This window comes from Streptomyces sp. NPDC021225, assembly GCF_044332865.1.
Taxonomy (GTDB): Bacteria; Actinomycetota; Actinomycetes; order Streptomycetales; family Streptomycetaceae; genus Streptomyces.
On the sequence record NZ_JBIRPV010000005.1, the window covers coordinates 569565 to 682735 of the forward strand.

Below are 113171 nucleotides of genomic sequence, written 5' to 3' on the forward strand. Positions count from 1 at the left end.
GCACGACCGACACCACGGTCAGCGCGCCGAAGGGACTCGGCATGCCCTGGAAGACGCCGTTGGGCATGGTCACGCAGGAGAATCGCGCAAGCCGTAGCACCACCGCCAGCAACACCACGATCGCGGCGACCGCCGACACCCGCTGATACGCGTCGTCGGCGACCATGCCCCACACCACCACGAAGTACGCGGGGGCCAGCCCGAAGCTGATCAGGTCGGAGAGGTTGTCCAGCTCCGCGCCCATCGCCGAGCTGCGCAGCTTGCGCGCGACGAGCCCGTCGAAGAGGTCGAAGACGGAGGCGAGCAGCATCAGCATCACCGCGGAGGCGGCGCTGTGCCGGGTCATGCCGCCGTCCTCGCTGCCGGTCAGGTGCGGGATGAGGACGCCGGTGGTGGTGAAGTACACCGCCAGGAAGCCGCAGGTCGCGTTTCCGAGGGTGAGGGTGTCCGCTATCGACAGGCGCGTCGACAACGGCATGTCGTCCGTCTCGTCGACGTCCTCTTCCACCTCGGCCCCGGGGGACCAGGTGGCGGCCTGTGTTTCGGGATCAGTGACGGTCAAGGCGAGTCACCCCCGCTGTGGTGGTCTGGCCGACCTCGACCGCGACATCGATGCCCTCGGGCAGATAGATGTCGACACGCGAACCGAAACGGATCAGACCGATCCGCTCGCCCTGCTCCACCTTGGTGCCCTGGGGCACATACGGCACGATGCGCCGGGCCACGGCCCCGGCGATCTGCACCATCTCGATGTCGCCGAGCTCGGTGTCGAAGTGCCAGACGACCCGCTCGTTGTTCTCGCTCTCCTTGTTGAACGCGGGCACGAAGCCGCCGGGGATGTGCTCGACGGACGTCACGGTGCCGGCCAGAGGGGCGCGGTTGACGTGGACGTTCAGCGGGCTCATGAAGATGGCGACGCGGGTGCGCCCGTCCTTCCACGGCATGATGCTCTGCACCACGCCGTCGGCCGGGGAGATGACCCGACCCTGAGCGATCTCTCGCTCGGGGTCGCGGAAGAACCACAGCATGCCCGCCGCGAGAGCGGTGGCGGGCACGGCGACCGCCGCCCAGCGTCCGGAGCGGCGGGCGCGAGCGAGGCTGACCGCCGCGGTGGCGACGGTCGGGAGGAGCCACGGCGACGCTCCGCGCGCGAGGCGTACGCCGGCCAGGCTGTCGCGTTGTGCAGAGGAATGGCTGTGGGGCATGGATGACCTTCGTAGCGGAGGGTGCCGCGACATAACACTTGGGGACGGCGGCTTTCCGGGATGGTATCGGTTGCGAGCGGTAACTGGGCAAGCGCCAGGGCCTGTCGATGGCCGAAGTCTCCCTGGCGTGGTGTGATCTTCTTCTCGCGGCTACCACCGCGATACCGCACCAAAAGGGATATTCAGCCCTGGATGCGGTACTCCTCCAGGAGCCTTCGTCCGATAATCATTTTCTGAATCTCGGCGGTCCCTTCGCCGATGAGCAGCATGGGGGCCTCGCGATACAGGCGCTCGATCTCATACTCCTTGGAGAAGCCGTAGCCGCCATGGATGCGGAAGGCGTCCTCCACGACCTCCTTGCAGTACTCCGAGGCCAGATATTTGGCCATCCCGGCCTCCAGGTCATTGCGCCGGCCCGAGTCCTTCTTGCGGGCCGCGTTGACCATCATCGCATGAGCCGCTTCGACCTTTGTGGCCATTTCTGCCAGTTTGAACTGGATGGCCTGGTGCTGCGCGATGGGTTTGCCGAAGGTGTGCCGTTGCTGTGCGTAGGCGACGCCGAGCTCGAAGGCGCGACGTGCCACGCCACAGCCGCGGGCGGCCACGTTGACCCGGCCGACCTCCACTCCGTCCATCATTTGGTAAAAACCCCGGCCGGTCGCGCCGCCGAGGACGCGATCCGCCGGAATGCGCAGTCCGTCCAGAATGAGCTCGGTGGTGTCGACGCCCTTGTAGCCCATCTTCTCGATCTTGCCGGGGATGGTGAGCCCGGGCCGGACCTCGCCGAAGCCCGGCTCCTTCTCCACCAGGAAGGTGGTCATGGACCGGTGCGGGGGGACCTCGCCGTCCGCCTCACCCGACTCGTCCGTCCGGCACAGCACCGCCACCACCGTGGAGGTGCCGCCGTTGGTCAGCCACATCTTCTGGCCGGTGAGCAGATAGTCGTCGCCGTCCCGGACACCCTTGGTGGTGATCGCGGACACATCCGAGCCGAGCCCGGGCTCCGACATCGAGAAGGCGCCTCGGATCTCGCCCAGCGCCATCTTGGGCAGGAAGTACTCCCTCTGCTCCTCGGTGCCGTGCTGCTTGAGCATGTACGCGACGATGAAGTGGGTGTTGATGATCCCCGACACGCTCATCCAGCCGCGGGCGATCTCCTCCACACACAGCGCGTAGGTCAGCAGCGACTCGCCGAGCCCCCCGTACTCCTCGGGGATCATCAGCCCGAAGACACCGAGCTCCTTGAGGCCCTCGACGATCCGGGCCGGGTACTCGTCGCGGTGTTCCAGCTCGGTCGCGACCGGGAGGATCTCTTTGTCGACGAAGTCCCTGACGGTGGCCAGGATCTCCTGCTGGACGTCCGTCAGGCCGTCGGTCTGCGCGAGGCGGCTCATCTCAGTCCTCTCCCAGCTCGGAGACGGGCGGGCGGCCGGGCTGCTCGCCGCCCCGCTCCTTGATGTACGTCGCCGTCGGCACCATCACCTTGCGCCGGAAGACGCAGACGAGCGTGCCATCCTGTTTGTAGCCCTTGGTCTCCACATGGACCACGCCCCGGTCGGGCTTGGACTTCGACGGGGTCTTGCCGAGCACCGTGGTCTCGCCGTAGATCGTGTCGCCGTGGAAGGTGGGCGCCACGTGGCGCAGCGACTCGACCTCCAGATTGGCGATGGCCTTGCCGGAGACATCCGGCACGGACATGCCGAGCAGCAGCGAGTAGATGTAGTTCCCGACCACCACGTTCTTCCCGAAGTCGGTGGTCTTCTCGGCGTAGTTGGCGTCCAGGTGGAGCGGGTGGTGGTTCATGGTCAGCAGACAGAAGAGGTGGTCGTCGTACTCGGTGACGGTCTTCCCCGGCCAGTGCCGGTAGACATCGCCCACCGAGAACTCCTCATACGTGCGGCCGAACTGCATCTGCTCACCCCTCCGGGGCTTCGAAGCGGGACGTCCGGGTCATGCCGGCGGCCCGGCCCTTGCCGGCGATCACCAGCGCCATCTTGCGGCTGGCCTCGTCGATCATCTCGTCGCCGAGCATCGCCGAGCCCTTCTTGCCGCCCGCCTCCGACGTGTAGTACTCGTACGCGTCCAGGATCAGCTCGGCGTGGTCGTAGTCCTCCTGCGCGGGCGAGAAGACCTCATTGGCGGCCTCGACCTGGCCCGGGTGCAGCACCCACTTGCCGTCGAAGCCCAGCGCGGCGGCGCGGCCGGCGACCTCGCGGAAGCCGTCCACGTTCTTGATCTGGAGATACGGCCCGTCGATCGCCTGGAGGTCGTTGGCGCGCGCGGCCATCAGGATCTTCATGAGGATGTAGTGGTAGGCGTCGGCCGGGTAGCCGGGCGGCTGCTCGCCCACGACCAGCGACTTCATATTGATCGACGCCATGAAGTCGGCCGGGCCGAAGATGATCGTCTCGATGCGCGGGGAGGCCTGCGCGATCTCGTTGACGTTGTTCAGGCCCTGGGCGTTCTCGATCTGCGCCTCGATGCCGATCCGGCCGACCTCGAACCCCATCGTCTTCTCGATCTGCGTCAGCAGCAGGTCGAGCGCGACGACCTGCTGGGCGTTCTGCACCTTCGGCAGCATGATGCAGTCGAGGTTCGGGCCCGCCCCCTCCACCACCGTCACCACGTCGCGGTACGTCCACTCGGTCGTCCAGTCGTTGACGCGCACGACCCGCGTCTTGCCCGTCCAGTCGCCCTCGTTGAGGTACTTGACGATGGTATGCCGCGCTCCGGGCTTGGCCAGCGGCGCGCACGCGTCCTCCAGGTCCAGGAAGACCTGGTCGGCGGCCAGGCCCTGGGCCTTCTCCAGGAAGCGCGGGTTGCTGCCGGGCACGGCGAGGCAGGAGCGGCGCGGACGCAGACGGTTCACAGGCGACGGGTGCGCGGTCATACGGGGACCTCCAGGGGGTCGAGCTGGTTCGCGGTGCGGATCTCATCGACGATACGGCCGATGATCTCTGTGATACCGAAGTCCTTGGGGGTGAAGACGGCAGCCACTCCGGCCTCGCGCAGCGCGAGGGCGTCCGCGGCCGGGATGATCCCGCCGACGATCACCGGGATGTCCGGCGCCCCGGCCGTGCGCAGCCGGGCCAGCACCTCCGGCACCAGCTCGGCGTGCGAGCCGGAGAGTATGGAAAGACCGACGCAGTGCACGTCCTCGGCGACAGCCGCCGAGACGATCTGCTCGGGGGTGAGCCTGATCCCCTGGTAGATCACCTCGAAGCCGGCGTCCCGGGCCCGTACGGCGATCTGCTCGGCGCCGTTGCTGTGCCCGTCCAGGCCGGGCTTGCCGACCAGCAGCCGCAGCTTGCCGACGCCGAGGTCGGCGGCGGTCGCCGCGGCCCTCGTACGCACGGCGGCGAGCGGGGTGCCCGCCTCGGCGGCGACCGCCACGGGCGCCCCGCCGACCCCGGTCGGGGCGCGGTACTCACCGAACACCTCCCGCAGCGCCCAGGCCCACTCGCCCGTGGTGACGCCCGCGCGGGCGCACTCCAGGGTCGCGGCCATGAGGTTGTCGCTGCCCGCCGCGGCCTTCCTGAGCGCGGCCAGGGCGTCCTGGGCCCGGCCCTCCTCGCGCCGGTCGCGCCAGTCGACCAGTGCACGGACCACCCGCGCCTCGTTCGCCGGGTCCACCGTCATGATCGCGGTGTCCAGGTCGGCGGTGAGCGGATTGGGCTCGGTGGACTCGTAGCAGTTGACGCCGACGATCTTGTCCTCACCCGCCTCGATACGCGCCCTGCGCTCGGCGTGCGAGGCGACCAGCTGCGCCTTGAGATAGCCGGACTCGACGGCGGCCATGGCCCCGCCCATCTCCTGGATCCGCTCGATCTCGGCCAGCGCGGCCTCGACGAGGGCGTCCACCTCGGCCTCGATCACATGCGACCCGGCGAAGATGTCGCCGTACTCCAGCAGGTCGCTCTCGTGGGCGAGGACCTGCTGGATGCGCAGCGACCACTGCTGGTCCCAGGGGCGCGGCAGCCCGAGCGCCTCGTTCCAGGCCGGGAGCTGTACGGCGCGGGCGCGGGCGTCCTTGGAGAGGGTGACCGCCAGCATCTCCAGCACGATGCGCTGGACGTTGTTCTCCGGCTGGGCCTCGGTCAGCCCCAGCGAGTTGACCTGGACGCCGTAGCGGAAGCGGCGGTGCTTGGAGTCCTGGACGCCGTAGCGCTCCAGGGTGATCCGGTCCCAGATGCGGCCGAAGGCGCGCATCTTGCACATCTCCTCGATGAACCGGACGCCCGCGTTCACGAAGAAGGAGATCCGGGCCACCACATCGCCGAAGCGCTCCTGGGGCACCTGCCCGGAGGCCCGGACGGCGTCCAGCACGGCGATCGCGGTGGACATCGCGTAGGCGATCTCCTGCACCGGGGTCGCCCCGGCCTCCTGGAGGTGGTAGCTACAGATGTTGATCGGGTTCCACTTGGGGATGGCGCCGACCGTGTACGCGATCATGTCGGTGGTCAGCCGCAGGCTCGGCCCCGGCGGGAAGACATGCGTCCCGCGCGACAGGTACTCCTTGACGATGTCGTTCTGCGTGGTGCCCTGGAGCGCGGCCACGTCCGCGCCCTGCTCCTCCGCGACCACCTGGTAGAGCGCCAGCAGCCACATGGCGGTGGCGTTGATGGTCATGGAGGTGTTCATCCGGTCCAGCGGGATGTCCTGGAACAGCCGCCGCATGTCACCGAGGTGGCAGACGGGGACGCCGACCCGGCCCACCTCGCCGCGCGCCAGGACGTGGTCCGGGTCGTAGCCGGTCTGGGTGGGCAGGTCGAAGGCGACGGACAGGCCGGTCTGGCCCTTGGCGAGGTTGCTCCGGTAGAGCGCGTTGGAGGCCTCGGCGGAGGAGTGCCCGGCGTAGGTCCGCATCAGCCAGGGCCGGTCCTTTTTCCTCCGCTCTTCGCTGCCCCGCTCCTCGCGGGCCGTCACGCCGCGTCCCGGAAGATGTTGATGGCGTCGAGGTGGCGCTCGCGCAGTTCGAGGTCGCGCACGCCCAGGCCCTCCTGCGGGGCCAGCGCCAGCACGCCGACCTTGCCCTGGTGGAGGTTGCGGTGCACGTCGTAGGCGGCCTGGCCCGTGTCCTCCAGGGAGTAGACCTTGGAGAGGGTCGGGTGGATCCTGCCCTTGGCGATCAGGCGGTTGGCCTCCCATGCCTCGCGGTAGTTGGCGAAGTGGGAGCCGACGATGCGCTTGAGCGACATCCACAGATAGCGGTTGTCGTACTCGTGCGTGTAGCCGGACGTGGACGCGCAGGTGACGATGGTGCCGCCCTTGCGGGTGACGTACACCGAGGCGCCGAAGGTCTCCCGGCCCGGGTGCTCGAAGACGATGTCCACGTCCTCGCCGCCGGTCAGCTCGCGGATGCGCTTGCCGAACCGCTTCCACTCCTTCGGGTCCTGGGTGTGCTCGTCCTTCCAGAAGCGGTAGTCCTCCGCGCTGCGGTCGATGATCGCCTCGGCGCCCATGGCCCGGCAGATCTCGGCCTTGCGGGGCGAGGAGACCACACAGATCGGGGTGGCGCCGCCGGCCAGGGCGAACTGGGTGGCGTAGCTGCCGAGCCCGCCGCTGGCGCCCCAGATCAGGACGTTGTCGCCCTGCTTCATCCCGGCGCCGTTGCGGGAGACCAGCTGCCGGTACGCGGTTGAGTTGACCAGGCCGGGGGCGGCCGCCTCCTCCCAGCTCAGATGGTTGGGCTTGGGCATCAGCTGGTTGGACTTGACCAGGGCGAGCTCGGCGAGGCCGCCGAAGTTGGTCTCGAAGCCCCAGATGCGCTGCTCGGGGTCGAGCATGGTGTCGTTGTGGCCGTCGGCCGACTCCAGCTCGACGGACAGGCAGTGCGCGACGACCTCGTCGCCCGGCCGCCAGATGTTGACGCCCGGACCGGTGCGCAGCACGACGCCCGCGAGGTCGGAGCCGATGATGTGGTACGGCAGGTCGTGCCGCTTGGCGAGCGGGGAGAGCCTGCCGTACCGCTCCAGGAAGCCGAAGGTCGGCAGCGGCTCGAAGATCGAGGTCCAGACGGAGTTGTAGTTCACCGAGCTGGCCATGACGGCCACGAGCGCCTCGCCGGGGCCGAGCTCGGGCACCGGCACCTCGTCCACGTGCAGGGACTTGCGGGGGTCCTTCTCCTTGGTGGTCTGGCCGGCGAACATCTCGGCCTCGTCCTTGTGCACGGTCACCGCGCGATACGACTCGGGGACGGGCAGGGCCGCGAAGTCCTCGGGCCCCAGTGCGGGGGAGCCGTGCTCGGACGCTGTCGACGCCAGGATCGCGTCCAGGATTTCGTTCATCGGTGCCTCCGGCGAAGCGTCGGGGGACGCTTGAGGGAACGCTGGGCTCATGACGGTTGCTGCTGGTGCCGTCGGTCCGGCGGAGGTGCTGCTGAGCGGTGCTGCTGTTGAGCGGTGCTGCTGTTGAGCGGTGCTTCTGAGCGGTGCGCGGTTGGCGCGGAGGGTGCCTGGTGACGCAGGCGGTCCGGGCGCGCACGGCGGGCGTGCGGGGACAGCCCGGACAACATCACCGTATGGCACTCCGTGTCAGGTCGCAAGACACTGCGTGCCAACAAATTCACTCAATTGTCACCCCGGTGGCACACATGAGCGGCGGCGGCCGCCCCGGATGGGACGGCCGCCGCGTCGTGGAAGGAAGGTCGGCTGTCAGCCGCTCTTCTCCAGCGAGAGCGCGAAAATGTGCGCCCTCGCGGTGCCCGAGGGGGCGCCGAGGGTGATGGAGGACAGCTCCTTGGCCGGGTCGAGCGCCACCTTCTGGTGGAAGATCGCCGCCTTGGTGCCGAGCGGGCCGGTGCGGGTGTGGATCTGGCTGGTGCGCACCGCCTCCGTCTCGCCGTACTTCGGGCCCGACAGCCAGGCCGTGAGCTGCACGTTCACCTTTGTGGTCGAGCCGTCCGCGTAGCCGAGCTCGGCGGGGACGGTGACGTCCGCCGTGTCGCCGGAGCCCAGTACGTGCAGCTTCGCGTACGAGCCGACCGGGACGGAGACCTTCTGGCCGGCCGCGATGACGTTGTTGTCGGAGCCCTCGCTGCCGTTGGTGAACGAGAAGGAGACCCCGTCGTCCTCCGTCTGCGCGGTCTGCGGCAGCTGGGCCATCGGATATGTCCGCCCGGTGCCGTCGAAGTCGCCGTCCCCGTAGTACATCTCGGTGGTGATGGCGTCGTTGTCGAAGTGCCCGACCAGATCCACCTGGGTCACCGCGCCCGTCTCCGGCACCGTCGGCAGCCCCCAGCGCTCGGCGGGGCTGGTGACCTTCACGGGCGCGATCTCGAAGTCCGGCCGCGACCCCGCCGGGTACACCACCGCCTCCTCGTCCCGGTGCAGCTCCAGCTCGATCACGCCGTCGGCCACCTCGCGCCACTTCGGCGCGGGCCCGCCGACCCCGGCCACGGTGACCCGCCCGGCGATCGAGTGGCGGACCCGGCACGGCTCCCCGGCCAGGCTGCGCACCCGCACCCAGCGCGTCCTGCCGCCCTTGCGCACCCCGCTGACCAGGAACGCGCCCTGGGTGCGGAAGTCGTGCAGGGTGACATCCCGCCACTCGCCCGGCACACCGGGGAAGAAGCGGATGGTGTCGCCCCAGCTCTGGCAGAGCATGTCGTGGATCGACTGGGCGCCCGACAGCGGGGTCTCGATCACCGGGCCCGCCTCGTAGTAGTGCGTGTTCGGCTGGATGAACCGCGCCACCAGCTCACGCAGATACTTCAGCGCGTCGTCGCCCCGCCCCATCTGGGTGGAGATCGAGGCCGCGCCCGAGAAGCTGTAGCCGCGCAGCGCGCCCTCGAAGCTGATCCAGTGCTCCAGGGAGCGCGCGATCAGGTCGCGGTTCTCCTTCTGGTCCCAGTTGACCAGGTAGAGGGGGTAGACGGAGAGCATGTGGGAGTAGTGGCGGTGCGACTTCGCGAACGGCACCCCGGTGCCGATCATGAAGCCGTTCTCGTCCACCGGGTAGTCCACCAGCTTGTCCAGCACCTCGCGCCACTTCGGGGCCAGCTCGTCGTCCCTGCCCAGCAGCTCGACGGTCTCCAGCAGCGTCGTACAGCTCCAGCGCAGCAGCGCCAGGTCGTAGTTGCAGTCCGGGGCCGACCCGTACTCGGGCGAGAAGGTCTTCGGCAGATGCAGCTTCCCGTCCGACTGCTCCTGGAGAAAGTGCAGGTAGTAGTTGGTGGAGCGGCGCAGCAGCGGGTAGAGCACATCCTCCAGCAGGCCCCGGTCCATCGAGTGCCGGTAGGTCAGCCAGACGTTGTGCAGCGCCCAGGGCAGATTGCCCACCTCCGGGTCGCCGACGCCCGGGACCGGGACCGAGCCGTTGTCCTCGCACTGCGCGTCCGTGGAGCGGCGCAGCCCGGCCGAGTCGGCGCGGTACTCGGGCTTGAGCGCGCTGATCAGCACATCGGTGTTCTCGGTGAGGGTGCGCGGGATCGCGTCGAGCTCCAGGTGGTTGGAGCCGTGGACCGGCCAGTACTCCAGCTGGACGTTGAGGTTCCACCACACCCCGGGCCAGGGGGTGGGCTCCACCCAGGGGCCGGTGGTGGCCATGACCGGGGCGTGCTCACGGGCCGCGCAGGCCAGCTTGTAGAGCTGGATCCAGTAGAAGCTCTGGAGCATGCCGTCGGGGACGGAGATGAAGCTCTTGCGGTAGAAGCGGTGCCACCAGTCGCGGTGCGAGCGCAGCAGGCTGGAGACGGGCAGCGCCGACGCCTTGCGGACGGTGGTCCGCACCCGGCCCTCCGCGTCCGTGCCGGGGAAGGAGTGGGCGACCGCCAGGTAGTACGTGCGCTCCCGGCCCGTGGCGCGCTCCTTGTACGCGCTGGCCGTCTGCCCGCCCGGGACCAGCGACTGCACGGTGATGCCCAGACCGTCCTCGGTGCGGCTGACCGGGGCCGGGTTCGGCTCGAAGCCCGCCGGCGGGTTCTCGCGGACGATGCGAGGGCTGATCGCGGGGGAGGGGCGGTACTCCCAGTGGAAGCCCTCCTCGCCCTCGCTCGCCTCCACGGTGGCCAGCAGCATCGTCCGGTCGTTGTGCACCAGGGCGCGCAGCTCCAGCGTGCCCTTGTCGGTCGTGATCGTGCCGCGCACCTCGGCGTTCCACAGGTCCAGGCGCAGATCGACGCCGGTGATGGCGCCGACCGGGCGCAGCAGCAGATTGCCGACCGGCAGCCGCGCCACGCCCCAGTCGCTGCCGCCCTGGTCGGGGCGGTGATCCTGGGACTCGCTGTGGTGGACCGTGAAGCGCAGGGCGTTCTCGCCCGGCTCCTGGTAGACGATCGAGCCGAACAGCCCGTTGCCGAGGAAGGGCCCCTCGTACCAGGTGCGCGGCATCCGCTTCCAGACCAGGTCCTGTGCCGCCAGGAACCGCTCCCACTCCTTGTCCGTCCCCATGCCCCGCAGGGTCACGGCCTGCTGCGCCGCCGCCTCGGCGGGCTCCGTGAGGGTGACCCCCGCCGTCGTCCCGGCGGCCGCGCCCGCTGCCACCCGGCCCAGGAATCCGCGTCTGCTGACTGCCATCTTTCGATCAGCTCCATCCAACACAGCAAACAGATTGATCCGATGATTTGGCTAGACGGGAGCGTAGGAACGGGCTAATGATGCGTCAAGACACCGGATAGGTCAGATGTATCGGGCCGCGCTCCAAGAGCCGACTCCCCGGGAGGGAACGATGCGCGTCATACGATCCAGGGTCATCAGAGCCGCGGCGGCGGTCGCCTGCGCCGCGGCCGTCCTCGTCCCCCTACGGGCGCAGGCCGATGCGAAGGCGGACGGCCACAGCTGGCGGCTGACCGGGCAGGGCCAGGTCAGCGGGCAGCTCACGCTCACCCGCGAGGGCCGGCTGACCCTGTCCGCCCAGGACGGCCGCACCACCGTGCTGCGCCCCTCCGCGCTCGGCATCCGCACCGCCGACGCCGACCTCAGCACCGGGCTGCGCTACGAAGGGCGCAGCGACAAGCGGATCCATGAGACGTACACGACCACCACCGGGCGCCGCACCCGCCACACCTCCGATGCCTCCGAGTCCACCTTCACCTTCCGCAAGCAGGGGCGGATGCTGAAGGTCGTCTTCCGGGTCTCCGCCGACGGGCTGGCCTACCGCTACGTACTGCCCGGCGAGGGCGGCGCGGACACCGTCACCGTGCTCGGCGAGACCACCGAGTTCGCGGTCCCGCCCACCGCCGAATCCTTCCTGCTGCCCTACGACAACGGCCGCCAGGACTACGAGTCCGCCCACGACCGGACCACCGTCGCCGACGCCGAGGCGGGCGACTACGGCTACCCGTCGCTCTTCCGTGTCGGCGACAGCTGGCTGCTCGTCGAGGAGGCCGACCTCAACAGCTCCTACGGCGGCTCCCGCCTCACCCTCGACGCCGACACCGACCGCTTCAAGCTGACCCTCCCCGACCCCGCCGAGGTCAGCTCCCCCGGCCTCACCACCCCCTGGCGCACCCTGGTCATCGGCGATCTGGCCACCGTCACCGAGAGCGACCTGCCCACCGACCTCGCCGCGCCCTCCAAGGTCGCCGACACCTCCTGGATCAAGCCGGGCAAGGCCGCGTGGTCCTGGTGGTCCGACGGACAGAGCCCCACCAGCCTCGCCGCCCAGAAGAAGTTCGTCGACTTCGCGGCCCGCGAGGGCTGGGAGTACGTGCTCGTCGACTCCGGCTGGAGCAACGACTGGATGCCCGAACTGACCGCCTACGCCAAGGAGAAGGGCGTCGGCGTCTGGCTCTGGGCGCGCTGGCAGACCATCGACGCGCAGAGCGAGCGGGACCGGCTGATGCCGCTGTGGAAGTCCTGGGGCGTGGTCGGACTGAAGATCGACTTCCTGGAGTCGGACGGACAGGACCGGATGCGGTGGTACGACGCGGTCTTCAAGGACAGCGCGAAGTACCACTTCATGCTGAACTTCCACGGCGCGACCATCCCACGCGGCCAGGAGCGCACCTGGCCCCAGCTGATGAGCACCGAGGCGGTCAAGGGCGCCGAGGGCACCCGCCCCAAACCCGGCCGCGAGCCCTTCCCCGCCGCGCACTACACCACGCTGCCCTTCACCCGGAACCTCATCGGGTCCATGGACTTCACGCCCGTCACCTTCACCGGGGTGCGGCCCACGAGCGACGCGGCGGAGCTGGCGCTGTCCGTGGTGTACGAGTCGGGGGTGCAGCACTTCGCCGACAGCGTCGAGTCGTACGACAGCCGGCCGCTCGCCCGGAAGTTCCTGCGGACCGTACCCACGGTCTGGGACGAGACCAAGCTGGTCGACGGCGCCCCCGGGGACCGCGCGGTCCTCGCCCGCCAGTCCGGCGACGACTGGTACCTGGGCGCGATCACCTCGGGCGAGGCACGCACGCTGGACGAGCCCCTGAGCTTCCTGGGCGCGGGCAAGTGGCGCGCGGAGCTGTACACGGACGGCGCGGACGGCCAGATCGCGACCGAGACCCGCGAGGTCACGGCCGCGTCCCGGCTGTCGGTCGCCGTCCCGAAAAACGGCGGCTTCGCGGCGCGCTTCACGCGGGCGGACTAGCGCGTCTCTTTCCCCCACCCCGCCCCTTCCCGAAACCGTGGCTCCGCCCCGGCCCCCGGTGGGGCTGCGCCCCCGGGCGGAGCCCCGGGTCCCGGTGGGGCTTCGCCCCCGGGTGAGGCGCCCCGGTCCCGGCGGGGGTGTGCCCCGGGCCCTGGCGGGGTTTTGCCCCCGGGTCCCGGCGGGGGTGTGCCCCGGGCCCTGGCGGGGTTTTGCCCCCGGGTCCCGGCGGGGGTGTGCCCCGGGCCCTGGCGGGGTTCTGCCCTCGGGTCCCGGCGGGGGTGTGCCCCGGGCCCTGGCGGGGTTCTGCCCTCGGGTCCCGGCGGGGCTCTGCCCCGGATCCGGGGGGTGCACCCGGGCCCGGCGGAGCTACGCCCCGGCTCCCGTGGGGCTTCGTCCCCGGGCCCGGCGGGGACGCTCGCTAGTCCCGGGGGCCTGGGACGTTGCGCAGGTCCTGGCGGGGCTTCGCCCCCAGGGACCTGCGCGTTGCGTTTCGGCCCTGGTGGGGCTGGGCTCGCCCGCTGCCTCGCGGGCCAGCGGGTTGGGGGCGTCCCCCCGTCGGCGCGCCCCCGGTGGGGTCCGGGGCGTAGCCACGGATTCGGGAAGGGGCGGGGAGGGGAGAGCCACCCGCCGTGGGGGCGCTAGCGCTTCAGCGCTCGCTCGATCGTCCGCATCACCTCGTCCAGCGGGGCATCCGTACGGGCCACCATCACCACCACGTCCTCCTCCCCGCTCTTGGCGGACACCGTGGCCGCCGGGCGGCCGGGGAGGGGGCGCCCGGCGCCGATGCCCGTGCCGAAGGCCTGGCGGACGATGTCGAAGGCGTGGTCCAGCTGGGCCTCCACATCGCCCACGCCGCCCGCGCGCAGCCAGCGCCGCAGGACGTGGTTGTGCGCCGTGACCACGGCGGACGCGGCGACCTCCGCGAGCAGCGGGTCGTCGTCGCCGTCGTGGTGCGCGCCCTCGTCGAAGTGGCCCAGCAGATAGCGGGTGAACAGCCGCTCGTAGCGGGCCACCGAGGCGATCTCGCGCTCGCGCAGGGCGGGCACCTCGCGGGTCAGGTGGTAGCGCTCCACGGAGACCGCGGGGGAGGCGGCGTACATCCGCATGACCTCCTTGATCCCCCGGCACACCGTGTCCAGCGGGTGCTCGTGCGGCGGCGCCGCGTCCAGCACGTCCGCGGCCCGCACCAATGTGTCGTCGTGGTCGGGGAAGATCGCCTCTTCCTTGGAGCGGAAATGGCGGAAGAAGGTGCGGCGGGCGACCCCCGCTCTCGCCGCGATCTCATCGACCGTCGTCGCCTCGTAGCCCTGCGTGGCGAACAACTCCATGGCCGCGGCCGCCAGTTTGCGGCGCATGGCCAAGCGCTGGGCGGTGGCCCGGCGGGTGCCGTTGCCTCCCGCGCCGGACGAGTTCGTTCGGTTCGTACGTGGCGTACGAGCGGCCTTCAGAGGCTGGGACATGTGGGGAACGTACTGCATTTTCCGGGGCGATGCCCCCCGGACCCCTGGTGCAGCGGGCTCGGAGGGCGCGGACGGAAGCGGGGCACTGTCCGCCCCGCCCGGCTCCTCAGGCCTTCGCATATTCCCGGAAGCCGCGCCCCGTCTTCCGCCCCAGGCACCCCGCCGCGACCAGGTGTTCCAGCAGCGGCGCGGGTGCCAGACCGGGCTCGCGGAACTCGCGGTGCAGCATCCTCTCGATGGCCAGGGACACATCAAGGCCCACGACGTCCAGCAGCTCGAAGGGGCCCATGGGATAGCCGCCGCCGAGCTTCATCGCGGCGTCGATGGCGTCCGGCGAGGCGTAGTGCTCCTGCACCATTTTCACCGCGTTGTTGAGGTACGGGAACAGCAGCGCGTTGACGATGAAGCCGGCCCGGTCGCCGCAGTCCACCGGGTGCTTGCGCACGGCCTGGCAGACCGCGTGCGCCGTGGCCCGCACCTCGTCCGCCGTCAGGACCGTGCGCACCACCTCGACCAGCTTCATCGCGGGCGCCGGGTTGAAGAAGTGCAGGCCGATCACGTCCTGCGGGCGCGAGGTCGCGCGGGCGCAGGCGATGACCGGCAGCGAGGAGGTGGTCGTGGCCAGCACCGTGCCCGGCTTGCAGACCTTGTCGAGCGCCGCGAAGAGCTGCTGCTTGACGGCCAGGTCCTCGACGACCGCCTCGACGGCGAAGTCCACGTCCGCGAAGGCGTCCAGCGACCCGGCCGGGGAGATCCGGGCCAGCGTCTCGCCGCGGGCCTGCTCGGTCAGTCGGCCCTTGGTCACCGACCGCCCCAGCGACCGGGCGATCCTGGCCTTGGCCGCCTCCGCCTTCTCCGGGGTGCGGGCGGCCAGCACGACCTCGTGGCCCGCTTTGGCGAAGACCTCGGCGATCCCGCTCGCCATGGTGCCCGACCCCGCGACCCCCACCACGCGCACCGGGCGCGCGGCGACCGGGGCCCGGTCGGCGGGGTCCGGGGTCAGCGCGTCCGGGACCACGGTGCCGCTGCCCGGCGCCTCGTACGTATAGAAGCCGCGGCCCGCCTTGCGGCCGGTCAGCCCGGCCTCGGCGAGCTGGCCCAGGATGGGCGCAGGCGCGTGCAGCCGGTCGCCGGAGGCCGCGTACATCGCCTCCAGGACGGTACGGGCCGTGTCGACGCCGACCAGGTCGAGCAGCGCCAGCGGGCCCATCGGCAGCCCGCAGCCCAGCCGCATCGCGGCGTCGATGTCCTCGCGCGCCGCGTACTTCGCCTCGTACATCGCGGCGGCCTGGTTGAGATAGCCGAACAGCAGCCCGTCGGCGACGAACCCCGGCCGGTCGCCGAGCGCGACCGGCTCCTTGCCCAGGTCGCGGGCCAGCGCCGTGACCGCGGCGACGGCCGCGGGCGAGGTCAGCACGCTGGAGACGATCTCGACCAGCCTCATGGCGGGCGCGGGATGGAAGAAGTGCAGGCCCAGGACGCGCTCGGGGCGGGCGGAGTCGGCGGCCAGCCGGGTCACGGACAGCGCGTTGGTGCCGGTGGCGAGGATGGTCTCGGGCCGGACGACGGCGTCCAGGGCGGTGAAGACCTCCAGCTTGATGTCGTAGCTCTCGGGCACGACCTCGATCACCAGATCCGCGTCGGCCGCGGCCCGCAGATCGGTGGAGACGCGGAAGCGGGCCAGCGACTCCTCCCGCTCCCGCTCGGTCATCCGCTCGCGGCGCACGGCGCGGGCGGTGGCGGTCTCCAGCGCGGCGACGGCCCGGCGCGCGGCGCTCTCGCTGACGTCGACGCCGATGACCTCGCGAACCCCGCGGCCCGCCCTGGCCAGCAGTTCGGCGATGCCGGTGCCCATGGTGCCGAGCCCGATGACGGCGACAGTAGTGAGCGGGGCCCGGGAGGGGGAGATATCAGGGGTGGGCGTTTCAGGGCTCGGCGCGGGGTCGGACGTGGGACTGGCGTCGGTGGTCGGAAGACGGTCCATCGCGGACTCCAGAGGGTGTTCCCCGGATATGGGGATGAAGTGACGACTGAGACGACTGAGAGGAGCTTTCGGTCATGCGCGGAGGGCTGACACGAAACTCCTGTGGAAGGGCTTGCACGCTCCCTGACGGACGGCGCCGCACGGAGGAGACTGCCCGTGGGGGAGACACACGGCCGGCCCTGTCCCGGGGCCACGCCGTACCAAACTGCCGAACCGACTTCACGACTTCACACGGCGGCTGCGTCACCAGGCCGCCAGAGCAGGGGTGCTGCTCGTGTCGCCAGTTTAACTGGCGGGTAACCAAGACGCCAGAGCACATTTTGTGACCCGCGCGCCGGGGCGCCGGTCACCGGGGAGGGGAGACCATCACATGGACGAAGAATTCCGCGTACTGACCGACCGGGTGCGGGCCTCGCTCTCGTCCCCGGAGGAGGCCAGGGCCCACGCCTCGCTGCTCGCGCTCGTACGGCAGGGCACCCCCGCCGCGCGCGAGCAGCTCGCCCGCATCCTTGTCGCGCCCGAGCAGCCGCTGTGGGCGCGGGAGACCGCCGCGTTCGTGCTCGGCAGCGCGGGGGACCGGCGGGCCTTCGAGACCCTCGTCCTCCTTCTCAACTACCGCGAACAGGCCCGCTGCGCGACCGCCGCCCGCGTCCTGGCCCGCCTGGCCGACCCGCGCACCGCCCGCGCGGCGGCCGCCCTGGCCACGAACCCGCTGCGCACCGCCTACTCGCTCCACCCCATCCGGCTGCTCGTCGAGCTGCGCGCCCCCGAGTCCGTCCCGGCCCTCGTCGCCGCCCTGGAACGCCAACTGGCGGCCCGGGACCGGCATTGGCCGATCGCGCGCGCCTGCGTCGAGGGCCTCGGGGCGATCGGGGACGAACGCGCTGTCCCGGCCCTGACGTCCGCGGCCCGCCACCCCCGCCTCAGCGCGGCCGCCGCGGCGGCGCTGGCCCGCATCAGCGGCGGAGGCGCCCCTCTCGGGCCCCGCCGCCCGGCCCCGGACAAGCCGGGCCGCGCACGGGTGCGTTGACCGCCCCCCGCCCCGCCTCGCGCGCGCCCGTGCGCGCGCGGGGCGAGATGGGGTCAGGCCGCTATGGGGGCGAGGGGGCGGGCGTAGCGGACTTCGGGGACGGGGACGCCGTCCACCTCGTAGTCCTCCTGACCGCCGTCGGGCGCGAAGCCGGCGCGCTCGTAGAAGCGCCGGGCGCGGGCGTTGCCCTCCAGCACCCACAGCCGCAGCCGTGGAAAGCCCCGCTCGGCGGCGCGGCTGACGGACTCCGTCAGCAGGGCGCGCCCGATGCCGCCGCCGAACAGGTCGTGGCGCACATAGATCGCGTACAACTCCGCGTCCCCCGAGGGCAGATCGCGGTCCCGGTACGGGCCGAAGCACGCCCAGCCGACCACCTCGCCGACCGGGCCGTCGGCCACGAGGTTGACCACGTCCCCCACCCCTCTGGAGAAGAACTCCCGCCGCCGCCGCGCGTCCTTCTCCACGCTCAAGCCGTCCAGGTGCGCCTGCGGTATCAGCCCCCGGTACGCGGCCTGCCAGCCGCGCACCCGCACCGCCGCCACGGCGTCGATGTCCGCTTCCGTCATCTCCCTCACATGTACGCCGTCCATGCGCCCACCGTAGGCCGCTTGACCCTGCCATTGGCGGCAGGCTCGCAGGATCCCGCCCATGGACCACAGCAACGACATGAACACCGAAGAGCCCACCGCCCCCTTCGACGGCAGGGTCGCCCTCGTCACCGGCGCGGGCACCGGGATCGGCCGGGCGACCGCCCGGGCGCTGGCCGGGCTGGGGGCGCGGGTGGTGGCGGTCGGGCGGCGGCCCGGGCCGCTGGACGAGACGGCGGCGGGGCACCCCATGATCGAGCCCTTCCCGGCGGACATCACCGCGGAGGGCGCCGCCGAGGACATCGTGCGGCACGCCGTCGAGGCGCACGGCCGGCTGGACGTGCTGGTCAACAACGCCGCGATCGTGCGCGCCGCGCCGCTGGGCGACAGCACCCGCGAGCTGTCCGCCCCGCTCCTGGCCACCAACCTCCTCGCGCCCGTGCTGCTGACGCGGGCGGCCCTGGGCCCGCTGGAGGAGAACGGCGGTGGTGTGGTGGTGAACGTCAGCACCTCCATCGGCCAGCGCGGCTGGGCGGGCAACTCCGTCTACGCGGCGACAAAGTCGGCCCTGGACACGCTGACCCGCAGCTGGGCGGTGGAGCTGGCGCCGCGCGGGGTGCGGGTGGTGGCCGTCGCGCCCGGCGCGATCGAGACCCCCATCGGGGAGCACCAGGGGCTGACGCCCGAGCAGCGCGCGAAGGTACGGGCCTGGCAGCTGGCCCACACCCCGCTGGGGCGGATCGGGCGTCCGGAGGAGGTGGCGTGGGCGATCACCCAACTGGCGTCGCCCGAGGCGGCGTTCGTGACGGGCGTGGTCCTGCCGGTGGACGGCGGGGCCGTGGTCGGCTGAGCGCGGGCGGTGGACGGCTGGTAGAACGGGCACCGGAGGTGGGACCGGTGCGGATCGGGGAGCTGGCGGAGGCCACGGGCGCGACGCCGCGCGCGCTGCGCCACTACGAGCAGGCGGGGCTGATCACGTCCGCGCGCGAGCCCAACGGCTACCGCGACTACGACGAGCGGGCCGTCGTCCGCGTGCGCAACATCCGCGAACTGCTCGCGGTGGGCCTCACGCTGGACGACATCCGCTGCTTCCTGCCGTGCCTGGACGGCGATGTGACGAGCGTGCGGCCCGCCGCCGAGGGGCTGAGGATCGCCCGCGAGCGGCTCGCCGTCCTTGACGCCCGCATCGCCGCCCAGACCGAGGCCCGCGACCGGCTGGCGGCCGCGGTGAGCCGGGCGGCCGCGAGCGCATGACGGCGGCGGGGACGGCGGCGGGCCGTCCGCCGGAACCGGTCCCATCCCGGAGGACGGCTGGTTCGCCCGCTATCGCGCCAAGCCCCACGCGCCGGGCCTGCGGCGGCGCGCGGCCGCGCCGGCCGGGCCGCGAGCCCCGTCCGCCGGAGGACCCCGCGCGCATCGCCGGGCTCCTTCCCCTCCCCGCCCCCTGCCGTTGTGCGGCTCCGCCGCGTGGGGGGGGCTTCGCCCCTGGACTCGGGGTCTGGGGCAGCGCCCCAGTTTCGGGAAGGGGCGGGGAGGGGAAGGAGCCCGCCGCAGGCGTCACGGTGCGCCGGGCACCCTTAGAGCAGCGTCAGCTGGTCGGGCGCCTCGGTGGCGGGGGCGGCATCCGTGGCCCGCGGGGCGGTGACGCCGCGGTGCGCGCCCGCGCGGTACGGGCCGATGCCGTACTCGTCGGCGAACTCGTGGACCATCCCGGTGATCCGCCGCTGATACCACCGCGGCGCATACGCCCCGCCGCCGTACAGCGCGTCGTAGCGGGGCAGCAGCCGCGGGTGGTGGCGGGCCAGCCAGGCCGTGAACCACTCGCGGGCGCCGGGCCGCAGATGCAGCACGAGCGGCGTCACGGACGTGGCCCCGGCCGCCGCGATGGCCCGTACGGTCGCGCGCAGCTGCTCGGGGGAGTCACCGAGGTAGGGGATCACCGGGGCCATCAGCACCCCGCACGGGATGCCGTGGTCGGTCAGGGTGCGCACCGCCTCCAGGCGCCGCTCGGGTGAGGGCGTGCCCGGCTCGACGGTGCGCCACAGCCCGGGGTCGGTGAAGCCGACCGAGACGGAGACGCCGACATCGGTGACGCGGGACGCCCGCCGCAGCAGCTCCAGGTCGCGCAGGATCAGGGTGCCCTTGGTGAGGATGGAGAAGGGGTTGGCGCGCTCGGTCAGGGCGGTGAGGATGCCGGGCATCAGCCGGTAGCGGCCCTCGGCCCGCTGGTAGCAGTCGACGTTGGTGCCCATGGCGATGTGCTCGCCGCGCCAGCGGCGGGAGGCCAGCTCGCGGCGGAGCAGCTCGGCGGCGTTGATCTTCACCACGATCTGGGTGTCGAAGTCGAGGCCGGTGTCGAGGTCGAGATAGCTGTGCGTCTTGCGCGCGAAGCAGTAGACGCAGGCGTGGGAGCAGCCGCGGTACGGGTTGACCGTCCATTCGAACGGCATCCGGGAGGCGCCGGGCACCCGGTTGACGATCGAGCGGGCGCGGATCTCGTGGAAGGTGATCCCGCGGAATTCGGGGGTGTCGAAGGTGCGGGTCGTCACCGCGTCTGCCGCGAAGAGGGCGGGCGCGGCCGCCCCGTCGCCGTCGGTCAGGTTGTCCCAGCGCATGGCTCGCACCTCCGGGGGTCTCGCTCGTCCCAGAATTAGAACACATGTTTCATTCATGGGTCAGCCCCCCGGAGGTGCTCCGGTCAGTCCCGGTCAGTCCCGGTCAGTCCCGGTCAGCCCCGGGCGCTCGGCGCCGAGGCCCGGGGCTCGGCGACCGCCGGGCCGCCGGCGGCGCGGAGCGAGCCGGCCGTGCGGCGGGCGCGGCCCGCCGGGACGAGCAGGGCCGCGAGGGCGGCGGCGAGGCAGAGCAGGGTCAGCAGGGCGAAGCCGTGGGTGTAGCCGGATTCGTACGGCAGGCCGGAGGGCTGGAGGCGGCTGGTGACCAGCACGCTGGTGACGGAGGCGCCGATGGAGCCGCCGATGGTGCGGATGTTGGCGTTCATGCCGGTCGCGGCGCCGGTCTGCTCGGCGGGGACGCTGCCCACGATGAGGTTGGCCATCGAGGCGAAGGCCAGGCCGATGCCGAGGCCGAAGATCCCGGCGACGAACGCCACCTGCCACTGCCGGTCGTGCCACAGCGTGAGGAAGCCGCAGGCGACGGCGCCGAGCGCGGCGCCCGCCACCAGCAGCCGCTTCGCGCCGAGGCGCGGCTCGAGGCGGCCGCTGAGCACGCCCGCGCCGAACATGGCGATCAGCATGGGGAGCATCAGCAGCCCGGCCCCGGTGACGGAGGCGCCGAAGCCGTAGCCCGCGGCGGACGGGGTCTGCGCGAAGCCGGGGAGGAAGGACCAGATCGCGTACATGCCCGCGCCGAACAGCAGCGCCGCGGCGTTGGTGGTCCATACGGCGGGCAGTCGCATGACGCGCAGGTCGATCAGCGGGTTGGCGGAGCGGGCCTCGGCGATCAGCCACAGGGCGAACAGCAGCGCGGCGGCCACGAAGAGCGTGATCACCCGGGCCGAGCCCCAGCCCCAGACGGCCGCCTGGCTGAGCGGCAGCAGCAGCGCGACCAGCCAGCCCGAGAGCAGCACGGCGCCGAGCCAGTTGACGCGTCCGGAGGCGCGGGTGGGGGATTCGGGGATGAAGCGCAGGGCGATCAGCGCGGTGGCGGCGACGATCCCGACGGGCAGCCAGAACAGCCAGCGGTAGTCCAGCGCGGAGACGATGGGTCCGGCGGCGACCATCCCGACGCCGCCGCCCGCGGCGATGACCGCCGAGAGGTTGCTGATGCTGGGGCTCACCTCCTCGGCGGCGAACTCGTCGCGGATGATGCCGAAGGAGAGCGGGAAGAGCGCGCCGCCGATGCCCTGGATCACCCGGGCGACGATGAGGACGCCGATCGTGGGCGCGAGTGCCGCGAGCAGACAGCCGAGGGTCAGCGTGACGAGCACCGCGACCAGGGTGCGCTTCTTGCCGATCAGATCGCCGACGCGGCCGAGGATCGGGGTGAAGATCGAGGCGGAGAGCAGATACGCGGTCATCACCCAGGTCGCGGTCGACTGCGAGGTGTGCAGGGCGTGCTGCACGGTCGGCAGGGCCGGGGCGATCAGCGACTGGAGCATGGAGAACACGCCGGCGCCTGTCGCGAGGACCGCGAAGGTGAGGCGAGCGGAGTTGCGGGGCATGGGTGGCCTCTCCAAAACAAGCGGGCGATCCGCGAGGCCATGGACGGCGAGTCGGACATCTTCGCCGCCTGCCGCGAGTCGATGTACCGGGCGGGCGGCCCGCTCTTCGAACGGGCGCTCCAGGCCGGCCAGGTCCGCACCGATATCGGCTTCGACGACCTGCTGCGCATGGTGGCCGGTATCACCGCGACGAACTTCCTCGACGACGCCCAGCGCGACCGCGTCCTCGGCGTGGCCCTCGACGGTGTCCGCGCGGTGCGCTGATCCGGCCGCCGAGGCCTTACCGGTGGCGGCCTCCAATTAGGCAAAGTCCCAGCAAAAATGGTTGGCTTGCCGCAGTCGAGAGCGCCGCATGACGGGGCGCCGTTCCACGAGTGGAGGAGAGCAATGGGCCAAGTCGAGGCCACCACCGAACGGATCGTCACGGGCAGCCCCGAGGACGTGTTCGACGCGCTCGCCGACTACAGCGGTGTGCGCGGCCGGCTGCTGCCGGAGCAGTTCAGCGAGTACGAGGTACGCGAGGGCGGCGACGGTGAGGGCACGCTGGTCCACTGGAAGCTCCAGGCCACCAGCAAGCGCGTGCGCGACTGTCTGCTGGAGGTGACCGAGCCGACCGACGGGGAGCTGATCGAGAAGGACCGCAACTCCTCGATGGTCACCACCTGGGTCGTGACCCCGGCGGGTGAGGGCAAGGCGCGGGTGGTCGTCACCTCGACCTGGCAGGGTGCGGGCGGCATCGGCGGCTTCTTCGAGCGGATGTTCGCGCCCAAGGGGCTGGCCCGGATCTACGACGCGGTGCTCGCCAAGCTCGCGGCCGAGGTCGAGAAGTAGCCGGTCGCGAGGCAACCGGAGGATTCACCGGATCGGGTGGTTTTCCTTGCGGCGTGCCTCGCCGCCGTACACCCTCCCACCGGGGCGAAAGCCTCTGAACGTCCCTCTCCCCACCCGTCATCGGCGATTCGTCGCGCTTGCTCACAGTTGTCGCGTAATGCGAGAAAAGGGCGGCGGTGCAGGCGCGACGAAGGGGAGATGGACGTGGGCGGGATCACCTGGACCCCCCTGGCCAAGGGGGACGAGCCGGGACGCGCCACCGCTCCCGTGCCCGCATGGGCCCGGACGGCGCACGAGGCCGCGCAACAAGCGCAGCAGCAACAAGCACAGCAGACGGCATCACAGGCAGCACCACCGACAGCGCCTCCGGCGGAGCCGGAGACGGCGCCGGAGGCCGCCTGGGAGGCGCAGGCGCCGGACCCCGGGGCGCCGGGCGGCGCTCCCATCCCGCTCAGCCCGGCCCGAGTCCGGATGATCTTCTTCGGGCTGGTGCTCACCCTCCTGCTGGCCGCCCTCGACCAGACCATCGTGGCCACCGCCCTGCCGAAGGTGGTCGGTGAACTGCACGGCCTGGACAAGATGTCCTGGACCGTCACCGCCTACCTCCTCACCTCGACCATCGTGCTCCCGGTCTACGGCAAGCTGGGCGATCTCATGGGGCGCAAGAGCGTCTTCCTCTTCGCCATCGCCGTCTTCGTGGCCGGCTCCGCCCTGGCGGGCTGGTCGCGCACCATGGACGAGCTGATCGCCTTCCGGGCGGTCCAGGGCGTGGGCGCCGGGGGCCTGATGATCGGCATTCAGGCGATCATGGCGGACATCGTTCCGCCCCGCGAACGCGGCCGCTACATGGGGCTCATCGGCGCCTCGTTCGGCCTCGCGTCGGTCGCCGGGCCGCTGCTCGGCGGCTATCTCACCGACCATCTGTCCTGGCGCTGGTGCTTCTACATCAACGTGCCCTTCGGCCTGGCCACCATGGCCGTCGTGACCGTCGCCCTCAAGCTCCCCAGGGTCGCCCGGCGGGGCCGCTTCGACTATCTGGGCGCGCTGCTCCTGGGCGTGGCCTCGACCTGCCTGGTCTTGCTGACGAGTTGGGGCGGCACCGAGTACCCGTGGAAGTCCCGCGTCATCCTCGGGCTCGCGCTCGGGGCGCTGGGCAGCGCGATCCTCTTCGCCGTCGTCGAGGCCGTGGCGCCCGAACCGATCATGCCGCTGCGGCTGTTCCGCGACTCGGTCTTCTGCGTCACCGGGCTCATCGGCGCGGTCATCGGCCTGGGCCTCTTCGGGGCCGCCAGCTATCTGCCCACCTTTCTCCAGATGGTCGACGGCGTCAGCGCCACCGAGTCGGGGCTGCTGATGCTCCCCATGATGGCCGGGACGGTCGTGGCCTCCATCGCCTCCGGCCAGCTCATCAGCATGACCGGCCGGTACCGGATCTACCCCCTCTTCGGCAGCGCGCTGGCTGCCATCGGCATGTGGCTGCTCTCCCGGATGGAGGTGGGCACCTCCCGCCTGGACTACAGCCTGTGGATGGGGGTCTTCGGGCTCGGCCTCGGGCTGGTCCTGCCGGTGCTGGTGCTCGCCGTCCAGAACTCCGTACGCCCTGCCGACATCGGCTCCGCCACCAGCGCCAACAACTACTTCCGGCAGATGGGCGGCAGCGTCGGCGCGGCCGTCTTCGGCACCCTGTTCGCCCATCGCCTCGCCGACCGGCTCGCGGTCGAACTCCCCGCCGCCGGCCCCGATCCGGGGGCCTCCGGCACCGGGATCTCCGACCCCCAGTCGGTCACCCCGGAACTGGTGCACTCGCTGCCCGGCGCGCTGCGCGACGGCTATATCGCGGCGTACGCCGACGCCATGCCGCGGATCTTCCTCTATCTCGTGCCGGTGCTCGTCCTGGGCTTCCTGCTCGCCTTCCTCCTGAAGGAGAAACCTCTGGTGTCCACCACCGACTTCGCCGTCCAGCAAGACCCCGTCGTCCCCGCCGCGCGGACCGTGCCCCGGACCGCCCCGGCCCCCACCATCGCGGGCATTCCGGTTTGCGGCACCGTCCAGCACCACGACGGCACCACGGTCCCGCGCGCCGCGCTCACCCTCATCGACATCGCGGGGCGCCAGATCGGGCGCGGGGCCACCGGCGAGGACGGCCGGTACGCGCTGAGCACGCCGGGCGCGGGCTCGTACGTCCTGATCGCCTCGGCGGGCGGCCATCAGCCGCGGGCGGTCAGCGTCACGGTCGGCGAGCGCCCGGTCGACCTGGACGTGGTGCTCGGCGGGGCCGGGCGGCTGGCCGGGATGGTGTGCACCGCGGACGGCGCTCCCGTGCGGGACGCCACCGTCACCCTTACCGATGTGCGCGGCGAGGTCGTCGCCACCACTCGCAGCGGGCTCGACGGGGGCTATGTGATCACGGAGTTGGTGGCGGGCGAGTACACCCTCGCCTCCAGCGCCCCCGCCTTCCGCCCGGCCGCGCTGCCGGTCACCGTCCAGGCCGCCCGGGAGACCCGGCAGGACATCGAGCTGGCGGGCGGCGCGGTGCTGCGCGGCGTGGTGCGGGCGGGCGGCGGACGGCTCGTCGAGGACGCGCGCGTCACGCTGCTCGACGCGGCCGGAAACGTCGTTGACACGGCGACCACCACGGTGGACGGCGCCTTCCGCTTCGTCGACCTCTCGGCGGGCGAGTACACGGTGATCGCGGCCGGCTATCCGCCGGTCGCGACGGTCCTCCAGGTCGCGGGCGGCGGCCGCACCGAGCGTGACCTGCAACTCGGCCACGAGGACTGAGCCCTCCGGGGCACCTGGCAAGTTCGCCTCCGTGCCCTAGACTTCCCGGCCATCGGCGAGAACGCGTCGTCGAAGACATGGGCGAGGAGGAGTTGGCATGGCAACGGGGGGATGGGGTCCGCCGAACGGCCCCGGGCAGGGAAACAACCGCTGGGGACCACAGCCCCCGGCACCCGATCCGTACGCGCCGCCGCCGACGCCCGATCCGTACGGACCGCCGCCGCCGAACCCCTATGGTCCGCCGCCCCCGCCGCCCGGGCCCTACCGGCCGGCGCCCACGGGCCGGCGCTGGTACCGGCGGGTGCCCTTCCTCTCCTTCCTCATCCCCCTGTTCCGCCTCTCGCAACGGCCCGCGCGGCGACTGTTCGACCAGGACGGCGGCGGGCGCGTGCACGACCCCGTGGTCGACCGCGTCCAGATCGCCCGCACGGCGCTCGGCGTCCTCGCGACGGTCGCGCTCTACTACCTGTACGGGGAGGACGGCGACCTGGAGGACCAGGCAAGCGAAAGCGCCGGCCAGCTCATCCTGACCCCCGTCCTGCTCATCATCGTCGTACCGGTGGTGATCGCCCTCTTCATCCGCTACGCGCCCGCGGAGCGGCGGCGGTTGCTGCGCTCGCGGCTCGGCGTCCCGCTCAAGACCGTCGGCTTGTACGTCCTGACCGTGGCCGTCATCGCCGGCCTGTCGTACGTGATCTTGAAAACCCCGGTGCTGCACGACCTGCACGGGGTATGGCTGTTCGTGGCCGCCGTCCCGGCGCTCTGGTTCCTGCTGTGGCTGCTGCCGTTCGCCGTCCTCGCCTCGGCCTACATCGCCCGCTCCGCCTTCAACACCGCCTATGTGCACGCCGCGCTGCCCGCCGTGATCACCGTGGTGATGGTGTGGATCATCGCCGTCCTGAACGCGACCGGGGGCGGCATGCCGGGCGGGCCGCTGTGGGCCCAGTTCTGTGCCCTGTTCGGCGGCCCCCTGTCGGTGACCGCGATCTCCCTGTGGGAGCTGCGCCGACTGCGCACGCGCCACGGCGTGACCATACGCGGCTGAGACAACCCCCTATTCGGGTATTGGGGCGCGCGGCGGCCCGCGGCGGTCGTACCGTGGGTAGCGGTGGCGCAGATCTTGCCTGGTTAAGGAGTCTTCCGGCGATGGACCGTGGCACGTCGCACGGCGACGATGAGCTGGGCGGGGTGCCCCGGGTGCCGGCGCAGCGGGGCGGCAGCGGCGGGCCCGGGCGGATGCCGCTCGCGGTGGTGGTCATCGACGTCGACGGGCTGGTGACGCACTGGAGTTCGGGTGCGCGTCGGCTTTTCGGGCGCAGCCGTGAGGAGGCCATGGGCTGCCGGGCCGTCGATCTGATGCCGGTCTCGGGCGCGCTGGGCGGCGAGGAATGGCGATACGAGGAGGGCGGGCACGAGCACGGGCGCGGGCCCGATCTGGACGCCGCGCCGGCCGGGGCGCCGCCGTATCCCACGGCCGGGCGGGCCCGGATGGCCGATCAGGCGCATGGCCAGGTCGATGTGTTGTGGTGGGCGTATCCGCTGGTCGGGTCGGGGCCGGAGCGGCTGCTGGTGCTCGCGGCGGACGCCTCGGGGCTGGCCGAGGCGGAGCGCGCGACCGGCGGGGAGCGGGAGCGGTTCTCGCCCGGCTTCGCGCTGCACACCGAGTTCCCCGGCGCGGACCGGCTCGCCGGGCGGCTGCCGGACATCCTGCCCAACATGGGCCCGGCCAGGGCCGGCCGGATCGTCGCGCAGATCCTCGAACTCGGCTATCCGGTGCTGGAGATCAGCAGGAACGAGCGGGTGCCGGTGACCCCGGACTGGGGCATGCCCCGCTACCGGGAGCGGCAGGCCCGGCAGGAGGCCGCACGGCGAGCCGCGTCCGCCGGGGCCGGGACCGGCGGCGGGGCAGGGGGCGCGCAGGGAGCGCCGAGCGCCCCCGGAGTGCCGTACGCACCTGAGGACATCGACCTCGAATACGCCGCCGTCCGCGAGCGCCTGGAATTCCTCAACGAGGTCAGCGGGCGCATCGGCAGCTCGCTCGACCTCGCGCGCACCATCCGCGAGGTCACCAGCGCCGCCGTGCCCCGCTTCGCCGACTTCGCCGGCACCCATCTCCGCGCCCAGGTGCTGGCCGGCGAGGGATTCCCCGACGGCCCGCCCGACGTCACCACCATCTGGCACCGGGTGTGGGTCGAGCACAACGACGAACCGGGCCGCTGGGACGACACCGTGCCGGTCGGGGAGGCCATCGCGTTTCCCGAACACACGCCGTTCTTCCAGTGCATGGTCACCGGCGAGCCCGTGCTGATCCCGTACATCGACGACGCGCTGGGCGACCGGATCTCCGGGGAGTTCGAGAAGCGCGACCTGCGGCCGCTGATCAACGGGCGGTCGCTGCTGATCGTGCCGCTCAAGGCGCGCGATGTGGTGCTGGGCTTCATGGTGCTGATGCGCCGCGCGGGGCGGGAGCGGTTCCACGACATGGACCGCACGACCGGCGCCGAACTCGCCGCCCGCGCGGGCCTGGTGCTCGACAACTCCCGCATGTACACGTACCAGGAGAACGTCGCCGAGACGCTCCAGGACAGCATGCTGCCCCAGGTCACCCCGCGCATGGCCGGATGCGACACGGCCACCCGCTATCTGCCCGGCACCCGGCTCGGCCGGGTCGGCGGCGACTGGTTCGACTGCGTCAAGCTGTCCGGCTCGCGCACCGCCCTCGTCGTCGGCGACGTCATGGGACACGGCCTGAACTCGGCCGCGATGATGGGCCAGTTACGGATCGCCGTACAGACCATGGCGGCCCTCGACCTGCCGCCCGCGCAGCTCATGCGCGGCCTCGACGACCTGGCGCAGCGGCTCGGCGAGCACTACCTGGCCACCTGCCTCTACGCGGTCTACGACCCCATCCGCTCCGAGCTGCTGATCTCCAACGCGGGCCATATCCCGCCCGTGCTGGTGCGCGCCGAGGACGGCCGCAGCGAGCTGCTCGACCTGCCGACCGGAGCGCCCATCGGGGTCGGCGGGGTGCCCTTCGAGACCGCCCGGATACGCGTGTCGCCCGGCGACCGCCTGGTGCTGTGCACGGACGGCCTGGTGGAGGTGCGCGGCCAGGACATAGGCGACGGGCTCGCCGCGCTGTGCGAGTCCGCCGCACACCCGGCGGCGTCCATGGACGACGCCTGCGACACCATCATCCGCGCCCTCAACACCCGCGGCGGCCGCAAGGACGACGTGGCGCTGCTGATGGCCCGGCTCAACGGCATCCCGGCCGCCGACGTGGCCCAGTGGCGGCTCGCGCTGGAGCCGCGCGAAGTGGGCCGGGCGCGGCGGCTGGTGGGGGAGCGGCTGCTCCAATGGGGGCTCCCGGAGGCCGTGGAGACCGCGCAACTGCTGGTCAGCGAGGTCGTCACCAACGCGATCCGGCACGCCCACACCCACCATGTCGTGCTGCGCCTGGTCCGTACGGACGCGCTGCTGTGGGAGGTCTTCGACGACGACCACGAGCTGCCGGTGCTGCTGAGCGCGGGCCGCAACGACGAGACGGGGCGCGGGCTGCGGGTGGTCGACGCGCTGGCGCGGGAGTGGGGCGGCAGCCGGTCGGCCGACGGCAAGACGGTCTGGTTCGAACAGACACTTCCCCGCCCGGAGCGCGCGGCGCGCGGGTCGCGCGGGGGCGCGAATATCGCGTGAAGGAACGCGCCCGGCTCTTGTCCACGGCTGGTGAGCGGCGATAGTCACCTTGATCGTATGGGTGGCCTCTACTCCGGGGAGCGGCGGATGAGCGTGTCGGAGCGCTACAGGCAGGCGTGGGAGAGCTACTGGCAGAACACCTCGGACGCGCCGGGGGAGGCCATCTGGGACGCCGACCCGTCACTGTCCGCGGCCCCGCACCTCGAACTGCTCGCCCCGCACGCGGACACCGGGCTGCCGATCGCCGACCTCGGCTGCGGCAACGGCACCCAGACCCGCTATCTGGCCTCCCACTTCCCCCGCGCCATCGGCGTCGACCTCTCCCAGGCGGCCATCGAACACGCGCGGCGCGCCGACACGGAGAAGGTGGCCGAGTACGAGCAGCTCAACCTGACCGACGCGGCGCGCGTACGGGAACTCCACGAGCGGCTCGGCGACACCAACGTCTATATGCGCGCCGTCATCCACCAGAGCGACCCTCCGGACCGGCGGCCCGTCGCGGAGGCGGTGGCCACCCTGCTGGGACGGCACGGGCGGGCCTTCGTCGCCGAGCTGACCGAGGAGTCCAAGACCGTACTGCGCGAGGCCGCACAGGACCCCGGCGGCCCGCCGCCCAAACTCCGCCGGGTGTTCGACCACGGCCTGCGGCCCGCCGACGCGCGGACCGTGGAGGTGCCGGAGCTGTTGCGCGAGGCGGGGCTGACGGTGCTGGACCACGGGCTCACCACCCTGCCGCAGACCGAGTACCGCGCCGACGGGACGCGGATCGACCTCCCGGCCCAGTGGTTCGTGGTCGCCGCGCTCAACTCCTCGCGCCCAGCGTGATGACCGTGGCCGTGCCGAGGGAGCCTTCGGTGGGGATCGTCCGGGTCGTGGTGGCACGCCCGTCGATGAGACGGCGCAGGGACGCGGGACCGGGCTGCAACCGGCCCCGTTCGAAGAGGACCAGGCTCACCTCGACCCCGGAGGGCGGCGTCATCCGCCGGTACTGTCCGTAGGTGACCGCATCGCAGCCGGAGTACCAGCCGAGGTCGGGCTCGTAGCCGGTGACCAGCAGGCAGGGCCGGTCACCACCGGCGAGCTGCCGTGCCACGGCGAGGGTCGACACGCGTTGGGCGGTCGGGCCCGGCATCGCGTCGTGCGCCACGTACTGCGCGGTGGCGGGCACGGTGACGGCGGCCAGCGCGGCGACGGCGGTGAGCACGGTCGCGGACCAGCGCCCGGCGGCCTCGGCGAGGGTCTGCACACCGAGCACGGTCAGCAGCACGACGGGCAGATAGACGAAGCGGGGCTCGCCGTCCGTGGCCACGCCCAGCACGACGAAGGTGAGGACCGCGGTCATGCCCAGAAACACGTGGCGGCGGTCGTCACGGCGGCGGCGCCTGATCGCGGCGCCCAGCCCCCACAGCCCCGCGGCCATGACGACGCCGCCGAGGTCACCGGCCAGCCGGTACGGGAAAATGGACAGGTAGTACACGAGACCGTCGCCCACATACGCCCGGCCCGCGTGCTCGGTCGCGGAGAAGATCAGGCCGAGGGGGCCGCCGGTGACCTCGGTGGCGTAGACGAAGTGCGGTATCAGCCCGGCGAGGAAGATACCCGCGCACAGGGCCAGCCGGCGGCCCTGCGCCAGCCAGGCCCGGGGCCCGTAGGCCAGGACGGCGGCGGCGACGACGGCCGCGAGGGTGCCCACCACGCCGTACCGCAGATAGAAGGCCGCGAGCGCCGGGAGGGGCACGGCGAGCAGTGCCCGTGAACCGGGCTTCTCCTGCGCGCGGACCAGCAGATACACCACGATCAGGAGCAGGCCCGTGGCGCCGATGTCATTGAGGAACAGCGGCACGCGGCGCAGGAAGCCCAGCCCGCTGAGCAGCAGAAGCGTCACCACCACGGCCCGGCGGGGAGTGGTCAGCCGGGCCGCGACCAGATAGGTCGTGGTCAGCGTGAACAGGGTCAGCAGCAGCGCGACCACCCGCAGCGCCCCCACGTCGTCGTGCACGGCCAGGGCGATCCGGCCGAGGGCGGGAAGCCCCACCGGGCGGTAGGTGCCCCAGCCCGCGTCCGGGGTGCCGTCGTCAAGCCAGGAGCGGGCCTTGTTGCCGTACACCGCCTCCTCGTGGCCGATCAGCGGCTCGTGGTCCTGAAGCGCGGCCCACGCGGCGGCGGCCATGGCCAGCACCCCGGCGACCCACGCCCACGCGGGTATTCGCCGCAGCCGTTCCACGGCCTGGACGGCCACGGGCGGCGGGTCGGGCACCGTTCGCAGGCCCCTCACGGCGAGCAGCCACGCCGGGGCGGCGACCAGCAGGAAGGGCCACGGCTGCCCACCGACGACCCCCACCGCGTGCAGCACCTGCTGTACGACGGCGGCGAGCGTCGTCACGACGGCCACCACCAGAGCCACCCGTTGGCCGCGCGGCGCTCTTTCCGGGGCGCCGTGGACCGGATCGGGGATGAGCAGGGGGGCGGTGGGCACGGGTCACCTCAAGGGCCGGAGGGCAGGCGGGGAACGGGCCCGATGCTCACCCGGAGCCGCTGAGACGACGCTGAAGGATCCTGAAGACCTCTTCAGGGACGTCGGGGAACGGCTGTGGATACTTAGGCGATGCGGCTACTGGTGGTGGAAGACGAGGAAGGGCTCGCGGTCGCCCTGAAGAGAGGCCTGGAAGCGGCCGGATACGCGGTGGACGTGGCCCACGACGGCCTGGTCGGCCTGCACATGGCGCGCCAGAACCCGTACCAGGCGATCGTGCTCGACATCATGCTGCCCGGCCTGAACGGATACCGGGTCTGCGCCAGGCTCCGGGCGGAGGACATCGAGACGCCCATCCTGATGCTGACCGCCAAGAACGGCGAGTACGACGAGGCCGAGGCGCTGGACACCGGCGCCGACGACTTCCTCGCCAAGCCCTTCTCGTACGTGGTGCTCGAAGCCCGGCTGCGCGCCCTGCTCCGCCGCGGCGGCGCCCGGACCCGCACGGTGCTGCGCATCGGCGACCTGTGGATCGACCCGGCGGGCCGGTCCAGCGGCCGTGGCGATGTCCAGTTCAGGCTGACCGCCAAGGAGTTCGCGGTGCTCGAATGCCTCGCCCGGCGGGCCGGTGAAGTCGTGCCCAAGATAGACATCGTCGATCAGGTCTGGTCGGCGGACTTCGAAGGCGATCTGAACATCGTCGAGGTGTACGTGAGCGCCCTGCGCCGAAAGATCGACACGCCTTTCGGCCGCGCGTCGATCGAGACGGTCCGGGGCATCGGCTACCGGATGACCGGCCATGCCGCCTGAAGCGCGCAAGTCGAACACCATCCGGGTCGGGCTCACCGCGGCCTGGCTGCTCATCGCGGGCGCCGTGTTTCTCCCGTACGCGGCTGTCGTGGAGCGGCTGCGGCAGCCTGAGGTCGGGGCCCCGGCCATCATGCTGCTCGCCGGAGCCACGGTGTGGGCGTTCTCGCGCTCCGTCCGACGGACGCTGTCCCTGCGTCTGCGCTTCGCGCTCGTGGTCGGCGCCGGTACGGCCCTCCTCTTCGTCGGCGAACTCTGGTGGTCGTACCAGACCGGCGGATCCGCGTTCGGCTACCTGCCCAGCCTCGGCTGGCGCCTGGCGTACTGGGCGCCCCTCGTCGTCGTGATCCTCGCCGCCACCGCGTGGATCGCCGCGCACCGCGCGCTGCGCCCCGTCGAGGCCATCCGCCGCGAACTGGAGGACATCACGGCCCGGTCGCTGGGCCGCCGAGTGCCGGTCTCGACCTCGGCCTCGGCCGACGAGATCGCCCGGCTCGCGCGCACCATCAACACGACCCTGGACCGGCTGGAGCGGTCGGCCGAACTCCAGCAGCGGTTCATCGCCGACGCCTCCCACGAGCTGCGCAGCCCGCTCGCCGGGCTGCGGGCCTCCCTCGAATCGTCACTGACGCACCCGGAAGGCGTCGACTGGGAGAGCCGCGTACGCGACGCCCTCCGGGACATCGTGCGGCTCCAGAACCTCAGCCACGACCTGCTGCTCCTGGCCCAACTCGACGGCGGCGCGCCCATCGCCGACACGAAGGTGAACCTCACCGACCTCGCCCACGACCTGGCCGTGGAACACCGCCATCTGCCCCATGCCCGCCCCCTCGACATCCGCTGCACCGCCGACGACCCACCCGCCTGGGTCCGCGGCAGCGACGTCCAGCTCGAACGGCTGCTGCGCAACCTGCTCGGCAACGCCTGCCGCTACGCGCACACCTCGGTGGAGGTCACGGTGCGGAGTGAGCACCACGGGGACGGGGCCACCGTCGTGTTCGAGGTCCGCGACGACGGCCCCGGCATCCCCGTGGCGGGCCGGGAACGGGTCTTCAAGCGCTTCAGCCGCCTGGAGGACGCCCGCACGCGAAAGTCCGGCGGAGCCGGGCTGGGCCTGGCCATCGCCCGTGAGATCGCCGCCCGCCACGGTGGCACGCTGCACTTCGCGGACACGGTGTCCGGGGCGTGTGCGGTGGGACGACTGCCGTCGGCGACGGCTGCGGGTGGTGGCTCGTCTTGACGCCTGCGGCGGGCTCCTCCCCCACCCCGCCCGTTCCCGAACTGGGGCTCCGCCCCAGACCCCGGGGTCTGGGGCGGCGGCCCCTAGCGGGTGGCGAAGGCGAGGAAGTCCGACCAGGCGTCGGCGGGTATGTGGAGGTTCGGCCCGTCCGGGATCTTTGAGTCGCGGACGTGGACGGTGGCGGGGGTGGTGGCCACCTCGACGCAGTCACCCCCGCTGGAGTCGCTGTAGCTGCTCTTGAACCATACGAGTCTGCTCATCGCCCACCCATCAACTGCTCGATGAAGCTTACGGATTCGTCCGGCCCGAGGGCCTGGGACCTGATCATGGCATAGCGGCGAGTAAGAACACCTACCTCGTCCGCCTTTGACACCAGGATGCTCTTGCCCTGGCCTTCCAGATAGACGAGCGGTGTCTCATCCGGGGTGTCGATCAGCTTCATCGGGCCCAGCAGCCCGGCGTGTCCGGCTCGGCTCATCGGCATGACCTGGATGACGACGTTGGGCCGCGCCGCGCAGTCGATGAGGTAGTCGTACTGCGAGCCCATGACCTCTGGTCCACCGATCAGTCGGCGCAGCGCTGCCTCTTCGAGGATGACGTTGACCACTGCTGCTGGTTTGCGGTCGAGGAGCGCCTTGCGGTCCATGCGGGCCGCAACCAGCAGATCGACCTCTTCCTCGGCAAACGGAGGAAATCCACAGCTCAGCACCTCCCGTGCGTACTGCGTTGTCTGCAGAAGCCCATCAATCAGCTGCGGGCAGTACGACGACACACTCAGTGCCTCCTGCTCCAGCTGCACGAAGCCCTGGAAGTGCACCGGATACCGCTCCAACCGCAAGAACGCGATCGCCGAGCGCAGCAACCCACCCGCGTCCAGTGCTTTCTCGGCCGCTTCGACGAACTCATCCGTCGGCGGCTTCGCACACGTCTCCACCGCGCTCACTGCTGACCCTGTGTAGTTCATCAGCTCGCCCAGCTGCTCCTGCGTCAACCCCGCGGCCTCGCGCAGAATCCGCAGCACAGCTGCGAAGTACCTCATGGTCGGCGGCGCGGAGTCCTTCTTCTTGGGCATTGCCATCCCAACCACCCCCTCAACGCGGCTAAACGCTGATCAACGTCCGTTCGAGCGGAGTTGGCGCCAGCCGCGGTCGACGTTCTGTTACTGGTCACGCTAGCGACGTGCACTGACAGTGGGGGCATGAACGCACAAAGTCACGGCGTGATTCCGCTTCATGGCTGGAAGCAGAGGTTTACGCCCGTCCCGCTCTCTGTCCATCACGCTCGCCAAACGGCCGCGGCCGTTCTCTGCGTGTGGAGGGTGGAGCCGGGCTCCGCGCAGGTCGCGCTGCTCGTCCTCTCCGAACTGGCGGCCAACGCGGTGCGGCATGGCCGCGTACCGGGGAGGTACTACGAGGTACGTATCGCCTACGACGCCGAGAAGCTCATCGGCATCGAGGTGACCGACCCCGGCGATGGGCTGCCGGTCCTCGCCGATGCGGTGCCGGACGCCGAGTCCGGGCGCGGGCTGGCGATCGTGGCTGCGTTCGCCGAGGCGTGGGGCGTGCGGGAGCGGGTGGTCGGGAAGACCGTCTGGGCTCGGGTCCGTCTCTAAGGTGCGTCCTGTGCGGCTACTCGAAGGCCCCCAGCCGGTGCGCGATGGCCGCGGCCTCCCCTCGGCCTGAAGCGCCCAGCTTCGCCAGGATGTTGGAGACATGCACGCTCGCTGTCTTCGGCGAGATGAACAGCTCCTCCGCGATCTGCCGGTTGCTCCGCCCGGCGGCGACCAGCCGCAGCACGTCCCGCTCCCGGGCGGTCAGGCCCAGCGCCGCCGCCGGCGTCGGGGGCGGGGCCGTCTCCCCGTCGGTCTGCCGCAGCGGGATCCGGGCGCGGCCGGCCAGCGTGGTGATCTCCGTCTCGAGTGGCGCCGCGCCCAGCTCGCGCGCCACCGCCTCGGCCTGCCGCAGCAGCTCACCGGCCGTTTGGCGGGACCCGTCGCCGCCCTGGGAGACCAGGGCCTCCGCGAGTCGCAACCGGGCAGTGGCCAGCAGGGGCGGGGACTCCAGCTGCTCGGCGGCGGCCACAGCCCGCGTCCAGTGGGCGGTGGCGTCCCGGCCCTCGGCGGTGAGCAGCTCGGCCTGGATCATCAGGGCCTGCGCGACCCACAGCGGTGCGAAATCGGGCTGGCCCTGCATCGCCTTGCGGATCCGCTCCACCGCCGCCGCACGCCCCGGCTCGGCCACCGCGAGTGCACGGGCCCGCGCCTCCGCCGCCGCGGCCTCGTACAGCAGCGGCCAGCCGTAGCGTTGATGGCCGGGCGGGATGGCCTCGCCGACCGCCGTATCCAGCAGGGAGCGGACATCGAGGATCCGGCCGTCGGCGGCCGCCAGCGCGATGGCCACGCGGCTCACGGCCAGGGTGTGCTGCGGCTCCGGGTAGGGGCCGGTGTTGCTGCTTTCGGACTCCTCCAGTCGACGCCGAGTCTCGTCGTACGCGCCCCGGACCAGGGCGAGTTCGGCCCTCCGCTCGGCGATCAGCGCCCGGATGCGGACGCTCACCCCGCGGCGGCCGAGTGCTCGATCGAGCGCTTCGTCGGCGTCGGCCCAGCGGCCGAGCTGGATGAGGGATTCGGCGAGGTTGGCGTCGATGTACGAGGCGGTGTCCGGCAGCCCGTGCCGATCGGCGAGCCCGCTGCCCCGCTCGGCGGTCTCGACGGCCTCGGCGTAGCGGCCGATGCCGTGCAGGGCCGTGGACAGGTTGCCGTGGCCGCGCAGCAGGACGATGGCGTTGCCCGGCTCCAGACCGCGGGCGCACACGGCGCGGGCCTGCTCGAGCCCGGTCTCGACGTCGCCCGAGTGGATGGTGAGCCAGGCCAGGGTGAGCTGCGCGGTAAGGCCGGTGATCTCCGCGCCCGTCGCCCGACAGAGCTCCACCGCCTGCTGCGCGGTCTCTATCACCGTCGTCGTCGGCTGGTGCACGGCGTACCAGTGCGCCGCCAGCGTCAGCGCTTTGGCGTGGACGAAGGACGGCGGCTGGTCCTGCATCAGTTTCCGGGCGTGGGTGATCTCGTCCCAGCCGTCGGAACGGGCGAGGTCGCGCACCAACTGGTAGCGCTCGAGCCAGAACCAGGCCGCTCGCAGAGGCTCACCCTCCAGCTTGCGCAGCGCCCGCTTGCAGAGGGCGAGCGCTCGCTCCTGCTCTCCCGCGAGGCGCGCGGCGACGGTGATCGCGGCGAGCAGGTCCAGGAAGTCCCCGGGTGCGTCCGGGGAGATGGCCATGTACAGGCCGTCCTCGACGCCTTGCCGCATCGCCTGGCGGCGCAGCTCCTCGGGGGTGTCGTCCCACAGCTCCAGCGCCCGCTCCAGCAGATGGTGCTGCTCGGCGAACGCGTGGCGGCCGCGGGCAGCGGCCGCCGCGGCGATCACGGCGGGCAGCGCCCTGGCGGGGTCGCGGGCGTCGAACCAGTAGCCGGCCAGCCGCCCGGCCCGCTCCTCGGGCCGTACGAGCGTGGGGTCGGCCTCCAGCGCCTCGGCGTAGCGGCGGCTGAGCCGGGAGCGCTCGCTGGGCAGCAGGTCGCCGGCCACGGCCTCGCGCATCAGGGCGTGCCGGAAGCGGAAGGACTCGCCCTCCTCGGAGGGCTGGAGGACGGCGGCGCCCACGGCGGTACGCAGGGTCTCGATCAGCTCGTCCTCGGCGAGGCGCGTGACGGTGGCCAGCAGCCGGAATTCCACCTCGGAGCCGCCCTCGGCGGCGATCCGCACCACGCGCTGCACCTCGTCCGGCAGCGCCTCGACCCGGACCAGCAAGAGGTCGCGAAGGGAGTCGCTGATGCCGCCCGGCGAGCCTTCGAGGATGCTACAGGCCAGCTCCTCGACGAAGAACGCGTTGCCCTCGGAGCGGTCGAAGACCCGGTCCAGCACCTGCTCTGGCGGGGCCTCGCCACGGATGGCGGCGAGCTGGCGGCGGACCTCGGTGCGCTCGAAGCGGGGCAGTTCGAGGCGGGTGACGGTGCGCAGCCGCTCGTACTCGGCGAGAGCGGGGCGCAGCGGGTGGCGGCGGTGCAGGTCGTCGGCGCGGTAGGTGGCGACGATGAGCAGGCGGCTGTGGGTGAGGGCGCGCAGCAGGTAGCTGAGCAGCTCGCGGGTGGAGCGGTCGGCCCAGTGCAGGTCCTCCAGGGCCAGCACGAGGGTCCGGTTCGCGGCGAGGTGCTCGAGGAGGCGGACGGTGAGTTCGAAGAGCCGGGCGCGGCCCTCGGTTTCGGGGCGTCCCCGGTCCATCTCGCCGAGCTCGGGCAGCAGCCGGGCCAGCTCGCCTTCCTGGCCGGCGATGGCGGCGTCGAGCTCCGCGCCGAGCCGGCGGCGCAGGGAGCGCAGGGCGGTCGAGACGGGGTGGTAGGGCAGGGCGTCGGCCCCGGTTTCCACGCAGCCGCCCAGGGCGACGACGGCCCCGTCCGCGACGGCCCGGCCGAGGAACTCCTGTATCAGCCGGGTCTTGCCGACGCCGGCCTCGCCGCCCACGAAGAGGGCCCGGGGCTCCCCGGCGTCCGCCCGGGACAGGGCCTCGCCGAGGGCGGCGAGTTCGGCGCCGCGGCCTACGAAGACGGGGCTTATGTGACTGCTGTGCACGGTGCCGAGCATCGCATGGCGTACGAGGTGAGGGACAGGGGTCTCGGCGTCGGCGGGGGCCGGCGGCGGGCGTTTCACGCGTGTCGTGAGCGTAGGAAGTAGCGCTTGCGGCTGTCTGAGGTGGTACGGACCGCCGCCCTCGCGTCCCGCTCGGCCTCGCGGACCAGGCGGCGCTGCGCGGCGCGGGCCAGGACGGCGGCCTGGCGGGCGGCCTGGAACTCGTGGTGCAACATGCGGTCTCCTTGGACGAGCTGGTCTCTTGCTGTGCTTCCAGCGTCGTGTCCAAGGTGGGGGCGCCACATGGGGAGGCTTGCGCATCTTGCCGCCCAGGGGGTGCCTTAGGCCTGGGGCCAAGGAGACCTTAGGAGTTCCAGGCCTTGGGGTGGTGGGTCAGCTCGGGGCCGGGGTGGGCGTGTTGTCGGCCTTGACGTCGAAGTTGATTTTGTTTCCGTCGACGCCGGTCACCGTGACCGTGACGCCCAGGGTGCTGCCGTCGTCCGCGGTGAGCTTGCACCGGGTGGTGGTGTCGACCTTGCCCTCGAGGGCGTCGGGGCAGGTGATGTCCGGCTTGGCCTGGCCGGTCGTGGCGGCGAGCTTTTCGGCGACTGTGGTGGCGAGCTTGTCCGCGGACAGTTTCGGCGTGGACTTTTCGACGCTGACCGACGCCGAGCAGCCGACGAGCAGCGCGCCGGCGGCTACGGCCGTGAGGAGCGACGTTGTTGCGGACAACCGGATGAGGGGCATGGGGGGAACTCCGGTCTGGGTGATCATGACAAGAAGACACGGGAAGCATAGTTGGCAGGAATGATCCGGGCGTGTTCGGGGTGCGGGTGGGACCGAGGGCGTCTCGCGCCGGCGCGTGGGGTGCGCGGGAGGCCTCGCCCCGAGGCGTGACCTCCACCGCACCCCCCTATCTCAGTCGCGGAAATCTACGACCGGCACGATCTTGTCGACCAATTCGGACCAGAGAGCCGCGAGCACGTCCGTGTCATGACGAGACAGCTCTCGGTGGTCGCCGGACTTCGTGAAATAAGCCGCCCCCAGTTCCCGCTCGAACGTTGCCAGCGGTGACTCGGGAGCGAGCGCATCCGCCGCTTCGGCGAGCCCCGCGTATTCGGCGAGTTCGCGGGCCACATGGTGGGTCTGCATGAGCTCCAGGACCTTGTCGAGCGGCGGATGGAACAAAATCGGTGGGACGTCGAAGAGTTGTTGCGCACCGTCGAGGTCCACCATGGAAGCGCGTGCGCCGAACATCTGGGCAATGTTGTCGAGTCGGCAGACCTCCAACTGCTCATGCCTGATATAGGTGAGCCCGATGTCCGCCACCAGCGGGACTTCCTCCCAGTCGGGTGGTTCCCAGTCCGGCGTGCCGACCAGGTCGTGCGGCTCTTCGCTGCGCAGGAAGGCGACGAGGTTGGCCGTTGACCGGAACGCGAAGACGGCCCTGTCCCGGCCGAGGAACACCGGTTCTCGGTGGTGCTCGTCATCGCGGTAGCGGCGCAAGGTGTAGCCCGTAGCTGCTGGGGTGCTGATCTCGACCGGCGCGGCGTCCAGGTACGCGAACAGCGGGTACGGATGTGCCACGTGACGGACTTCCTGGGAGGGCCTTGATTCGATGCTCGACAGCCTGACATTAGCTTGTTCGTCACCGGCCGAGGCAGTCGACAATGTCAACGCCGAAGCGGAGAAACTGGAAGCGATCAAGGCTGGTACCTGACGCCTGATGTCCTCAAAGACAGAAGATCAGGGACGGCAACGCCTCGTCGACCCAGTCCCAGAAGGGGTCGCCGGGCCGCTCGGAGGTGCCGTTGAGGCCCGACAGCGCGACCCGGGGGGTGCCGTCGGCGTCGCGGTCGGCCATGTCCAGGAAGTAGGCCTCAGCAGCGGAGTCGCATGTGCAAAACCGTATCCAGCGGTCGAACTCGCCGTTCACCGCACGGACGAAGTCGTCAGTCTCGTCGTAGTCGTCGGGGTCCTCGTCCTCGTAGTTCGCGAGGGTCGAGGCGCCGAGCGTCGTGGTGAAGCGGTCGAGGCGCAGATCGAAGTCGAAGGAGGTGAGGGAGGCGTGGACCGCGGCCAGGTCCCGGACGGCCGCGGGGAGCGGTTCGTCCAGCGTGGGGACGACGTCCGTCGGACCGAAGCGGGTCGGGGCTGTGCCCCACAGCACCTCCAGGGACTCGTACCGCGACCTCAAGGGCAGGTCCGCCAGGTCGCGCGGCGGATCCCCCGAGCGGTCGGCGAGATACAGGTACGCGAGCAGGTACTCGCCCTTCACGGCGACCAGCGCCAGCCCGAGCACTTCCGCGCGCAGCGCCGCGAGGAAACGAGGGCAGGATCCGGCGACGGGTGCCCAGAGGTGCGCCATGGCCTCGGTGAGGCCGGCGCCGACCGGTACGTCCCATGGGGAGTCCGCGGCGAACGGGACGTCGCCGTCGCCGCCCAGCAACAGGAGCCCGCGCAACTCGGCCGCCTCGATCGACCCCGGCTGTTCACCGCGCCGTAGCAGCTTCGCCAGTGCAGCGCTGCACCGCAGTAACCGTTCGATGGCGTGCGGGTCACGGTTGGCGAGAGCGGCCCGCCACAAGTCCTCGGTCTCCTCCATGTTCATGATCGCGACACTAGCGTGCGCGGAAGGCGGCCTTTCATGCCTGGGCCACCTGCGGGCCGACACCGCGGCCGAGCCGTGCCGAACCGGGGCCATCTTGGGGCATAGTCAAGTGGATACGTGACCTGGGAGGAGCGGGGACAGTCTTGAAGATCCTCATCAGTGCCGACATGGAAGGTGCCACGGGCGTGACCTGGCCCGCGGATGTGCTGCCCGGCACGCCACAGTGGGAGCGGTGCCGCCATCTGTTCACCTCGGACGTGAGCGCGGCGGTCACCGGGTTCTTCGACGGGGGCGCGGACGAGGTGCTGATCAACGAGGCGCACTGGTCCATGCGCAATCTGCTGCTGGAGGAGCTGGACGAGCGGGCCGCCATGCTGACGGGCAAGCACAAGAGCCTGAGCATGGTGGAGGGCGTGCAGCACGGGGACGTGGACGGGATCGCGTTCGTCGGCTATCACACCGGCGCCGGGACCGAGGGCGTCCTCGCGCACACCTATCTCGCCAACTCCATCACCGGCGTGTGGGTGGACGGCGTGCCCGCGAGCGAGGGGCGGCTGAACTCACTGGTGGTCGCCGAGTACGGGGTGCCCGTGGTGCTGGTCACCGGGGACGACCGGACCTGCGAGGACGCCAAGGGGTACGCGCCCGCGGCGCGGTCGGTCGCGGTCAAGGACTACGTCTCGCGGTACGCGGCGGTGTGCCGTACCCCGGCCCGTACGGCGGCGGACATCCGGGCGGCGGCCCGGGAAGCGGCCCCGCTGGCGGTGCGGCATGAGCCCGTCCAGGCCGGGCCGTTCACGGTGGAGCTGGAGTTCGACGCGGAGCACCTGGTGGGGGCGGCCACCGCCGTGCCGGGGGTGGAGCACAGCGGGGTGCGGCGGGTGGCGTACACCTCGCCGGACATGTACGAGGGCATCCGCTGCTTCAAGGCGGTCACCACGCTCGTCTCGGCCGCCGTGGAGGAGCAGTATGGCTGAGCCGGCGCCGGTCGAGGCGATCGACGATTGGGCGCTGGAGGAGGTGGTGCGGTTCACCTCCGAGCTGATCCGCATCGACACCACCAACCGCGGCGGCGGCGACTGCACCGAGCGCCCCGCCGCCGAGTACGTCGCGGAGCGGCTGGGCGAGGTGGACATCGACGCCACGCTGCTGGAGCGCGACCGGGGGCGGACGAACGTCGTCGCGCGGATCGAGGGCACCGATCCGTCCGCCCCCGCGCTGCTGGTCCACGGCCATCTGGACGTGGTGCCCGCCGAGCCCGCCGACTGGAGCGTGCACCCCTTCTCGGGGGAGGTCCGCGACGGCGTGGTGTGGGGCCGGGGCGCCATCGACATGAAGAACATGGACGCGATGGTGCTCGCGGCCGTCCGCGCCTGGGCCCGCGCGGGCGTACGGCCGCGCCGCGACATCGTGCTGGCCTTCACGGCCGACGAGGAGGACAGCGCGGAGCCGGGCTCCGGCTTTCTCGCCGACGAGCACCCCGAGTTCTTCGAAGGCTGCACGGAGGGAATCAGCGAATCCGGCGCCTTCACCTTCCACGCGGGGAACGGGACGCGGCTGTACCCCATCGCGGCGGGGGAGCGCGGCACGGCCTGGCTCAAGCTGACCGCCCGGGGCCGGGCGGGGCACGGCTCGAAGGTCAACCGCGACAACGCGGTCAGCCGGCTGGCCGCCGCCGTGGCGCGGATCGGCGAGCACCGCTGGCCGGTGCGGCTGACGCCGACCGTGAAGGCCGCGCTGACCGAGATCGCGCCGCTGCGCGGGCTCAAGGCCGACGTGGACGCGCCCGACTTCGACGTCGACGCGCTGCTCGCCGAGCTGGGGCCCGCCGCGGCCCTGCTCGAGCCGACCGTGCGCAACAGCGCCAACCCGACCGTCCTGGAGGCCGGTTACAAGGTCAACGTCATCCCCGGCAGCGCCACGGCGTACGTGGACGGCCGGATCCTGCCGGGCGGCGAGGAGGAGTTCCACGCCACCCTCGACCGGCTCACCGGGCCTGACGTCGACTGGGAGTTCCACCACCGCTCGCCTGCCCTCCAGGCCCCGGTCGACGGCCCGGCCTTCGCGGCCATGCGGGCGGCGCTCGAACACTTCGACCCGGACGGACACGCGGTGCCGTACTGCATGTCCGGCGGCACGGACGCCAAGCAGTTCTCCCGGCTCGGCATCGTCGGATACGGCTTCTCGCCGCTGCGGCTGCCCGAGGGCTTCGACTACCAGGCGCTCTTCCACGGCGTGGACGAGCGGGTGCCGGTGGACGCCCTGCACTTCGGCGTCCGGGTGCTCGACCACTTCCTGCGGCGAGCGTAAGGGGGGACTTGTGGTGAGTATGAGACGGCGACACGCCGAAGCGACGGCGTGTCGCTGTCTCAAACTCACCACAAAATCAATGGGATTGGGGTTGGGCGACGGAATGGATGACGCGATGGGTGACAGCATGGTGGCCACGACTCCGTACGGCGCCTGGCGGTCCCCGATCGACGCCGCGCTCGCCGCCTCGCACGACGGCCACCCGGAGTACGTGGGCACGGTCGGCGACGAGGTGTGGTGGACCGCGCCGCGCCCCGCCGAGGGCGGCCGTCGCACGCTGATGCGGCGCCGGCCCGGCGCCGCCGAGGTCAGCGCGCTGCCCGCGCCGTGGAACGTACGCAGCAGGGTCATCGAGTACGGCGGCCTGCCGTGGGCCGCCGTGCCCCGCCCGGCGGGCGGCCCGCTCGTCGTCTTCGCACACCACGCCGACCAGCGGCTGTACGCGTACGAGCCGGACGACCCCACCGGCGCCCCGCCGCGCCCGCTGACCCCGGCCTCGGACCTCGGCGGCGGGCTGCGCTGGGCGGATCTGCGGCTGCACGCCGACCGCGGCGGACTGGGCGAAGTGTGGGGCGTGCTGGAGGAGTTCACCGGCGAGGGGCCGACCGACGTACGCCGCGTGATCGCGGCGGTGCCGCTTGACGGCTCGGCCGCCGACGACCGTACGGCGGTGCGCCAGCTGTCCGACGACCGCCACCGCTTCGTCACCGGGCCCCAGCTCTCCCCGGACGGGCGTCGGGTGGCCTGGATCGCCTGGGACCACCCGCAGATGCCGTGGGACGGCACCGTCGTGATGGTGGCGGACGTGACGGAGGACGGCCGCTTCCACGGCACGCGCCCGGTGGTGGGGGAGACCGACGAGTCGGTGGTGCAGGTCGAGTGGGACGCCGACGGCACGCTGCTGTTCGTCTCCGACCTCAGCGGCTGGTGGCAGCTGGAGCGCGTCGACCCCGACGCGACGGGCAATGGCGTCATCGCGAGCACCGGGCTCTGCCCCCGCCAGGAGGAGTTCGGCGGACCGCTGTGGAAGCTCGGCCTGCGCTGGTTCGCGCCGCTGCCCGGCGGGCTGATCGCCGTCGTGCACGGCCGGGGCGCCGCCCGGCTCGGCATCCTCGACCCGCGCACCGGCGAGCTGGCCGACGCGCCGGGCCCGTGGACCGAGTGGGACGCGACGCTCGCCGTGGACGGCAGCCGGGTCGTCGGCGTCGCCGCGAGCCCGCACAGCTCGCACGAGGTGGTCGAGCTGGACACCCGCACCGGCTACGCCCGGGTCATCGGCGCGGCGCACACCGACCCCGTCGACCCGGCGTACTACCCGCGCCCGGAGGCCCGCACCTTCACCGGGCCGGACGGCCGGGACATCCACGCCCACATCTATCCGCCGCACAACCCCGGCCACACCGCGCCCGAGGGCGAGGCGCCGCCGTATGTGGTCTGGGCCCACGGCGGGCCGACCGACCGCGCCCCGCTCGTGCTCGACCTGGAGATCGCGTACTTCACCTCGCGCGGGATCGGCGTCGCCGAGGTCAACTACGGCGGCTCGACGGGCTACGGCCGCGCCTACCGGGACCGGCTGTGCGAGCAGTGGGGCGTGGTGGACGTCGAGGACTGCGCGGCCGTCGCCGAGGCGCTGGCCGAGGAGGGCAGCGCCGACCGGGCCCGGCTCGCGATCCGGGGCGGCAGCGCGGGCGGCTGGACCGCGGCCGCCTCGCTGACCTCCAAGACCACCGCCGGGCTGTACGCGTGCGGCACGGTCAAATACCCGGTCCTCGACCCCATGGACTGGGCCGGCGAAGGGACGCACGACTTCGAGTCCCGCTACCTGGAGTCCCTGATCGGGCCGCTCGCCGAGGTCCCCGACCGCTACCGCGACCGGTCGCTGACCGGCCGCGCCGACCGCGTCAGCGTCCCCTTCCTGCTGCTCCAGGGCCTGGACGACCCGGTCTGCCCGCCCGCGCAGTGCGAGCGCTTCCTGGCGGCGGTCGCCGGGCGCGGCGTCCCGCACGCGTATCTCGCCTTCGAGGGCGAGGGCCATGGCTTTCGCCGGGCGGACACCATGATCCGCGCCGTTGAGGCCGAACTCGGCCTGTACGCACGGGCCTTCGGGCTCGCCCCGCCCGGCGTTCCGGCCCTGGAGCTGACGGAGTGAACCGCGTAGCGTGATCCGCGTAGTCGTGATCCGAGCCCGACTCACCGACCCACCTGGAGGAGCGAGTTGACACCCCCGAGGGCATCGCGCGTCGTCGGCCGTGATCCGCTGCCCGCCGCCGTGGCCGGTGCGTGGCCGCCCGGCGGGCCCGAGACCTGGCTGCTCAGCGTCTCCCGGTACATGGCCGCGATGGACCAGGGCGCGCCCGGCAAGATCCTCGACGCCGAGGAGCGTGAGCGCGCCGCGAAGTTCGTGCGGACCGAGGACCAGCACCGGTACACCGCGGCGCACCTGGGCCTGCGGGAGCTGCTGGGCGCCTATCTGGACATCGAGCCCGCGGCCGTGCCGTTCACCCGGGAGGACTGCCCCGGCTGCGGCGGGCCCCACGGCCGCCCCGCGGTCGTCGGCACGCCGCTGCACTTCAACCTGTCGCACGCCGGTGACCTGGTGCTGTTCGCCTTCGCGGGCTCGCCGATCGGCGCCGACGTGGAGAAGACGCAGCCGGTGTCGGTCGTGGACCAGGTCGCCCAGAGCCTGCACCCGACCGAGCGCGCCGAGCTGGCCGAGCTCCCCACCCTCGACCGCCCCGCCGCCTTCGCGCGCTGCTGGACGCGCAAGGAGGCGTATCTCAAGGGCATCGGCACGGGGCTGTCCCAGGACCCCGCGATCGCTTACGTCGGCACGGGCGAGCGGCCGGTGCCGGTCGGCCCCTGGACGCTGGCCGACCTGCCCGCCGACCAGCTCGCGGCGGCCGCGGCCGACTCCGACGGGGGCCCCGGGTACGCCGCGGCGTACGCGCTGCTGGAGAAGGCCCCCTAGGGTTTGCCGGACGGGCGGCGGTACGACCGGCTTACGATGGGCGGATGCCCGACTCGCCCTACGTAGCCATGGGACCCCGCGTGGCCATCCGCCACACCGAGCGGAACGACCGCGCGGAGTTCACCCGGCTCTCCCGCACCAGCGCCGCCCTCCACCACCCGTGGCTGACTGCGCCCTCCACCGACGAGGCCTTCGACATCTTCATGACGAAGCTGGAGCGGGACGACCACGAGGGGTTCCTGGTCTGCCTGCCCGAGACCGGGGCGATCGCCGGGTTCATCAACGTCAACAGCATCGTCCGCGGCGCCTACCAGGGCGGCACCATCGGCTACGGGGCGTTCGCGCCCCACTCCGGACACGGCTATGTCTCCGAAGGGCTCGGGCTCGTGCTGGCCTACGCCTTCGGGCCGCTGGGGCTGCACCGCATCGAGGTCAACATCCAGCCCGGCAACGAGGCGTCGCTGGCGCTGGTGAAGCGGTACGGCTTCCGGCTGGAGGGGTTCTCGCCCGACTACCTCTACATCGAGGGCGCGTGGCGCGACCACGAGCGCTACGCCATCACCAGCGACATGTTTGAGGCCCAGGGCTGATGTCGTGGGTGGCTGAGGCCCTGTTGGGCTGACGCTCTGGTCAGTGGGGCCGCGCCGTTGTTCCATGGTCATCGGACGGTCGCCGCAGCCGGGGCGACCCTAGGCAGTCGGAGTGAGGCAGCCCGTGGCCACGACCGTGCGACGTACCACCCTGACCCTTCCCACCGCCCCGCTCGGGCCCGAGAACCCCCTGCCCGCGCTGCGGCTCCCGCGCGAGGTGCACCGCATCGACGAGCACACGCGCGCCACGCTGCCCGCGGAGATGGCCCGCCAGACCGCGTACGAGCCGCTGCGCTCGGTGCTGCCGGTGCGGCTGCGCGACGGGTACGGGCGCGGGCGGGCGCCTGCCGGGCTGGACGCCCTCGTCATCGAGAACGACCGGCTGCGGGCCACCGTGCTGCCCGGCCTCGGCGGCCGGGTGTACTCCCTCCACCACAAGCCGACCGGCCGTGAACTCCTCTACCGCAACCCCGTGATGCAGCCCGCCGACTTCGCGCTCAACGGCGCGTGGTTCTCCGGCGGCATCGAGTGGAACATCGGCGCCACCGGCCACACCACCCTGGCCTGCGCCCCGCTGCACGCCGCCCGCGTCCCGGCGCCCGACGGGGGCGAGATGGTGCGGCTGTGGGAGTGGGAGCGGCTGCGCGACCTGCCCTTCCAGGTCGATCTGTGGCTGCCGAACGACTCCGACTTCCTGTACGTGGGCGTGCGGATCCGCAATCCGCACCACCGGACCGCGCCCGTCTACTGGTGGTCCAACATCGCCGTCCCGGAGGGCGAGGACACCCGCGTGCTCGCGCCCGCCGACGCCGCCTGGCACTTCGGCTACAGCCGCACCCTGCGCCATGTCCCGGTCCCCGAGTGGGACGGCACCGACCGTACGTACCCGCTGCACGGCGCCTACCCCGCCGACTACTTCTACGACCTGCCCGAGGACGCGCGCCCCTGGATCGCCTCGCTCGACGGGACGGGCCACGGCCTCGTCCAGACCTCCACCGACGGGCTGCGCGGCCGCAAGCTCTTCCTGTGGGGCGCGGGGCCCGGCGGGCGGCGCTGGCAGCGGTGGCTGACCGAGCCCGGCACCGCGGGCTACGCCGAGATCCAGGCCGGGCTCGCCCGCACCCAGCTGGAGCATGTGCCGCTGGAGGCGGGCGAGGAGTTCGCCTGGCTTGAGGCGTACGGACCGCTGGCCGCCGACCCGGCGGCGGTCCACGGCGAGGACTGGGCGGCGGCCCGGCGGGAGGTCGAGACCCGGCTGGAGTCGGCCGCGCCGCGCGCCGCCGTGGTGGCGGCCTTCGCCGCGTGGCGCCCGTACGCCGACGCCGAACCCGGGGAGCGGCTGGCCGCCGGCTCCGGCTGGGGCGCGCTGGAGGCGGAGCGCGGCGGCTACCGGCTGCCCGGCACCCCCTTCGACCCGGACACGCTGGGCGAGCCCCAGGAGCCCTGGCGCGGGCTGCTGCGCACGGGCGCGTTCCCGGCCTGGGAGGCGGGCAAGTCACCGGCCGACCCCGGTTGTTCCCTGGTCTCCCCGGCCTGGCGCGACCTCCTGGAGGCGGCGCCCTCCACGGCCGCCGCCGAGTACCACCTGGGCGTGGCCCAGTGGCACGCGGGCGACCGGGCGCAGGCCACCCGCAGCTGGGAGCGGTCGCTGCGGTGTATGGAGACGCCGTGGGCGCTGCGCTGCCTGGCCGTGGCGGACACGGACGCCGGTCACCCGGCGCGCGCGGCGGACCGGCTGCTGCGGGCGATGGATCTGGCCCTGGGTGCGGACGGGGTCGAGGCGGCGGTCGAGGTCGCGCTCGGGCGCGAGACGGTGGTCGCGCTGCTCGCGGCGGGGCGCGCCGAGGAGGCGCACACGCTGCTCTGGGCTCTGCGCCCGGCCCTGCGCGAGCTGGGCCGGTTCCGGCTGCTGATGGCGCAGGTGCTGCTGGCCCGGGGCGACGCCGGGGCCGCCCGCGCGGTCTTCGACGAGGGCTTCGAGGTGGCGGATCTGCGCGAGGGCGACGAGACGCTGAGCGACACGTGGTACGCGATCGCCGAGCGGCTGGTCGCGGGCGACGGCGCGCCGGTGACCGACGACGTACGGGAGCGGGCGCGCGCCGAGCACCCGCTCCCGGAGCGGTACGAGTTCCGGATGCGGCCCGCGTAACCGCCGCCGTCGGGCGGCTGGGCCCTGTCCGGCGGATCTTGACGCCTGCGGCGGGCCCTCCCCCACCCAGCCCCTTCCCGAGACTGGGGCTCCGCCCCAGACCCCGGGGTCCAGGGGCGAAGCTCCTGCCACGCGGCGGAGCCGCACATCGAGACTGCGGGAAGGGGCGGGGTGGGGAGGGCCCGCCGGACACCTCTAGCCCGGGTTCCGGTCGACGTACTCGAAGACCGAGCCGTCGGGGTGACGGGCCACCAGGTTGCGGCCGATCGGGGTGGGCAGCGGACCGGCGATGATCTCCGCGCCCACCGCCTTCAGATCGGCCACCGCCTCGTCCACGTCCTTCACCGCGAGCGTCGCCGTGACCTTGCTGAGGATGGACAGCTCCGCCTCGGGACCGCTCATCAGGAAGAAGCAGCCGACGGCCGCGACCGAGACGGCCCCGCGCTGGAAGCGGAGCGCCTCTGCGCCCGTCAGTCGTTCGTACACGGCGATCGCCGCGTCCAGATCATTGACGCACACCCGTAGCGAGGTCCCGAGAATGTCCATGCGGGCGAGCCTAGTTGACCGCCCGCGCGGGCGTCATACGCGGCAGACGAGCTCGCCGTGCAGCACGGTGAACCAGCCGTCCTGCTGCTCGCCCCACTCCCGCCACGCGTCCGCGATCCGCCGCAGCTCGTCCTCCGTGGCGTGGCCGCCCTCCACCGCCCGCTGGGCGTATGACGAGGCGGTGGTGCGGTCCGCCCACAGGCCGCTCCACCACGCCCGCTCGTCGGCCGTGGCGTAACACCAGGTCCCGGCGGTCGCGGTGATGTCGGTGAAGCCCGCCCGGCGGGCCCAGGACAGCAGCCTGCGGCCGGCGTCCGGCTCGCCGCCGTTGGCCCGCGCCACCCGCTGGTACAGCCCGGCCCAGTCGTCCAGGCCGGGGACGGCCGGGTACCAGGTCATGGCGGAGTAGTCGGAGTCGCGCACCGCCACCATGCCGCCCGGCTTGCACACCCGGCGCATCTCGCGCAGCGCGGCCACCGGGTCGCCCAGGTGCTGGAGCACCTGGTGGGCGTGGACGACGCAGAACGAGTCGTCGGGGTAGTCCAGCTGGTAGACGTCGCCGACCGCGAAGTGGACATTGGACACGCCGCGCTCCGCGGCCGTCGACCGGGCCTGCTCCAGGACCCCGGCGTCCGCGTCCACGCCGATGACCTCGCCCTGGGGGACCAGCTCGGCCAGGTCGGCGGTGATGGTGCCGGGGCCGCAGCCGATGTCCAGGATCCGCATGTGCGGCTTGAGTCGGCCGGTCAGATACGCGGCGGAGTTGGCCGCGGTGCGCCAGGTGTGCGAGCGCAGCACGGACTCGTGGTGTCCGTGCGTGTAGACGGCGGTGGCGGAGTTCTCGGGCATGGCTCGGCTCCCCTTCGAGACGACCGGATGGGCTCGTCGCCACCGTACGCCGCCATCTCGCATCGCGAGAGTGGCGTCTCAGTATGTGGTTAGCGGGTCTAGGTGCTGGGGCGCAGCCCGAGCCCGGCGACGACCTCCTGCACCGTGCGGAACACCCGGTCCTCGGGCAGCTCCGCCGCCACCTCGATCAGCCGGTCCGGGGCGTGTGCCTGGTGCAGGGCGTGCAGCAGCGCCCCGCGCCTGGCCGGGAACGGGGTGCGCCCCAGATGCCGGGCCAGCTCGAACCGCAGCGCCTCGGCCTCGCCGACCGCGCCGAGCGGTGCCACCGGTCCGGTGGTGACCTCGGGGTCGTCGTCGGCGCCGGGCTCCGGGTCGTACCACTCCTCGGCCCGGGTGGGGCGGCCCGAACGCATCAGCTCCTGGAGCTCATGCTTCATCTCGTCGTCCTTGTGGACACTCAGCCGATTGCTGCCTCGTTGCATGGCATCGTCCTCACCTTCGCTTCTGGTCCTCCCCGCGTACCCGCCGCGCGGCCATCGACACGATGGTTTGACGGCGTGAGGGGAGGGGACCCGGGTGTCGGCCGAGCGGCCATTGGGAGTGAGGAACGGCACCGGGTGTGGGAGTTCAGGGGCCCGCGCCCGGTGCCGTGTCCGTGTGTCGCTGTCCCTGTGTTAGGCCATCCGGGGCTGGGGTACCTGTCGCATATGACCGATAAGAGCAATCTGGGCAATCCGCTGCTCGCCAGGCACGCCGAGGCGCTGAACCTCTTCACCGAGCGGGTGCACGCCATCCGGCCGGACCAGTGGGACGACCCGACACCATGCACCGAATGGACCGTGCGCGACCTGGTCAACCACCTCGCGGCCGAGCAGATGTGGGTGCCGCCGCTGGTGCGGGACGGGAGCACGGCGGCCGAGCAGGGCGACGTGTTCGAGGGCGATCTGCTGGGCGATGACCCCGTCGCCACCTGGGACGAGGCCGCCGCGGCGGCCCGCGCGGCGTTTGCCGCGCCCGGCGCGCTGGAGCGCAGCGTCGACCTCTCGTTCGGCGAGACGCCCGCCGCGGACTACTGCACGCAGATGACGGCCGACGCGACGGTCCACGCGTGGGATCTGTCCCGGGCCATCGGGGCGGATGAGCGGCTTCCGAAGCCGCTGGTGGACTTCTCGGTGCGGGAGGTTGCGCCGTACGCGGCGGAGCTGGAGAAGAGCGGGATGTTCGCCGCGGCGGTTGAGGCTCCGCCGGGTGCGGATGCCCAGACGAAGCTCCTGGCCCTCCTCGGCCGCGAGGCGTAACCCCGTAACCCCGCCGCACCATGGGCTCCGCCCCGGGCCCCCTCGGGGTCCAGGGCGGAGCCCATGGTGCGGCGGGGTTCAGAAGTGGAGGTGGGGGCGGGACCAGTGGCGGTGCGCGGCTACCGCGTCCGTGAAGGCCCGCGTGAACTCCTCACTGGCCGTCCCCGTCGTCGCATCCGTCACCACGCCCCGGTCCGCGCACACATGCCCGTGGCCGGACGCGATGTGCAGCCCCTCCGGCTCCAGCGCGGACACGATGCCCACGCCCGACCCCAGCGCCCCGATCGCCTTGCCGTGCCGGTACGCGTCCCGCACGAACCGCATCGCCGTCTCGTCCGACCTCAGCTCCGGGGTGCCGGTGGGGCCGCCGGGCAGGAGTACCGCGTCGTAGAGGACCGAGGCGACCGTGGGCAGCGCGCGGTCCACCGCGTAGCCGTTTCCGTCGGCGCCGCGCACCTTCCCGTCGTGTGACGCCAGCGCCTCGACGACCGCGCCCTGTGCGCTCAGCGCCTCCTGGGCCTGGGCGAGCTGGCCGGTGTCCACGCCGTCGGTGACCAGCACCGCGATCCGGCGGGTGCGGATGGAGCCGTCGCCGTGGAGGTTGGTGAGGCTCAGCGCGGGGGAGGCGAGCGGCTTGTGTTCGGTGTTCGCGACGGCGGGTGTCGCCACGCCGATGCCCTCGGCCACCGCCGTGGCCAGGCCCTGGTCGATGTGCGTCAGCTGCTCGACCGTACGCTCGCGCACCTGCACCGCCCCGACCTTGCCCAGCTCGAAGCGGAACGCGTCGACGATGTGCTGCCGCTCCCAGTCGCTCATGCTGTTCCAGAACAGCGCGGCCTGGCTGTAGAAGTCCTTGAAGCTCTCGCCGCGCTTGCGGAGCTTGGCGCCGTCGAGCCGCTCGGGGTAGTGGGAGAACGCGTACCCGTCCGCGCCGGCGATGGCCGGGCAGCCGCCGCCCAGCGAGTTGGGGGAGTAGCTGGTGCCGGTGTGGATCGCCGTCTGGTGGTAGCCGTCGCGCTGGTTGGTGCGGACCGGGGCCACCGGCTGGTTCACGGGGAGCTGCGCGAAGTTGGGGCCGCCCAGCCGGATCAGCTGGGTGTCGAGATACGAGAAGTTGCGGGCCTGGAGCAGCGGGTCGTCGGTGAAGTCGATGCCGGGCACCACATTGGCCGTGTGGAAGGCCACCTGCTCGGTCTCCGCGAAGAAATTGTCCGGGTTGCGGTCGAGCACCATCCGGCCGAGGGGGCGGACCGGTACCTGCTCCTCCGGCACGATCTTCGTGGCGTCGAGCAGATCGAAGTCGAAGCCGAACTCGTCCTCCTCGGGGATCAGCTGCGCCCCCAGCTCGTACTCGGGGAACTCACCCGCCTCGATCGACTGCCACAGGTCGCGCCGGTTGAAGTCGGGGTCCCGGCCCTGGCACTCCTGTGCCTCGTCCCACACCAGCGAGTGCACCCCGAGCTTGGGCTTCCAGTGGAACTTCACCAGGGTCCCGTGGCCGCGCGCGTCCACGAAACGGAAGGTGTGCACGCCGAACCCCTGCATCATGCGGTAGCTGCGCGGAATGGCCCGGTCGGACATCAGCCACATCATCATGTGCAGGGTCTCGGGCTGGAGGGACACGAAGTCCCACAGCGTGTCGTGTGCGGACGAGCCGGTGGGGATCTCGTTCTGCGGCTCGGGCTTGACCGCGTGCACGAAGTCCGGGAACTTGATCCCGTCCTGGATGAAGAACACCGGCATGTTGTTGCCGACCAGGTCGTAGTTGCCCTCGGAGGTGTAGAACTTCGTGGCGAAGCCGCGCACATCGCGCACGGTGTCCGCCGAGCCGCGCGGCCCCGCCACCGTGGAGAACCGCACGAACACCGGGGTGCGCACGGACGGGTCCTGGAGGAAGGCGGCCCGGGTGAACTCCGCGCAGGACTCGTACGGTTCGAAGTAGCCGTACGCGCCCGCGCCGCGCGCGTGGACCACCCGCTCCGGGATCCGCTCATGGTCGAAGTGCATCAGCTTCTCGCGGAAGTGGAAGTCCTCCAGCAGCGTCGGGCCGCGCTCCCCGACGGTGAGCGAGTCGTCGGTGTGGTCGACCGCCACCCCCTGGTCCGTGGTCAGCGGGCCCTCGGCGGGGTCGGCGGCGCGGTATCCCTCGCGCTGCCGTTCCTTGCGATCGGTCATCGGGACGCTCCCTTCTTCTCGCTCTTGCTGCCGCGGTGCGGCAGGAACTCATGCACCCGCGCCCTCAGGCCATGGCGCGCCGGGCCCGTCCGGTGCCCGTCGCCCTTGGCGAGCGCGTCGCCGGCGGCCTCGAGCTGCTCCCAGGTGGCGTGCGGCGGGACGGGCGCCACGTCCGGGTCGGTGAGGAACTCGACGACCGCCGGGCCATCCGCGTTGAGCGCGTCGCGCCACCCCTGCTCGACGTACTCGGGCTTCTCCACACGGATGCCGGTCAGCCCCAGCGACTCGGCGAACCGCGCGTACTGCACATCGGGGAGCTGCCGCGCGGGCGGGAGCTGCGCGGCGCCGCCCAGTGTCGGCGTCTCCCAGGTCACCTGGTTCGGGTCGTGGCTGTTCCACACCCCGATCACCAGCCGCGGATCGTCCCACGCGTGCCGGTACCCGGCCGCCGTGATCAGCTCGGACATGCCGTTCCGCTGCATCGCGCCGTCCCCGACCAGCGCCACCACCGGCCGGTCGGGCCGGGCGAACTTGGCGCCGATCGCGTACGGCACCCCGCAGCCCATGGCGGCCAGCGTCCCCGACAGCGAGCCGCGCATCTGGCCGCGCATCCGCAACTGACGGGCGTACCAGTGGGCCACGGAGCCCGAGTCGCAGGTGAGGACGGCGTCGCCGGGCAGCAGCGAGTCCAGGCAGTGGGCGACGTACTCGGGGTTGATCGGGTCGGCGGTCAGCTCGGCGCGGTGCCGCATCACCTCGCGCCACCGACGTACCTCCGCGACGATCCGCTCCTGCCAGTCGCGGTCCTCCCTGGGCCGCAGCAGCGGTGTCAGCCGCAGCAGGGTCTCGCGGGCGTCGCCGACGAGATTGACCTCGTACGGGTAGCGCATGCCGATCATGTGCGGATCGAGGTCGATCTGCACCGCCCGGACGGTGCCGAACTCCGGCAGGAACTCGGCGTACGGGAAGTTGGAGCCGATGGTCAGCAGCGTGTCGCAGTCCCGCATCAGCTCGTACGAGGGCCGGGTGCCCAGCGCCCCGATGGACCCGGTGACATACGGCAGTTCATCGCCGAGCACATCGAGACCCAGCAGCGCCTTGGCCACCCCCGCGCCCAGCAGCTCGGCGATCGCCTCGACCTCCGCGCGCGCCCCCGCGGCGCCCTGGCCGACCAGGATCGCCACCCTGTCGCCCGCGTTCAGCACATCCGCGGCCCGCTCCAGCGCGCTCGCGGCGGGCACCGCGGACCAGCCGCTGCGGTCCAGGCTGGAGGGCACCATGGTGAACGCCTGAATGGGCGGGGAGTAGTGCAGCTCCTGGACGTCCGCCGGGATGATCACGGCGGTGGGGGAGCGGCGGGCGTACGCGGTGCGGATCGCCCGGTCGAGCACGTTCGGCAGTTGCTCGGGGACCGTCACCGTCTCCAGGTAGTCGGACGCCACGTCCTTGAACAGGCTGTGCAGGTCCACCTCCTGCTCGTAGGAGCCGCCCATCGCGCTGCGGTGCGTCTGGCCGACCAGCGCCACCACGGGGGCGTGGTCGAGCTTCGCGTCGTACAGGCCGTTGAGCAGATGGATCGCGCCGGGGCCCGAGCCCGCCGCACAGACCCCGAGCCGCCCGCTGAACTTGGCGTATCCGACGGCCTCGAACGCGGACATCTCCTCGTGCCGGGACCGTACGAACCGTGGCTCGTCCCCGGCCCGCGCCCACGCGGCGAGCAGCCCGCCGATGCCGTCGCCTGGGCAGCCGAAGACATGCCGGACACCCCACTCGCGCAGCCGGGCCAGGAGGTGGTCGGCGACTTTCTCGGTCATGGTGGTCACTCCTGTCGACCGGCTCAGCCGGTCAGCCGCGGCAGCACCTTGGTGCGGTAGAAGTCGAAGAAGCCGCGCTGTTCGGGGCCGATCTGGTTGACGTAGACGGTGTCGAATCCGGCGTCGGCGTACGCCCTGAGCGCGGCCACATGCGCGTCCGGGTCGTCGCCGCAGGTCACCTGCTGGGCCAGCCGTTCGGGGGTGACCAGCTCGCCGGCCTGCTCGAACTGGGCGGGGGTGGCCAGCTGGGTCAGCAGCGCGCCCGGCAGCGCCACGGCCGGCCACAGCCGGTGGGCGGTGCGCAGCGCGTCGTCGGCGTCCGGGCCGAAGCACACCTGGAGGCCCCCGCTGGCCGGCTTGGTGTTGCCGCCCGCGCCGCTGCCGCGCCGGAAGCGCGCGACCAGCTCGGCGTCGGGGACCATCGTGATGAAGCCGTCGCCGACCCGCCCGGCCAGCGCGGCGGCGGCCGAGCCGAAGGCCGCGATGTCGATGGGCACCGGCTCCTCGGGCACCGTGTACAGGCGCGCGTTCTCCACCGTGTAGTGCTTGCCGTGGTGGCTGACCTGGCGCCCCTCGAAGAGCTGGCGCATCACCGCCACGGCCTCCTCGAGCATCTCCAGCCGGATGGCCGCCTGGGGCCAGCGGTCGCCCAGCACATGCTCGTTCAGCGCCTCCCCGGAGCCCACCCCCAGCCGGAAGCGGCCCTCCAGCAGCACCGCGCTGGTGGCGGCGGCCTGGGCGACGATCGCCGGATGGACGCGGATGATGGGGCAGGTCACCGCGGTCTGCACGGGCAGCGAGGTCGCCTGGGCGAGCGCGCCGATCACCGACCAGACGAACGAGGCCTGGCCCAGTTCCCGGTTCCAGGGGTGGTAGTGGTCGGAGATCCACAGGCGGGAGAAGCCCGCCTGCTCCGCCATCCGCGCCTGCTCGACGAGGTCGGCGGGCCCGTGTTCCTCCGCGGCCAGGAAATAGCCGTACTCGGTCATGGCGGGGCCCTCCTCGAACGCTCGTGCCCGTCATGGCGTGCCGCCACTCACGGCGCTGCCGCCACTCACGGCGCTGGTGCCACGAGGCGACGGGTAACCGGGGCGCGGGGAAGGAAACACCGCGCAGCTACGGGGGCGGGACTCAGCCCAGCGCCAGGGCGATATGGCGGGACACCCGGTCCACCACGCCCGCCTCCGCCATCGCGAACGCCCCGCGCCCGCCCGTACGGAAGAGCGTGAGCGCGCCCAGCACCGGTGCCGCGGGCGCGGCGCGCAGCGGGACGCACAGCAGCGAGGTGACCTCCTCGCGGACCAGGACGGGCGCGCCCGAGGCGTCGTGGCCGAAGGCGCCCGCGTCCTGGGGCCGCACCCGCAGCGCGGCGGCCCCGTCGCGTATCGCCTCGGCCACCAGCGGACAGTCGGCCGGGTCCTGCCCGGCCACCGAGTCCGCGCGGGCGCCCGCGGCCTCCGGCGGGCCCAGCGTCACCACCCGGCGCACGGCCGCCGGCCGCGCCGGGCCCGGGCACACATCGGCGATCACCCAGTCCGCGAAGCGGCCGTGCAGCACGGCGGCCGCCCGGCCGAGGACGGCCTCGGGGCCGTCGCCGTCGGGCGCCGCCGGGGCGAGCAGCGCGGTGGCCATGTCGTCGACCAGGTCGAGCAGCTCGGTGTGGCGTGTCACCTCGTCAAGGCCGGGCCGGGGTGTCCGTGGCTGGACGTCGGTCTCGTCCGGGCCGGTGGGCTGGAACACCGCCAGCACAGCGGGGTGCGGCTCGTCCGGTGGGTGCAGGGCGGTGAGAGTCGCCCGCAGCGCCCCGCGGTCGGGCCCCGGCAGCCGCACCACCAGGCTGCGCCCGCCCTCGCCGCGCGCGACGGCGGCGGCCTGGGAGCGCAGCACCGCCCGCCCGTCGGGCCGCAGGGAGTCGGTCAGCGGGCGCCCGGCGGCGTAGCCGGCGCGGGTCCGGAAGAGCTGCGCGGCCGAGGCGTTCATCCGCCGCACCACGCAGTCGCGGTCCAGCAGGGCGACGGCGGTCGGCAGCCGCTGGAACAGGGCGCGCAGCAGCCGCTGTTCCTGCGGATCGGTGCGGCCGGGGCCCGGCTCGGCGGCGGCCAGCCGCTCATACCACGGCCACAGCACCTCCACCACATGCTGGAGTTCGATGAGGGCGGCGTCCAGTACGGAGTCCCGCTCGTGCGAGGGCAGTGCCCGCGCGGTCCGCAGTTCGGCGACGCGGGCGCGGAAATCCGCCAACTCGGCGCCGTACTCCTGTGCCCCGGACATGCGTTCACCGTAGCCCGCCCAAGGGAGGGGCAGCGGCGCATCGCCCGTTTCCCCGGCCGGGCGGTGGGCAGCCGAAGAGGCGGACAGAGCGCCGTGAAAGGACTCGAAGGACTGGACCCGACCATGCCGGAGCGTCTCCCCTCGCTGGACCGCGGCCTCGCCGTGCTGGCGGAACAGGCCGCGTCGTGCACCCCTACCGGCTGCGGGGCCACCGCCACCGCCCTCCTCGACCCCGGCCCCGGTCCGGGGGAGCAGCCGAGCGCGGCCACCCATCCCGATCTGTCCGCGCTGGTCGCGGTGCAGCTCGCCTCGGGCGAGGGCCCGATCCCGGCCGCCCGGGCCACCGGCCGCCCGGCCGCCGCGGACGACCTGCTGCACGACCGGAGGTGGCCGGACTACCGGGCCACGGCGCTGGACGCCGGCGTGCGCTCCAGCGCCACCCTGCCCTTCGTCCGCGAGGGCCTGACCATCGCGATCTCCGTCTACGGGCTGCGCCCCGGCCCCCTGGCGGAGGCGGCCCGGGGTGCCATCCAGCTGCTCGGCGACCTCGCCACCGAGAGCCTGGCGCGCGATGTGCGCTACCGCGCCGCGCTGACCGAGCTGGGCCGGCTGGACGCGGCGCTGCGCTCACGCCCGGTGGTCGACCAGGCGTGCGGCATCGTGATGCACGCGCTGGGCTGCGACGCGGACGCCGCCTTCGACCTGCTGCGGCGCGCCTCCCAGCGGACCAACCGCAAGCTGGCCCAGCTCGCCGGGACCGTCGTACGCACCCGTGGCCGCGACATCGAGCGGGATCTGATCAGGCTCGTCAGGCCCGGCCCGGGCCGGAGAGCCACTCCCGCACCCGCTCGGCGAGCGGACGCCCCGTGCTGACCGACCCGCCGCCGGCCTGCCCGCCGCCGATCTGCCCGCCCGGCGGGTCCGGGGTGGCGGCCTTGGCCTCGCCGACCCGCAGCCCGAGCGCCATCCGCTCCTCCTCGGTGAGCCGCTCGCGCAGCTCGGGGAAGATCACGTCCTCCTCGCCGCGGATGTGCATGGACACCACGTCGTACAGCTCGCGGACCAGCGAGTCGAACCGCCGGTCGGCGGGGTCCAGGTCCTCCAGGTCGCCCAGGATCCGCTCGGCCTCGGACAGCTCCTCGATCTCCCGCTCCGCGACCTCGTCGCCGTCGGGCAGCGCCCTGCGGACCGTCGGATACAGATACTGCTCCTCGGCGACCGAGTGCCGGACGATCTCGACGGTGATCCGCTCCACCAGCAGCCGCCGCTGCCCCGGGTCGGCGTTCGCCCGGTATCCCTCGAAGAGAACCTGGACCTCGCGGTGGTCCGCGGTGAGCAGGTCCACCACGTCGCGTTGCTGAGGCATCCCTGTCATACGGGCCGGGTGCCCGCCGCCGCCCCGGGCAAACGGCACCGGCCCACGTGTCGGCTCCGCCGCCGGATCCTTTGATCTGCGAAGGTGGACGGGGCGGGACAGAAACAACGGACACAGCGGAGACAGTCGAGTCAGTCGATTCCGTCGATCCGGAGGTGTGTTTCGAATGCAGCGGGAGCTGACCGCCCCGGCTCCGGCGGACCCCGAGGACGGCGGCCTGCCGGTCCTTCCGGAGCTGGCCGCGCGCTTCGCCGGTGCGGCCGGCCGCACCGCGCCCGAGCCGGTCGGCGGCGGCCCGGCGCTGCGCGCCGCCGCCTGCGGCTACTGGGAGCGGCGCGGCCTGTGGACGGACCCCGGGCATGTCGCGGCCGCCCCCGGCGGGCAGCCGCTGCTGCTCGCGCTGCTCGCCGCGGTCGGCGGCGACGTACTGCTGACCCGGCCCAGCGCCGCCTGGTACGCACCGCTGGCCCGGCTGGTCGGCCGCCCCGCGTACCACGCGCCGGTGCCCGCCGAGTGCGGCGGCGTCCCCGACGCGTTCGCGCTGCTGGAGACCGTCCGCCGGGTCCGCGCCGAGGAGGGCGAGCCGCGGGTGCTGCTGCTGTCCGTCGCCGACGACCCGACCGGCACCACCGCGCCGCCCGAGTTGCTGCACGAGGTGTGCGAGGCGGCCGTGGCCGAGGGGCTGCTGATCGTGAGCGACGAGACCTGGCGGGACACCGTGCACCACCCCCATGGCACGGTGCTGCTGAGCCCCGCCGAGATGTGCCCCGAGGACGTGGTGGTGGTCACCGACCTGGCCGGCGCCTTCACCCCGCCCGGCTGGCCCGCCGCGGTCGCCCGGTTCCCCGCCACCGAGCGCGGTGTGGAGCTGCGCGTCCGGGTGCTGTCCACCCTGGACGCGGTGCGGGGCGTGCCGCTGCCGCCCGTGGCCGCGGCCGCCGCCCATGCCCTCGACGAGCCCGAGCCGGTCCGCGAGCGTACGGCGGCCGCGGCCCGCGCCCATGGGGCGGTGGCCGCGGCGGCCTACCGCGCGCTCACCGCCGTCGGCGCGCTGTGCCGCCCCCCGCAGGCCGGCCGTCAGCTGTACGCCGACCTCGACGAGCTGCGCGGCGACCTGGCCGCCCGCGGCATCACCGACTCGGTGGAGCTGGAGCGCGAGCTGACCCGGCGGCTGGGCCGGCCCGTACCGGGCGGGCACCGCTTCGGCGACGCCCCGCACGCCCTGCGGGTGCGGCTTTCGACCCTGCCGCTGCTCGGCACCGGGGACCAGGCGCGGCTGGCCGCGCTCGCCGCCGCGGACCCGCTGCGGGTGCCGCATGTGGCCGCGGCGCTGTCCGCCTTCGAGACGGCCTTCCGCGAGCTGGCCCAGGCCGGACCGAGGCCGACCGGCACAGAAGGGAGCCCACTGCCATGACCGATCAGGCAGATCAGGCCCAGCCGGCAGATCAGGCGCAGCCGGCCGGGCGACGCCCCGCCGCGCGGACGCGCCCCGGCCAGGCGGCGGCCCCGCCGCTCGCCGCCCCGCGCCCCCGCGGTGAGCTCCGCACCTGGCCGCGGTCGTTCACCCACCGCCTCACCTCCCCGCTGCCCGGTGTCCGGGCGATCGCCCGGCTGGCCCGCGAGGGCCGGCTGCGCCCGCCCGTCGAGTCCCTCCGGCAGATCCCCGAACTCCCCTTCGAGCCGGGCCCGCTGCCGGTCGCCGGGCCCGGCGACACCGCGGTCACCTGGGCGGGGCACGCCAGCTGTGTGCTGCGGACCGGCGGGCTGACCGTGCTCACCGACCCCGTCTGGTCCCGCCGGATCCTCGGCACCCCGCCCCGGGTCACCCCGGTCGGGGTGCGCTGGGAGGACCTGCCGCCCGTCGACGCGGTGGTCATCAGCCACAACCACTACGACCACCTCGACGCGCCCACCCTCAAGCGGCTGCCGCGCGCCACCCCGCTGTTCGTCCCCGCCGGGCTCGCCGCCTGGTGCCGGGCGCGCCGCTTCACCGACGTCACCGAGCTGGACTGGTGGGAGGCGGCCGAACTGCCGGGCGCGGACGGGCCGGTGCGGTTCGACTTCGTGCCCGCCCACCACTGGAGCAAGCGCACCCTGACCGACACCTGCCGCTCCCTGTGGGGCGGCTGGGTCATCACCGCCCCGGGCGGGCGGCGGAGCTACTTCGCGGGCGACACCGGCTATGGGCACTGGTTCCGGGAGATCGGCCGCCGCTACCCGGGGATCGACCTGGCGCTGCTGCCCATCGGCGCGTACGAGCCGCGCTGGATGCTGCGTACGGTGCACACCGACCCGGAGGAGGCCGTACGGGCGTTCGGGGATGTGGGGGCGCGGGTGATGATGCCCATGCACTGGTCCACCTTTCTGCTCTCCGCCGAGCCCCCGTTGCAGCCGCTGCTGCGGGTCCGTGCGGCGTGGGAGGCGGCGCGGCTGCCGCGCGAGGCGCTGTGGGACCTCCCGGTCGGCTCCTCCCGCGTGCTCGCCCGCGACGCGTAACGCGCGGGGCCGCAGGCGATGCGGCAGACACTCCTTGGGCCTGGCGAGCCGCGGCGGTTAGTGCATAAGGGGGCATAAGTGGCAGGTGGCGCGCACCCTACCTAGCTTTCTGTTCATGCGCACTCGTCAGTTTCGCTACCTCGCGGTCCTCACGGCCGCCCTCGTCATCGAACTCGGTCCGCTGCCGACCGCCCACGCCAACACCCAGCACATCGTCCACCCGGGCGAGTCCATCCAGGCCGCGGTGGACGCCGCCAAGCCCGGTGACACCATCCTCGTCGAGGCCGGCACCTACCGGGAGAACGTGCAGATCACCACCTCCGGCCTGACCCTGCGCGGGGCGGGCGAGACGACCGTCATCCAGCCCCCGGAGCAGGCGGGCACCAACGCCTGCGCCATGGCCCAGACCGGCATCTGCGTCACCGGTACGGCCGAACAGCTCGTCACCGGTGTGCGGATCCGCTCGCTGAAGGTCACCGGCTTCGCCAAGAACGGCATCTGGGGAAAGCACACCGACCAGATGGACGTACGCACGGTGACCGCCGTGCAGAACGGCCAGCAGGGCATCGGCCAGGAGAAGTCCACCCGCGGTGTCTTCCGCAGCAACACCTCCAAGGACAACGGCCAGTCGGGCATCTTCATCGCCAACACCGTCGACGAGGAGGGCGCGGCCATCGACACCAGGGGCGCGGTCATCCGGGGCAACCGGCTGACCGGCAACCGGGTCGGGGTCGGCATCCGGCGCGTCAGGGTGCTCACCGTCGAGTCCAACACCCTCACCGGCAACTGCGGCGGCGTGTTCGTCGTGGGCGACGAGGGGACGCCCCGCGCCGGGGACCTGTCCATCGTCGGCAACCAGGTCTACGAGAACAACAAGTACTGCCCGCCCAACCCCCGCCTCGACTTCATCCAGGGCACCGGAATCCTGCTCACCGGCGTGGAGGAGGTCCGGATCACCGGCAACACGGTGCGGGACAACGCGGGCACCTCACCGATGTCCGGCGGGATCGTGCTGTTCCCCAGCGCCGTGGGCGCCAAGAACAGCGGCAACGCCATCAAGGACAACGTGATGGCGAACAACCAGCCCGCGGACATCGCCGACCGGGACGCCGGGCCCGGCAACACCTTCGAGGGCAACACCTGCACCGTCTCCGAGCCCGTCGGACACTGCGCCAAGGAGGCGTCATGACGTCCATACGCACCACCCCGCCCAAGACAGCGACCGCCCCCGCCGACGGCGTTCCGTCCAAGGCCGCCCCGCAGCTGCGGGAACTCGTCTTCGGCGCGGCGCGGGCGGCCGCCGTTCGCGCGGCCGCCTCCCTGGGCGTCGCCGACGCCCTGGGGGAGCGGCCCGCCACCGTCGCGGAGCTGGCCACCGCCGTGGGCGCCGAGCCCGAGCGGCTGGGCCGGCTGCTGCGCTCCCTGGCCTGCTGTGGAGTCTTCGCGGAGACCGAGGACGGCCGGATCGCGCACACCGAGATGTCCCGGCTGCTGCGCGAGGACGCCCCGGACAGCCTGAAGTACATCTGCCTGTGGTGCACCGAGCCGTGGACCTGGCACACCTGGCCGCGGCTCGACGAGGCCGTGCGCTCGGACACCTGCGTGTTCGACGAGATCCACGGCAAGGGCTTCTTCACCTATCTGCACGAGGACGCGCCGGACTCGGCCCGTGTGTTCGACAAGGCGATGACCACCTCCAGCAGGCAGTCCGCCGCGGAGCTCGCCGCCTTCCTCGACCTCGGCGGGGCCGCGGAGGTGGCGGACATCGGCGGCGGCCAGGGGCACGTCCTGGCGTCCCTGCTGGAGAAGCACCCGGCGCTGCGCGGCTCCCTGCTCGACCTCCCGCAGGTGGTGGCGAACGCGGATCCGCGGCTGCGCGACGGCGGGCCGCTGGCCTCGCGCGCCCGGCTGGTGCCCGGCGACTGCCGGCAGGAGATCCCGGTGCGGGCCGACCTGTACATCATCAAGAACATACTGGAGTGGGACGACGAGTCCACCCGCCGGACCCTGGCCAACGTGGTGGCGGCGGCCCCTCCGGGCGCCCGGGTCCTGGTGATCGAGAACCTGCTCGACAACAGCCCCTCGATGAGGTTCACCACCGCCATGGACCTGTTCCTGCTCCTCAACGTGGGGGGCCGGAAACACTCCTCGGACAGCCTGGTGACGCGCATGACCGAGGCCGGGCTGAGCGTCACCGGCATCGCCCCCGTCAACCCCTATCTGCACGCGTTCGACAGCCGGGTGCCCGGGTAACCGCGGCCGGCGGCAGGACATACGACAGCCGGGTGCCCGCGTGGCGGTGTTCACGCGGGCACCCGGCTGTCACGGCGTTCCGGACGGTGACTCAGGTGGTGGCTCAGGTGGTGGCTCAGGCCCACCGGAAGGACTCGAGATGGGCGAACACCACGACATTGGCGGTGTAGTCGCGGACGGTGCGGTCGTATGAACCCCCGCAGGTGATCAGGCGCAGCTGCGCGTCGGGGGTCTGCCCGTACACCCGGTCGTCGGGGAAGTTCGCCTTGCTGAACGTCTCCACCGAGTCGACGACGAAGGTCGCGACGATTCCATCGGCGCGGGTGATGGTCACCCGGGCGCCGCTCTTCAGCGTGCTGAGCGGATAGAACACCGCCGGGCCCGTCTTGGTGTCCACATGCCCCGCCACGATGGCGTTGCCCCGCTCGCCGGGGGACGGGCCGCCGTTGAACCAGCCGGCCAGGTTGTTGTTGTCGGAGGGCGGCGGGATCAGCACCCCCGACCGGTCGAGCGTCAGCTCGGTGAACGGCGCGCTCACCCCGATGGAGGGGATGTCCAGATGTCTGGCGGGCGAGCGCGGCAGCGCCGGCCCGAGCCGGACCTCCTGGGGGGCGGCCGTCTCCGGGCGGGGGGTGAGCACCGGCCCGCTGGCCGCCGGTTTCTTCGGCGATGGCGATGGCTGGGTGGAGGCCGCGTCGACCGAGTTGTAGATCAGGAAGACGCCGATGAGGGCCGACGCGGCGGCCCAGCGGAGAGCGCGGGTGTTGCCGTCGGCCCCGCCCTGCTTGCCCATGGGGAAACTGCCTTTCTTCGCCGGCGGAGAGCGGCGCTGCCGTGGCCGACCGCGACAAGCGGTGTCGGCCACGGCAGCGGGGCTATGAAAAGAGTTCGTTCACCCTCAGATCGCGGTGCCGGTGGGCTTGCGGCGACGCAGGGCGTAGGCTCCGGCGCCGAGGCCGCCGAGGAGCAGGAGTGAGCCGGCGGCCATGCCGCCACCGGTCGTGGCCATGCCACCGCCACCGGTGTGGACGCCACCGTGGGGCTTGCCGTGCTCGCCCTCCTTCTCCTTCTCCTTCCAGGAGCTGCTGCCGCCCCAGCCCCCCTCCTCCTTCTTCTCCTCTTCCTTGCCCTTGCCGCCCCAGCTGTCTTCCTTCTCCTTGCCGAACTCTTCCTTGCCGAACTCTTCCTTGCGGAAGTCCTCTTCCTTCTCCTTGCCGAACTCTTCCTTGCCCTTGCCGAACTCTTCCTTGCCGAAGTCCTCTTCCTTGCCCTTGCCGCTCCAGTCCCCCTCCTCCTTGCCCTCCTTGTTCTCCTTCTCCTTCCAGGAGCTGCCGGAGCCGTATTCGTCGGACTCCTGACCGCTGGAGTAGCCCCCCTGGCCGCCCGGGTCGGAGACGTCAGCGGCGAACGCGGCGGCGGGTGCGCCCAGGGACAGGGATGCGGCGAGCGCCGCCCCGGCGATGAGTGCGCGAGTAGATCGCATGAGTCATTCCTTCCGGCACCTGCGCGATTACTGACATTTGCCAGATAAAGGGATCGTGTAGGTGTCTTATCAACCGTCAGCGACGGGGGGCCCCGCTGCCACTTGACGCGGCCTGCCTTCGGGCCGGTTGTAAGCCCTCCGGGTGGAGATATCCGTCGACTTCACTCGTTCGCCGCGCGAATGGGCTGATGCCGAGTCATCTTTTCGGCCCATCGTTCCGATCAGCCCCGTGGTGTGCGTCGCCGACCGGAACTCCGGGCGCGCCAGAACCCGCCGCAGAAAGCCCAGCGTGGTCCGTACGCCCCCGCCGCCGACCCGGAACTCGCCCAGGGCCCGGTCCATGCGGGCGAGCGCCTGCTCGCGGTCGGGCGCCCAGACCACGGCCTTCGCCAGCAGCGAGTCGTAGTCCGGACCCACCCGCCACCCCGGGAAGGCATGGGTGTCCACCCGCACGAAAGGCCCCCCGGGCGGTGTGAACTCCGTCAGGGTGCCGGGTGTGGGCGCGAAGCCGCGGTCCGGGTCCTCGGCGTTGACCCGGCATTCGATCGCCGTTCCGCGCCGCACCACATCGCCCTGACCGAACGTCAGGGGCTGCCCGGCGGCGACGAGAATCTGCTCCCGGACGATGTCGATCCCGGTCACCATCTCGGTGACCGGGTGCTCGACCTGAAGCCGGCAGTTGATCTCCATCAGATAGAACTCGTGGTCGGGCGTGAGCACGAACTCGAAGGTGCCCGCCCCGACATACCCCACCGCCGCCGCGCCGCGCACCGCCGCCGCGCACATCGCGGTGCGCCGCTCCTGGGGCAGATTCGGCGCGGGCGCCTCCTCCACCATCTTCTGGTGGCGCCGCTGTACGGAGCAGTCGCGCTCGCCGAGGTGGACCACCTTGCCGTGCCGGTCCGCGAGCACCTGCACCTCCACATGGCGCGCGTCCTCCACGAACCGCTCCATGTAGAGGCGCTCGTCGCCGAACACCGCGCGGGCGTGGGCTCGCGTCTCGTTGAACGCGGGCACCAGCGCGTCCGGTTCGCGGACCACCGCCATGCCGCGCCCGCCGCCGCCCGCCACCGCCTTGAGGATCAGCGGATAGCCGATCCGCCCGGCGATGTCCCTGGCCTCCGCGGGCGTGGCCACCGCTCCCGTACTGCCCGGCAGCACCGGCAGGCCCGCCTCCGCCATCAGCGCGCGGGCCGCCGCCTTGTCGCCGAGGCGCTGCATCACCTCGGCCGGGGGGCCGATGAAGGTGATCCCGGAGTCCTCGCACACCTCCGCGAAGTCCGGGTCCTCGGACAGGAATCCGTATCCGGGGTGGATGGCCTGCGCCCCGGTGCGGCGCGCCGCCTCGATGATCGCCGGGACGCTGAGATAGCTGGCCTTCGACTGCGGCGGGCCGATGTGCACGGCCTCGTCCGCGAGCCTGACCTGGGCCGAGTCGCGGTCGGCGGTGGAGTACACCGCGACGGTGCGCATGCCGAGCTCCCGGCAGGCGCGCAGCACACGCACCGCGATCTCGCCGCGGTTCGCCACGAGTACGGTGGAGAACACGCGGATCACACCGGCCCGGCGGCGGGCCCGGGCTCCACCGCGATGAGGGGCTGCTGGTACTCCACGGGCTGCCCGTTGGGCACCAGGATCTCCACCACCCGCCCGGCCACGTCCGACTCGATGGTGCTCATCATCTTCATGACCTCGAGCACACCGATCGGCTGCCCCGGCTTGACCGTGTCCCCGACCGAGATGAGCGGCGGGGACCCCGGCTCGGGCGCGTGGTAGAACGTGCCGACCGTCGACGCGCACACGAACCGGAGCCCGGCCCCCGTCTGCCGGGTCCCGGGCTCCGGCCGCGCCCCGTCGGTCACCGCGGGGTCCGGTCCGGCCGTGTGTGTCTCCGGATGCGGTGGCGGGGCGGGGGCCGGCGGAGCGGCGGGGGCCGGGGGCATGGGGACACCGGAGGACGCGTGGTCAGAACCGGCCGGATCGGGCCACTCCATTTCCACCGTCGTCTGTCCGTGCCGCAGGGTGATGCGCCGCGGCTGTTTCGCCGCGGCCTTCGCCAGCTCCGTCACGCTGCGGCACAGCGAATCCAGCGTGGTGTGCGGGGGCAGCACGACCGCGCCCGGCCGGTGTCCGTTCTCGCGATGGTCCGTGGTGTGGCTGTCCGCTGTCACGATGCACCTCTATCGGTGTGTAGCCGGCCGCCGGCGTACCCGGCGGTCACCCCCGTGTCCAGCCCGAAGTGGCCGAAGCGCTCTGCCCGCGCCCGCAGCAGCCGGCCCGGGTCCCACGGCACCAGCTCGCCGAGGGTCTCGGCGAGCGCGTCGCCGAGCAGGGCGGCGGCCTTGGCGGGGTCGCGGTGGGCGCCGTCCGGCGGCTCCGGTACGACCCCGTCGACCACCCCGAGCCGCAGCAGCTCCCTGGGGTCGAGATGCAGGGCCGCCGCGGCGGCCCTGGCCGCCTCGGGGTTCTTCCACAAGATGGCGGCGCAGCCCTCGGGGCTGATGACCGAGTAGATGCCGCCCGCGCTGATCAGCACCCGGTCGGCGACGGCCAGCGCGAGCGCGCCACCGCTGCCCCCCTCGCCGACCACCGCCGCCACCACGGGCACCGGCAGCCGCGACATCAGCCGCAGATTGTCCGCGATGGCCAGCGCCTGGCCGCCGCGCTCCGCGTCCGGGCCCGGGTGGGCGCCCGGCGTGTCGATCAGGGTGATCACGGGCAGCCCCAGCTTGGCCGCCATCCGCATCAGCCGCGCGGACTTGCGGTAGCCGCTGGGCGCGGGCATCCCGAACCGGTGCGCCTGCCGCTCCGCCAGGCTCGCCCCGCCCTTGTGCTGCCCGATCACCATCACCGGCCGCCCGCCCAGCCTTCCCGGGCCGCCGACCACGGCGGGGCAGTCCTCCAGGAGCCGGTCGCCGTGCAGCTCGTGGAAGTCGTCGAGGATCTGGCCGAAGTAGTCCATCACGGTGGGGCGTTCGGACTGCCGGGCCGTCCGCACCGCCTCCCAGGCGTCCCGCTCCGCCACCTCCTCGAGCCGCCGTACGACCGTGCCCCGCGCCGCCCGGCCCTCGGCGGCGGCCGGGCGCTGCTCCCCGGGGGCGGTGTGCGGCGCCTCGGCCGGCTCGGCCCCGGCCCCTGCCCCTGCCCCGGCCTCGGACGGGGCCGGGCGGCCCAGCGCCAGCAGACGGGCCAGGGTGGGCCGGAGGGCGGAGCGCGGCACGATGTTGTCGATCATGCCGTGCTCCATCAGGAACTCCGCCGTCTGGAAGCCCTCCGGCAGCCGCTCCCCGGTCGTCTGCTCGATGACCCTGGGCCCGGCGAAGCCCAGCCGCGCGCCCGGCTCGGCGACGAGCACATCGGCGAGGGTGGCGTAGGAGGCCGCCACGCCCCCGTACGTCGGATCGGTGATCAGCGTGACCGTCAGAATCCCGGCCTCGTCCAGCTCGGCCATCGCCTGCGCGGTCTTGGCCATCTGCATCAGGGCCAGCGCGCCCTCCTGCATCCGGGCCCCGCCGGAGGCGGTGACCAGCAGCAGCGGGACGCGCCGCGCGAGGGCGGTCCGTGCCGCCTCGCAGATCAGCGCGCCCACCCCGCAGCCCAGGCTGCCGCCGAGAAACCGGAAGTCCATCGCCGCCACGACCACCGGCTGTTCCTCGATCCGGCCCAGGGCACAGATCACCGCCTCCCGCAGCCCCGTCTTCGCCCGCGCGTCCGCCAGCCGCTCCGCGTACGGCCGGGTGTCGGCGAACTCCAGCGGATCGTGCAGCGGCTGGACCTCACCGACCGGCGCCGCGGAGCCGGCGTCGAGCAGTTGGTCCAGCCGCTGCCGCGCGGTCAGCGGGCTGTGCCAGCCGCAGTCCGGGCATACGCGCAGGGTGCGCGCGAACCTCTTGCCGTAGATCAGGTCGGCGCAGCGCTCGCAGCGCACCCATTCCGCGACCACAGTGGTGCTCCCTTCCGGCTCCTTTCCGGCCCTGGTCAGGCGCGGTCGCGCTCCCAGCGGTAGAACTCGTGGGCCATGGCGTCCTTCGGCTCCCGCCAGGTCTCCGGGTCGTACGCCTGGACGAACGGCTGGAGCCGCTCGCTGACGTCACGGAACTCCGGGTGCTTGACGTACCGGGCGACCTGCTCCGCCGGCGGCCGGTCGGCCTCGATCAGATGCAGATACACATCGCCGAACTGGAACAGACTGCGGCCGGTGACCCCGATCAGCTTCGGCAGTTCGCCCTGGTCGGAGTGGGCGAAGACCTTGGCGATGCCGGGCCCCGCGTCCCGGTTCATCTTGGCGACGATCATGGTGCGATACATCGTCAGGCCTCCACCGTCGCGCGGGCGCGCTGCTCGATCTTGTCCCGGATGAGCTCCATCTGGACCTTGGAGTTGCGGTTGATGAGGTCCGTCATCCCGGCGTCGTCGACCGGCGCGTCGGGCCTCATCTCGAAGTCCTGGGTCCAGCGCATCCGGGTGCCCTTGGGCGTCTCTTCGTACTCCCACCGGATGTTCATGAAGGCGAACGGGCCGGTCTCGACCCGGCGCGCCCACACGGTGTGCACATCGCGGGCGGTCTCCCGCTCGGACACCCAGCTCCAGACCTTGCCGTTCTCGTCGGGGTGCATGGTCAGCCGGAAGGTGGTGGTGTCCCCCTCCCGCCGCAGCACCTCGACCGAGGCGTACTCGCTGAACAGGTCGGGCCAGCGCTCGATGTCGTTGGTCATGTCCCAGACGAGGTCCATCGGTGCCGCGATTGTGATCTCGTTGTCGGTGTGCCCGGGCATCTCATGCTCCTGCGGTGATCGAGACGTTGATGACGTCGATGAAGTCATTGGGGGTCTTGCAGCTCTCGGCGCCCGGCTCGATGGGCATGCCGTAGTGGTTCTCCAGCTCGCCGACGATGGCGAGCAGGCCGAGCGAGTCGAGGCCGAACTCGGTGAAGGTCATCTCGGGCGACCCGGCGAGAGCGGCCGGGTCGACGGTCAGGCCGGCGCACTTCTTCATGAGCGCGGCCAACTCGGGGTGGCTGAATTGACGGGACATCAGATATCTCCTTCCGGGCCGCGGAGCACGAGCGCCGCGTTGTAACCCATGAGCCCCCGGCTGAGCACCAGCGCCGTCCGCAGCTCGGCGGGGCGGGGACTGCGGGTGACCAGGTCGAGGTCATGGCAGACATCGGTGACATACGGTGTGGGCGGCACCATGCGGTGTTCCATCGCGAGCACCGCGGCCGCCACATCCAGCACGGGAGCCGCGCAGTGCGCCCGGCCGAAGCCGGTCTTCGGCGCGGTGACCGGGACCCGGGAGCCGTGCTCGCCGAGGGCGTCCGCGATGGCCAGCGCCTCGGCCCGGTCCGCCTCCGGCACACCGAGCGCGTCCGCGAACACCACGTCGATCTCCTCGGGCGCGCAGTCCGCGTCCTCCAGCGCCACCCGGATCGCGCGGGCGAGCCCCTCCCGGGACCGCTCCCATCGGGACGCCCCGGTGAAGGTCGCCCCGTGGCCGCTGATGAACCCGCGGATCGGCACCCCGCGGCGGCGGGCCGCCCCCTCCTCCTCCACGACGAACATCGCCCCGCCCTCGCCGGGCGCGAAGCCGCACGCGTCGGCGGTGAACGGCAGATAGGCCCGGCCCGCCTCACGGGCCCGGCTGAGCTCCCGCCACCCCAGCTGGCACACCATCGAGTACGGGGCGAGCCCCGCCTCGGTGGCGCCCACGACGACCGCGTCCGCCCCGTGCCGGATCGACCGCCGTGCGTGCGCCAGCGCGTCCAGACCGCCGGCCTCGTCGTTGGCCAGCACCCCGCAGGGGCCCTTGAAGCCGCCGCGGATGGAGACCTGGCCGGTGCTGGCCGCGTAGAACCAGGCGATGGACTGGAACGGGCCCACATGGCGCGGCCCCTGGCTGTACAGCTGCTGGAGCTCGCGCTGGCCGAACTCGCCGCCCCCGGAACCGGCCGCGGTCACCACGCCGATGGCGAACGGCGAGAGGTCGTCCACCGGCAGCCGCGAGTCCTCGAGCGCGAGGTCGGCGGCGGCCAGCGCGACATGGGTGAAGCGGTCGGTCTGGACCAGCAGCCGCTCCTCGATCATCGTGGCCGGGTCGAAGCCGCGGATCTGGCCGGCGACCCGCACCGGGAAGTGTTCGCTGCCGGGGCGGGTCAGCCGGTCCAGGAAGCTGATCCCCTCCCGGGTCGCCTTCCAGAAGGCGTCGGTGCCCACGCCGTTCGGCGCGATGACACCGAGCCCGGTCACCACCGCCCCGCGGGCGCGGGTGAAGGCCCGCTCGCGGGGCCGGGTTCCCTGGGCCGGGGTTTCGGGGGTCCGGGTTCTCATGCGGCACCCTCCCGCTCGGTCTTGGCGCGCTCCAACGCGCGGGCTTCCCTCGTCGCTGCTCGCTCCTCCGTCGCTGCTCGCTCCTCCGTCGCTGCGCGGCTCCTCAGTCCAGCCCGCGCAGCGCGCCAAGACACGCTCATGCCGAACCTCCCGCCCGGCCCAGCACCACCGCGGACTGGAAGCCGCCGAACCCGCTGCCGACCGACAGCACATTGCGCAGCGGCAGGGCGCGCGCGGTGCGCGGGACATAGTCCAGGTCGCACTCGGGGTCCGGGGTCTCGTAGTTCGCGGTGGGCGGGACCACGCCGTGGGCCAGCGCCAGGGCGCAGGCGGCGAGCTCGATCGCCCCGATCGCCCCGAGCGAATGCCCCACCATCGACTTGATCGAGCTCATCGGCGTCTTGTACGCGTGGTCGCCCAGCGACCGCTTCACCGCCGCGGTCTCATGCCGGTCGTTCTGCTTGGTGCCGGAGCCGTGCGCGTTGACGTAGTCGATCTCGGTGCTGTCGATGCGGGCGTGGCCGAGCGCATGGTTGATCGCCTCGGACATCTCCAGGCCCTCCTGGGTCAGACCGGTCATGTGGTAGGCGTTGCCGTAGGTGGCGAACCCCTTGAACTCGCAGTACGCGTCGGCCCCCCGGGCCCGCGCGTGCTCCAGCTCCTCCAGGACCAGCACGGCCGCGCCCTCGCCGAGGACGAAGCCGTCGCGGTGGGCGTCGAACGGCCGGGACGCGTGGGCCGGGTCGTCGTTGTTCGTCGAGGTCGCCTTGATGGAGTCGAAGCAGGCCACCGTGAGCGGGGTGACCGGGGTGTCCGCCGCCCCCGCCACGCACACATCGGCCCGGTCCTCCTCGATCGTCTGGAAGGCGTACCCGATCGCGTCGAGACCCGACGTACAGCCCGTCGACACGGTCTGCACCGGCCCGTGCGCTCCCGCCAGCTCCGCCACACCGGAGGCGAGCGCGCTCGGCGAGAACGCGTGGTGCAGATAAGCACCGGCCCGCCGGTGGTCCACATCCCAGCGCGCGCCGGACTCGCTGACCTTGACGTAGTCCTGCTCCAGCCGGGTGGAGGCGGCCACCGCCGAGCCCATCGACACGCCTATCCGCCATGGGTCCTTGACACCGGGCCCCCCGGGCGCGAGCCCGGCGTCGCTCATCGCCTCGGTGGCGGCCACCAGCCCGAACTGCACATACCGGTCCGAGCGTTCGATCTGCTCCTCCGACAGCCCGCAGGCCACGGGGTCGAAGTCGCACTCGGCGGCGATCCGCGAACGGAACCGGGCGGCGTCGAACAGGGTGATGCCGCGGGTCGCCGTGCGGCCCGCGGTGAGCATGTCCCAGAAGGCCGGGACACCCACGCCCCCGGGGGCGACGACACCGAGCCCGGTGACCACCACCCGTCGGGTCACGACGCGGCCTCGGCGGGCTCGGCGGTCTCGGTGTCCACATGGCCCAGCTCCGGCCGCGGGGCCAGCGGGCCGAGGTGGAACACCATCCGGGCCTCGGTGTCGCCCACGTTGCGGAACCGGTGGCGCATGTTGATGGGGATCAGCAGCCCCTGGTCGGCACGGAGCGGATGCGCCATATCGTCCAGGTCCACTTCCAGCTCACCGGACACCACGTACACGAACTCCTCGGAGTACGGGTGGTAGTGCTCGGTGACGCGCTCGCCGGGCTGTACGACGGCCATGCCCATGAAGCCGCTCGTGGCGCCCACCGTGGTGGGGGTGAGCATGGCGCGCACATCGCCGCCGCGGCGGCGGTTGGGGGCGACCGCGGAATGGTCGACGATGAGGTGGGACTGCGTGGTCATTCTGGCCTCCAAGAAGACGGCGCGGCCGCCGCGCACGACGTGTCGGTGGGTACGGGAAGGGCCGGGGGGTAGCGGGGCTACGGGCAGGGGACCCGGGGGGGAGAGGGAGCGGGAGCGTCAGTAGTCCGCCGCGCGGCGGTCGGTGACCTGAGCCATGTCGCAGTCGTCGAGGAAGCGCCGCAGCCCGGCCTCGCCGACCAGGTCGATCTTCTTCTTCCCAGCGCCGCCCGCGTCGAGGAGCCGGGTCAGCACGGCGGCCGCGCGCGGCCCGCTGACCCCGGCCGCCACCGCGGGCTCGCTGTCGAGCGGCACGCCCATGTCCACCATCCGTACGACGATGTCGTCGCGCTGGAAGACCGTGCTGCTGACGATCGTGTGCCGCCCCTTGCCCGAGGCCATCGCCGACTTCGCCTTGCTCACCGCGAGGTCGTCCTGACGGGCCAGCAGGCTGGCCACCGCCGGCCCGCAGCCGGTCTTCACCGGGTACAGCAGCATGTGGCGGTGCAGATTCGGCGGGCGGCTGGGGTCAGCGGTCAGATGGTGCACCACGGGCAGCGCGGCCCGCATGAAGAACGCCCGCGCGGCCTCCGGGTCGTCCAGGTCGCGGTCCTCCTCCAGATGCGGGTTGATGGCCTCCTCGACCGCCCGGACCTCCGGCTGTCTGGCCACATGGCGCAACGCCGCCACCAGGTCGCCCTTGACCTCGACCGCCCGTACGACACGGTTGCCGCTCATGAACAGCGAGGTGCGGCACAGCCGCGTGTGCTCGTCCACCCGGGCCTCGGGCGCGGCGTAGTCGGCCAGGATCTTGGCCACGCTCCCCTCGCTGCCCGGCTTGACGGTGAAGGTCAGCGCGTGCCGCACCAGGCCGTCGCCGATCCTCGGGGCCAGCTGCACGGGGGGCGCGGCGCGGCGGCCGGAGGCGCCCTTGCCCGAGAAGGTCTCCCGCAACACGCTGAACCGCAGCGACCGGGTGTCCTCGACACACCCGTGGAGGGGCTTGACCATCTCCCGGTGCGCGGGGCTCTCCACCCAGCTCAGAAACGGCGGGGCGCTCTCCCACTCGCTGGTGATCAGCCACTGCGAGGGGTTCTCGATCGACTGGCACAGCTGGTCGCTGATGTGCCCCGGGACCGCGGCCACCTGTTGGGACAACTGCTCGTAGGCATGCAGAAAACGCTCTTCGGCGCCCGCGTGGACCGACACCAGCAGCACCACGCGCAGCCGGGCGTCGGTGAGCATGGACTGCCGGGGCGGGGGCTCGGTCGTCGTCGTGGACTTCGCGGGCCGCGAAGTCTTGGGCAGGGTGCTCATAGGCTCTACTCCTCCTCCGGGGGCGTCCTTCGCCGGACGCGGCGCCCGTGAGTCGATCGTGGAGCGCTCCCACGGATGCCGCGAGATATGTGAGCCATCCGGGCGAAGGGGCCTACCAGACGCCTGACCAGGCATGAAACCCCGGGAATAGCAGCGAGATGAATCCCCATGTCGATGAGCGTGTGCCAGTACTCGTCGTGGGCGGCTCCCTGGTGGGACTGTCCGCCTCACTCTTCCTGGGCCGTCTGGGCGTCGGACACCTGCTCGTGGAGAAACACGCGAGCACCTCCACACACCCCCGAGGGCGCGGCAACAACCTCCGGACCATGGAGCTGTTCCGCACCGCGGGGGTGGAACAGGCGATCCGCGAGGCCGCGTCCGTCCTGGACGGCAACCATGGCATCCTCCAGGCCGAATCCCTCACCGGAATGGACCACAACTGGCTGTTCCGGGAGATCGACCCGGGTGGCACCATGCGCGGGCTCAGCCCCTCAGGCTGGTGTCTGTGCAGCCAGAACGACCTCGAACCCGTCCTGCTGCGGACCGCCCAGGAGCTGGGCGGCGAGCTGCGGTTCTCCACCGAACTGATCTCCTTCGAGCAGGACGCCGAAGGGGTGACCGCGGTCGTCCAGCACCGCGAGTCGGGCCGTACCTCCGTGGTGCGCGCCGACTACCTCATCGCCGCCGACGGCCCCCGCAGCTCCGTACGGCGCCGGCTGGGCATCGGCCAGACCGGCCACGGCGAGCTGTTCCACAACGTCAGCATCACCTTCCGCGCCAAGCGCCTCGCCGATGTGGTGGGCGACCGCCGCTTCATCGCCTGCTACCTCACCAACCCGGAGGCCGACGGGGCGCTGCTCCCGGTGGACAACGTCGAACAGTGGGTCTTCCACGCCCCCTGGCACCCCGAGACCGGGGAGACCCTGGAGGACTTCACCGACGAGCGGTGCGCCGAACACATCCGCAGGGCCACCGGCGTCCGCGACATGGAGGTCGAGATCACCGGCAAGGCCCCCTGGCACGCGGCCGAACGGGTGGCCGAGCGCTACCGCGAAGGCCGGATCTTCCTCGCCGGGGACTCCGCCCACGAGATGTCCCCCACCGGCGCCTTCGGCTCCAACACCGGCATCCAGGACGCTCACAACCTTGCCTGGAAACTCGCCGCCGTCCTCGGCGGCTGGGCCGGACCCGGCCTGCTGGACACCTACGGCGCCGAACGCCAGCCGGTCGCCGTGGCCACCAGCGCCCGCGCCGCCGCGCGCTCCGCCGAACACAGCCACCCCGGCTACACCGCGCCACCGTCCACCGGCCGGCAGAGCGATGTGCTCGCGGTGGCCATGGGCTACCGCTACGCCTCCGACGCGATCCTCGGCGCCGACCCCGCCGTCCCCGTCGTCCCCGAGCGCTTCACCGCCGTCGGCGAACCCGGCGGCCGCGCCCCGCACCTGTGGATCGACCGCGACGGCACCCGGCTGTCCACCCTCGACCTCTACGAGCGCACCTGTGTCCTGCTCACCGGCCCCGAAGGCGCCGCCTGGCACGGCGCCGCCCTGCGCGTCGCCGACCGCCTCGACATGCCGCTGGCCGCCTACCGCATCGGCCCCGACCCCACCCACGACCTGACCCCCGACCCCGGCGTCGACTGGACCGAACTCCACGGCACCACCCCCCGGGGCGCGGTCCTCATCCGCCCCGACGGCTTCATCGCCTGGCGCGCACCGGACGCCGCGCGCGAACCGGAGCGCACCCTGGCCGAAGCCCTCCGATCCGTCCTCTGCCGCTGACCCCGCCGCCCCGCCCGGGCCCGGCCGCCCCCTCGTCGGCCGGGCCCCGCACGGCCACTTACGCGGCGTCGGGGCCGGAGGTGTCCGGGAACGAATGATGCTCGCGCGCCACGACCCAACGGCCCCGCTCCTTGCGCAGCCCGAGGCTGAGCCGCAGCCGGCTCGCCGGCCGGCCCGGCGGTCAGCCCGTCGCCTCGCTGTGTGCCTCGCGGCGGGCCCGGGTGCGGCGGCGGAGGGCGGGGGCGGCGCCGACGAGGACGGTGAGGGCGATCGCGGCGGCCACGCCCTCCCAGGGCCTGGCGAAGAGCGTGCCGCCGAGGATGCCGATGAGCGCGTAGGTCGCGGCCCAGGCCAGCGCCGCCGGGGCGTCCCCGCGGGCGAAGCGCCGCATGGGCATGCGGGAGAGCAGGCAGGCCAGCATCACCGGGATGCGTCCGGCCGGGAGCAGCCGGGACAGGACCAGCACCGCCACCCCGTGCTCGTCGAGCCGGGTCCGGGCCTGGGCCAGGCGTTCGGGGGCGGCGCGGCCCTGGATTTGGGCGAGCCAGCGGGAGCCGTTCTTCGAGCGGAGGCCGCGGCGGCCGAGCCAGTAGAGGGCGATGTCGCCGAGGAAGGCCGCGAAGGACGCCACGGCGAAGACGACCAGCAGCGACAGGGGCGGCACGCTCTGATGGACCGCCACCACGGCCGCCGAGCTCACCACCGCCCCGGTCGGCACCACCGGCACCAGCGAGCCCAGCACCACCAGCAGGAACAGCGAGGGATAGCCCACTGCCTGCTGGGTCGACTCGGGCGGCACGCTCCGCGCGAGATCGCCGATGCCTTCCAGTATGCGGCCGGTCATCTGGCGGTCTCCAGGCGTACGCACTCGCCGTGCCGCAGCGGGTGCACCACCGCGTCGGGGGCCAGCTGTCCGGCGTGCCGGACGAAGTCGTCGCCGGGCGCGTGGAATTCGTGCGGGCGGACCCAGTCCATGCCGATCGGCCAGAACGTGCCGTAGTGCACGGGGATCGCGGTGCGCGCGCCCAGCCGGGCCAGGGCCTCGGCGGCCCGGTGGGCGTCGAGGTGGCCGTGGCCGAGGTAGGGGCCCCAGCCGCCGACCGGCAGCAGCGCCACATCGCAGTCGCCCACCGCCCGCGGCATGCCGTCGAACAGCCCGGTGTCGCCCGCGAAGTACGTCGTTGCCTCGCCCCGCAGGACATAGCCGAGCGCGGGCACCCCGCTCGGCCCGTACGGCAGCCGTCTGCCGTCGTGCGCGGCCGGCACGGCCCGGATCCGGACCTCGCCCACCGCGATCTCCTCGCCCGGCCGCACCTCCGTGACCCGCAGCTCCCGCGCCCGCGCCACCCGCCGCAGCCCCGGCACGGCCCGCCCCGCGCCGCGCGGCACCACCAGCCGGGTGCCGGGGCGCAGCCGCATCAGCGAGCCGAGGTGGAGGTGGTCGGCGTGCAGATGGGAGACCAGCGCGACATCGGCGACCGCGGCGGCGGGCGGCGGCACGGGCCCGCGGCGCCGCCGCAGATGCGCCAGCCGCTGTACGAACAGCGGGTCGGTCAGCACGCGCACACCGGAGTCCCGCACGGTGGTGGTGGCATGCCCCCACCAGGTGATCTCCACCGACACTCGGACCCTCCCTCGTGGCTCCGCCCGGACCAGTGGACGGCGGCGCGGACGGTTATGTGCCCCTCGATCCTCTCACCGCGCCCGGCGGCGGCCGACAGCCCCTGCCCCCTCGATATTCCATGGCGCGGAACCCGGCCCGTGGGGCACCCTGCCCCCGGACGCTCCGATCGACCGCCTGACCGCAAAGGAATGCCCGTACGTGTCCTCGTACCTGGAACTCCACCGCCGCGCGGTGGTCGCCGACGCCCACAACGACCTGCTGGTCGCCGTCACCGCCCGCCCGCCGCGCCGCTGGGCCTCCTTCTTCCGCGACCAGTGGCTGCCCCAGCTGCGCGAGGGCGGGGTGGACCTCCAGGTGCTGCCGGTCTTCATCGAGGACTGGTTCCGCCCCGAGGGCGCGCTGCGCGAGACGCTGCGGATGATCGAGTGCGCGCACACCCTCGCCGAGGGCAACGCGGACGAGGTACGGCTGTGCCTGGACGGGGACGACATCGACCGCGCCCTGGACGAGGGCAGGATCGCGCTGGTTCTGGCGCTGGAGAGCGCCCCAGGACTGGACGCGAACGTGGAGCTGATCCCGACCCTGTACCGGCTCGGGGTGCGCATGGCCTCCATCGCCCACTGGGGACGTACCGCCCTGGCCGACGGCAGTGGCGAGGACGCCACCGGCAGCCGGCTCACCGAGGCGGGGGTGGCGGCGCTGGCGGAGATGGAGCGACTGGGGATGCTCTTCGACGTCTCCCATCTGGGCGCCTCGGGCGTCGCCCATGTGCTGGAGTTGGCCACCCGGCCCGTGCTGGCCACCCACTCCTCCGCCCGTGCCCTGCTGGACCACCACCGCAACCTCACCGACGAACAGATCCGCGGCATCACCGCGACCGGCGGCATGGTGTGCGTGAACTTCCTCGGCGAGTTCCTGGCCACCGACCCCGCCGAGCGCACGGTGGACCGGCTGGCCGACCACATCCTGCATGTCATCGAGGTCGCGGGCGTGGACCGGGTGGGCCTGGGGCCCGACTTCATCAAGGAGGTCAGCGCGGACGTCAGCCCGCCGTGCTGCGAGGACCTCGAGTACGCCGAGCTGGTGGTGCCCGGGCTTGAGGGCCCCCGGGGGCTGCCCCTGGTCACCGAGGCGCTGGTCCGCAGGGGCCTGCCCGAGGGCGACATCCTCAAGGTCCTCGGCGGGAACGTCCTGGAGCTGTTCCGCAAGGAGCTCGGCCGCCCCGCGTGAGCCGTTACCGCTGGGGCGAGGCCCCCGTCTTGAGGTGCACGACGTTGGACCGCTCGCCGTAGCGGAAGGCCCGCACCCGGTACGTCGCCCGCTTCTCGTTCTCCAGGGTGATCAGGCCGAAGGAGTTGATGTCCGGGTCCAGGACGGCGACCGGCCGGAAGCGGTCGCCGCCCCGCGGCCGGTCCTCCAGCAGATAGCCCTGCTCGTCGGAGGCGTGGTCGGTCCAGGTGAACCTGATGCCGTTGGCGTGCATGACGGTCGCCCGCAGCCCCGTGGGGGCCGCCGCCCCGGCCGCCCCGGCCGCTCCGGGTGTGACGGAGCCGGTACGGACGGCGGTCTGGCGCTGCGTCCGGGGCGGCGCCCACTCGTGGTCGTCCTTCTGGTCCTTCTCCGTGAACTCCCCCTTCGGCAGCCGTACGTCGACCGGCCGCGAGGCGGGCCCGTAGTAGGGGCGCACGCGGTAGTAGAAGGGCGTCTCGGGCATCAGTTCGGGGTGCCGGTACGAGGTCCGGCCGAGCGGGAGGTAGTCGAGGATCGTGTACGGCCCCTCGGGTTCGGTCGCGAACTCGACGATCCGGCCGGCGGCTCCCGGCTCCGTGCCCGTCCATCTCAGGGTGATGTCCACCGGCGAGGTCAGGGTGGCCGTCAGCCTGGTGCCGGTGGCCGATTCGGCGGGGCGGGTGGCGGACGGCCGGGGCGAGGAGCAGCCGGCCAGGCCGGCGGCGACGAGGACCGCCGCCGCCAGGGCTCGGAGCGCGCCGCTCACTTGCGCCAGAACTTGACGTTGCTCCACACCACCGTGGCCGGGCCGTTGCCACTGCTGGTGCGGTACGCGCCGAACTTGTCGTAGAAGCTGCCGCCGGGGCTGTCGACGGTGTGCTTCAGCGATCCGTTGATGTACGTGCGGTGTTCCTTGCCCACCTGGTGCACGGTGTTCACCCGCACCGTGGCGCCGACGGTCCCGGCGTTCGAGAGGGTGTCCCCGCCGTGCACGGCGTACAGCCGCCCGCCGCGCTCGACGGCCAGCATGAAGTACGGGCCCGCGGCGCCGTCCGTGTCGTTGAACGTCTGCTTCAGGCTGATCCGCGTGCCGCCCATGCTGGTGACCTTGAAGTACCCCTCGAACTGGCGGGTGCCGCCGGTGTACGTGTCGTACCGCCGCTCGGCGCGCTGGTCGCCGCCGGCCGTGGAACAGGTGAGGGTGAAGGTCAGGCCGTCGACCTGGCCGCAGCCCCGCTCCTGCACCTTGAACGAGGGAGACTCGGAGGTCCAGCCGCCGGGCTCGACCTCGGCGTGGGCGGCGGTCGGTACCGCCAGGAGCAGTCCGCAGGCGGCCGACGCGGCGGCGATCACACGATGCTTTCCCGACATCTCGCGCTCCTCTACTGAACCCAATAGTGGATGTTGCGGAACCGGGCCTCGGCCCGGCCACTGCCGTGGTGGTACACGCCGTTCTTGAAGTGGCGCGTCGCCGGGCCGCGGTCGTCGACGGTCAGAACCAGCTGGTCGTCGGCGTAGACCCGGATCCGCCCGGCGTCGGCGTCGTGCGCGACCTTCAGGTTCCACCACTTGTTGTAGACACCGGTCTTGACGACCTGGTCCGTGTAGCGCTTGACGGTGCCGCCGTTCTCACTGGACACGCGCAGCATGATGTCGGTCGCGGGGGTGCCGGACGGGTGCTTGACCCGCAGGATCTGCATGAAGTCCGCGCCGTTGGTGCCGGACGGGATGTACACGTCGGCGTCCCACATGCGCTTGCCCGAGGTGTACTCCTGGTTCCACCGCATCTCGGTGCGCGGATCGGTCGAGCTGCCCTCTTCCAGGGGCTCGTCGGTGGAGTACACCCACATGGTGTGTGTCTTGGAGCCGGAGTCGTACGTGTAGCGCTCGCTCAGGTCCAGGTTCCACGGCTTGTGCATGGCGTAGGTGAAGGACTTCTGCTGCCAGCCGTCCGTCGGCGACTGTACGGCGGGCGCGGGTGTCCCCGGAGCCACGCCCGTCAGCGCCGCCGCGAGCGCGGCGACGGCGAGGAGCGTTCTGATGCGTAATGCGGGCATGTGATCGTCACCTCCAGTCAATGGATCATGGTCTAGACCAAGAGTCACGGTAGGCCCGCCCGCATGGCGTGTCCATATCAATGAACGAAATTCTTATAGAGAGACGGCGACGGGGGGAAACGGCACCGGCCGGGCCCGAAATCCGCTGTGACAGGCTGGGGGACGGCCCGCGCGTGTCGAGCGGGCCAGGAACACGAGGTTGGTGCGGCGTGCAGATGCCCCGATGGAAAACCGTGGGCGCGGCCCTGCTGCGAGTGATCGCGGTATGGGCGGTGTCCACGCTCACCATGCTGGCGCTCGCGGCGATCCTGCCCGACTTCCGGCTCCAGTCCGCCGACGGCGACAGCGCGACCCGTGTCGCGATCACCGCCGCGAGCGGGGCGGGGGCCTTCGGCCTGCTCAGCGCGCTGGTGTGGCCGCTGCTTGTGCGGGCCCTGCTGCTGGTGCCCGCCTTCGTGCTCGGCCTGCTGGTGTTCGTGCTCAACGGCTCACTGCTGCTGATCGCGCTGAGCCTGATCCCGGACGGGCGCGGCGCGGCCGAGCCCGAGACCGCCGTTGTGGTCGCGGCGGTGATGTCCGCCGCGTCCTCGGCGACCAGCACCTTCCTGGCCGTACGGGACGACGGCGCCTACCGCCGCCGGCTCGCGCGGCTCGCGGACCGCCGACGGCGCCGCCTGGGCGGTCCGGGCGGGGGGCCGCAGCCGCCCGGGACGGTGTTCCTCCAGATAGACGGCGTGGGACACGATGTGCTGCGGGACGCGGTGTGCGACCGCGGAAACCGGCCGCCGCTCATGCCGACCCTCGCGAGCTGGGTGGACACCACCCATACGCTCACCCCCTGGCGCACCGACTGGTCCAGCCAGACCGGCGCCAGCCAGCTCGGCATCCTGCACGGCTCCAACGAGGACGTGCCCGCCTTCCGCTGGTACGAGAAGCAGACCCGCCAGGTGATGGTCAGCAACCGGCCGACCAGCGCGGCCGAGTTGCAGCGCCGGGCCGCGGCCCGCACCGGCGACGGGGGGCTGCTCACCGTCGACGGGGCCAGCCGCGGCAACCTGTTCACCGGCGGCGCCGAGGAGCTGGCGCTGGTGCTCTCGGTGGCGGCCCGGCGCGGCAGGCACAACCGCTCCCGGAGCGGCTACTTCGCGTACTTCAGGGACCCCGCGAACGCGACCCGCACCGCCGGCTCCTTCCTTGCCGAGGTCTTCCGCGAGCTCGGCCAGGCGGCGCGCGCCAGGCTGAGGCGCTCGGCGCCGCGCGTGGGGCGCGGCGGGCTGTACCCCTTGATCCGCGCCTTCGCCACCGTCGTGGAACGGGATGTGGTGGTCGCCGCGGTGATGGGCGACATCCTGTCCGGGCGCACCGCCATCTACGCCGACCTGGTGGCCTATGACGAGGTGGCGCACCACTCCGGGCCACGCAGCCGCGACACCCACCAGGTGCTGCGCCGCCTCGACCGCTGTGTCGCGCTGATCGCCAAGGTCGTCGAGCACGCGCCGCGCGACTACCGCATCGTGCTGCTCTCCGACCACGGGCAGAGCCCCGGCGCGACCTTCGCCGACGCCTACGGCCTCACCCTGGAGGACCTGGTGCGGGCCGGCTGCGGGCTGACCGTGCCCCGGCAGGCCGGGCGTACACCCACCGGTGCGGAGGCGCGCGAGGCGGCGCGCGCCGCGCTGCGCCGGCCCGAGCCGGACGGCGACGGCCACGGCCCCTCCGACCCGGTGGTGCTGGCCTCCGGCAACCTGGGCCTGGTGTCCTTCCCCGACGTACCGGGCCGGATGAGCCGCGAGGAGATCGACCGCCGCCACCCCGCGCTGCTGCGCACCCTCGCCGACCACCCCGGGGTGGGCTTTCTGCTCGTACGATCCGAGCGGCACGGCGCGGTGGTGCTGGGCGCGGACGGCGCCGAGCACCATCTCGACACCGGCCGCGTCGTGGGGCGCAGCCCGCTCGCGGCCTTCGGGGACGGCGCCGCGGCCGCCGTGCGGCGCACCGCGCGTTTCCCGAACGCCCCCGACATCATGGTCAACTCCGCGTACGACCCGGCCACCGGCGAGGTGCACGCCTTCGAGGGACAGATCGGCTCGCACGGCGGGCTCGGCGGGGCGCAGAGCCACCCCTTTCTGCTGTGGCCCATCGAGCTCAGCCCGCCCACCCGGCCGGGGGAGGAGCTGGTGGGCGCCGAGCGGGTGCACACCGTGCTGCGGCGCTGGCTGCGGGAGGCGGACGGGCCGCAGATCCCGCGCCAGACGGGTGAGGAATCACGGCGGCCCGGGGGTGTCACCGCAGCATCTTCGGCGGCCCCGCCGCCCATGCCGGACAAAACCCGGTGATTTTGCGCATCGTGCGCATTCCCCGACCATGGCGGGATGCATGACCCGCACCCCGCCCGCCGCTTCGGCCTGCCCACGGCGACGGCGCTCGTCATGGGCAACATCATCGGTGGCGGCATCTTTCTGCTCCCCGCCTCCGTCGCCCCGTACGGCACCGTCAGCCTGCTCGCCTTCGCCGTCCTGACCGTCGGCGCGGTCGCGCTCGCGCTCGTCTTCGGCCGGCTGGCGGAGCGCGATCCGCGCACCGGCGGGCCGTATGTCTACGCGCGCGCGGCGTTCGGCGACTTCGCGGGGTTTCTGTCCGCCTGGTCGTACTGGACCATGACCTGGGTGAGCAACGCGGCGCTCGCGGTGGCGGCCGTGGGCTACGTCCATGTGCTGGCCCCCGGGCACCAGTCCAAGGGCGTCGACCTGGCCGTGGCGCTGCTGGCGCTGTGGCTCCCGGCGCTCGCGAACCTGGCGGGCACCCGCTGGGTCGGCGCGGTGCAGATCGTCTCGACGGTGCTGAAGTTCGTGCCGCTGCTCTTCGTCGCCGTCGCCGGGCTGTTCTTCTTCGACCCGCACAACCTCGGCCCGTTCAACGCGGGCGGCGGCAGCGCGGTCGGCGGGCTCTCGGCGGCGGCCGCGATCCTGCTCTACAGCTATGTGGGCGTCGAGTCGGCGTCGATGAGCGCGGGCGAGGTGCGCGACCCTGAGCGCAACGTCGGGCGGGCCAGCGTGCTGGGCACCGTGGGCGCCGCCGTGGTCTACCTCGTCGGCACGCTGTCGGTCTTCGGCACCGTGGCCCACCGGGACCTGGTGAACTCGACCGCCCCCTTCTCCGACGCCGTCGACGCCATGTTCGGCGGCGCCTGGGGCGGCACCCTGATCGCGCTGGCCGCCGTGGTGTCCATCGTCGGCGCGCTCAACGGCTGGATCCTGATGAGCGCCCAGGCCCCGTACGCCGCCGCCCGCGACGGGCTCTTCCCCGCCGCGTTCGCCGCCAAGCGGCGCGGGGTGCCGACCTTCGGCGTGCTCGTCGGCACCGCCCTCGCCTCGCTGCTCACCGTGGTCAACTACACCTCGGGCTCGGACGGGGTCTTCGAGACCCTCGTCCTGATCACCACCTTCTCGGCCACCGTCCCGTATCTGCTGGCCGCCGGCGCCCAGGTCCACTTCCTGCTGACCGGGCGCCGGGACGAGGTGCGCCCCGGCCGCTTCGCCCGGGACCTGCTACTCGCGCTGCTCGGCTTCGGCTTCTCCTTCTGGCTGGTCGCGGGCGCCGGATACGCCGCCGTCTACCAGGGCACGCTCTTCCTCTTCGCCGGTGTGCTGGTCCACGTGCTGATGGCCGCCCGCCGCGCCGCCGGCCGGACCGGACCCGCGGCCCCCGCGGAGACCGCCCGCGCGGACGGCGCGCCCCCGGCCGGCGGGAGCGCCGCCGGGTCGGCCGCCTGACCGGGGCAGCCGGGCCGCGAGGAGCGCCCCGGCCGCGGCGACGGCGGCCAGGACCGACAGCGCGGCGCCCATCGTCGTGAGCGCCATGAGCATGGTGGCCGCGGCGACGCCCAGCGCCGGGCCGATGTTCATCGCGGTCTGCTGAAGCCCGCCCGCCACCCCGGCGTGATCCGCCGGAGCCTGGCGGACGACCACGGCCGTCGCGGTGACCATCGCCGCGGCGAATCCGGCGCCGATCGCGAGAAAGCAGCCGCCGATCTCCAGGGCCGTGGGCGCCGGGCCGAGCCGGGAGAACAGCAGCACGCCGAGGGCGAGCAGCGCCATCCCCGCCACGGCCGTCGGGCGGGGCCCGTACCGGCGCAGCAGCAGGGCACAGACCGGCGCGCCAAGCACCATCATGGCGGGCAGCGGCAGCGCCCTGAGTCCGCTGGCCAGCGGGTCCAGCGCGAGCACGTCCTGGAGGAAGTACGTGGCGACGAACAGGGTCCCGAACACCGCGGCCGACGCCGCCACCAGGATCCCGAGCGCCGGGGCGACGGCCGCCGCCCGCAGCACGCCCGGCGGCAGCAGGGGGTGCGCGGCGCGCCGCCCGTGCCGGACGAACGCGGCTCCGGCCGCCACCGTGGCGAGGGCCCCGAGCGCGGTCGCCGCCGTCCGGCCGGCCTCCGGCAGCGCGACGAGCGTATGCACCAGGGATGCCAGGGCCAGCGCGAGGAGGAGGGCGCCGGGCACATCGAGCGGGAGGTCGGCGGCCCGCTTCGGCTCCGGGATCCGCACGACGAGCGCCAGGACACCGATCAGCAGTGCCGGTGCCACGGTCAGGAAGAAGACCGAGCGCCAGCCCAGTTGATCCGTCAGCGCCCCGCCGACCAGCGGGCCGGCCGCGGCCGCCACCCCGATGGCGCTGGTGCGCAGGGCGATGGGCATGCCGATCCGGTCCGGCGGATACGCGGCCCGCAGCATCCCGAGCGTGGCCGGTTGCAGCAGCGCGCCGAACACCCCCTGGGCGACCCGCAGGCCGATCACCCAGCCGACCCCGGGCGCCAGGCCGATGCCCGCCGACGTGGCGGCGAAGCCCAGCGTGCCGACCGCGAACAGCCGCTGGTGGCCGTAGCGGTCGCCGAGGCGCCCGGCGAAGACGAGCAGGCCCGCCACCGCGATGAGATAGCCGGTGCTGGTCCACTGCACCGCGGTGAACGAGGCGTGCAGATCCCGCCGCATGGCGGGCTGCGCGACGGTCAGCACGGTGCCGTCCAGGGCCACGATCGCGGCCCCGGCGACGCTGCCGACGAGCGTGAAGCGGCGGTGCCGCGAGGCGCTCACGACCGCTCAGGCCCCAGGTGCGCGTCCAGCGCGGCGCGCAGCAGCGGCTCGACGTCGTCGGCGCCCGTGCCGAGCTGGAGGCTGCCCCAGCCCCACAGCTGGACGATGCCGTGCAGATTGGCCCACAGCGCGCCCGCGACGACCCGGGGCGCCGCGTCGGCCGCCGGCCGCGCCCGGGCGACCAGGTCGACCAGCACCTCGAAGAGCGGCAGGCTGGTGTCGCGCAGGCCGAGGTGGTCGCTCTCCAGCAGGTCATGGCGGAACATCAGCTCGAACATGCCGCGGTTGGTGAGCGCGAAGTCGAGGTAGACCCGGCTCAGCGCCATCAGTTGGGCGCGCGGCGCGGCCTTGCCGTCCCCGACCGCCTCGGCGACCTGCGCGGCGAGCGCGCCGAAGCCCTGCCGGGCGATCGCGGACAACAGCGCCAGGTGGGTGGGGAAGTAGCGGCGCGGGGCGCCGTGGGACACCCCGGCCCTGCGGGCGATCTCCCGCAGCGTCAGGGACGCCATCCCCTCCCTGGTCACCAGGTCGACGCCGACCTCGATCAGACGGGATCGCAGCCCCGTGTCGTGTTCGCTCATAGACACTGTCTACCAGGAAGGGTAGACAGTGTCTACTAGGCCCGGGATCCAGCCGGTTGGGCCAGAATGATGGACCGACACATAGGTGACGACTCGTGAGAAACCTTGAGGCCGACATGACTGAGCAGCAGCCGCCGACACCCCCTCAGCCCCAGGGACTTCCCCCGCAGCCGCAAGGGCTTCCCCCGCAGCCCGCGGGCATCCCGCCGCAGCCGGGACAGTTCCCGGCCCTCGCCCCCGCCGCGGCCCCGGCCCCGCGACAGGGCCGGTTCTCGCTGCGCAATCCGCTGGTCACCGCGGCCATCGGCCTCGTGGTCGGGCTGGCCGCGGCCGGCATACCCGCGCTGCTCTCGGACGACGACGGCGGGGGCTTCGGCGGCGGGGGCGGCGGAGGCGAGCTCAGCGCCCCCGCGAAGCTCGACGGGCTCAGACCGCTCGTGGACGCCCAGCGCGAGTCCAACGGCGCCAAGGGCGAGAAGACGGCCGAACAGCTCGCCGAGGAGGCGCGCCTGAGCGGCGAGCGGGTGTCCAAGGCGTACGGCGGTGCCGCCGCCGTGGTGAAGCAGTATGTCGACAAGGACTTCCAGACGACCGCGACGCTGATCGCGGTCCGCAGCCGCGCCCCCGAGCCGTACGTCCTCTACGTGGACCCGAAGCGGCTCGCGCTGGCCAAGGCGCCGGACGAGCTCAAGACCATCGGCGATGTCTCGTGCGTGCTCTACAACCAGCCCACCATGGAGGGATCCGAACCCACCGCGGACTCCGTGCACGTCACCTACTGCCAGCGCACCGGCGCCGGGCTGACCGTCCAGGTCCGTACGGCCGGCAGCGGCGTGTCCAACCGGCCCGACAAGGTCGCGGACCTGGTCGAGGAGGCCTGGTCGGCGCTGTCCTGAGCCGGGCCGTCGTCATTACCTGGCGGGTAATCGACCGGGCGAGCCGTCGGCGGCAGGGTGGAGGCATCGGGTTCCGGGCCGGCGCACTCCGGCTCGGGACCCGGTCCCACCAGTGGATTTCATGCCATGAGGAGAGCCCTGCCATGACCGCCCAGTCGCAGTACGAGACCGCCGTCGCCCGCTACTTCGAGGCGTGGAACGCGACCGACGCCGAGGCCCGCGCCAAGGCCGTCGCCGCCGCCTGGACCGAGAACGGCGGCTACACCGACCCCCTCGCGGCGGTCAGCGGCCACGACCAGCTCGCGGCGGTCATCGCCGGGGCCCAGGAGCAGTTCCCCGGCTTTGTCTTCCAGCACACCGGGACCGTCGACGGACACCACGACACCGCCCGCTTCACCTGGGAGCTGGTCTCCACGGCCGACGGCTCCGCGCCCGTCGCCGGGTCCGATGTGATCACCCTGGCCGAGGACGGCCGGATCCGCTCCGTCCTCGGCTTCCTGGACCGGGTCCCGGCGGCCCCTACGGCATGAGCCGCCGCAGGGCCTGCGCCGTCTCCGGGTCGGCCGGGAGCAGGGTCTCGATGGCCAGCTCGGAGACGGTGACGTCCATGGGGGTGTTGAAGGTCGTGATCGTGGACACGAACGACAGCACCTCTCCCGCGTGCTCGATCACCATCGGCAGCGCGAACGGCGCGTGGTCCCCGCCCACGGCCGCCTCCTCCCGGCCCCCCGCGTCCACCGGATAGGCGCTGACCTCCTCGTACAGCTCCCGCAGCGGCGAGGAGCGCAGCAGGGCCAGCTGCCGCTCCATCTGCTCCAGCAGATGGCCGCGCCACTCGCGCAGATTGCGGATCCGCGGGGCCAGCCCGTCCGGGTGCAGGGTGATGCGCATCGCGTTCATCGGCGGCCGGAGAAGGTGCTCCGCGACCCCCTCAAGCACCGCGGCCATGGCCCGGTTCGCCGCCACCACGTGATACGTGCCGTCCACGACGATCGCGGGGTACGGGTCGTAGGCCGTCAGCAGCCGCTCCATCCCCTCGCGCAGCGGGCCCATCAAGGGGTCGTCCAACGAGGTCTCCGGGTAGTGCGGTGCGTAACCCGCCGCGATCAGCAGGGCGTTGCGCTCGCGTACGGGCACGTCCAGGTGTTCGGCGAGGCGCAGCACCATCTCCTGGCTGGGCCTGGCCCGCCCGGTCTCGATGAAGCTGATGTGGCGGGCGGAGGAGTCGGCGCGCAGCGCGAGTTCGAGCTGGCTGATGCGCCGCCGGTCCCGCCATTCGCGCAGCAGCGAGCCCACCCCCGGGGCAGTCACGGCAGTCGTCATACCCCGACCGTAACCGAACACGTGCCGCCCGCCTCGCGGGTGGTCGGAGGGGTGCGTGGGAGGGTGGGACCAGTCGCGACGAAAGGGAGGCGCCATGGCCGTCGAGCCGCTGTCGAACGAGGAGATCGAGCGGGGCCTCGCGGACCTCCCCGGCTGGTCGCTGCGGGACGATCTGCTGGTGCGCGGCTACTCCTTCCCGGGCCACCCGGCCGCGGCCCGCCTGGTGGCCGAGGTCGCCGAGGCGCAGGAGGAGCTGGGACACCATTCCGATCTGACCCTCGGCTACAACAAGGTCGGCGTCTCGGTGAACACCCACAGCGTCGGCGGCAAGGTGACCGAACTCGACCTCCGGCTCGCCCACCGCATCGAGGACATCGCCCGCGCACAGGGCGTCGCCTAGCCGCTGCCCAACAGGTCGAGTTGCCGGAACGGCAAGGAAGTTTGCCGGTGGCGCGGGGCGGGGGCAGGCTCCTCGCATGACCCGACACCCGCACACCCACGACGACCACACCCATCACCCGCACGGCGGCCACGCCCACGGCGACGCCTCGCACGCCGTCGACTGGGCCGTCTTCGGAACGCTCCTCGAAAAGAACGCGGAGCTCAGCACCCCCGCCCTCGAGCAGACCGCCGAATGGCTGCGCGGGCTCCTCGCCGTGCCCGTGCGCCGCGCGCTCGACGTGGGCAGCGGGCCCGGTGGCGCCACCTGCCTGTTCGCCCGCGCCTTCCCCGACGCCGAGGTCGTGGCCGTCGACGGCACCCCGGAGCTGCTGGAGCGCGCCCACGCCCGCGCCGAGCGGCTCGGGGTCGCCGACCGCGTACGGACCCACCTGGCCGAGCTGCCCGACGGGCTGGCCGACGTGGGCGAGGCGGATCTGATCTGGTCCAGCAAGGCGGTGCACCACCTGGGGGACCAGCAGGGAGCCCTCGACGGGCTCGCCGCCGCGCTGCGCCCCGGCGGGGTGCTGGCCGTGTCCGAGGGCGGGCTGCCGCTGCGCGCGCTGCCCCGCGACATCGGCATCGGCCGCCCCGGCCTGCTGGCTCGGATCGACGCCGTGCAGGACGAGGGGTTCACCGAGATGCGGGCGGAGCTGCCCGGCGCCAAGGAGATCGTCGAGGACTGGCCCGCCATGCTCGGGGCGGCCGGGCTGACCGGGGCCCGCAGCCGCACCTTCCTGGTCGACCACCCCGCCCCGCTCGACGCCCCGGCCCGCGAGATGCTGCACATCGAGCTGGCCCGCCTGCACGAGCGGCTGGCCGACCGCCTCGACGCGACCGACCGCGCCACGCTCGGGCGGCTCATCGACCCCGACGACGAGGCGGGCGTGCTGCGCCGGCCGGATGTGTTCTGGCTGAGCGCGTTCACCGTCCACGCGGCCGTCAAGCCCCGGTGACGGCGGCCCCGCCCGGGTCCGTGGCCGCATACGAGCGGACACGGACCCGGGCGGACCGCCGGACGGGGGCGGGGCCTCAGCCCGTGGTGAGGGCGAGGCCGTACGTCGTGAGGATCGGGTTCACCGGCTGGAAGTACGTGGTGCCGCCGGCCGTGCAGTCGCCGGAGCCGCCGGAGGTGACGCCCTGGGCCTGGCTGCCGGAGATGTACGAGCCGCCGGAGTCGCCGGGCTCGGCGCACACCGTGGTCCGGGACAACCCGCTGACCAGGCCCTCGGCGTAGCGCACGCTGGTGTCGAGCTGCTCGATCGTGCCGCAGTGCCAGCCGGTCGTCGAGCCGGAGCGGCAGACGGAGGAGCCCACCGGCGCCTGCTGGGAGCCGGCGACCGTGACGATCGCGCCGGCGGGGCCGAGCACCGCGGGGGTGGGCTTCCAGTCGCTGTTGACCGACACCCAGGCGTAGTCGTTGCCGGGGAAGCGGGAGGCCTGGAAGGTGCCCTGGGCGGTGCGGTTGACGCCGGTGGTGGTGGCGCCCGCCTCGCCGCAGTGGCCCGCGGTGACAAAGCCGCCCTGGGAGCCCTTCGTCACCGAGAACCCGATCGAGCAGCGCGCGGTGCCGTTGATGTAGTACGCCTCGCCGCCGCGCACATCGTCCAGCGGCTGCGGCTGCTCGTCGGACTCCACGATCCGTACGACGCCGGGGGACACTCCGCTGGCGGCGACGAAGTCGGAGGCCCTGGCGGGGTCGGTCGACTGGACCACGACGCTGTTGGTCTTCACATCGACGTACCAGACGGAGGCGGCCGTCGAGGCGCGCCGCTCGGCCGTGCGGTCCAGGGCGTCCTTCGCGGCGGTCAGGTCGTCCAGGCTGTGGCTGACCGTCACGGCCTTGGCGCCGGCGGCGGTGATGACGCCGTGCCGGCCCTGATCGGTGGTGGCGACCGTGAGCTCGGCGGTCTTGCCGGTCACCCACGCGCCGCCGAACGCGCTCCCGAGGCTCTGGCGGAGGGCCGGGGTGGCCGTGCCGGCCCGGTACTCGTTGGTGATCCGGGCCCTCGCCTCGTCGGCCGTGAGGCCGAGGTCGCGCCGCATCGAGTCGAGCATTTCGGCGGGGACTTCGGCGGGGACTCCGGCGGTGGTCTCGGCCGTGGGGCCGGGGGCCGCGGCGGCGGGTATGGCGGTCAGGGAGAGAGCGGCGATGGCGATGGCACAACCGGCGGTCAGGGCAGGTCTGTGACTGCGGAGCATCGGGGTGTCTCCTCGTGTCGTGGGGGGCTTGCGTCAACGTAAGCCGGTACGACACGGGCTGCGCGCCCGTCCGGTCTCCCCGGTTGCGCCGCGCGGAAACACCCGGCACGACCACCCCCGGGCCCGCTCCCGGGCCCGCCGTCGGAGGGGCCCGGGGCCCGGCCCCGCAGGCCACGGCGGCGGGCGGCGGGCGCGGATCCCACCCGAACAGCCGCCGCCAACGGGAGGTTGCGCGAACGCCCCCGTCCTCACTCGGAGAGGACGGGGGCGGGGGCGCTCGGGGTGGCGCGGGGGCGGGGCGTCACACCAGGTTGAAGGTCTCCGGGTCGGGGCCGAGGCGGTTGCCGGAGTCCATCCCGTTGATCGCGGCGAGGTCCTGGGCGTCCAGCTCGAAGTCGAACACGTCGATGTTCTCCTGTATGCGGGACGGCGTGACCGACTTGGGGATCACCACATTGCCCAGGTCCAGATGCCAGCGGAGCACCACCTGCGCCGGGGACTTGCCGTGCTTCTCGGCGATGGCCGCGAGCCGGGCGTCCTCCAGCAGGCCCTTGCCCTGGCCGAGCGGGGACCACGCCTCGGTGGCGATGTTGTGCCGGGCGTTGAAGGCCCGCAGCTCCGACTGCTGGAGCTGCGGGTGCAGCTCGACCTGGTCGATCACCGGGGCGACCTCGGTCTCCGAGAGCAGCCGCTGGATGTGGGACGGGTGGAAGTTGGAGAGCCCGATGGCCCTGGCGCGGCCCTCGGCGTGGATCTTCTCGATCGCCTTCCAGCTGTCCACGTACTTGTCGACCGCCGGCAGCGGCCAGTGGATCAGATACAGGTCGACATGGTCGAGGCCGAGCTTGGACAGCGAGGCGTCGAAGGCGCGCAGGGTGGAGTCGTAGCCCTGGTCGGCGTTCCAGAGCTTGGTGGTCACGAACAGCTCGTCGCGCGCGATGCCCGACTCCGCGATGGCCCTTCCCGTGCCCTCCTCGTTGCCGTAGATCGCGGCGGTGTCGATGCTGCGATACCCGGCCTCGAGGGCCGTGCTGACGGCAACGGCCGCCTCGTCGTCCGGGACCTGCCAGACGCCGAAGCCGAGCTGGGGCATCCGGACGCCGTTGCTGAGGGTGATGAAGGGGACCTGGCTCACGAGCGGTCGATCCTTACGTCGAATACGGGTGGGTACGTCTTCAGAGTGAACGAGCGACGGCCGAGTCGCATTCCCGCTCGGCCGCTACGACCGTTGCTTCCCGGCGCGACCCCGCGCCACACTCCCAGCCGCCTCCGGTGTTCCCGTGTTCCCGCTCAGGCTCGGCCGCGAAGGCCACCGCCGAGGCCGGACACCGGTCCACCGTGCAGCGCGCCGCGCGCGGCGCGCTGCACGGCGCGTAAGCCGCGGCCGGCACCCGCAGCCGGCCGTCGGCCATCCGGCTCGCGCGTCACATCGGGCCCGGCTCCGTCACATCGCGCTCAGCAGCAGCGGCTCCGGGAGCTCCGCCCGGAACCGCCGCAGCACATGCCCTTCGCGGACGGTCGCGCCCACCTCGACCGCCGCCCGGCTGACCGTGGCGCGCGGCGCCCGCACCACCATGGCCAGCCGGTAGGTGCCGCCGATTCCGGCCGTGGGGGTGCGGCGGATCTCCCAGCCCGGGTCGGACCGCAGCTCGCGCCGCGCCTCCAGCCAGACCCGGGCGCCCGGCGCGGTCCGGTCCTGTCGCACGAACCCCAGCCGCGGCCCGAGGTGGGCCGGTCCGCCGGCCCGGACCGCCGCGCTGAGCTGGAGCGGTGTCATGGACCAGGCCACCGGCTGAAAGGCGGCCCGGCGGTTTCCGGCCGGATCGGCCGTGAGTGTCAGATCGAGATTGACCGTATGAAGTTGAGGATTGGCTGTTTCTTGTGCGCAGCTGACCGAAAAATGCACTAAGTGGTAGGCCGCGCTGTCTGCCTTGTCGGTCTTGTTGGCCTCCGATTCCACATAGGCTTTCAGCTCCGGCACCCGGCCGACGAGTTCCGCCGTCACCGGTACGGACAGTGGCCCGCCCAGCGCGACCCGCCCCGTCAGGGCGGGGGCCGCGGCGGCCCGGGGCGGGACATGGCCCGAAGGCCGGGAGAATTCCTCGGATACCAGTGCCAGCTCGCGCTCGGGAAGTTCGGGGAGAATGATGTCGATCATTTCCGTGCCCCCTTTGCGGCTCAGGAATGGTAGAGCGCCTCGATTTCTACGGCATACGCCTGCTCGATCGCCTTCCGCTTCAATTTCAGTGAAGGCGTCAGGAGACCATGCTCCTCCGAGAACTGAGCGGCAAGTATCCGGAACGTACGAATCGACTCGGCCTGCGAAACCAGCGTGTTGGCGGTGATCACGGCCCGCCGGATCTCCAACTCCAGATCCGGCTCGCGGACCAGCTCCTTCGCGGGCAGCTCCGGCCGGCCCCGCATCGCCAGCCAGTGCGCCACCGCCTCGGCGTCCAGCGTCACCAGCGCCGCCACATACGGCCGGTCATTGCCCACGACGATGCACTGCGCGACCAGCGGATGCGCTCTGACCCGCTCCTCCAGCACCACCGGCGAGACGGTCTTGCCACTGGAGGTCACCAGGACCTCCTTTTTCCGCCCGGTGATGGTCAGATAGCCGTCGTCGTCCAGGGTGCCCAGGTCGCCGGTGGCGAGCCAGCCGTCCCGCAGCACGGCGTCGGTCGCCTTGCGGTCGGTGAGATAGCCCTCGAAGACCTGGTCGCCGGAGAGCAGCACCTCGCCGTCGTCCGCGATATGCACGGTGGTGCCCGGCAGCGGTACGCCCACCGTGCCGAAGCGGGGCCGGTCCGGCGGATTGGCCACGGCCGCCGCGGTGGTCTCGGTCAGCCCGTACCCCTCGAAGATCATGACGCCCGCGCCCGCGAAGAACAGCCCGAGCCGCCGCTCCATCGCCGAGCCGCCCGAGAAGGCGTGCCGGACCCGGCCGCCCATCGCCGCCCGCACCTTGCTGTAGACCACCTTGTCGAAGAACTGGTGCTGCATGCGCAGCGAGGCGCTCGGCCCCGGACCGATGCCGAACGCCCGGGCCTCCTGCGCCTCCGCGTACCGCACCGCGACGTCCACGGCCTTGTCGAAGGGGCCGAGCCTCCCCTCCAGCTCGGCCTTTCTGCGCGCCGCCGCGAAGACCTTCTCGAAGATGTACGGCACGGCCAGGAAGAACGTCGGCCGGAACGACTGGAGATCGGGCAGCAGCGCGGCCGCGGTGAGGCTCGGCTGGTGGGCCAGTTTCACCCGGCCGCGGATCGCGGCGACCCCGACCATCCGGCCGAAGACATGCGCGAGCGGCAGAAACAGCAGCGTCGCGGCCTCGTCGCCCCGCTTGGAGTGGAAGACCTCCTCGTAGCGGGCGACCACGGTGTCGCACTCGGCCATCAGATTGGCGTGGGTGATGACACAGCCCTTGGGACGGCCCGTGGTGCCCGAGGTGTAGACGATGGTCGCCGGATTCTCGGGCTGGAGCGCCTTGCGGTGGCGGTGCACCACCTCGTCGTCCATCGACGCCCCGGCCGCGGTCAGCTGGTCCACCGCGCCCGCGTCCAGCTGCCACAGCCGGGTCAGCATCGGCAGCCGCCCGATCACCGAGCCGACCGTCATGGCGTGGTCCTCGTGCTCCACGACACAGGCGGAGACCTCCGCGTCGTACAGCATCCAGAAGACCTGCTCGGCGGAGGAGGTGGGGTACATCGGCACGCTCTGCGCCCCCAGGGACCACAGCGCGAAGTCGAACAGCGTCCACTCGTAGCGGGTGCGGGACATGATGGCGACGCGGTCGCCGAAGCGCACGCCCTGGGCCAGCAGCCCCTTGGCGAGCCCCAGCACCTGGTCACGGAACTCGCCCGCGGATACATCGAGCCACTGGCCGTCGGCGGTTCTGCGCCCCAGAGCCACCCGGTCCGGATCCGTCTCGGCATGCTCGAAGACAGCATCCGCCAGTCCTCCGGCCTGCGGAGGGCTCGTCAACGGGGGGACGGTGAACTCGCGCAATGACTGGCTCCTTGAAGCTCTCCGCACAGCGCCGCGACCGTATCTGATCTGGGGCTATGAGCCCGTTGTGCGGCTCATGTGTGACGGCTATCTCCACCGAATCTCTCCCATCGGGGCACAGATGGGAGGGCCGTCAGGGCACCGGCCCCGCCAGGATCGCGGCGGCCAGCCGGTCGGCCGCGGCATGGGCCGCGGCGTCCCGCTGCCGCTCCCCGTCCAGCAGCACGAACTCCACCGGCCCCAGATCGGGCAGCCCGGCCCGGTCCGGGATCCGCGCCAGCCCCGGCGGGATCAGACCGCGGGTGTGCGCCATGACCCCCAGGCCCGCGCGCGCCGCGGCGACCAGCCCGTTGAGACTGCCGCTCGTGCATACGATCCGCCAGGGCCTGCCGTGCCGCTCCAGCACCTCCAGCGCACGGGCGCGGGTGAGGCCAGGCGGCGGGAAGACGATCAGCGGCAGCGGGCGGTCGGGGTCGAGCCGCAGCCGCTCCGCGCCGATCCACACCAGCTTGTCCCGCCACACCAGCCGGCCGCCCGGCCGCTCCTCGGACCGCTTGGCCAGCACCAGATCCAGCTTCCCCGCCGCCAGCCGCTGGTGCAGGGTGCCCGACAGCTCGACGGTCAGCTCCAGGTCCACCTCGGGGTGGTCGCGGCGGAAGCCTTCCAGGATCTGGGGCAGCCGGGTCAGGACGAAGTCCTCCGACGCGCCGAAGCGCAGCCGCCCGCGCAGCCGGGTGCCGCGGAACCAGTTCGCCGCCCGCTCGTTCGCCTCCAGGATCGTCCGGGCGAAGCCCAGCATCGCCTCGCCGTCCTCGGTCAGCTCCACCCCATGGGTGTCCCGCGCGAACAGCGGCCGGCCGACCGCGTCCTCGAGCTTGCGCACATGCTGGCTCACGGTGGACTGGCGCAGGCCGAGGCGGTGGCCGGCCTGGGTGAAGCTCAGCGTCTGGGCCACCGTGAGGAAGGTGCGCAGCAGGGACGGGTCGTACACACCGCAAGTGTAAGCGGCGGTCATCACGGAAGGCGATGACAGTCAGAGCGGTCAGTGGGATTCCCGATAGTCGTGATCAAGAGGATGCTGGGGAGGGCACCGTCCAGAAAGAGAGCACATGCGCCGCCGTAAGATCACGCTTCCGTCCTGGCTCCCTCTGGACTGGTTCATCCTCACTCTGATCGGCACCGTCGGCCTCGCCGCGCTGCTGCCCGCGAGCGGGCGGGCCGCGACCGTCGCGGACGGGGCGACCACCGTCGCCATCGCCTTTCTCTTCTTCCTGTACGGCGCGCGGCTCTCCACCCGCGAGGCGCTGGACGGAATGCGCCACTGGCGGCTCCATCTGACCGTGCTGGCCTGCACCTTCGTCATCTTCCCGGTGCTCGGTATCGCCGCCCGCGGACTGGTGCCGTATGTGCTGACGCATCCGCTCTACACCGGGCTGCTCTTCCTGTGCCTGGTGCCCTCCACCGTCCAGTCCTCGATCGCCTTCACCTCGATCGCCCGCGGCAATGTCCCGGCCGCCATCTGCGCCGGCTCCTTCTCCAGCCTGGTCGGCATCGTCCTCACCCCGCTGCTGGCCGCGCTGCTGCTGGGCAGCGCGGGCGGCGGAATCTCGGCGGACTCGATCGTGAAGATCGCCCTCCAGCTGCTGGCGCCCTTCCTCGCCGGGCAGCTGCTCCGCCCCTGGGTCGGCGGCTTCATCGTCCGCCACCGCAAGGTCCTCGGCTACTTCGACCGCGCCTCGGTCCTGCTGGTCGTCTACGCCGCCTTCAGCGAGGGCATGGTCCGGGGCATCTGGCACACGGTGACCCCGGCGCGGCTGGGCGCGCTGCTGGCCGTCGAGGCGGTGCTGCTCGCGGTGATGCTCACGCTCACCTGGCACGGCTCCCGGCGGCTCGGCTTCAACCGCGAGGACCGGATCGCGATCGTCTTCGCCGGGTCGAAGAAGAGCCTGGCGTCCGGGCTGCCGATGGCGAGCGTGCTCTTCGGGGCGCAGGCGAGCCTGGCGGTGCTGCCGCTGATGCTCTTCCACCAGATGCAGCTGATGGTCTGCGCGGTGCTGGCCCGGCGCTTCGCCAGGTCGGCCCCGGAGCCGACGACGTCGGGGCCGACCCCCGCGACGGCGGCGTCCGCGACGGCGGCCCCGCACGAGACGGCTCAGGCGCCCGTCGGCGCCTGAGAGGGGCCCGCGACGTCCCGACTCCCAGGCGAGTCGGCGACGGCGCATGCGCGCGGGCTCACCCCAGAATGCCGCGGTCGTACGCCACCGCCACCGCGGCCGCCCGGTCCTTCACCCCCAACTTGCCGTACAGGTGGGTCAGATGGGTCTTGACTGTCGCCTCGCTGATGAAGAGTTCCCGGGCGATCTCACGGTTCGACGTGCCCTTGGCGACCAGTACGAGTACCTCGCGCTCGCGGGCGGAGAGCACCGCGCCCGCGGGCACGGCGGGCTTCCTGACGGCGGAGACGAGGCGGGACGCGACGGCGGGCGACAGGACGGTACGCCCTTCGGCGGCCGCGCGGACCGCCGCGAACAGCTCCTCGCGCGGCGCGTCCTTGAGTAGATATCCGGTGGCGCCCGCCTCGATCGCGGGGATCGTGTCGGAGTCCGTGTCGTACGTCGTGAGGACGAGGACCTGGGCGCGGGCGCCGCGCCGGGTGAGTTCGGCGATCGCCTCGACCCCGCTGCCGGCGGGCATGCGCAGGTCCATGAGGACGACGTCCGGATCGAGGGACAGGGCGAGGTCGACTCCCTCGACGCCGCCCGCGGCCTCGCCGAGGACGTCGAAGCCGGGATCGGAGGCGAACATGCCGTGCAGACCGTCCCGTACGACGGGGTGGTCGTCGACGATCAGCAGGGTGATTCTCTGGTCAGCCATGGCGAACCAACGGTACGCGAGCACTGATCGCGGTGCCCTGGCCGGGCTCCGACTCGATGGCGACGGTGCCCGCGATGCGTTCGGCCCGGGCGCGCATCCCGTCGAGGCCGAAGCCGCCGGTGCTCGTGCCGGTGCGCGGCGCGACGGCGAGGGGGGCGAAGCCGTGTCCGTCGTCCCGTATGTCCAGGGTGACTTCGTCACCCATGTAGGAGAGGGTGACGCCCGCGCGGGTGGCCCGGGCGTGTTTGGCCGTGTTGGCGAGGGCTTCCTGCGCGATCCGCAGGAGGGTGGCGGCGACCTCGCCGTGCAGCGGCTCGGTGGTGCCGGTCACGGTGAACCGGGCAGTGACACCGGTGCGTTCGGACCACTCGGCGACGATCTTCTTCAGCGCCTCCTGAAGCGTGTCGTGCTCCAGAGCGGCCGGAGAGAGGTTCTGTACGGAGCGCCGGGCCTCGCTCAAGGAGTGGCGGGCCAGCGCCTGGGCACGGCCCAGGTGTTTGCGGGCCACGTCCGGGTCGGCGGTGAAGTCGACCACCTGGAGCTGGGCGATGATGCCGGTCAGGCCCTGGGCGATGGTGTCGTGGATCTCGGCGGCGAGGCGGCGGCGCTCGTCGGCGATGCCCGCCTCCCTTGCCTGGACGACGAGTTGGGCGTGCAGGGCGGCGTTCTCGGCGAGGGCCTTCTCCAGGGCGGCGATGGTCTCGGCGCGCTCCTGGGCCTTCTCGTCCTCCTTGGCACCGAGATGACTGAAGACGATGGCGAGCGTCGCGTTCAGGATGAACAGCAGGCCGAAGGCGACCCAGTTCAGCGGTGAGGGGGGCGGCAGGCCACCGGACTGGGAGCCCCCCAGGGTGACGGCGGTGACCACCAACCCGGCCCGGGCGGCGCGTGGCGGCAGCAGACGCACGGCATCGAAGTAGCTGAGGCTGGCGTAGATCGCGAAGAAGGGGTTGAGCCAGGTGAGGAGGAAGGCGAGGGCGGTCCGCAGCGCGAAGTAGACCCGCCCCGCGGTCGTCCCGTCAGGCAGCCCCCGGGCGCCGAAGCTCCTACCGGCGCCGGTTGCGCCGACGGCGTTCTCGGCCGGGGCGCGGCCGTCGGCGGAGTCCGTCGCGGTGAGCGCCGTGGTGTTCGCCGCCGACAGCCGCCGCTCGGCCCGGGTCCACCACACCTCGAGGGCCAGCGCGGCCAGGAGCAGAGCTCCTCCGGCGTACATCTCGCGCCGGGTCATCACCAGGTCGGCCGCCGCGGCCCCGATGAGTGTGGCGAGGCCCAGCAGGGCGTAGGGGCCGTACCGGAAGAACTGCGCCCAGCGCTCCTCGACCGTCGTCGTCATCTCGTACGCACTACTCCCATCTGAACCAGCGCCGGGCCGCGGCGATCAGCAGCACCGTCCACAGCGCCGTGACCCCGAGGTGTGTCCAACTCGGCCAGTGTCCCGCGGCTGCCTCGTCGAGGGCCTGCGCCGCGGCGCCCAAGGGGGTCAGGCTCACGATGTGCTGAAGAGCGTCGGGCATGGACGCCACCGGCAGCCAGACACCGGCGGTGAACATCGAAGGGAAGAACACCACTGTGCCCACCGTTTGAGTGATCTTGACTGTACGGCCGACGGCGGAGACGGCGGCACCGAGCGCCAGGATGGCGAGTGTGGCGAGCACGAAGGCCACGAGGTATCCGAGGAGCTGGCGGGGCAGGGCCACATGGAAGACGATCCGGCCCACGGCGAGGGAGAGCGACGCGGAGACCGCCACGGCGGCACCGTGCAGCACGATCTGCGCGCCGATGAGGGAGCCCGCCCGCACGGGGGTGGTGGACATGCGGCGCAGGATGCCCCGCTCGCGGTAGCCGGTGAGGACGGGCGGCATGGTCTGGATACCGGACGTGATCATGGCGAGCAGGATGGCGATGGGGACATACAGGTCCACGACACGCAGGCCGTCGATATCGGTCGAGGGCTCCCGGAAGGAGGGGATGGCCCCCAGGATGCACAGCAGGATCGTGGGAAAGCCGAGCATCCAGAAGAAGGAGACGGGTTCACGCAGGAAGAGACGTGCCTCGGCCCGCAGGACGGCGGTGGCGCTGCCCTTGACAGCGGACGGGCGGGTGCGGGTGATGGTGCTCATGCGTCCGCTCCCGTCAGGTCGAGGTAGGCGTCGTCCAGGCTCGCTTCGACGACGCGGAGCTGGTGGGCGGTGATGCCCTGTCCGGCGAGCAGCGAGAGCACGGCGCTGACGGTCTCGTCGGTGCCCTTGACGACGACCCGCCCGTCCTTCTCCGTCACCGACGCGGCCGCGGGCAGCGCCGTCAACTGCCGCAGGTCCAGCGCCGTGGAAGGCTTGAAGGAGATCTCCGTGCCGCTCGCCGTGCGCCCGATCAGCCCGGAGGGGGTGTCCAGTGCGGTGATCCGCCCCTTGTCGATCAAGGCGATCCGGTCACAGAGACGCTGGGCCTCCTCCATGAAGTGCGTGACCAGCAGCACGGTGACACCGCTGTCCCGGATGTCCTCGATGAGCTGCCAGGTGTCGCGGCGGGCGCGCGGGTCGAGCCCGGTGGTCAGCTCGTCCAGTACGACGACGGTGGGGTTGCCGATCAGGGCGAGCGCGATGAACAGACGCTGCTTCTGGCCGCCGGAGAGCTTCGCGAACCGGGCGCGGAGCTTGTCGGCGATTCCGAGGCGCTCGGCCAGGGCGCGCCAGTCGGCGGGGTCCGGGTAGCAGGCGGCGTACAGCTCGAGTGTCTCCTGCACGGTGATCTTCGGTTGCAGTTCGTTCTCCTGGAGCTGCGCGCCCAGAACGCGTGTGACGGAGCCGCGGTCGGCGATGGGGTCGTACCCGGCGACGAGGACACTGCCGCGGTCGGGGCGGCGCAGACCCTCCACACACTCGACGGTGGTGGTCTTGCCGGCGCCGTTGGGGCCGAGGATCCCGAAGATCTCCCCCTTCTCGACGGCGAAGGACACGTCGTCGACCGCCTTCTTGTCCCCGTACGCCTTGTGCAGGCCGCTCACTTCGATGATTGCCATGCGCACGAGCGTGCCCTGGCGGGGCGGGGGAGAACATCGGCCATCGCGCTCGAAGGAGCATCAGCCGATCGGTGGATGGCGGGGTACGACCTGGCCCGGCCTGGTTCTCCTCCCGCTCTTCTACGGGTCCCGGCAGGAGAACCAGGCGGTGAAGGGGGGCTAGCGGACGCGGTCCAGGGGGAGCCGTACGAGCGCGGCGGGGTCCTTGCCGTGCGCGTCGGCCGGCGTGGCGTTGAACTCACGAACCTGCCGCAGCTCCGTGTCCGACAGCGCGCGGCTCCAGATCCGGACCTCGTCCAGGTCGCCGGTCAGACGCGAGCGGCTGTCGACCGCCTCGCCCACATGGATGCCGAACGGCGAGGTGCGGGTGACCGGCCCGGGCGCATCGGCGGTGGAGACGGGCGTGCCCCCGTCCACGGTCAGGGTCAGCCGGCCGCCGGTGCGGGTGAGCGCGGCGTGGTGCCACTGCCCGTCGTTGTACGCGGAGTCGGTGCTCACCGAGGCGCTGGTGAAGGTGGCGGTGCCGTTGACCGTGGTCATCAGCGCCCGGACCCGGCCGCTGGAGGGCTCACCGCGCAGCCACACCTGCGGCTGCTTGTTGCCGATGCCGCCCATCCACAGGAACGGCTGCTGGCCCGAGGCCGCGGTGTAGCGGAACCACAGGCTCACCGTGAAGTCGCGGGTGCCCAGCGGCAGCGAGGGCCGGAAGGGGACGTGCACGGCGTCGTCCGTGCCGTCGAACGACAGCCCCTGTCCGAACTGCCCCTCGGTCCGGGCCGGGCCGCCGAGGACGGTGGCCGGGCGGGCGCCGGGCGCCCGGTCCGAGGTGGTCGGGTCGGGGCCGCGGCGCGGGCCGAGCCAGCCCTCGGTGAAGCGGGCGAAGCGGATCTCGTCGCGGGCGTCGACCGCGCCGCCCTCGTACATCAGCCCGACCTCGTCGCGCGAGATGGCGACCATGTCCGAGTAGCCGGACCAGTCGGTGGTGACCACCTTGCCGCGGTCGACGGGGTCCCAGCCGCGCCCCTCGTTCCACGAGGAGCGGATCATCATGGTGCGGCGCCGGTCGGGGTCGGCGGGCGCGGCGAACAGCAGGCGGCTGTAGCCGTCCCGGTCCTCGCCCCGCAGCCGGAGGATGGAGCCCTGCACCTGGGGCGTGTACAGATCGGGGATGGTGCGGAACGGCCCGGTGAAGCTCTCGCCGCCGTCGCGGCTGACGGCGAAGTCGCGGTGGCCGAGGTCCGTGCCGTCCTGCTCCCGCCCGTTGACGTAGACCGACCCGTCCTCGCGCTCCACCAGCGTCATCTCGGAGGGCTTCTGGCGGAATGTGCCGTCCGCCGCGACCGGCCAGCTGTCCACGGCGCCGATGCGCCAGGTGTCGCCGCCGTCGTCGCTGTAAGCCAGCGCCGCGTGGTTGGCGGTGATCCGGGTGCCGTCGTAGCTCTCGGTGTTGATGGTGAACAGCAGCCGCCCCCGGTGGCGGCCGTGCGTCAGCTGGATGCCGTGCACGGGCCCGGTGGCGTACCAGGAGTTCCACGAGGCGGGCAGGAGCGAGTCGCTCAGATCGCGCGGGGCGGACCAGGTCGCGCCGTCGTCGTCGCTGTACTGGAGGTGCGGGGTCCGGTCACAGGGCACATTGCAGCCCTGGGAGTCGTCGCGCCCGGTGTTGTACGTGCTGGCGAGCACAATGCGGCCGGTGCGCTGGTCCACGATGGGCGCCGGGTTGCCGTGGGTGTCCCCGGCGCCCTCGTTGATCACCTGGAGCGGGCCCCAGGTGCGGCCGCCGTCCGTGGAGCGCTTGAGGACCAGATCGATGTCGCCGGCGTCGCCGCAGTTGTTCACCCGCCCCTCGGCGAAGGCCAGCAGCGTGCCGTCCTTGGACTTGACGACGGCCGGGATCCGGAAGCACGAGTACCCGCTGTCCTGGGAAGACTTGAAGAGGACTTGCTGATCGAAGTCGGTACGGGCCGCGGAAGCGGGGGATTCCGCCTCCGCGGCCCGTACCGGAATCGGGATCAGGGCCAGCGCCGCGGCGGCGAGGAGCACCGACGCGCGGCGCCGCCATGGTCTGGACCGCTTGCGAGTAGCGCGAAGTTCTGACGCCATCGTCACCGACCTGCCCTTCAGCGGCATCTGGACATCACGACATCAAGACATCCAACGTCTGATCGAGTGCTGCCGGAGAAGTGTCCCGTCTCGCCCCCGCCTCCCACAAGGATTGTGCGTCAGATCGTGTGTGCGCCAGTCGGGTTGGACCGATCGCGGCGCCGTAGCGGCGCGGCCGGATGCCGGCTCACCGGCACAGGGCGTGGTCGATGAGCGCCTTCACCGCCTTGTCGGCCCGCTCCTGCCGCGCCGTGTCGGCCTCGTCGAAGCTGTTGGTCGACACGGTCACCGCACGCCGCCCGTCCGTGGTGACCCCGTTCTCACTCGAGTAGCCCAGGGCGTTGCCCCCGTGGTGCCAGTAGAAGCCGCCACAGCTCAGCGGGGTCGTCTCCAGGCCGAGGCCGGCGCCGCGGCCCGGCTCGTCGGGTATCGGGACGGTCCGCCGCATCTCGGCGAACTCGGCCGGGCGCAGCAGCCGGCCGGTGAGGAGGGTGGTGAAGAAGCGATTGATGTCGTGCGGGGTGGTGACCAGATCGCCGGACGCGTCGGCCGCCGTGGAGTTGAAAATCGTGGTGTCGACGCGGCGCCCGTCCTCCGCGTAGGTGTGGTACCCGTGTGCGTACGGGGCGGGGAGATACGGGCGGTCGCCCGGCAGCGTCGTCCCGGTCAGTTTCAGCGGGCGGATGATCCGGTCGCGGACCTCCGCGCGCCAGGGATGTCCGGTGACCCGCTCGACGATCATGCCGACTACGACGTAGTTGGTGTTGGAATAGCGATACGCCGCCCCGGGCGTGGAGTTCGGGGGATAGCGCGTCGCGCCGTCGACCAGCTCCTCGGCGGTGTAGTGGCGGAAGCGGTTCTCGTAATAGCCGCGCGCGGAGTATCCCGCGGGGAAGACCTCGCGGACGCTCGTATAGCCGCGCAGCCCGCTGGTGTGCTGGAGCAGTTGCCGGACGGTGATGCGGCGGCCGTCGTTGCCGTGGCCGCTGACCACGCCGGGCAGCCATCTGTCCACCGTGTCGTCCAGGGACAGCCGCCCCTCGCCGACCAGCTGAAGCGCGACGGTGGCCACGAAGGTCTTCACCGTGCTGCCCGCGCGGTAGTGGGCGTCGGCGCGCATGGGCGCGCCGGTGCGCAGGTCGGCCTGTCCCGCATGGGCCCCGACCGTGCCGGACGGTGTGTCCAGCACCGCCGCGGCGCCCACCGCCCCGGCCGTGTGGACCGTCTCCGTGTCGCGCCGTAACGCCTCCGCACCGCCCCTCCCCGGGGCCGGGCCGGGTGCCGCCGCCATCAGCGCGGCGACGGCCGCCACGGCGGCCAGGGCCGCGGCCACCCGCCGCCTGGCCGCCCTCATGGGCGCGGCTCCTGACCGCACATCACGCGGTCCAGCAGCGCCTGGACGGCCTTCTCGGCCCTGAGCATCCGCTCGTCGTCCGATGTCGTCCCACTGGCACTGATCACCACCGAGCGCCGGCCGTCCGCGTCGAACGCCGTTCTGACCGTGCCTCCTTCGAGGTCACCGCCGTGGCCCCAGCGGTAGCCGCCGCAGCTCAGCGGCTGCCGCATCAGCCCGAGCCCGTACCGCAGCCCGGGGAACGCCATCTCGAAGTCGGCGCTCACGGGGACCGTACGGCGCATCTCGGCGAGCTGTGCGGCGGGCAGCAGACGACCGCCGAACAGGGCCGTGAAGAACCGGTCCAGGTCCCGCTGGCTGGTCACCAGCGACCCGGCGGCATCGGCCCACGAGATATTGCGAACGGTGGTGTCGGTCCATCGGTCGGAGCCGGGGAAGCGGTGGTAGTTATGGGCGTAGGGCCGCTTCAGATACGGGTCGTCGCCGGGCTCGTAGGTGTCCTTCAGCCCCAGCGGCCGGATGATGCGGTCGCGCACCTCGTCGGCCCAGGGCCGCCCGGTGGCCTTCTTGATGATCAGGCCGGCGACCATGTAGTTGGGGTTCGAGTAGTTCCACTTCGGCTCCGGGTCGTCCGGGTCGGCGGGCGGGAAGTCGGGGTTGTGCCGCATCGCTCCGGCGATGCTCTGCTCCGGGCCGAAGTGGTAGAGCTTCGTCCGCTCGAAGTCCTCGGCCGTGCCCCCCAGGTCCTCCTCCAGGCCGTAGTTGTAGATGCCGCTGGTGTGCTGGAGCAGATTCCGGATGGTGATGCGGCTGCCGTCGTTGCCGTTGCCCGAGACCAGGCCCGGCAGCCAGGTGTCCACGGTGTCGTCCAGGGACAGCTGCCCTTCGGCGGCGAGCTGAAGCACGACCGTGGCCACAAAGGCCTTGGTGACGCTGGCGCCCCGGAAGTTCGCGCCGTACGGCACCGGGCGGCCGCTGTGCAACTCGGCTTCGCCCGCACGGGCGTGGATCCGGCGGCGGCCGTCGCGGACCTCCACGGTCATGCCGATGTACCCGGCCTCCTGGAGGGTCCTGGCCACCTCTCTTTGCAACTCGTCCTGGCCGAGCGAGGTGTCGGGGGACGCCGCGGCCGGGACCGCCGCGACGCCGCCGACCGCGGCCACGGCGAGCGCCATGGCCGCGGCCAGTCCTCTTAATCCGAGTTTCCTGGCAGATGTCGGGACGAAGGGTGTCATGGCAGGTGCTTTCATGCACACCACCATCCCGGAGACGGCGGTGCCGACACCATCACGCCAGCCCTAGTCCCGGGGGCATGCCAGCCCCACCTCCCGGGTAGGGCCAGCTCTACCCGGCCCCGGAATCCGGGCGGGGCCGGGCAGACCGTCAGGCCGAGGCCCCGCTGTCGATGACCAGGTCCGTACCGACCACCGCGCCGGCCGCGGGCGAGGCGAGGTAGAGCACGGCGGCCGCGACCTCCTCGGCCTCCGCGACCCGTCCCAGGGGGTTCTCCCGCTTCATCCGCTCCGCCCGGTCGGCCTCCGTCTCGCCGGGCCGCAGCGACATCGAGGTGGCGGCGGCCCCCGGGCTGACCGCGTTGATGCGGATGCCCTGGTGGATGTGGTCCAGGGCGGCGGCGCGGGTGAGCGCGGACACCGCCGCCTTCGAGGTGAGGTATGCGGCGAGGCCCGGAATCCGGAGGTGTGCGCCCAGGTTGGAGGAGATGTTGACGATGGCGCCGCCGCCGTGGTCCTTCATGTGCGCGATCTCGTGCTTCATGGCCAGCCAGACACCGGTGACATTGGTCCGCTGCACCGCGTCCCAGTCCTCCTCGCCCACCTCGCCGACGGGCCCGGCGCCGCGCAGGATCCCGGCGTTGTTCACCGCGATGTCCAGCCCGCCGAACCGGCCGACGGTCTCCCGGACGAGCGCGCGGACCTGCCCCGAGTCGGTCACATCGGCCACGACGGCGGCGGCCGTGCCGCCCGCGGCCTCGATGAGCCCGACGGTCTCGTCCAGCGTGGCCGCGGTGCGCCCCGCGGCGACCACGGAGGCGCCTTCGGCGGCGAAGGCGAGCGCGATCGCGCGGCCGAGGCCGGAGCCCGCGCCGGTGACGAGCGCGGTCTTGCCGGGGAAGCGGTTCATGAGTGTCTCCTCGAGCGATGGATGGATGATGCGGATGGGTCGTTCAGAAGGGGCGTCGGCCCAGCGCGGTGAGGGCCGCGAGCGCGGCCAGCGCGGCCCCCGCCGCGGCCAGGGACGAGGCGTCGTCGCCGAGCGTGAGGAGGACGGCGAACAGGACGGTCGGGCCGAACTCCATCGCGGTGTTCATCACACCGCCCGCGAGCCCGGCCTGCCCCTGTGGCACGCCGTCGGTGGCGAGCACGGCGGCGCCCGCGAAGGAGGCCGCTGTACCGAGTGGTAGCAGCACAAGACCCGGCAGCAGCCCGGACGCGTACCGCGTGCCCGCGTCGAGCCCGCCGAGCGCGAGGAGGGCCAGCCCCGCCCCGCCCGCGCCGAGCCCGGCGGCCGTGACGGCCCGGGCCCCGTAGCGCCCGATGAGCGGTCCCGCCGCCCGTCCCGAGGCGAGCAGCGCGATGGCGAACGGCACGAAGGCGGCCGAGGTGCGCAGCGCGGACCAGTCGCGCTCCTGCTGGAGGTGGAGCGAGAGGACCACAAAGGTCAGCGCGGTCCCGCACGCGGTCAGCGCGATCGCCGAGAGTGCCAGGGCCCGCCGCCGGTCGAGCAGGAAGCGGGGCGGCAGCAGCGGGTCGCGGGCGCGGCGCTCGGCGTACCCGAATGCGGCGAGCAGCGCGGCCCCGGCGAGCAGCGGCACCAGCACCCGGGCCGACGACCAGGGGTGGGCGTCGGTCACCACCAGTCCGTAACTGGCCAGCGTGATGCCGAAGGTGGCGAGCAGGGCGCCCGGGAGGTCGAGCGCCCGGCGCCCGCTCGGCGCGGTGTCCGGCAGCAGCCGGGGCGCGAGGACGAGGGCAGCCCCGGCGGTCAGGAGCGGTACGGCGAAGTTCCAACGCCAGGACAGCAGGGTCGAGATGACGCCGGAGAGCAGATTGCCCGCCGTCGCGCCGAGGACCGAGAGACCGCCCCAGGTCGCCATCGCCCTGCCGTACGCGGCGGGGGCGGGGAAGACGGCGCGCAGCACGGCCATGGCGGCGGGCGCGGTGAGCGCCGCCCCCGCGCCCTGCGCGAAGCGCGCCGCGAGCAGGGCCTCGAGGCCGGGGGCGAGCGGGGCGGCGGCCGAGGCGGCGGCGAAGAGCGCGAGCCCCGCGGTGAGCACCGGCCGCCCGCCGTACCGGTCGGCGAGGCGCCCGCCGAAGAGCAGCAGCCCGGCGAAGGTCAGCCCGTAGGCGGCGCTCAGCAGGATCACGTCCGGGCGCTGAAGGCCGAATTCGCGCGCGATGCGGGGGAGCGGTACGGAGATCGCGGCGAGCGTGAAGATCAGCGTGGCCTGGACGCAGCCGAGCAGGGCGAAGGCGCCGCGCTGCCGGCCGGCCGTGGCGTTCGTCTCGTCGCCGTCTACGGCGGTCATGGTTCCCCTGTTTTTTGACCGAACGGTTCATTATGAGGGCATGGGTAAGAGTGCTCGACCGGCTCCGGCCTGGCAGATGTGACAGGTATGGCTCAGTCCAGCAGGGCCAGTGCCTGCTCGGCCGCGTCCCGCACCCTGGCCGGGTCCTGGGATGCCTTGCCGACCACCCGCAGCCCCTGCATCAGCACGAACAGCATGCGGGCCAGCGCGCGCGGATCGCGGTCCCCGGGCAGCTCGCCCTGGGCCCTGGCCCGGACCAGCGCGGCGTGCAGCGGGGTCTCGACGTGCTCCCAGCTGATCTCCACCCGGCGGGCCACCACCGGGTCGTGCGGGGCCAGTTCCGCCGCGCTGTTGGTGATGAAGCAGCCGCGGCTCCGCTCCTCCGGGGAGGCGGCCTCCGCCGCGAAGCGGCGCACCAGCGCCCGCACCGCGGGCAGCGCGGGGCCCGGCTGGGACAGCGCGTCCAGCAGGCGCGGGTCGCGTGTCTCGGCGTACCGGTCCAGCGCTTTCAGGTACAGCTCGTGCTTGTTGCCGAAGGTCGCGTAGATGCTGGCGCGGCCGATGCCGAGGTGTTCGACGAGGTCGGCCATGGACGTGGCCTCGTAGCCGCGCCGCCAGAACAGCTCGAGGGCCGACTGGAGCGCCGCGTCGGGGTCGAATTCCTTGGTCCTGGCCATGGCGGAGACTCTAACTTCAATAAGAACGATCAGTCAATAAAATCCTGAAGTGACAAGGCGGGAGAGACCGGGGAAAGGACCGGCCGGCGCAGGGGGCGCTCCTCACCGGCCGGTCCGTCATCCGTGCGGCGGGCGGACCGGTGTCAGGTCCGGCCGGCCGCTGTCCGCAGGGCGAGTCGATGCTCGCCCGCGTACACGTTCATGGAGGCGCCGCGCAGAAAGCCGACCAGTGTCAGCCCGGTCTCGGCCGCCAGGTCCACGGCCAGTGACGAGGGCGCCGAGACCGCCGCGAGGACCGGGATCCCCGCCATGACCGCCTTCTGCGCGAGCTCGAAGGACGCCCGGCCCGAGACCAGCAGCACCGCCCCGGACAGCGGCAGCAGCCCCTGCTGGAGCGCCCGCCCCACCAGCTTGTCCACCGCGTTGTGCCGGCCCACGTCCTCCCGTATGTCCAGCAGCTCGCCCTCCGGCGTGAACAGCGCCGCCGCGTGCAGCCCGCCCGTCCGGTCGAAGACCCGCTGCGCCGCCCGGAGCCGGTCGGGGAGGGAGGCGAGCGTCTCGAGGTCGATCCGCACCGGGCGGTTCTCGTCGTCGCCCACCGGCCAGCGCGCCGTGGTGCGCACCGCGTCCAGGCTGGCCTTGCCGCACAGCCCGCACGACGACGTGGTGTAGACGTTGCGCTCCAGGGTGATGTCGGGAACGGGGACGCCGGGCGCCAGCTTCACGTCCACCACGTTGTACGTGTTCGAGCCGTCCGCCGTCGCGCCCGCGCAGTAGACGATGTTCGCCAGCTCGTCCGCCCGCCCCAGGACCCCCTCGCTCACCAGGAAACCGGCGGCGAGCGCGAAGTCGTCGCCCGGCGTGCGCATGGTGATCGCCAGCGGCTTTCCGTTCAGCCGTATCTCCAGGGGCTCCTCGGCGACGAGGGTGTCCGGACGCGTGCTGACCGCGCCGTCCCGGATGCGGATGACGCGGCGGCGCTCGGTGACCCGTCCCATAGTGATCAGTCCCGTCAGTCCCGGTTCTGTACGTGCTGGTAGCCGAAGCGACCCTTGATGCAGAGATTGCCGTGGGTCACCGGGTTGTCGTGCGGTGAGGTGACCTTCACGATCTCATTGTCCTGCACATGGAGTGTGAGGTTGCAGCCGACGCCGCAGTAGGCGCACACGGTCGTGGTCTCGGTCTGCGCCGACTCGTCCCACGTCCCGGCCGCCCGCATGTCGAACTCCGACTTGAAGCTCAGCGCGCCGGTCGGGCACACCTCGATGCAGTTGCCGCAGTAGACACAGGCCGAGTCGGTCAGCGGGGCGCCGTGCTCGGTGGAGATCCGGGCGTCGAAGCCGCGGCCCGCGACCGCGATGGCGAAGGTGTTCTGCCACTGCTCACCACACGCGTCCACGCACTTGTAGCACAGGATGCACTTGTCGTAGTCGCGGACATAGAGGTCGTTGTCGACCTTCGGCTCCTCGTCCACCCGGGCGGCGTCCGCCCCGAAGCGGCCCGGCTCGGCCCCGTACTCCTCGATCCACTCGGCCGCGCGCGGCGTCGTCGACAGATCGGTGGACGAGGCCAGCAGCTCCAGGACCACCTTTCTGCTGTGCCGGGCCCGGTCGGTGTCCGTACGCACCTCCATGCCCGGCTCCACGCGGCGCGAGCAGGCCGGGGCGAGGGTCCGCGCGCCCTCGACCTCCACCACGCACACCCGGCAGGCGTTCTTCGGCGTGAGCGTGTCGCCCTGGCACAGCGTCGGCACGTCCTTGCCCGAGGCGCGGCACGCGTCCAGGAGCGTGGACCCCTCGGGGGCGCGCACCGGCTCCCCGTCGAGCGTGAAGTCGACCAGGCGACGCGGCGGCTGGAGCGGGACGGCGGTCATACGGAGACTCCGTTCTGCGGGGGTTCGAAGACGCCGAGCCGGTCGATGGCGGATTCGACGGCGTTCCAGGCGGTCTGGCCGAGACCGCAGATCGAGGCGTCCCGCATCGCCTGCCCGACCTCGCGCAGCAGCGCGATGTCCCCGGCCGCGGCCGCCCCCGTACGGTCCTTGATCCGGTGCAGCGCCTCCTCCTGCCGCACCGTGCCCACCCGGCAGGGCACGCACTGCCCGCAGGACTCGTCGCGGAAGAACTCCGCGATGCGCAGCAGGACGCGCGGCAGCTCCACGCTCTCGTCCAGGACCAGCACCACCCCCGAGCCCAGCGTGGTGCCCGCCGCCCGGGTGCCCTCGAAGGTGAGCGGCACATCCAGCTCGTCGGGGCGTACGAAGCCGCCGGCCGCGCCGCCCAGCAGCACCGCGCGCAGCGCGGACGGCGGCCCGGCGAGGTCCAGCAGCTCGCGGAGCGTGGCGCCGAACGGCAGCTCGTAGACGCCGGGGCGGTCCACGGCGCCGGAGACGCAGAACAGCTTGGTGCCGGTGGAGGTCTCGGTGCCGACGCTCGCGTACGCCGCGGCGCCCTCGGTCAGGATCGGCAGGACGTTGACCAGCGTCTCGACGTTGTTGACCGCGGTCGGCTTGCCGAACAGGCCCTTCTCGACGGGGAACGGCGGCTTGCTGCGCGGCTCGCCGCGCCGCCCCTCGATCGAGTTGAAGATCGCGGTCTCCTCGCCGCAGATGTACGCCCCCGCGCCGCGCCGGATCTCGATGTCGAACGCGATCCCCTGGCCCAGCACATCCGGACCGAGCAACCCGCGGGCGCGCGCCTGGCCGATGGCGTGCTCGAGGCGGGCGAGGGCGCGCGGGTACTCGCCGCGGAGGTAGAGATAGCCGTGGTGGGCGCCGATCGCGTATCCGGCGATGGTCATGGCCTCGACGAGTGCGTACGGGTCGCCCTCCATCAGCACCCGGTCCTTGAACGTCCCCGGCTCGCTCTCGTCCGCGTTGCACACCAGATAGTGCGGGTGGTCGGGCTGCCGGGCGGTGGCGTCCCACTTCCGCCCGGTCGGGAACGCGGCCCCGCCCCGCCCCACCAGGCCCGCGTCGCTCACCTCGCGGATCACTCCGGCGGGCCCGAGCGCGAACGCCCGGCGCAGGGCGGCGTAGCCGCCGTGGGCGCGGTACTCGTCGAGGCTCGCCGGGTCCACGACCCCGACCCGCCGCAGCAGCCGCAGCCCGCGCGGCCCGCGCGGCCCGCGCGACCCGGCCCCGGCCTGCGGCACGGCGGCCGCGGCGGGCGGCTCGGCGGGTGCGTCCGCCACGGCGCGGGCGGCCTTGGCGACGGCGGCGGGGGTGGCGGGGGCGACGACGGCGGTCGCGTGCGGGGGTTCGCGGCGGGGGTGGCTTCTCCCCGCCCCGCCCCTTCCCGTAA

99 protein-coding genes and 2 pseudogenes (2 of these 101 cut by a window edge) are annotated in these 113171 nt (G+C 72.6%); 34 read left to right on the forward strand and 67 right to left on the reverse strand.

Going from position 1 to position 113171, the window contains the following annotated elements; genetic code table 11:
* The 8 genes from pssA to ACH4S9_RS24705 form a co-directional block, all read right to left on the reverse strand.
* A protein-coding gene (pssA, locus tag ACH4S9_RS24670; RefSeq protein ID WP_311730829.1) for a CDP-diacylglycerol--serine O-phosphatidyltransferase crosses the window boundary here: on the reverse strand, nt 1–562 show its 5' portion. It extends 305 nt beyond the left edge of the window; only the first 562 of its 867 coding nucleotides appear in the window; it begins with the start codon at nt 560–562; its stop codon lies off the left edge, out of view.
* On the reverse strand, nt 549–1205 hold the full coding sequence (locus tag ACH4S9_RS24675) for a phosphatidylserine decarboxylase (protein ID WP_398373860.1): 657 nt from the start codon (nt 1203–1205) through the stop codon (nt 549–551). Before ACH4S9_RS24675 ends, pssA begins: the two co-directional genes overlap by 14 nt.
* Nucleotides 1206–1387: 182 nt before the next feature.
* Nucleotides 1388–2599 (reverse strand): acyl-CoA dehydrogenase family protein, encoded by a 1212-nt coding sequence (locus tag ACH4S9_RS24680; RefSeq protein ID WP_311730827.1) that lies wholly within the window; start codon nt 2597–2599, stop codon nt 1388–1390.
* Between the two features lies 1 nt (nt 2600).
* Nucleotides 2601–3116, reverse strand: coding sequence for a MaoC family dehydratase (locus ACH4S9_RS24685; protein WP_311730826.1), 516 nt, complete (start codon nt 3114–3116; stop codon nt 2601–2603).
* A gap of 4 nt (nt 3117–3120) precedes the next feature.
* Nucleotides 3121–4095, reverse strand: a complete 975-nt coding sequence (locus ACH4S9_RS24690) for a CoA ester lyase (RefSeq protein WP_361189081.1) — start codon at nt 4093–4095, stop codon at nt 3121–3123.
* The gene (locus ACH4S9_RS24695) at nt 4092–6131 is read right to left on the reverse strand and encodes a protein meaA (RefSeq protein WP_398373861.1); all 2040 of its coding nucleotides are present in this window, start codon (nt 6129–6131) and stop codon (nt 4092–4094) included. Before ACH4S9_RS24695 ends, ACH4S9_RS24690 begins: the two co-directional genes overlap by 4 nt.
* Entirely contained in the window at nt 6128–7492 is a 1365-nt protein-coding gene (gene ccrA, locus ACH4S9_RS24700) for a crotonyl-CoA carboxylase/reductase (protein WP_398373862.1), read from the reverse strand. The genes ACH4S9_RS24695 and ccrA overlap by 4 nt, the downstream gene beginning before the upstream one ends.
* Nucleotides 7493–7858: 366 nt before the next feature.
* Nucleotides 7859–10720, reverse strand: a complete 2862-nt coding sequence (locus tag ACH4S9_RS24705; RefSeq protein ID WP_398373863.1) for a glycosyl hydrolase family 95 catalytic domain-containing protein — start codon at nt 10718–10720, stop codon at nt 7859–7861.
* 151 nt (nt 10721–10871) lie between these two features.
* On the opposite strand from ACH4S9_RS24705, the gene ACH4S9_RS24710 reads away from it, so the two are divergent.
* Nucleotides 10872–12731, forward strand: a complete 1860-nt coding sequence (locus tag ACH4S9_RS24710) for a glycoside hydrolase family 97 catalytic domain-containing protein (RefSeq protein WP_385350092.1) — start codon at nt 10872–10874, stop codon at nt 12729–12731.
* Nucleotides 12732–13369: 638 nt separating this feature from the next.
* Here the strand turns inward: ACH4S9_RS24710 and ACH4S9_RS24715 are convergent.
* On the reverse strand, nt 13370–14209 hold the full coding sequence (locus ACH4S9_RS24715; RefSeq protein ID WP_311730820.1) for a TetR family transcriptional regulator: 840 nt from the start codon (nt 14207–14209) through the stop codon (nt 13370–13372).
* Nucleotides 14210–14297: 88 nt separating this feature from the next.
* Nucleotides 14298–16175, reverse strand: a complete 1878-nt coding sequence (locus ACH4S9_RS24720; RefSeq protein WP_398373864.1) for a 3-hydroxyacyl-CoA dehydrogenase family protein — start codon at nt 16173–16175, stop codon at nt 14298–14300.
* Between the two features lie 370 nt (nt 16176–16545).
* Between ACH4S9_RS24720 and ACH4S9_RS24725 the strand changes: the two genes are divergently transcribed.
* Nucleotides 16546–17205, forward strand: a complete 660-nt coding sequence (locus ACH4S9_RS24725; protein ID WP_311730818.1) for a HEAT repeat domain-containing protein — start codon at nt 16546–16548, stop codon at nt 17203–17205.
* Nucleotides 17206–17258: 53 nt separating this feature from the next.
* On the opposite strand, the gene ACH4S9_RS24730 is transcribed toward ACH4S9_RS24725, so the two are convergent.
* Complete coding sequence (locus tag ACH4S9_RS24730) at nt 17259–17795, reverse strand: GNAT family N-acetyltransferase (RefSeq protein WP_398373865.1); 537 nt, start codon at nt 17793–17795, stop codon at nt 17259–17261.
* 58 nt (nt 17796–17853) lie between these two features.
* Between ACH4S9_RS24730 and ACH4S9_RS24735 the strand changes: the two genes are divergently transcribed.
* Together ACH4S9_RS24735 and ACH4S9_RS24740 are read left to right on the forward strand one after the other, a co-directional pair.
* Nucleotides 17854–18642 (forward strand): SDR family oxidoreductase, encoded by a 789-nt coding sequence (locus ACH4S9_RS24735; protein ID WP_311730816.1) that lies wholly within the window; start codon nt 17854–17856, stop codon nt 18640–18642.
* 47 nt (nt 18643–18689) lie between these two features.
* On the forward strand, nt 18690–19046 hold the full coding sequence (locus ACH4S9_RS24740; RefSeq protein ID WP_311730815.1) for a MerR family transcriptional regulator: 357 nt from the start codon (nt 18690–18692) through the stop codon (nt 19044–19046).
* Between the two features lie 323 nt (nt 19047–19369).
* On the opposite strand, the gene ACH4S9_RS24745 is transcribed toward ACH4S9_RS24740, so the two are convergent.
* Both ACH4S9_RS24745 and ACH4S9_RS24750 read right to left on the reverse strand, forming a co-directional pair.
* Nucleotides 19370–20407: an Rv2578c family radical SAM protein gene (locus ACH4S9_RS24745; protein ID WP_361189062.1), complete on the reverse strand. Its 1038-nt coding sequence runs from the start codon at nt 20405–20407 to the stop codon at nt 19370–19372.
* A gap of 113 nt (nt 20408–20520) precedes the next feature.
* The gene (locus ACH4S9_RS24750) at nt 20521–21972 is read right to left on the reverse strand and encodes an MFS transporter (protein ID WP_398373866.1); all 1452 of its coding nucleotides are present in this window, start codon (nt 21970–21972) and stop codon (nt 20521–20523) included.
* An 18-nt stretch (nt 21973–21990) separates the two neighbouring features.
* Between ACH4S9_RS24750 and ACH4S9_RS24755 the strand changes: the two are divergent.
* The 6 genes and pseudogenes from ACH4S9_RS24755 to ACH4S9_RS24780 all read left to right on the forward strand — a co-directional run.
* Nucleotides 21991–22236: pseudogene (locus ACH4S9_RS24755) on the forward strand (TetR family transcriptional regulator); the annotation flags it as partial.
* Nucleotides 22237–22359: 123 nt separating this feature from the next.
* Nucleotides 22360–22803, forward strand: a complete 444-nt coding sequence (locus ACH4S9_RS24760; protein ID WP_311728312.1) for an SRPBCC family protein — start codon at nt 22360–22362, stop codon at nt 22801–22803.
* A 198-nt stretch (nt 22804–23001) separates the two neighbouring features.
* Nucleotides 23002–25584: an MFS transporter gene (locus ACH4S9_RS24765; protein WP_398373867.1), complete on the forward strand. Its 2583-nt coding sequence runs from the start codon at nt 23002–23004 to the stop codon at nt 25582–25584.
* Between the two features lie 97 nt (nt 25585–25681).
* On the forward strand, nt 25682–26629 hold the full coding sequence (locus tag ACH4S9_RS24770) for a hypothetical protein (RefSeq protein WP_385350115.1): 948 nt from the start codon (nt 25682–25684) through the stop codon (nt 26627–26629).
* 101 nt (nt 26630–26730) lie between these two features.
* Complete coding sequence (locus ACH4S9_RS24775; RefSeq protein WP_398373868.1) at nt 26731–29277, forward strand: SpoIIE family protein phosphatase; 2547 nt, start codon at nt 26731–26733, stop codon at nt 29275–29277.
* Between the two features lie 87 nt (nt 29278–29364).
* Nucleotides 29365–30102: a class I SAM-dependent methyltransferase gene (locus ACH4S9_RS24780; RefSeq protein WP_385350140.1), complete on the forward strand. Its 738-nt coding sequence runs from the start codon at nt 29365–29367 to the stop codon at nt 30100–30102.
* Here ACH4S9_RS24780 and ACH4S9_RS24785 read toward each other — a convergent pair.
* Entirely contained in the window at nt 30080–31753 is a 1674-nt protein-coding gene (locus ACH4S9_RS24785) for a glycosyltransferase (RefSeq protein WP_398373869.1), read from the reverse strand. The genes ACH4S9_RS24780 and ACH4S9_RS24785 overlap by 23 nt on opposite strands.
* Before the next feature lie 129 nt (nt 31754–31882).
* On the opposite strand from ACH4S9_RS24785, the gene ACH4S9_RS24790 reads away from it, so the two are divergent.
* Nucleotides 31883–32560 carry a response regulator transcription factor gene (locus ACH4S9_RS24790; protein ID WP_358844361.1) on the forward strand — a complete coding sequence of 226 codons (678 nt, stop codon included), beginning with the start codon at nt 31883–31885 and terminating at the stop codon, nt 32558–32560.
* Nucleotides 32550–33797 carry a sensor histidine kinase gene (locus tag ACH4S9_RS24795; protein ID WP_398373870.1) on the forward strand — a complete coding sequence of 416 codons (1248 nt, stop codon included), beginning with the start codon at nt 32550–32552 and terminating at the stop codon, nt 33795–33797. Before ACH4S9_RS24790 ends, ACH4S9_RS24795 begins: the two co-directional genes overlap by 11 nt.
* A gap of 83 nt (nt 33798–33880) precedes the next feature.
* On the opposite strand, the gene ACH4S9_RS24800 is transcribed toward ACH4S9_RS24795, so the two are convergent.
* Nucleotides 33881–34057 (reverse strand): DUF397 domain-containing protein, encoded by a 177-nt coding sequence (locus ACH4S9_RS24800; protein WP_398373871.1) that lies wholly within the window; start codon nt 34055–34057, stop codon nt 33881–33883.
* Entirely contained in the window at nt 34054–34875 is an 822-nt protein-coding gene (locus ACH4S9_RS24805; RefSeq protein WP_398373872.1) for a helix-turn-helix domain-containing protein, read from the reverse strand. The genes ACH4S9_RS24800 and ACH4S9_RS24805 overlap by 4 nt, the downstream gene beginning before the upstream one ends.
* Nucleotides 34876–35115: 240 nt before the next feature.
* Between ACH4S9_RS24805 and ACH4S9_RS24810 the strand changes: the two genes are divergently transcribed.
* Entirely contained in the window at nt 35116–35409 is a 294-nt protein-coding gene (locus ACH4S9_RS24810; protein WP_398373873.1) for an ATP-binding protein, read from the forward strand.
* A 16-nt stretch (nt 35410–35425) separates the two neighbouring features.
* Here the strand turns inward: ACH4S9_RS24810 and ACH4S9_RS24815 are convergent, their stop codons facing one another.
* The 5 genes from ACH4S9_RS24815 to ACH4S9_RS24835 form a co-directional block, all read right to left on the reverse strand.
* Nucleotides 35426–38497 (reverse strand): AAA family ATPase, encoded by a 3072-nt coding sequence (locus tag ACH4S9_RS24815; RefSeq protein WP_398373874.1) that lies wholly within the window; start codon nt 38495–38497, stop codon nt 35426–35428.
* Nucleotides 38494–38652 (reverse strand): hypothetical protein, encoded by a 159-nt coding sequence (locus ACH4S9_RS24820; protein WP_311728323.1) that lies wholly within the window; start codon nt 38650–38652, stop codon nt 38494–38496. The genes ACH4S9_RS24815 and ACH4S9_RS24820 overlap by 4 nt, the downstream gene beginning before the upstream one ends.
* A 157-nt stretch (nt 38653–38809) precedes the next feature.
* Nucleotides 38810–39163: a DUF4333 domain-containing protein gene (locus ACH4S9_RS24825; RefSeq protein ID WP_398373876.1), complete on the reverse strand. Its 354-nt coding sequence runs from the start codon at nt 39161–39163 to the stop codon at nt 38810–38812.
* Between the two features lie 171 nt (nt 39164–39334).
* Complete coding sequence (locus tag ACH4S9_RS24830; RefSeq protein ID WP_398373877.1) at nt 39335–40003, reverse strand: hypothetical protein; 669 nt, start codon at nt 40001–40003, stop codon at nt 39335–39337.
* A gap of 145 nt (nt 40004–40148) precedes the next feature.
* Entirely contained in the window at nt 40149–41027 is an 879-nt protein-coding gene (locus ACH4S9_RS24835; protein WP_398373878.1) for a hypothetical protein, read from the reverse strand.
* A 143-nt stretch (nt 41028–41170) separates the two neighbouring features.
* On the opposite strand from ACH4S9_RS24835, the gene ACH4S9_RS24840 reads away from it, so the two are divergent.
* The 6 genes from ACH4S9_RS24840 (at nt 41171) to ACH4S9_RS24865 (ending at nt 49044) form a co-directional block, all read left to right on the forward strand.
* Nucleotides 41171–42004 (forward strand): M55 family metallopeptidase, encoded by an 834-nt coding sequence (locus ACH4S9_RS24840; RefSeq protein WP_398373879.1) that lies wholly within the window; start codon nt 41171–41173, stop codon nt 42002–42004.
* A complete protein-coding gene (locus ACH4S9_RS24845) occupies nt 41997–43337 on the forward strand; it encodes a M20/M25/M40 family metallo-hydrolase (protein ID WP_398373880.1) in 1341 nt (446 codons plus the stop codon). The genes ACH4S9_RS24840 and ACH4S9_RS24845 overlap by 8 nt, the downstream gene beginning before the upstream one ends.
* A 127-nt stretch (nt 43338–43464) precedes the next feature.
* The gene (locus ACH4S9_RS24850) at nt 43465–45486 is read left to right on the forward strand and encodes a prolyl oligopeptidase family serine peptidase (protein ID WP_398374013.1); all 2022 of its coding nucleotides are present in this window, start codon (nt 43465–43467) and stop codon (nt 45484–45486) included.
* A gap of 66 nt (nt 45487–45552) precedes the next feature.
* Nucleotides 45553–46305, forward strand: a complete 753-nt coding sequence (locus ACH4S9_RS24855) for a 4'-phosphopantetheinyl transferase family protein (protein WP_398373881.1) — start codon at nt 45553–45555, stop codon at nt 46303–46305.
* A gap of 44 nt (nt 46306–46349) precedes the next feature.
* Entirely contained in the window at nt 46350–46895 is a 546-nt protein-coding gene (locus ACH4S9_RS24860; protein WP_398373882.1) for a GNAT family N-acetyltransferase, read from the forward strand.
* Nucleotides 46896–47019: 124 nt separating this feature from the next.
* A complete protein-coding gene (locus tag ACH4S9_RS24865) occupies nt 47020–49044 on the forward strand; it encodes a DUF5107 domain-containing protein (RefSeq protein WP_361189018.1) in 2025 nt (674 codons plus the stop codon).
* A 195-nt stretch (nt 49045–49239) separates the two neighbouring features.
* Here ACH4S9_RS24865 and ACH4S9_RS24870 read toward each other — a convergent pair whose 3' ends face one another.
* The 3 genes from ACH4S9_RS24870 to ACH4S9_RS24880 all read right to left on the reverse strand — a co-directional run bounded on the left by ACH4S9_RS24870 (nt 49240) and on the right by ACH4S9_RS24880 (nt 50921).
* Nucleotides 49240–49590, reverse strand: a complete 351-nt coding sequence (locus tag ACH4S9_RS24870) for a VOC family protein (RefSeq protein WP_311728334.1) — start codon at nt 49588–49590, stop codon at nt 49240–49242.
* A 33-nt stretch (nt 49591–49623) separates the two neighbouring features.
* Nucleotides 49624–50439 (reverse strand): methyltransferase domain-containing protein, encoded by an 816-nt coding sequence (locus ACH4S9_RS24875; protein WP_311728336.1) that lies wholly within the window; start codon nt 50437–50439, stop codon nt 49624–49626.
* Nucleotides 50440–50537: 98 nt separating this feature from the next.
* Complete coding sequence (locus tag ACH4S9_RS24880) at nt 50538–50921, reverse strand: DUF2795 domain-containing protein (protein ID WP_311728337.1); 384 nt, start codon at nt 50919–50921, stop codon at nt 50538–50540.
* 225 nt (nt 50922–51146) lie between these two features.
* On the opposite strand from ACH4S9_RS24880, the gene ACH4S9_RS24885 reads away from it, so the two are divergent.
* A complete protein-coding gene (locus ACH4S9_RS24885; RefSeq protein ID WP_385351930.1) occupies nt 51147–51737 on the forward strand; it encodes a TIGR03086 family metal-binding protein in 591 nt (196 codons plus the stop codon).
* A 78-nt stretch (nt 51738–51815) separates the two neighbouring features.
* On the opposite strand, the gene ACH4S9_RS24890 is transcribed toward ACH4S9_RS24885, so the two are convergent.
* The 4 genes from ACH4S9_RS24890 to ACH4S9_RS24905 form a co-directional block, all read right to left on the reverse strand.
* Nucleotides 51816–53912 carry a catalase gene (locus ACH4S9_RS24890; protein WP_385348295.1) on the reverse strand — a complete coding sequence of 699 codons (2097 nt, stop codon included), beginning with the start codon at nt 53910–53912 and terminating at the stop codon, nt 51816–51818.
* Nucleotides 53909–55726 carry a thiamine pyrophosphate-requiring protein gene (locus ACH4S9_RS24895; RefSeq protein ID WP_385348298.1) on the reverse strand — a complete coding sequence of 606 codons (1818 nt, stop codon included), beginning with the start codon at nt 55724–55726 and terminating at the stop codon, nt 53909–53911. Before ACH4S9_RS24895 ends, ACH4S9_RS24890 begins: the two co-directional genes overlap by 4 nt.
* 23 nt (nt 55727–55749) lie before the next feature.
* The gene (locus ACH4S9_RS24900; RefSeq protein ID WP_385348300.1) at nt 55750–56715 is read right to left on the reverse strand and encodes a TIGR03557 family F420-dependent LLM class oxidoreductase; all 966 of its coding nucleotides are present in this window, start codon (nt 56713–56715) and stop codon (nt 55750–55752) included.
* A 142-nt stretch (nt 56716–56857) separates the two neighbouring features.
* A complete protein-coding gene (locus ACH4S9_RS24905) occupies nt 56858–57997 on the reverse strand; it encodes a PAS domain-containing protein (protein ID WP_398373883.1) in 1140 nt (379 codons plus the stop codon).
* A gap of 123 nt (nt 57998–58120) precedes the next feature.
* On the opposite strand from ACH4S9_RS24905, the gene ACH4S9_RS24910 reads away from it, so the two are divergent.
* On the forward strand, nt 58121–58870 hold the full coding sequence (locus ACH4S9_RS24910) for an ANTAR domain-containing response regulator (RefSeq protein WP_398373884.1): 750 nt from the start codon (nt 58121–58123) through the stop codon (nt 58868–58870).
* On the opposite strand, the gene ACH4S9_RS24915 is transcribed toward ACH4S9_RS24910, so the two are convergent.
* On the reverse strand, nt 58806–59363 hold the full coding sequence (locus ACH4S9_RS24915; RefSeq protein ID WP_311728344.1) for a hemerythrin domain-containing protein: 558 nt from the start codon (nt 59361–59363) through the stop codon (nt 58806–58808). The two genes, ACH4S9_RS24910 and ACH4S9_RS24915, sit on opposite strands and share 65 nt — an antisense overlap.
* Before the next feature lie 175 nt (nt 59364–59538).
* Here ACH4S9_RS24915 and ACH4S9_RS24920 point away from each other — a divergent pair, with 175 nt between their 5' ends.
* From ACH4S9_RS24920 to ACH4S9_RS24935, 4 genes are all read left to right on the forward strand, one after another.
* On the forward strand, nt 59539–60786 hold the full coding sequence (locus ACH4S9_RS24920) for an aminotransferase class I/II-fold pyridoxal phosphate-dependent enzyme (protein WP_398373885.1): 1248 nt from the start codon (nt 59539–59541) through the stop codon (nt 60784–60786).
* Entirely contained in the window at nt 60783–61868 is a 1086-nt protein-coding gene (locus ACH4S9_RS24925) for an MBL fold metallo-hydrolase (protein WP_398373886.1), read from the forward strand. Before ACH4S9_RS24920 ends, ACH4S9_RS24925 begins: the two co-directional genes overlap by 4 nt.
* Before the next feature lie 115 nt (nt 61869–61983).
* Nucleotides 61984–63057: a right-handed parallel beta-helix repeat-containing protein gene (locus tag ACH4S9_RS24930; protein WP_311728347.1), complete on the forward strand. Its 1074-nt coding sequence runs from the start codon at nt 61984–61986 to the stop codon at nt 63055–63057.
* The gene (locus ACH4S9_RS24935; RefSeq protein WP_358844385.1) at nt 63054–64121 is read left to right on the forward strand and encodes a methyltransferase; all 1068 of its coding nucleotides are present in this window, start codon (nt 63054–63056) and stop codon (nt 64119–64121) included. The genes ACH4S9_RS24930 and ACH4S9_RS24935 overlap by 4 nt, the downstream gene beginning before the upstream one ends.
* Before the next feature lie 115 nt (nt 64122–64236).
* Here ACH4S9_RS24935 and ACH4S9_RS24940 read toward each other — a convergent pair whose 3' ends face one another.
* From ACH4S9_RS24940 to ACH4S9_RS24995, 12 genes are all read right to left on the reverse strand, one after another.
* Nucleotides 64237–64914 (reverse strand): class F sortase, encoded by a 678-nt coding sequence (locus tag ACH4S9_RS24940; protein WP_311728349.1) that lies wholly within the window; start codon nt 64912–64914, stop codon nt 64237–64239.
* 105 nt (nt 64915–65019) lie between these two features.
* Nucleotides 65020–65604, reverse strand: a complete 585-nt coding sequence (locus tag ACH4S9_RS24945; RefSeq protein WP_311728350.1) for a hypothetical protein — start codon at nt 65602–65604, stop codon at nt 65020–65022.
* Between the two features lie 69 nt (nt 65605–65673).
* Nucleotides 65674–67152, reverse strand: coding sequence for an acetyl-CoA carboxylase biotin carboxylase subunit (locus tag ACH4S9_RS24950; RefSeq protein ID WP_311728351.1), 1479 nt, complete (start codon nt 67150–67152; stop codon nt 65674–65676).
* A 5-nt stretch (nt 67153–67157) separates the two neighbouring features.
* Nucleotides 67158–67775 (reverse strand): acetyl-CoA carboxylase biotin carboxyl carrier protein, encoded by a 618-nt coding sequence (locus ACH4S9_RS24955; RefSeq protein WP_398373887.1) that lies wholly within the window; start codon nt 67773–67775, stop codon nt 67158–67160.
* On the reverse strand, nt 67772–69547 hold the full coding sequence (accD, locus tag ACH4S9_RS24960) for an acetyl-CoA carboxylase, carboxyltransferase subunit beta (protein WP_398373888.1): 1776 nt from the start codon (nt 69545–69547) through the stop codon (nt 67772–67774). The genes ACH4S9_RS24955 and accD overlap by 4 nt, the downstream gene beginning before the upstream one ends.
* Nucleotides 69548–69582: 35 nt before the next feature.
* Nucleotides 69583–69912, reverse strand: a complete 330-nt coding sequence (locus tag ACH4S9_RS24965; RefSeq protein WP_385348323.1) for a TcmI family type II polyketide cyclase — start codon at nt 69910–69912, stop codon at nt 69583–69585.
* Between the two features lie 2 nt (nt 69913–69914).
* Nucleotides 69915–70379, reverse strand: a complete 465-nt coding sequence (locus ACH4S9_RS24970) for an SRPBCC family protein (RefSeq protein WP_311728355.1) — start codon at nt 70377–70379, stop codon at nt 69915–69917.
* Between the two features lies 1 nt (nt 70380).
* Nucleotides 70381–70638, reverse strand: a complete 258-nt coding sequence (locus ACH4S9_RS24975) for an acyl carrier protein (protein WP_311728356.1) — start codon at nt 70636–70638, stop codon at nt 70381–70383.
* Complete coding sequence (locus tag ACH4S9_RS24980) at nt 70638–71930, reverse strand: beta-ketoacyl synthase N-terminal-like domain-containing protein (RefSeq protein ID WP_385348327.1); 1293 nt, start codon at nt 71928–71930, stop codon at nt 70638–70640. The genes ACH4S9_RS24975 and ACH4S9_RS24980 overlap by 1 nt, the downstream gene beginning before the upstream one ends.
* Before the next feature lie 136 nt (nt 71931–72066).
* The gene (locus ACH4S9_RS24985) at nt 72067–73341 is read right to left on the reverse strand and encodes a beta-ketoacyl-[acyl-carrier-protein] synthase family protein (RefSeq protein WP_385348330.1); all 1275 of its coding nucleotides are present in this window, start codon (nt 73339–73341) and stop codon (nt 72067–72069) included.
* Nucleotides 73338–73745: a cupin domain-containing protein gene (locus ACH4S9_RS24990; RefSeq protein ID WP_398373889.1), complete on the reverse strand. Its 408-nt coding sequence runs from the start codon at nt 73743–73745 to the stop codon at nt 73338–73340. Before ACH4S9_RS24990 ends, ACH4S9_RS24985 begins: the two co-directional genes overlap by 4 nt.
* A gap of 117 nt (nt 73746–73862) precedes the next feature.
* Nucleotides 73863–75059 carry a SchA/CurD-like domain-containing protein gene (locus ACH4S9_RS24995; RefSeq protein WP_361188991.1) on the reverse strand — a complete coding sequence of 399 codons (1197 nt, stop codon included), beginning with the start codon at nt 75057–75059 and terminating at the stop codon, nt 73863–73865.
* A gap of 158 nt (nt 75060–75217) precedes the next feature.
* On the opposite strand from ACH4S9_RS24995, the gene ACH4S9_RS25000 reads away from it, so the two are divergent.
* Nucleotides 75218–76843 carry an FAD-dependent monooxygenase gene (locus tag ACH4S9_RS25000; protein WP_311728361.1) on the forward strand — a complete coding sequence of 542 codons (1626 nt, stop codon included), beginning with the start codon at nt 75218–75220 and terminating at the stop codon, nt 76841–76843.
* Nucleotides 76844–77024: 181 nt separating this feature from the next.
* Here the strand turns inward: ACH4S9_RS25000 and ACH4S9_RS25005 are convergent, their stop codons facing one another.
* Together ACH4S9_RS25005 and ACH4S9_RS25010 are read right to left on the reverse strand one after the other, a co-directional pair.
* A complete protein-coding gene (locus ACH4S9_RS25005) occupies nt 77025–77687 on the reverse strand; it encodes a DedA family protein (RefSeq protein WP_398373890.1) in 663 nt (220 codons plus the stop codon).
* Nucleotides 77684–78466 carry an MBL fold metallo-hydrolase gene (locus ACH4S9_RS25010; protein ID WP_311728363.1) on the reverse strand — a complete coding sequence of 261 codons (783 nt, stop codon included), beginning with the start codon at nt 78464–78466 and terminating at the stop codon, nt 77684–77686. The genes ACH4S9_RS25005 and ACH4S9_RS25010 overlap by 4 nt, the downstream gene beginning before the upstream one ends.
* Nucleotides 78467–78665: 199 nt before the next feature.
* On the opposite strand from ACH4S9_RS25010, the gene ACH4S9_RS25015 reads away from it, so the two are divergent.
* Entirely contained in the window at nt 78666–79697 is a 1032-nt protein-coding gene (locus ACH4S9_RS25015) for a dipeptidase (RefSeq protein WP_398373891.1), read from the forward strand.
* A 4-nt stretch (nt 79698–79701) separates the two neighbouring features.
* Here ACH4S9_RS25015 and ACH4S9_RS25020 read toward each other — a convergent pair whose 3' ends face one another.
* From ACH4S9_RS25020 to ACH4S9_RS25030, 3 genes are read right to left on the reverse strand one after another with little or no spacing between them, the layout of a single operon-like run.
* On the reverse strand, nt 79702–80463 hold the full coding sequence (locus tag ACH4S9_RS25020) for a fibronectin type III domain-containing protein (protein WP_398373892.1): 762 nt from the start codon (nt 80461–80463) through the stop codon (nt 79702–79704).
* Nucleotides 80460–81068 carry a hypothetical protein gene (locus tag ACH4S9_RS25025; RefSeq protein ID WP_311728367.1) on the reverse strand — a complete coding sequence of 203 codons (609 nt, stop codon included), beginning with the start codon at nt 81066–81068 and terminating at the stop codon, nt 80460–80462. The genes ACH4S9_RS25020 and ACH4S9_RS25025 overlap by 4 nt, the downstream gene beginning before the upstream one ends.
* Before the next feature lie 11 nt (nt 81069–81079).
* Complete coding sequence (locus ACH4S9_RS25030) at nt 81080–81754, reverse strand: cinnamyl alcohol dehydrogenase (protein WP_311728368.1); 675 nt, start codon at nt 81752–81754, stop codon at nt 81080–81082.
* Between the two features lie 215 nt (nt 81755–81969).
* Here ACH4S9_RS25030 and ACH4S9_RS25035 point away from each other — a divergent pair, with 215 nt between their 5' ends.
* Together ACH4S9_RS25035 and ACH4S9_RS25040 are read left to right on the forward strand one after the other, a co-directional pair.
* Entirely contained in the window at nt 81970–84090 is a 2121-nt protein-coding gene (locus ACH4S9_RS25035) for a phage holin family protein (RefSeq protein WP_398373893.1), read from the forward strand.
* A 36-nt stretch (nt 84091–84126) separates the two neighbouring features.
* Nucleotides 84127–85527 carry an amino acid permease gene (locus ACH4S9_RS25040; RefSeq protein WP_398373894.1) on the forward strand — a complete coding sequence of 467 codons (1401 nt, stop codon included), beginning with the start codon at nt 84127–84129 and terminating at the stop codon, nt 85525–85527.
* On the opposite strand, the pseudogene ACH4S9_RS25045 reads toward ACH4S9_RS25040, so the two are convergent.
* Both ACH4S9_RS25045 and ACH4S9_RS25050 read right to left on the reverse strand, forming a co-directional pair.
* Nucleotides 85528–86850, reverse strand: a pseudogene (locus tag ACH4S9_RS25045) (MFS transporter); the annotation flags it as partial. It lies immediately after the preceding gene.
* Complete coding sequence (locus tag ACH4S9_RS25050; protein ID WP_398373895.1) at nt 86847–87431, reverse strand: TetR/AcrR family transcriptional regulator; 585 nt, start codon at nt 87429–87431, stop codon at nt 86847–86849. The gene ACH4S9_RS25050 and the pseudogene ACH4S9_RS25045, both read right to left, overlap by 4 nt.
* A 116-nt stretch (nt 87432–87547) precedes the next feature.
* On the opposite strand from ACH4S9_RS25050, the gene ACH4S9_RS25055 reads away from it, so the two are divergent.
* Together ACH4S9_RS25055 and ACH4S9_RS25060 are read left to right on the forward strand one after the other, a co-directional pair.
* The gene (locus ACH4S9_RS25055; protein WP_398373896.1) at nt 87548–88327 is read left to right on the forward strand and encodes a hypothetical protein; all 780 of its coding nucleotides are present in this window, start codon (nt 87548–87550) and stop codon (nt 88325–88327) included.
* Between the two features lie 143 nt (nt 88328–88470).
* Entirely contained in the window at nt 88471–88857 is a 387-nt protein-coding gene (locus ACH4S9_RS25060; RefSeq protein ID WP_385348355.1) for a nuclear transport factor 2 family protein, read from the forward strand.
* Here ACH4S9_RS25060 and ACH4S9_RS25065 read toward each other — a convergent pair.
* On the reverse strand, nt 88847–89650 hold the full coding sequence (locus ACH4S9_RS25065; protein WP_385348358.1) for a helix-turn-helix domain-containing protein: 804 nt from the start codon (nt 89648–89650) through the stop codon (nt 88847–88849). The genes ACH4S9_RS25060 and ACH4S9_RS25065 overlap by 11 nt on opposite strands.
* A 94-nt stretch (nt 89651–89744) precedes the next feature.
* Between ACH4S9_RS25065 and ACH4S9_RS25070 the strand changes: the two genes are divergently transcribed.
* A complete protein-coding gene (locus ACH4S9_RS25070) occupies nt 89745–90050 on the forward strand; it encodes a 4a-hydroxytetrahydrobiopterin dehydratase (protein ID WP_311728376.1) in 306 nt (101 codons plus the stop codon).
* Between the two features lie 76 nt (nt 90051–90126).
* Nucleotides 90127–91044, forward strand: a complete 918-nt coding sequence (locus tag ACH4S9_RS25075) for a class I SAM-dependent methyltransferase (RefSeq protein WP_398373897.1) — start codon at nt 90127–90129, stop codon at nt 91042–91044.
* Nucleotides 91045–91120: 76 nt separating this feature from the next.
* Here ACH4S9_RS25075 and ACH4S9_RS25080 read toward each other — a convergent pair whose 3' ends face one another.
* The 5 genes from ACH4S9_RS25080 to ACH4S9_RS25100 all read right to left on the reverse strand — a co-directional run bounded on the left by ACH4S9_RS25080 (nt 91121) and on the right by ACH4S9_RS25100 (nt 97286).
* Nucleotides 91121–92290 (reverse strand): S1 family peptidase, encoded by a 1170-nt coding sequence (locus tag ACH4S9_RS25080; protein ID WP_398373898.1) that lies wholly within the window; start codon nt 92288–92290, stop codon nt 91121–91123.
* 301 nt (nt 92291–92591) lie between these two features.
* Entirely contained in the window at nt 92592–93425 is an 834-nt protein-coding gene (locus tag ACH4S9_RS25085; protein WP_311728379.1) for an aldo/keto reductase, read from the reverse strand.
* A gap of 309 nt (nt 93426–93734) precedes the next feature.
* Nucleotides 93735–94448 (reverse strand): hypothetical protein, encoded by a 714-nt coding sequence (locus ACH4S9_RS25090; protein WP_311728380.1) that lies wholly within the window; start codon nt 94446–94448, stop codon nt 93735–93737.
* Nucleotides 94449–94468: 20 nt separating this feature from the next.
* A complete protein-coding gene (locus ACH4S9_RS25095) occupies nt 94469–96295 on the reverse strand; it encodes an AMP-dependent synthetase/ligase (protein ID WP_311728381.1) in 1827 nt (608 codons plus the stop codon).
* Nucleotides 96296–96428: 133 nt separating this feature from the next.
* The gene (locus ACH4S9_RS25100) at nt 96429–97286 is read right to left on the reverse strand and encodes a LysR substrate-binding domain-containing protein (protein WP_311728382.1); all 858 of its coding nucleotides are present in this window, start codon (nt 97284–97286) and stop codon (nt 96429–96431) included.
* Between the two features lie 118 nt (nt 97287–97404).
* On the opposite strand from ACH4S9_RS25100, the gene ACH4S9_RS25105 reads away from it, so the two are divergent.
* Complete coding sequence (locus tag ACH4S9_RS25105; protein WP_398373899.1) at nt 97405–98469, forward strand: bile acid:sodium symporter family protein; 1065 nt, start codon at nt 97405–97407, stop codon at nt 98467–98469.
* A 58-nt stretch (nt 98470–98527) separates the two neighbouring features.
* Here the strand turns inward: ACH4S9_RS25105 and ACH4S9_RS25110 are convergent, their stop codons facing one another.
* The 13 genes from ACH4S9_RS25110 to ACH4S9_RS25170 all read right to left on the reverse strand — a co-directional run.
* Nucleotides 98528–99169: a response regulator transcription factor gene (locus ACH4S9_RS25110; RefSeq protein ID WP_311728385.1), complete on the reverse strand. Its 642-nt coding sequence runs from the start codon at nt 99167–99169 to the stop codon at nt 98528–98530.
* A complete protein-coding gene (locus ACH4S9_RS25115; RefSeq protein ID WP_398373900.1) occupies nt 99162–100502 on the reverse strand; it encodes a sensor histidine kinase in 1341 nt (446 codons plus the stop codon). Before ACH4S9_RS25115 ends, ACH4S9_RS25110 begins: the two co-directional genes overlap by 8 nt.
* Before the next feature lie 10 nt (nt 100503–100512).
* Nucleotides 100513–101289 (reverse strand): ABC transporter permease, encoded by a 777-nt coding sequence (locus ACH4S9_RS25120; RefSeq protein WP_385348368.1) that lies wholly within the window; start codon nt 101287–101289, stop codon nt 100513–100515.
* Nucleotides 101286–102188 carry an ABC transporter ATP-binding protein gene (locus tag ACH4S9_RS25125; RefSeq protein WP_398373901.1) on the reverse strand — a complete coding sequence of 301 codons (903 nt, stop codon included), beginning with the start codon at nt 102186–102188 and terminating at the stop codon, nt 101286–101288. The genes ACH4S9_RS25120 and ACH4S9_RS25125 overlap by 4 nt, the downstream gene beginning before the upstream one ends.
* Before the next feature lie 159 nt (nt 102189–102347).
* Nucleotides 102348–104291: an exo-alpha-sialidase gene (locus ACH4S9_RS25130; RefSeq protein WP_398373902.1), complete on the reverse strand. Its 1944-nt coding sequence runs from the start codon at nt 104289–104291 to the stop codon at nt 102348–102350.
* A gap of 187 nt (nt 104292–104478) precedes the next feature.
* Nucleotides 104479–105645 (reverse strand): serine hydrolase domain-containing protein, encoded by a 1167-nt coding sequence (locus ACH4S9_RS25135; protein WP_398373903.1) that lies wholly within the window; start codon nt 105643–105645, stop codon nt 104479–104481.
* Entirely contained in the window at nt 105642–106880 is a 1239-nt protein-coding gene (locus ACH4S9_RS25140; protein WP_398374014.1) for a serine hydrolase domain-containing protein, read from the reverse strand. Before ACH4S9_RS25140 ends, ACH4S9_RS25135 begins: the two co-directional genes overlap by 4 nt.
* Before the next feature lie 148 nt (nt 106881–107028).
* Nucleotides 107029–107787: an SDR family oxidoreductase gene (locus tag ACH4S9_RS25145; RefSeq protein WP_311728392.1), complete on the reverse strand. Its 759-nt coding sequence runs from the start codon at nt 107785–107787 to the stop codon at nt 107029–107031.
* A gap of 43 nt (nt 107788–107830) precedes the next feature.
* Nucleotides 107831–109192 (reverse strand): MFS transporter, encoded by a 1362-nt coding sequence (locus tag ACH4S9_RS25150; RefSeq protein WP_398373904.1) that lies wholly within the window; start codon nt 109190–109192, stop codon nt 107831–107833.
* Between the two features lie 92 nt (nt 109193–109284).
* Complete coding sequence (locus ACH4S9_RS25155; protein ID WP_311728394.1) at nt 109285–109869, reverse strand: TetR/AcrR family transcriptional regulator; 585 nt, start codon at nt 109867–109869, stop codon at nt 109285–109287.
* A 143-nt stretch (nt 109870–110012) separates the two neighbouring features.
* On the reverse strand, nt 110013–110867 hold the full coding sequence (gene fdhD, locus ACH4S9_RS25160) for a formate dehydrogenase accessory sulfurtransferase FdhD (protein ID WP_398373906.1): 855 nt from the start codon (nt 110865–110867) through the stop codon (nt 110013–110015).
* 14 nt (nt 110868–110881) lie between these two features.
* Nucleotides 110882–111742 carry a 2Fe-2S iron-sulfur cluster-binding protein gene (locus ACH4S9_RS25165; RefSeq protein WP_311728396.1) on the reverse strand — a complete coding sequence of 287 codons (861 nt, stop codon included), beginning with the start codon at nt 111740–111742 and terminating at the stop codon, nt 110882–110884.
* A protein-coding gene (locus ACH4S9_RS25170) for an NADH-ubiquinone oxidoreductase-F iron-sulfur binding region domain-containing protein (protein ID WP_398373908.1) crosses the window boundary here: on the reverse strand, nt 111739–113171 show its 3' portion. The gene runs 952 nt beyond the window's last position; 1433 of the gene's 2385 nt are visible here — the last part of the coding sequence; the start codon falls outside the window, past its right edge; the stop codon is at nt 111739–111741. The genes ACH4S9_RS25165 and ACH4S9_RS25170 overlap by 4 nt, the downstream gene beginning before the upstream one ends.

Excerpts from the sequence above, each read along its gene's own strand:
- ACH4S9_RS24675 (WP_398373860.1), bottom strand. The coding sequence starts at position 1,205 with ATGCCCCACAGCCATTCCTCTGCACAACGCGACAGCCTGGCCGGCGTA.
- ACH4S9_RS24680 (WP_311730827.1), bottom strand. The coding sequence starts at position 2,599 with ATGAGCCGCCTCGCGCAGACCGACGGCCTGACGGACGTCCAGCAGGAG.
- ACH4S9_RS24685 (WP_311730826.1), bottom strand. The coding sequence starts at position 3,116 with ATGCAGTTCGGCCGCACGTATGAGGAGTTCTCGGTGGGCGATGTCTAC.
- ACH4S9_RS24690 (WP_361189081.1), bottom strand. The coding sequence starts at position 4,095 with ATGACCGCGCACCCGTCGCCTGTGAACCGTCTGCGTCCGCGCCGCTCC.
- ccrA (WP_398373862.1), bottom strand. The coding sequence starts at position 7,492 with ATGAACGAAATCCTGGACGCGATCCTGGCGTCGACAGCGTCCGAGCAC.
- ACH4S9_RS24705 (WP_398373863.1), bottom strand. The coding sequence starts at position 10,720 with ATGGCAGTCAGCAGACGCGGATTCCTGGGCCGGGTGGCAGCGGGCGCG.
- ACH4S9_RS24710 (WP_385350092.1), top strand. The coding sequence starts at position 10,872 with ATGCGCGTCATACGATCCAGGGTCATCAGAGCCGCGGCGGCGGTCGCC.
- ACH4S9_RS24715 (WP_311730820.1), bottom strand. The coding sequence starts at position 14,209 with ATGCAGTACGTTCCCCACATGTCCCAGCCTCTGAAGGCCGCTCGTACG.
- ACH4S9_RS24720 (WP_398373864.1), bottom strand. The coding sequence starts at position 16,175 with ATGGACCGTCTTCCGACCACCGACGCCAGTCCCACGTCCGACCCCGCG.
- ACH4S9_RS24725 (WP_311730818.1), top strand. The coding sequence starts at position 16,546 with ATGGACGAAGAATTCCGCGTACTGACCGACCGGGTGCGGGCCTCGCTC.
- ACH4S9_RS24730 (WP_398373865.1), bottom strand. The coding sequence starts at position 17,795 with ATGGACGGCGTACATGTGAGGGAGATGACGGAAGCGGACATCGACGCC.
- ACH4S9_RS24735 (WP_311730816.1), top strand. The coding sequence starts at position 17,854 with ATGGACCACAGCAACGACATGAACACCGAAGAGCCCACCGCCCCCTTC.
- ACH4S9_RS24745 (WP_361189062.1), bottom strand. The coding sequence starts at position 20,407 with ATGCGCTGGGACAACCTGACCGACGGCGACGGGGCGGCCGCGCCCGCC.
- ACH4S9_RS24750 (WP_398373866.1), bottom strand. The coding sequence starts at position 21,972 with ATGCCCCGCAACTCCGCTCGCCTCACCTTCGCGGTCCTCGCGACAGGC.
- ACH4S9_RS24760 (WP_311728312.1), top strand. The coding sequence starts at position 22,360 with ATGGGCCAAGTCGAGGCCACCACCGAACGGATCGTCACGGGCAGCCCC.
- ACH4S9_RS24765 (WP_398373867.1), top strand. The coding sequence starts at position 23,002 with ATGGACGTGGGCGGGATCACCTGGACCCCCCTGGCCAAGGGGGACGAG.
- ACH4S9_RS24770 (WP_385350115.1), top strand. The coding sequence starts at position 25,682 with ATGGCAACGGGGGGATGGGGTCCGCCGAACGGCCCCGGGCAGGGAAAC.
- ACH4S9_RS24775 (WP_398373868.1), top strand. The coding sequence starts at position 26,731 with ATGGACCGTGGCACGTCGCACGGCGACGATGAGCTGGGCGGGGTGCCC.
- ACH4S9_RS24780 (WP_385350140.1), top strand. The coding sequence starts at position 29,365 with ATGAGCGTGTCGGAGCGCTACAGGCAGGCGTGGGAGAGCTACTGGCAG.
- ACH4S9_RS24790 (WP_358844361.1), top strand. The coding sequence starts at position 31,883 with ATGCGGCTACTGGTGGTGGAAGACGAGGAAGGGCTCGCGGTCGCCCTG.
- ACH4S9_RS24795 (WP_398373870.1), top strand. The coding sequence starts at position 32,550 with ATGCCGCCTGAAGCGCGCAAGTCGAACACCATCCGGGTCGGGCTCACC.
- ACH4S9_RS24800 (WP_398373871.1), bottom strand. The coding sequence starts at position 34,057 with ATGAGCAGACTCGTATGGTTCAAGAGCAGCTACAGCGACTCCAGCGGG.
- ACH4S9_RS24805 (WP_398373872.1), bottom strand. The coding sequence starts at position 34,875 with ATGGCAATGCCCAAGAAGAAGGACTCCGCGCCGCCGACCATGAGGTAC.
- ACH4S9_RS24820 (WP_311728323.1), bottom strand. The coding sequence starts at position 38,652 with ATGTTGCACCACGAGTTCCAGGCCGCCCGCCAGGCCGCCGTCCTGGCC.
- ACH4S9_RS24825 (WP_398373876.1), bottom strand. The coding sequence starts at position 39,163 with ATGCCCCTCATCCGGTTGTCCGCAACAACGTCGCTCCTCACGGCCGTA.
- ACH4S9_RS24835 (WP_398373878.1), bottom strand. The coding sequence starts at position 41,027 with ATGAACATGGAGGAGACCGAGGACTTGTGGCGGGCCGCTCTCGCCAAC.
- ACH4S9_RS24845 (WP_398373880.1), top strand. The coding sequence starts at position 41,997 with ATGGCTGAGCCGGCGCCGGTCGAGGCGATCGACGATTGGGCGCTGGAG.
- ACH4S9_RS24850 (WP_398374013.1), top strand. The coding sequence starts at position 43,465 with ATGGTGGCCACGACTCCGTACGGCGCCTGGCGGTCCCCGATCGACGCC.
- ACH4S9_RS24860 (WP_398373882.1), top strand. The coding sequence starts at position 46,350 with ATGCCCGACTCGCCCTACGTAGCCATGGGACCCCGCGTGGCCATCCGC.
- ACH4S9_RS24870 (WP_311728334.1), bottom strand. The coding sequence starts at position 49,590 with ATGGACATTCTCGGGACCTCGCTACGGGTGTGCGTCAATGATCTGGAC.
- ACH4S9_RS24875 (WP_311728336.1), bottom strand. The coding sequence starts at position 50,439 with ATGCCCGAGAACTCCGCCACCGCCGTCTACACGCACGGACACCACGAG.
- ACH4S9_RS24880 (WP_311728337.1), bottom strand. The coding sequence starts at position 50,921 with ATGCAACGAGGCAGCAATCGGCTGAGTGTCCACAAGGACGACGAGATG.
- ACH4S9_RS24885 (WP_385351930.1), top strand. The coding sequence starts at position 51,147 with ATGACCGATAAGAGCAATCTGGGCAATCCGCTGCTCGCCAGGCACGCC.
- ACH4S9_RS24890 (WP_385348295.1), bottom strand. The coding sequence starts at position 53,912 with ATGACCGATCGCAAGGAACGGCAGCGCGAGGGATACCGCGCCGCCGAC.
- ACH4S9_RS24895 (WP_385348298.1), bottom strand. The coding sequence starts at position 55,726 with ATGACCGAGAAAGTCGCCGACCACCTCCTGGCCCGGCTGCGCGAGTGG.
- ACH4S9_RS24900 (WP_385348300.1), bottom strand. The coding sequence starts at position 56,715 with ATGACCGAGTACGGCTATTTCCTGGCCGCGGAGGAACACGGGCCCGCC.
- ACH4S9_RS24905 (WP_398373883.1), bottom strand. The coding sequence starts at position 57,997 with ATGTCCGGGGCACAGGAGTACGGCGCCGAGTTGGCGGATTTCCGCGCC.
- ACH4S9_RS24910 (WP_398373884.1), top strand. The coding sequence starts at position 58,121 with ATGCCGGAGCGTCTCCCCTCGCTGGACCGCGGCCTCGCCGTGCTGGCG.
- ACH4S9_RS24915 (WP_311728344.1), bottom strand. The coding sequence starts at position 59,363 with ATGCCTCAGCAACGCGACGTGGTGGACCTGCTCACCGCGGACCACCGC.
- ACH4S9_RS24920 (WP_398373885.1), top strand. The coding sequence starts at position 59,539 with ATGCAGCGGGAGCTGACCGCCCCGGCTCCGGCGGACCCCGAGGACGGC.
- ACH4S9_RS24925 (WP_398373886.1), top strand. The coding sequence starts at position 60,783 with ATGACCGATCAGGCAGATCAGGCCCAGCCGGCAGATCAGGCGCAGCCG.
- ACH4S9_RS24930 (WP_311728347.1), top strand. The coding sequence starts at position 61,984 with ATGCGCACTCGTCAGTTTCGCTACCTCGCGGTCCTCACGGCCGCCCTC.
- ACH4S9_RS24935 (WP_358844385.1), top strand. The coding sequence starts at position 63,054 with ATGACGTCCATACGCACCACCCCGCCCAAGACAGCGACCGCCCCCGCC.
- ACH4S9_RS24940 (WP_311728349.1), bottom strand. The coding sequence starts at position 64,914 with ATGGGCAAGCAGGGCGGGGCCGACGGCAACACCCGCGCTCTCCGCTGG.
- ACH4S9_RS24945 (WP_311728350.1), bottom strand. The coding sequence starts at position 65,604 with ATGCGATCTACTCGCGCACTCATCGCCGGGGCGGCGCTCGCCGCATCC.
- ACH4S9_RS24965 (WP_385348323.1), bottom strand. The coding sequence starts at position 69,912 with ATGTATCGCACCATGATCGTCGCCAAGATGAACCGGGACGCGGGGCCC.
- ACH4S9_RS24970 (WP_311728355.1), bottom strand. The coding sequence starts at position 70,379 with ATGCCCGGGCACACCGACAACGAGATCACAATCGCGGCACCGATGGAC.
- ACH4S9_RS24975 (WP_311728356.1), bottom strand. The coding sequence starts at position 70,638 with ATGTCCCGTCAATTCAGCCACCCCGAGTTGGCCGCGCTCATGAAGAAG.
- ACH4S9_RS24980 (WP_385348327.1), bottom strand. The coding sequence starts at position 71,930 with ATGAGAACCCGGACCCCCGAAACCCCGGCCCAGGGAACCCGGCCCCGC.
- ACH4S9_RS24990 (WP_398373889.1), bottom strand. The coding sequence starts at position 73,745 with ATGACCACGCAGTCCCACCTCATCGTCGACCATTCCGCGGTCGCCCCC.
- ACH4S9_RS24995 (WP_361188991.1), bottom strand. The coding sequence starts at position 75,059 with ATGAGCACCCTGCCCAAGACTTCGCGGCCCGCGAAGTCCACGACGACG.
- ACH4S9_RS25000 (WP_311728361.1), top strand. The coding sequence starts at position 75,218 with ATGAATCCCCATGTCGATGAGCGTGTGCCAGTACTCGTCGTGGGCGGC.
- ACH4S9_RS25005 (WP_398373890.1), bottom strand. The coding sequence starts at position 77,687 with ATGACCGGCCGCATACTGGAAGGCATCGGCGATCTCGCGCGGAGCGTG.
- ACH4S9_RS25025 (WP_311728367.1), bottom strand. The coding sequence starts at position 81,068 with ATGTCGGGAAAGCATCGTGTGATCGCCGCCGCGTCGGCCGCCTGCGGA.
- ACH4S9_RS25030 (WP_311728368.1), bottom strand. The coding sequence starts at position 81,754 with ATGCCCGCATTACGCATCAGAACGCTCCTCGCCGTCGCCGCGCTCGCG.
- ACH4S9_RS25035 (WP_398373893.1), top strand. The coding sequence starts at position 81,970 with ATGCCCCGATGGAAAACCGTGGGCGCGGCCCTGCTGCGAGTGATCGCG.
- ACH4S9_RS25040 (WP_398373894.1), top strand. The coding sequence starts at position 84,127 with ATGCATGACCCGCACCCCGCCCGCCGCTTCGGCCTGCCCACGGCGACG.
- ACH4S9_RS25050 (WP_398373895.1), bottom strand. The coding sequence starts at position 87,431 with ATGAGCGAACACGACACGGGGCTGCGATCCCGTCTGATCGAGGTCGGC.
- ACH4S9_RS25055 (WP_398373896.1), top strand. The coding sequence starts at position 87,548 with ATGACTGAGCAGCAGCCGCCGACACCCCCTCAGCCCCAGGGACTTCCC.
- ACH4S9_RS25060 (WP_385348355.1), top strand. The coding sequence starts at position 88,471 with ATGACCGCCCAGTCGCAGTACGAGACCGCCGTCGCCCGCTACTTCGAG.
- ACH4S9_RS25065 (WP_385348358.1), bottom strand. The coding sequence starts at position 89,650 with ATGACGACTGCCGTGACTGCCCCGGGGGTGGGCTCGCTGCTGCGCGAA.
- ACH4S9_RS25070 (WP_311728376.1), top strand. The coding sequence starts at position 89,745 with ATGGCCGTCGAGCCGCTGTCGAACGAGGAGATCGAGCGGGGCCTCGCG.
- ACH4S9_RS25075 (WP_398373897.1), top strand. The coding sequence starts at position 90,127 with ATGACCCGACACCCGCACACCCACGACGACCACACCCATCACCCGCAC.
- ACH4S9_RS25080 (WP_398373898.1), bottom strand. The coding sequence starts at position 92,290 with ATGCTCCGCAGTCACAGACCTGCCCTGACCGCCGGTTGTGCCATCGCC.
- ACH4S9_RS25090 (WP_311728380.1), bottom strand. The coding sequence starts at position 94,448 with ATGATCGACATCATTCTCCCCGAACTTCCCGAGCGCGAGCTGGCACTG.
- ACH4S9_RS25105 (WP_398373899.1), top strand. The coding sequence starts at position 97,405 with ATGCGCCGCCGTAAGATCACGCTTCCGTCCTGGCTCCCTCTGGACTGG.
- ACH4S9_RS25110 (WP_311728385.1), bottom strand. The coding sequence starts at position 99,169 with ATGGCTGACCAGAGAATCACCCTGCTGATCGTCGACGACCACCCCGTC.
- ACH4S9_RS25115 (WP_398373900.1), bottom strand. The coding sequence starts at position 100,502 with ATGACGACGACGGTCGAGGAGCGCTGGGCGCAGTTCTTCCGGTACGGC.
- ACH4S9_RS25120 (WP_385348368.1), bottom strand. The coding sequence starts at position 101,289 with ATGAGCACCATCACCCGCACCCGCCCGTCCGCTGTCAAGGGCAGCGCC.
- ACH4S9_RS25125 (WP_398373901.1), bottom strand. The coding sequence starts at position 102,188 with ATGGCAATCATCGAAGTGAGCGGCCTGCACAAGGCGTACGGGGACAAG.
- ACH4S9_RS25130 (WP_398373902.1), bottom strand. The coding sequence starts at position 104,291 with ATGGCGTCAGAACTTCGCGCTACTCGCAAGCGGTCCAGACCATGGCGG.
- ACH4S9_RS25135 (WP_398373903.1), bottom strand. The coding sequence starts at position 105,645 with ATGAGGGCGGCCAGGCGGCGGGTGGCCGCGGCCCTGGCCGCCGTGGCG.
- ACH4S9_RS25140 (WP_398374014.1), bottom strand. The coding sequence starts at position 106,880 with ATGACACCCTTCGTCCCGACATCTGCCAGGAAACTCGGATTAAGAGGA.
- ACH4S9_RS25145 (WP_311728392.1), bottom strand. The coding sequence starts at position 107,787 with ATGAACCGCTTCCCCGGCAAGACCGCGCTCGTCACCGGCGCGGGCTCC.
- ACH4S9_RS25150 (WP_398373904.1), bottom strand. The coding sequence starts at position 109,192 with ATGACCGCCGTAGACGGCGACGAGACGAACGCCACGGCCGGCCGGCAG.
- ACH4S9_RS25155 (WP_311728394.1), bottom strand. The coding sequence starts at position 109,869 with ATGGCCAGGACCAAGGAATTCGACCCCGACGCGGCGCTCCAGTCGGCC.
- fdhD (WP_398373906.1), bottom strand. The coding sequence starts at position 110,867 with ATGGGACGGGTCACCGAGCGCCGCCGCGTCATCCGCATCCGGGACGGC.
- ACH4S9_RS25165 (WP_311728396.1), bottom strand. The coding sequence starts at position 111,742 with ATGACCGCCGTCCCGCTCCAGCCGCCGCGTCGCCTGGTCGACTTCACG.